The 115,343-nt window shown below is 44.6% G+C and carries 94 protein-coding genes (1 of these 94 cut by a window edge); 60 read left to right on the top strand and 34 right to left on the bottom strand.

Annotated elements, in window-relative coordinates:
• Positions 1-638: the 3' end of an acetaldehyde dehydrogenase ExaC gene (gene exaC, locus VER99_RS07855; protein WP_014231945.1), read on the top strand. It extends 883 nt beyond the left edge of the window; 638 of the gene's 1,521 nt are visible here — the last part of the coding sequence; its start codon lies beyond the left edge, outside the window; the stop codon is at positions 636-638.
• Between the two features lie 211 nt (positions 639-849).
• Positions 850-1,821 carry a TAXI family TRAP transporter solute-binding subunit gene (locus VER99_RS07850; protein ID WP_014231944.1) on the top strand — a complete coding sequence of 324 codons (972 nt, stop codon included), beginning with the start codon at positions 850-852 and terminating at the stop codon, positions 1,819-1,821.
• 61 nt (positions 1,822-1,882) lie between these two features.
• On the opposite strand, the gene VER99_RS07845 is transcribed toward VER99_RS07850, so the two are convergent.
• From VER99_RS07845 to VER99_RS07830, 4 genes are all read right to left on the bottom strand, one after another.
• Positions 1,883-2,653: a sulfite exporter TauE/SafE family protein gene (locus tag VER99_RS07845; protein ID WP_020336345.1), complete on the bottom strand. Its 771-nt coding sequence runs from the start codon at positions 2,651-2,653 to the stop codon at positions 1,883-1,885.
• Between the two features lie 143 nt (positions 2,654-2,796).
• Complete coding sequence (locus VER99_RS07840; protein ID WP_020336344.1) at positions 2,797-4,323, bottom strand: tripartite tricarboxylate transporter permease; 1,527 nt, start codon at positions 4,321-4,323, stop codon at positions 2,797-2,799.
• Positions 4,324-4,342: 19 nt separating this feature from the next.
• On the bottom strand, positions 4,343-4,837 hold the full coding sequence (locus tag VER99_RS07835; RefSeq protein ID WP_020336343.1) for a tripartite tricarboxylate transporter TctB family protein: 495 nt from the start codon (positions 4,835-4,837) through the stop codon (positions 4,343-4,345).
• A gap of 247 nt (positions 4,838-5,084) precedes the next feature.
• Positions 5,085-6,056, bottom strand: a complete 972-nt coding sequence (locus VER99_RS07830) for a tripartite tricarboxylate transporter substrate binding protein (protein ID WP_014231940.1) — start codon at positions 6,054-6,056, stop codon at positions 5,085-5,087.
• Between the two features lie 235 nt (positions 6,057-6,291).
• On the opposite strand from VER99_RS07830, the gene VER99_RS07825 reads away from it, so the two are divergent.
• The 9 genes from VER99_RS07825 (at position 6,292) to VER99_RS07785 (ending at position 18,296) form a co-directional block, all read left to right on the top strand.
• Positions 6,292-6,690, top strand: coding sequence for a GFA family protein (locus VER99_RS07825; protein ID WP_020336342.1), 399 nt, complete (start codon positions 6,292-6,294; stop codon positions 6,688-6,690).
• Between the two features lie 266 nt (positions 6,691-6,956).
• Entirely contained in the window at positions 6,957-7,676 is a 720-nt protein-coding gene (locus tag VER99_RS07820; protein ID WP_014231938.1) for a GntR family transcriptional regulator, read from the top strand.
• Positions 7,677-7,688: 12 nt separating this feature from the next.
• A complete protein-coding gene (gene prpB, locus VER99_RS07815) occupies positions 7,689-8,585 on the top strand; it encodes a methylisocitrate lyase (RefSeq protein ID WP_014231937.1) in 897 nt (298 codons plus the stop codon).
• 144 nt (positions 8,586-8,729) lie between these two features.
• A complete protein-coding gene (gene prpC / locus VER99_RS07810; protein ID WP_020336340.1) occupies positions 8,730-9,872 on the top strand; it encodes a bifunctional 2-methylcitrate synthase/citrate synthase in 1,143 nt (380 codons plus the stop codon).
• 191 nt (positions 9,873-10,063) lie between these two features.
• A complete protein-coding gene (gene acnD, locus VER99_RS07805; RefSeq protein WP_020336339.1) occupies positions 10,064-12,655 on the top strand; it encodes a Fe/S-dependent 2-methylisocitrate dehydratase AcnD in 2,592 nt (863 codons plus the stop codon).
• A 9-nt stretch (positions 12,656-12,664) separates the two neighbouring features.
• Positions 12,665-13,861, top strand: a complete 1,197-nt coding sequence (gene prpF, locus VER99_RS07800) for a 2-methylaconitate cis-trans isomerase PrpF (protein WP_020336338.1) — start codon at positions 12,665-12,667, stop codon at positions 13,859-13,861.
• 34 nt (positions 13,862-13,895) lie between these two features.
• Complete coding sequence (locus VER99_RS07795) at positions 13,896-15,773, top strand: propionyl-CoA synthetase (RefSeq protein ID WP_020336337.1); 1,878 nt, start codon at positions 13,896-13,898, stop codon at positions 15,771-15,773.
• 191 nt (positions 15,774-15,964) lie between these two features.
• On the top strand, positions 15,965-16,441 hold the full coding sequence (locus tag VER99_RS07790; RefSeq protein ID WP_020336336.1) for a GNAT family N-acetyltransferase: 477 nt from the start codon (positions 15,965-15,967) through the stop codon (positions 16,439-16,441).
• Between the two features lie 403 nt (positions 16,442-16,844).
• Positions 16,845-18,296: a bifunctional NUDIX hydrolase/phosphatase PAP2 family protein gene (locus tag VER99_RS07785; protein ID WP_024372960.1), complete on the top strand. Its 1,452-nt coding sequence runs from the start codon at positions 16,845-16,847 to the stop codon at positions 18,294-18,296.
• Positions 18,297-18,385: 89 nt separating this feature from the next.
• On the opposite strand, the gene VER99_RS07780 is transcribed toward VER99_RS07785, so the two are convergent.
• Both VER99_RS07780 and VER99_RS07775 read right to left on the bottom strand, forming a co-directional pair.
• The gene (locus tag VER99_RS07780) at positions 18,386-20,542 is read right to left on the bottom strand and encodes a TonB-dependent receptor (protein WP_020336334.1); all 2,157 of its coding nucleotides are present in this window, start codon (positions 20,540-20,542) and stop codon (positions 18,386-18,388) included.
• 462 nt (positions 20,543-21,004) lie between these two features.
• Positions 21,005-21,961, bottom strand: coding sequence for an FCD domain-containing protein (locus tag VER99_RS07775; RefSeq protein ID WP_024372961.1), 957 nt, complete (start codon positions 21,959-21,961; stop codon positions 21,005-21,007).
• 276 nt (positions 21,962-22,237) lie between these two features.
• Between VER99_RS07775 and VER99_RS07770 the strand changes: the two genes are divergently transcribed.
• From VER99_RS07770 to VER99_RS07750, 5 genes are all read left to right on the top strand, one after another.
• Positions 22,238-23,368 carry an amidohydrolase gene (locus tag VER99_RS07770; RefSeq protein WP_020336332.1) on the top strand — a complete coding sequence of 377 codons (1,131 nt, stop codon included), beginning with the start codon at positions 22,238-22,240 and terminating at the stop codon, positions 23,366-23,368.
• Positions 23,369-23,665: 297 nt separating this feature from the next.
• Positions 23,666-25,603, top strand: coding sequence for a putative bifunctional diguanylate cyclase/phosphodiesterase (locus tag VER99_RS07765; protein ID WP_020336331.1), 1,938 nt, complete (start codon positions 23,666-23,668; stop codon positions 25,601-25,603).
• Positions 25,604-25,821: 218 nt separating this feature from the next.
• On the top strand, positions 25,822-26,178 hold the full coding sequence (locus tag VER99_RS07760) for a DUF6404 family protein (protein WP_020336330.1): 357 nt from the start codon (positions 25,822-25,824) through the stop codon (positions 26,176-26,178).
• 541 nt (positions 26,179-26,719) lie between these two features.
• Entirely contained in the window at positions 26,720-27,205 is a 486-nt protein-coding gene (locus tag VER99_RS07755) for a GNAT family N-acetyltransferase (protein WP_020336328.1), read from the top strand.
• Positions 27,206-27,220: 15 nt separating this feature from the next.
• Positions 27,221-27,697, top strand: coding sequence for a GNAT family N-acetyltransferase (locus VER99_RS07750; protein WP_024372962.1), 477 nt, complete (start codon positions 27,221-27,223; stop codon positions 27,695-27,697).
• Between the two features lie 136 nt (positions 27,698-27,833).
• Here the strand turns inward: VER99_RS07750 and VER99_RS07745 are convergent, their stop codons facing one another.
• Entirely contained in the window at positions 27,834-28,394 is a 561-nt protein-coding gene (locus VER99_RS07745; RefSeq protein ID WP_020336325.1) for a sugar O-acetyltransferase, read from the bottom strand.
• Between the two features lie 238 nt (positions 28,395-28,632).
• On the opposite strand from VER99_RS07745, the gene VER99_RS07740 reads away from it, so the two are divergent.
• On the top strand, positions 28,633-29,115 hold the full coding sequence (locus tag VER99_RS07740; protein WP_020336323.1) for a c-type cytochrome: 483 nt from the start codon (positions 28,633-28,635) through the stop codon (positions 29,113-29,115).
• A gap of 119 nt (positions 29,116-29,234) precedes the next feature.
• Here VER99_RS07740 and VER99_RS07735 read toward each other — a convergent pair whose 3' ends face one another.
• Positions 29,235-30,044: a Cof-type HAD-IIB family hydrolase gene (locus VER99_RS07735; RefSeq protein ID WP_014231921.1), complete on the bottom strand. Its 810-nt coding sequence runs from the start codon at positions 30,042-30,044 to the stop codon at positions 29,235-29,237.
• A 212-nt stretch (positions 30,045-30,256) separates the two neighbouring features.
• On the opposite strand from VER99_RS07735, the gene queE reads away from it, so the two are divergent.
• The gene (gene queE / locus VER99_RS07730; protein ID WP_020336322.1) at positions 30,257-30,907 is read left to right on the top strand and encodes a 7-carboxy-7-deazaguanine synthase QueE; all 651 of its coding nucleotides are present in this window, start codon (positions 30,257-30,259) and stop codon (positions 30,905-30,907) included.
• A 14-nt stretch (positions 30,908-30,921) separates the two neighbouring features.
• Positions 30,922-31,617 (top strand): 7-cyano-7-deazaguanine synthase QueC, encoded by a 696-nt coding sequence (gene queC, locus VER99_RS07725; protein ID WP_014231919.1) that lies wholly within the window; start codon positions 30,922-30,924, stop codon positions 31,615-31,617.
• A 31-nt stretch (positions 31,618-31,648) separates the two neighbouring features.
• Here the strand turns inward: queC and VER99_RS07720 are convergent, their stop codons facing one another.
• From VER99_RS07720 to VER99_RS07705, 4 genes are all read right to left on the bottom strand, one after another.
• Positions 31,649-33,610, bottom strand: coding sequence for a tetratricopeptide repeat-containing diguanylate cyclase (locus tag VER99_RS07720; protein ID WP_014231918.1), 1,962 nt, complete (start codon positions 33,608-33,610; stop codon positions 31,649-31,651).
• Between the two features lie 187 nt (positions 33,611-33,797).
• Entirely contained in the window at positions 33,798-34,151 is a 354-nt protein-coding gene (locus VER99_RS07715) for a DUF2750 domain-containing protein (protein WP_014231917.1), read from the bottom strand.
• Positions 34,152-34,288: 137 nt separating this feature from the next.
• Positions 34,289-34,909: an OmpA family protein gene (locus VER99_RS07710; RefSeq protein WP_014231916.1), complete on the bottom strand. Its 621-nt coding sequence runs from the start codon at positions 34,907-34,909 to the stop codon at positions 34,289-34,291.
• A 2-nt stretch (positions 34,910-34,911) separates the two neighbouring features.
• On the bottom strand, positions 34,912-36,228 hold the full coding sequence (locus tag VER99_RS07705) for a TolC family outer membrane protein (RefSeq protein ID WP_024372964.1): 1,317 nt from the start codon (positions 36,226-36,228) through the stop codon (positions 34,912-34,914).
• 401 nt (positions 36,229-36,629) lie between these two features.
• On the opposite strand from VER99_RS07705, the gene VER99_RS07700 reads away from it, so the two are divergent.
• On the top strand, positions 36,630-46,484 hold the full coding sequence (locus VER99_RS07700; RefSeq protein ID WP_155521824.1) for a Calx-beta domain-containing protein: 9,855 nt from the start codon (positions 36,630-36,632) through the stop codon (positions 46,482-46,484).
• A gap of 63 nt (positions 46,485-46,547) precedes the next feature.
• On the opposite strand, the gene VER99_RS07695 is transcribed toward VER99_RS07700, so the two are convergent.
• Positions 46,548-47,741, bottom strand: coding sequence for a class I SAM-dependent methyltransferase (locus VER99_RS07695; RefSeq protein WP_014231914.1), 1,194 nt, complete (start codon positions 47,739-47,741; stop codon positions 46,548-46,550).
• Positions 47,742-48,018: 277 nt separating this feature from the next.
• Between VER99_RS07695 and yccX the strand changes: the two genes are divergently transcribed.
• Positions 48,019-48,291: an acylphosphatase gene (gene yccX / locus VER99_RS07690; RefSeq protein WP_014231913.1), complete on the top strand. Its 273-nt coding sequence runs from the start codon at positions 48,019-48,021 to the stop codon at positions 48,289-48,291.
• On the opposite strand, the gene VER99_RS07685 is transcribed toward yccX, so the two are convergent.
• Entirely contained in the window at positions 48,292-48,621 is a 330-nt protein-coding gene (locus VER99_RS07685) for a TusE/DsrC/DsvC family sulfur relay protein (RefSeq protein WP_014231912.1), read from the bottom strand.
• 369 nt (positions 48,622-48,990) lie between these two features.
• Here VER99_RS07685 and VER99_RS07680 point away from each other — a divergent pair, with 369 nt between their 5' ends.
• Entirely contained in the window at positions 48,991-49,365 is a 375-nt protein-coding gene (locus VER99_RS07680; RefSeq protein ID WP_020333317.1) for a hypothetical protein, read from the top strand.
• A 74-nt stretch (positions 49,366-49,439) separates the two neighbouring features.
• Here VER99_RS07680 and VER99_RS07675 read toward each other — a convergent pair whose 3' ends face one another.
• The 4 genes from VER99_RS07675 to VER99_RS07660 all read right to left on the bottom strand — a co-directional run bounded on the left by VER99_RS07675 (position 49,440) and on the right by VER99_RS07660 (position 53,432).
• On the bottom strand, positions 49,440-50,102 hold the full coding sequence (locus tag VER99_RS07675) for a Bax inhibitor-1/YccA family protein (protein ID WP_014231910.1): 663 nt from the start codon (positions 50,100-50,102) through the stop codon (positions 49,440-49,442).
• 252 nt (positions 50,103-50,354) lie between these two features.
• Positions 50,355-51,104 (bottom strand): amino acid ABC transporter ATP-binding protein, encoded by a 750-nt coding sequence (locus VER99_RS07670; protein ID WP_020333316.1) that lies wholly within the window; start codon positions 51,102-51,104, stop codon positions 50,355-50,357.
• Positions 51,105-51,127: 23 nt separating this feature from the next.
• Complete coding sequence (locus tag VER99_RS07665; RefSeq protein WP_020333315.1) at positions 51,128-52,225, bottom strand: amino acid ABC transporter permease; 1,098 nt, start codon at positions 52,223-52,225, stop codon at positions 51,128-51,130.
• 1 nt (position 52,226) lies between these two features.
• Positions 52,227-53,432 (bottom strand): amino acid ABC transporter permease, encoded by a 1,206-nt coding sequence (locus VER99_RS07660; protein WP_014231907.1) that lies wholly within the window; start codon positions 53,430-53,432, stop codon positions 52,227-52,229.
• Between the two features lie 53 nt (positions 53,433-53,485).
• On the opposite strand from VER99_RS07660, the gene VER99_RS07655 reads away from it, so the two are divergent.
• Positions 53,486-53,614 (top strand): hypothetical protein, encoded by a 129-nt coding sequence (locus tag VER99_RS07655; RefSeq protein ID WP_255212190.1) that lies wholly within the window; start codon positions 53,486-53,488, stop codon positions 53,612-53,614.
• Between the two features lie 44 nt (positions 53,615-53,658).
• Here VER99_RS07655 and VER99_RS07650 read toward each other — a convergent pair whose 3' ends face one another.
• Positions 53,659-54,687 (bottom strand): amino acid ABC transporter substrate-binding protein, encoded by a 1,029-nt coding sequence (locus VER99_RS07650; protein WP_020333314.1) that lies wholly within the window; start codon positions 54,685-54,687, stop codon positions 53,659-53,661.
• A gap of 461 nt (positions 54,688-55,148) precedes the next feature.
• Between VER99_RS07650 and VER99_RS07645 the strand changes: the two genes are divergently transcribed.
• Positions 55,149-56,069: a precorrin-2 dehydrogenase/sirohydrochlorin ferrochelatase family protein gene (locus VER99_RS07645; protein WP_020333312.1), complete on the top strand. Its 921-nt coding sequence runs from the start codon at positions 55,149-55,151 to the stop codon at positions 56,067-56,069.
• Positions 56,070-56,138: 69 nt separating this feature from the next.
• Here VER99_RS07645 and VER99_RS07640 read toward each other — a convergent pair whose 3' ends face one another.
• Together VER99_RS07640 and VER99_RS07635 are read right to left on the bottom strand one after the other, a co-directional pair.
• On the bottom strand, positions 56,139-56,621 hold the full coding sequence (locus VER99_RS07640; RefSeq protein WP_014231903.1) for a YajQ family cyclic di-GMP-binding protein: 483 nt from the start codon (positions 56,619-56,621) through the stop codon (positions 56,139-56,141).
• A 28-nt stretch (positions 56,622-56,649) separates the two neighbouring features.
• The gene (locus VER99_RS07635; protein WP_020333311.1) at positions 56,650-57,702 is read right to left on the bottom strand and encodes a 3-deoxy-7-phosphoheptulonate synthase; all 1,053 of its coding nucleotides are present in this window, start codon (positions 57,700-57,702) and stop codon (positions 56,650-56,652) included.
• A 422-nt stretch (positions 57,703-58,124) separates the two neighbouring features.
• Here VER99_RS07635 and VER99_RS07630 point away from each other — a divergent pair, with 422 nt between their 5' ends.
• Positions 58,125-58,622 carry a PaaI family thioesterase gene (locus tag VER99_RS07630; RefSeq protein WP_014231901.1) on the top strand — a complete coding sequence of 166 codons (498 nt, stop codon included), beginning with the start codon at positions 58,125-58,127 and terminating at the stop codon, positions 58,620-58,622.
• Positions 58,623-58,638: 16 nt separating this feature from the next.
• On the opposite strand, the gene VER99_RS07625 is transcribed toward VER99_RS07630, so the two are convergent.
• Positions 58,639-59,991: a hypothetical protein gene (locus tag VER99_RS07625; protein WP_020333309.1), complete on the bottom strand. Its 1,353-nt coding sequence runs from the start codon at positions 59,989-59,991 to the stop codon at positions 58,639-58,641.
• 184 nt (positions 59,992-60,175) lie between these two features.
• Between VER99_RS07625 and VER99_RS07620 the strand changes: the two genes are divergently transcribed.
• Positions 60,176-61,009, top strand: coding sequence for a CvfB family protein (locus VER99_RS07620; RefSeq protein ID WP_014231899.1), 834 nt, complete (start codon positions 60,176-60,178; stop codon positions 61,007-61,009).
• A gap of 319 nt (positions 61,010-61,328) precedes the next feature.
• On the opposite strand, the gene rsmF is transcribed toward VER99_RS07620, so the two are convergent.
• The 4 genes from rsmF to VER99_RS07600 all read right to left on the bottom strand — a co-directional run bounded on the left by rsmF (position 61,329) and on the right by VER99_RS07600 (position 68,620).
• On the bottom strand, positions 61,329-62,765 hold the full coding sequence (gene rsmF, locus VER99_RS07615; protein WP_020333308.1) for a 16S rRNA (cytosine(1407)-C(5))-methyltransferase RsmF: 1,437 nt from the start codon (positions 62,763-62,765) through the stop codon (positions 61,329-61,331).
• A 142-nt stretch (positions 62,766-62,907) separates the two neighbouring features.
• On the bottom strand, positions 62,908-65,556 hold the full coding sequence (locus VER99_RS07610) for an MlaD family protein (RefSeq protein ID WP_020333307.1): 2,649 nt from the start codon (positions 65,554-65,556) through the stop codon (positions 62,908-62,910).
• Complete coding sequence (locus VER99_RS07605; protein ID WP_020333306.1) at positions 65,549-66,796, bottom strand: paraquat-inducible protein A; 1,248 nt, start codon at positions 66,794-66,796, stop codon at positions 65,549-65,551. The genes VER99_RS07610 and VER99_RS07605 overlap by 8 nt, the downstream gene beginning before the upstream one ends.
• 27 nt (positions 66,797-66,823) lie before the next feature.
• Positions 66,824-68,620: an ABC transporter ATP-binding protein gene (locus tag VER99_RS07600; protein WP_020333305.1), complete on the bottom strand. Its 1,797-nt coding sequence runs from the start codon at positions 68,618-68,620 to the stop codon at positions 66,824-66,826.
• Between the two features lie 92 nt (positions 68,621-68,712).
• Between VER99_RS07600 and VER99_RS07595 the strand changes: the two genes are divergently transcribed.
• The 14 genes from VER99_RS07595 (at position 68,713) to rmf (ending at position 89,829) form a co-directional block, all read left to right on the top strand.
• On the top strand, positions 68,713-69,186 hold the full coding sequence (locus VER99_RS07595) for a GAF domain-containing protein (RefSeq protein WP_014231894.1): 474 nt from the start codon (positions 68,713-68,715) through the stop codon (positions 69,184-69,186).
• Positions 69,187-69,284: 98 nt separating this feature from the next.
• Complete coding sequence (proQ, locus tag VER99_RS07590) at positions 69,285-69,911, top strand: RNA chaperone ProQ (protein ID WP_014231893.1); 627 nt, start codon at positions 69,285-69,287, stop codon at positions 69,909-69,911.
• 17 nt (positions 69,912-69,928) lie between these two features.
• On the top strand, positions 69,929-71,935 hold the full coding sequence (prc, locus tag VER99_RS07585) for a carboxy terminal-processing peptidase (RefSeq protein WP_014231892.1): 2,007 nt from the start codon (positions 69,929-69,931) through the stop codon (positions 71,933-71,935).
• A gap of 195 nt (positions 71,936-72,130) precedes the next feature.
• On the top strand, positions 72,131-72,796 hold the full coding sequence (locus VER99_RS07580; RefSeq protein WP_014231891.1) for a hypothetical protein: 666 nt from the start codon (positions 72,131-72,133) through the stop codon (positions 72,794-72,796).
• A gap of 229 nt (positions 72,797-73,025) precedes the next feature.
• Complete coding sequence (gene pepN, locus VER99_RS07575) at positions 73,026-75,632, top strand: aminopeptidase N (RefSeq protein WP_020333304.1); 2,607 nt, start codon at positions 73,026-73,028, stop codon at positions 75,630-75,632.
• 58 nt (positions 75,633-75,690) lie between these two features.
• Positions 75,691-75,909 (top strand): DUF2835 domain-containing protein, encoded by a 219-nt coding sequence (locus tag VER99_RS07570; protein ID WP_014231889.1) that lies wholly within the window; start codon positions 75,691-75,693, stop codon positions 75,907-75,909.
• A 201-nt stretch (positions 75,910-76,110) separates the two neighbouring features.
• Entirely contained in the window at positions 76,111-80,952 is a 4,842-nt protein-coding gene (locus VER99_RS07565) for an NAD-glutamate dehydrogenase (protein WP_014231888.1), read from the top strand.
• A 309-nt stretch (positions 80,953-81,261) separates the two neighbouring features.
• Positions 81,262-82,272, top strand: a complete 1,011-nt coding sequence (gene pyrD / locus VER99_RS07560; RefSeq protein WP_014231887.1) for a quinone-dependent dihydroorotate dehydrogenase — start codon at positions 81,262-81,264, stop codon at positions 82,270-82,272.
• Positions 82,273-82,438: 166 nt separating this feature from the next.
• Entirely contained in the window at positions 82,439-82,981 is a 543-nt protein-coding gene (locus VER99_RS07555) for a cell division protein ZapC (protein ID WP_014231886.1), read from the top strand.
• Positions 82,982-83,477: 496 nt separating this feature from the next.
• Positions 83,478-85,601, top strand: coding sequence for a bifunctional 23S rRNA (guanine(2069)-N(7))-methyltransferase RlmK/23S rRNA (guanine(2445)-N(2))-methyltransferase RlmL (gene rlmKL / locus VER99_RS07550; RefSeq protein ID WP_014231885.1), 2,124 nt, complete (start codon positions 83,478-83,480; stop codon positions 85,599-85,601).
• 14 nt (positions 85,602-85,615) lie between these two features.
• Positions 85,616-85,858 carry a glutaredoxin family protein gene (locus VER99_RS07545; protein ID WP_014231884.1) on the top strand — a complete coding sequence of 81 codons (243 nt, stop codon included), beginning with the start codon at positions 85,616-85,618 and terminating at the stop codon, positions 85,856-85,858.
• Positions 85,836-87,755 (top strand): ABC transporter ATP-binding protein, encoded by a 1,920-nt coding sequence (locus VER99_RS07540; protein WP_014231883.1) that lies wholly within the window; start codon positions 85,836-85,838, stop codon positions 87,753-87,755. The genes VER99_RS07545 and VER99_RS07540 overlap by 23 nt, the downstream gene beginning before the upstream one ends.
• 7 nt (positions 87,756-87,762) lie before the next feature.
• Positions 87,763-89,484: a DUF3466 family protein gene (locus tag VER99_RS07535; RefSeq protein ID WP_020333303.1), complete on the top strand. Its 1,722-nt coding sequence runs from the start codon at positions 87,763-87,765 to the stop codon at positions 89,482-89,484.
• Positions 89,485-89,655: 171 nt separating this feature from the next.
• Positions 89,656-89,829, top strand: coding sequence for a ribosome modulation factor (gene rmf, locus VER99_RS07530; protein WP_014231881.1), 174 nt, complete (start codon positions 89,656-89,658; stop codon positions 89,827-89,829).
• Positions 89,830-89,998: 169 nt separating this feature from the next.
• Here the strand turns inward: rmf and fabA are convergent, their stop codons facing one another.
• Positions 89,999-90,517 (bottom strand): bifunctional 3-hydroxydecanoyl-ACP dehydratase/trans-2-decenoyl-ACP isomerase, encoded by a 519-nt coding sequence (gene fabA, locus VER99_RS07525; protein WP_014231880.1) that lies wholly within the window; start codon positions 90,515-90,517, stop codon positions 89,999-90,001.
• 70 nt (positions 90,518-90,587) lie between these two features.
• A complete protein-coding gene (locus VER99_RS07520; protein WP_020333302.1) occupies positions 90,588-92,228 on the bottom strand; it encodes an AAA family ATPase in 1,641 nt (546 codons plus the stop codon).
• 211 nt (positions 92,229-92,439) lie between these two features.
• Here VER99_RS07520 and matP point away from each other — a divergent pair, with 211 nt between their 5' ends.
• The 10 genes from matP (at position 92,440) to VER99_RS07470 (ending at position 98,155) form a co-directional block, all read left to right on the top strand.
• Positions 92,440-92,889, top strand: coding sequence for a macrodomain Ter protein MatP (gene matP, locus VER99_RS07515; protein WP_024372681.1), 450 nt, complete (start codon positions 92,440-92,442; stop codon positions 92,887-92,889).
• Between the two features lie 10 nt (positions 92,890-92,899).
• Positions 92,900-93,211, top strand: a complete 312-nt coding sequence (locus tag VER99_RS07510) for a DUF3634 family protein (protein ID WP_014231877.1) — start codon at positions 92,900-92,902, stop codon at positions 93,209-93,211.
• Between the two features lie 120 nt (positions 93,212-93,331).
• Positions 93,332-93,652, top strand: coding sequence for a hypothetical protein (locus VER99_RS07505; protein WP_020333300.1), 321 nt, complete (start codon positions 93,332-93,334; stop codon positions 93,650-93,652).
• A 120-nt stretch (positions 93,653-93,772) separates the two neighbouring features.
• Complete coding sequence (locus tag VER99_RS07500) at positions 93,773-94,342, top strand: DUF2726 domain-containing protein (RefSeq protein ID WP_020333298.1); 570 nt, start codon at positions 93,773-93,775, stop codon at positions 94,340-94,342.
• 411 nt (positions 94,343-94,753) lie between these two features.
• On the top strand, positions 94,754-95,230 hold the full coding sequence (locus VER99_RS07495; protein ID WP_020333296.1) for a GNAT family N-acetyltransferase: 477 nt from the start codon (positions 94,754-94,756) through the stop codon (positions 95,228-95,230).
• Between the two features lie 111 nt (positions 95,231-95,341).
• Positions 95,342-95,812: a GNAT family N-acetyltransferase gene (locus VER99_RS07490; protein ID WP_020333295.1), complete on the top strand. Its 471-nt coding sequence runs from the start codon at positions 95,342-95,344 to the stop codon at positions 95,810-95,812.
• 9 nt (positions 95,813-95,821) lie between these two features.
• The gene (locus tag VER99_RS07485) at positions 95,822-96,199 is read left to right on the top strand and encodes a PH domain-containing protein (protein ID WP_020333294.1); all 378 of its coding nucleotides are present in this window, start codon (positions 95,822-95,824) and stop codon (positions 96,197-96,199) included.
• Between the two features lie 290 nt (positions 96,200-96,489).
• Entirely contained in the window at positions 96,490-96,897 is a 408-nt protein-coding gene (locus VER99_RS07480; RefSeq protein WP_020333293.1) for a hypothetical protein, read from the top strand.
• Entirely contained in the window at positions 96,897-97,721 is an 825-nt protein-coding gene (locus VER99_RS07475; RefSeq protein WP_020333292.1) for a toll/interleukin-1 receptor domain-containing protein, read from the top strand. The genes VER99_RS07480 and VER99_RS07475 overlap by 1 nt, the downstream gene beginning before the upstream one ends.
• Positions 97,718-98,155, top strand: coding sequence for a hypothetical protein (locus VER99_RS07470; RefSeq protein WP_020333291.1), 438 nt, complete (start codon positions 97,718-97,720; stop codon positions 98,153-98,155). The genes VER99_RS07475 and VER99_RS07470 overlap by 4 nt, the downstream gene beginning before the upstream one ends.
• A gap of 1,569 nt (positions 98,156-99,724) precedes the next feature.
• Here the strand turns inward: VER99_RS07470 and VER99_RS07460 are convergent.
• From VER99_RS07460 to VER99_RS07450, 3 genes are all read right to left on the bottom strand, one after another.
• Positions 99,725-101,455, bottom strand: coding sequence for an ATP-binding protein (locus VER99_RS07460; protein ID WP_020333290.1), 1,731 nt, complete (start codon positions 101,453-101,455; stop codon positions 99,725-99,727).
• A complete protein-coding gene (locus tag VER99_RS07455) occupies positions 101,445-102,626 on the bottom strand; it encodes an FIST signal transduction protein (protein ID WP_020333289.1) in 1,182 nt (393 codons plus the stop codon). The genes VER99_RS07460 and VER99_RS07455 overlap by 11 nt, the downstream gene beginning before the upstream one ends.
• A gap of 113 nt (positions 102,627-102,739) precedes the next feature.
• On the bottom strand, positions 102,740-103,096 hold the full coding sequence (locus VER99_RS07450; protein WP_020333288.1) for a hypothetical protein: 357 nt from the start codon (positions 103,094-103,096) through the stop codon (positions 102,740-102,742).
• A 258-nt stretch (positions 103,097-103,354) separates the two neighbouring features.
• On the opposite strand from VER99_RS07450, the gene ccoN reads away from it, so the two are divergent.
• The 10 genes from ccoN to uspE all read left to right on the top strand — a co-directional run bounded on the left by ccoN (position 103,355) and on the right by uspE (position 112,354).
• Positions 103,355-104,782: a cytochrome-c oxidase, cbb3-type subunit I gene (gene ccoN / locus VER99_RS07445; RefSeq protein ID WP_020333287.1), complete on the top strand. Its 1,428-nt coding sequence runs from the start codon at positions 103,355-103,357 to the stop codon at positions 104,780-104,782.
• Between the two features lie 13 nt (positions 104,783-104,795).
• Positions 104,796-105,416 (top strand): cytochrome-c oxidase, cbb3-type subunit II, encoded by a 621-nt coding sequence (ccoO, locus tag VER99_RS07440; protein ID WP_020333286.1) that lies wholly within the window; start codon positions 104,796-104,798, stop codon positions 105,414-105,416.
• A 9-nt stretch (positions 105,417-105,425) separates the two neighbouring features.
• The gene (locus VER99_RS07435) at positions 105,426-105,599 is read left to right on the top strand and encodes a cbb3-type cytochrome oxidase subunit 3 (RefSeq protein WP_014231840.1); all 174 of its coding nucleotides are present in this window, start codon (positions 105,426-105,428) and stop codon (positions 105,597-105,599) included.
• Positions 105,599-106,573, top strand: a complete 975-nt coding sequence (gene ccoP / locus VER99_RS07430) for a cytochrome-c oxidase, cbb3-type subunit III (RefSeq protein ID WP_020333285.1) — start codon at positions 105,599-105,601, stop codon at positions 106,571-106,573. Before VER99_RS07435 ends, ccoP begins: the two co-directional genes overlap by 1 nt.
• A gap of 105 nt (positions 106,574-106,678) precedes the next feature.
• On the top strand, positions 106,679-107,155 hold the full coding sequence (locus tag VER99_RS07425) for a FixH family protein (protein WP_014231838.1): 477 nt from the start codon (positions 106,679-106,681) through the stop codon (positions 107,153-107,155).
• Between the two features lie 4 nt (positions 107,156-107,159).
• Entirely contained in the window at positions 107,160-109,523 is a 2,364-nt protein-coding gene (locus tag VER99_RS07420) for a heavy metal translocating P-type ATPase (RefSeq protein WP_020333284.1), read from the top strand.
• Between the two features lie 15 nt (positions 109,524-109,538).
• The gene (ccoS, locus tag VER99_RS07415) at positions 109,539-109,703 is read left to right on the top strand and encodes a cbb3-type cytochrome oxidase assembly protein CcoS (protein WP_014231836.1); all 165 of its coding nucleotides are present in this window, start codon (positions 109,539-109,541) and stop codon (positions 109,701-109,703) included.
• Between the two features lie 8 nt (positions 109,704-109,711).
• Positions 109,712-110,389, top strand: a complete 678-nt coding sequence (locus tag VER99_RS07410) for a sulfite exporter TauE/SafE family protein (RefSeq protein ID WP_024372679.1) — start codon at positions 109,712-109,714, stop codon at positions 110,387-110,389.
• 90 nt (positions 110,390-110,479) lie between these two features.
• Positions 110,480-111,226, top strand: coding sequence for an FNR family transcription factor (locus tag VER99_RS07405; protein ID WP_014231834.1), 747 nt, complete (start codon positions 110,480-110,482; stop codon positions 111,224-111,226).
• Positions 111,227-111,406: 180 nt separating this feature from the next.
• Positions 111,407-112,354 (top strand): universal stress protein UspE, encoded by a 948-nt coding sequence (gene uspE, locus VER99_RS07400; RefSeq protein WP_014231833.1) that lies wholly within the window; start codon positions 111,407-111,409, stop codon positions 112,352-112,354.
• Positions 112,355-112,466: 112 nt separating this feature from the next.
• On the opposite strand, the gene ttcA is transcribed toward uspE, so the two are convergent.
• The 3 genes from ttcA to VER99_RS07385 form a co-directional block, all read right to left on the bottom strand.
• Positions 112,467-113,360, bottom strand: coding sequence for a tRNA 2-thiocytidine(32) synthetase TtcA (gene ttcA / locus VER99_RS07395; protein ID WP_020333282.1), 894 nt, complete (start codon positions 113,358-113,360; stop codon positions 112,467-112,469).
• Between the two features lie 192 nt (positions 113,361-113,552).
• Positions 113,553-114,212 (bottom strand): DUF2987 domain-containing protein, encoded by a 660-nt coding sequence (locus VER99_RS07390; RefSeq protein ID WP_020333280.1) that lies wholly within the window; start codon positions 114,210-114,212, stop codon positions 113,553-113,555.
• A 257-nt stretch (positions 114,213-114,469) separates the two neighbouring features.
• Entirely contained in the window at positions 114,470-115,270 is an 801-nt protein-coding gene (locus VER99_RS07385; RefSeq protein WP_020333278.1) for a DUF2189 domain-containing protein, read from the bottom strand.
• Positions 115,271-115,343: the final 73 nt, after the last annotated feature.

The following is a 115,343-nucleotide window of genomic DNA, read 5'->3' as shown; positions in this document are numbered from 1 at the left end:
TTAACCAAGGTGAAGTATGTACCTGTCCATCACGTGTGTTGGTTCATGAGTCTATCTATGACAAGTTTGTCGCTAAAGTGGCCGAAAGAGCGAAGTTAATCAAGCAAGGCAACCCGTTAGATACAGAGACTCAGGTTGGTGCACAAGCATCACAAGAACAGTTCGATAAGATTCTGAGCTATCTGGAAATTGGCCGCCAAGAGGGCGCGCGAGTTGTCTTTGGCGGTGATGCTGCGAAACAAGAAGGTGATCTGGAGCAAGGCTACTACATTCAACCAACGCTATTGGAAGGTCACAACAAGATGCGCGTTTTCCAGGAAGAGATTTTTGGGCCTGTTATCGCGATTACGACTTTCAAAGACGAAGCTGAAGCACTTGCGATTGCTAACGATACTGAGTACGGCTTAGGTGCAGGTGTTTGGACGCGTGATCAAAACCTGGCTTACCGTATGGGTCGTAACATTGAAGCGGGCCGCGTTTGGATCAACTGTTACCATGCGTACCCAGCTCACGCAGCGTTCGGTGGTTATAAGAAGTCTGGTATTGGACGTGAAACGCACAAGATGATGTTGGGTCATTACCAAAACACCAAGAACTTACTGATCAGCTACAGCGTCGATCCACTAGGGTTCTTCTAATTAGCTTCTTCTAATCAGAAAATGCTCCAGTAACTAAGAAAAAGCAGTATTAACTCAAGCCCCGTACATTCGGGGCTTTTTGTTATCAATTAATAAATTTGTTGTATACAAACATGTAAACGAATTTTATATGCTGTGAACTCATGCATAATCAATCGATTAACGCTTGCTATACTTGAACCGTCACAAACAAAAGGAAAAAGGATGTTCAATGTTAAAGTTTAAGCAAGTTGCAATAACGGCATCTCTTGCGGCACTGAGTGCGAGCTTCTCTGTCGCTGCTGAAGACACCTTCGTAACGATTGGTACGGGTGGTGTAACCGGGGTTTACTATCCAACGGGTGGTGCAATCTGTCGTCTTGTGAACAAGTCACGTGCTGACCATGGAATTCGTTGTTCTGTTGAAAGTACTGGTGGTTCTATTTACAACATTAATACGATCCGTTCCGGTGAATTAGATTTGGGTATCGCTCAGTCAGACTGGCAATATCATGCTTACAATGGTACCAGCCAATTTGCGGATGCAGGCCCTTTCAAAGAACTACGCGCGGTATTCTCTGTTCACCCAGAACCATTCACTGTCGTTGCACGTAAAGATGCCAATATTAATTCGTTTGATGATTTGAAAGGCAAACGTGTGAATATTGGTAACCCTGGTTCAGGACAGCGCGGTACGATGGAAGTTCTGATGAAAGAGTACGGCTGGACAAATGATGACTTCAAACTGGTTTCTGAGCTGAAAGCCTCTGAGCAGTCTAAAGCACTCTGTGATAACAAGATTGATGCGATGGTTTATACCGTTGGTCACCCAAGTGGTGCGATAAAAGAGGCGACCACTTCATGTGATAGCAATATTGTAGAGATTGAAGGCGAACACGTTGCTAAGCTGATTGCCGATAATAGTTTCTATCGTGTCGCAACGGTTCCAGGTGGTATGTACCGTGGAACTGAAAAAGATGCTCACACATTTGGTGTGGGTGCTACGTTTGTCTCTTCAACAGCAGTACCAGAAGATGTGGTCTACAACGTTGTGAAAGCGGTGTTTGAAAACTTTGATGATTTCCGCCGTCTTCATCCTGCATTCGCTAATCTGAAGAAAGAAGAAATGGTGAAGGATGGTCTTTCAGCACCACTTCATCCAGGTGCATTGAAGTACTACAAAGAAGTGGGATTGATTAAATAAAGTCCAAACTTACAATACACAGAGCGCCATCGATTTGATGGCGCTTTTTTGTTTGAGGGGGTTATGCGTAGATATCAATGAAAAAGTAGACGGTGATGGCCGTTGAAAAAAGTGCCACAAAATTGCGAACGTGATTCGGATTCAGTTGACGTGACACGCGGGCTGCGAGATAGCCGCCCACTAACGTACCTGCCATGACGATGCTGCCTTTGCTCCAGTCGATAGAGCCATTCGCGACAAAAACAACGATAGCGACCAGTGAAACAGAGGTTGATACCAGCAGCTTCAATCCGTTCATTAAATTGATGTTCTGATGACCTGCGATCACCAGGTAACTCAGTACAATCACACCTAATCCCGCATTAAAAAATCCACCGTACGCAGCGACCCCAACTAAAAGAATGCCTAATGCGATTGCACCTAAAATACCGGCGTGTTTATGGTCTTTGGTTAAGGCTTTTATTGCCCTAGTTAAACGTGAGCCAAAGATAAACAGTAAGGTGGCAAACAATAATAGCCAGGGAATAGCTTCCAAAAACACGGACTCAGGAATATTCAGTAACAGGTAGGCACCAATGCCACCACCGATAAGGCTTAAGCTGATGGTAAACAGCAACTCTTGCTTATTCTTGAGGATCTCTTCTCTAAAGCCTATTGCACCACTAATGTAGCCAGCACAAGAGGCATAGGTGTTGGTGGCATTTGCGATGACGGGAGGAACACCCACTGCCATTAGCGCAGGAAAAGTGACAAAACTGCCACCTCCGGCAATAGAATTCATGATCCCTCCAATCACTCCGGCAGCGAATAACAACGTCAGTTCCAGCAGCATAAGTCTTCCTTGATTTTTGTTTTTATGTTTTATTTTTAAGGCGTTAACCCTACTGAACTTGATGCAAGAAAGATAGTAGCGAAAGGTCAAAGAAAAAAGCCACCGAGCTGGTGGCTTTTAGGAGTCAATCATGGGTATAAACTTTATTGTTCAACTTTTACTGGTTGAGCTCGTAGTTTTTGGAACAGTTTTACAAACAGTGGGCTGCCTAGTACAAGTACTGCCAATACCGTAAAGGTTAGAGTAATAGGACGTTCCCACAAGAAACTCAACTCACCATCCGATATCATCAATGCTCGACGTAAGTTCTCTTCCATTAAACCACCAAGGATGAAGCCAAGCAGTAACGGAGCAAGAGGGAAGTTTGCTAATCGGAGTGCGATAGCAGCCATCGCCACAAGTAGCATAACAAACACATCCATGGTATTGAATGAGACCAAATACACGCCCGTGATTGAGAAGAACAAAATCATCGGAAGCAGTACGGTTCTCGGTACCGCCAGTAGTTTCGAGATGTACGGAATCAGTGGCAAGTTCAGAATAACTAGTACGATGTTGCCAAAGTACATAGAGATAATCACTGACCAGAATACATCCGGGTGTTCAACAAACAGGCGAGGACCTGGCTGAATGCCATAGGCGATCAAAGCGCCTAGCATGATTGCGGTGGTACCTGAGCCTGGAATACCCAATGTCAACAGTGGTACAAATGAGCCGCTTGATGCTGCGTTGTTCGCCGATTCTGGTGCTACCAGACCACGGATGCTGCCTTTACCAAACTCTTCCTTCTTGTCTTTTGGTGCCAGATTACGTTCCAAACCGTAGCTTAGGAATGCGGCAATCGTTGCGCCTGCGCCCGGAAGTACGCCAGTAAAGAAACCTAGAATCGAAGAGCGAATAGAAACAGGTGCCACTTCTTTAATTTCTTCTTTGGTAACTTTCATCGAGCCGATGTTACTTAGTTTGTCTTGCTCTTCGTCACTCGTATCTGCAGAAGGTTTTAGAATACCCATCAACGTTTCGCCCAGCGCAAAGGTCGCCATGGCAAGTAACAAGAAGCTAAAGCCATCCATCAAGTCAGTAAGTCCGAACGTAAAGCGCTCTACGCCCACGCCTTTATCGATACCGACTGTAGACAGCATCAAGCCAAGAATAGTCATCATCCAGGCTTTAATTACCTGACCTTTACCAGCGAATGCCGCTACCGCAGACAAGCCAAGAAGCATCAAGGCGAAGTAGTCTGAGGATTGGAAACTTAGCGACACACTTGCTAATGCAGGAGCCGCAACCAACAACATGATCGCCGATAGTGTACCGCCAGTGAAAGAAGAGTAAGCAGCTAGTGCTAATGCTTTACCCGCCTGACCTTTTTGCGCCATTGGGTAACCGTCAAATGCCGTTACCACCGTTGAAGAACAGCCCGGTGCGTTAATCAGAATTGAAGACGTAGAGCCACCAAATACCGCGCCATAGTAAACGCCAGCCATCAAAATCAAACCAGATGAAGGTTCGAGACCGTAAGTGATTGGGATCATCAACGCGATAGCTGAAATAGGCCCAAGACCCGGTAGCATCCCGATAAACGTACCAACGAAACAGCCAACAATCACCATCATGATGTTCATTGGCATTACCGCAGTGGATAAACCTTGTAAAATTCCATCTAACATAACTCTTTCCTTTCTTTGGTTACCAGATGGTAAAAATCAAACCAGGCTCAAGGTAGATATCTAAACCTTGAGTCAGCAATAAATAAAAGGCGATAACAAACGGGAAAGAAGCGCCAAACAAAATCGGCTTACGTCTTTCACCAAGTAAGTAAAAGCCTGCTAGAAGGAAGAAACCGGTCGCCAACACAAATCCCAGATAAGTTAGGCCAACGCCATATAGTGCCATTAACACTAAAAATGAGATCAGCAGCTTCCAGTTGAACGTCAACACAGCACCACTTTTCTTATCCGGCTGGCCGGTGACCAACAGTAAAAGTGCTAAACCGATACCGATGTACGTCAGAATTGTCGGCAATGTGCGAGCGGTGAACGGTTCATATTCATCTCCAGGAAACAATGCGATTTGAGAAGTTTGGAAACCGTAGCCCAGACAGAAAAGTAAAAAGATCATCGCACCGACGCGATCGCGGCAGAGCAAGTTTTCTTTGGTAAAAAAATTGGTTGAACGAGACATCTTCAACTCCTAACGAAGGTAGAAAAGACCGTATATGGGCGTTAATGAGCAAGGTAATTCATTAACAATTAAGCATTTCGCTGCTAGCCGATCCGCTTATCAATCAATAAACAAAGGAGTGTGTATGCCGAAATAATTGTCGACAATGCCCATACACGGTGAAACTTAGAGTGCAAATACAGGTGGGGCTATTACCAAATCAGGTTTCATTACTGGCTTGGTATTGGAGAAATAGCCCCGTTTACTGCTACTGAAGGAAACCTAATTCGCGCATTAGATCACCCATTTGCTTCTCTTGATCTTCAAGGAACGCGAAGAAATCTTTATCCGCTTTATAGTTGTCGATCCAGCCATTACGGTCACGAACGACTTGCCATTCATCCGTTTTGTACATCTTGGTGAATGCAGAATTCCATTCGTCGATTTTCTCTTGGCTGGTTCCTGGTGCAGCGAAGAAACCACGCCAGTTAGCAAAGACAGTTTCATTGCCGTATTCAGTCAGAGTTGGAATGTTTGGCGCTGCATCTAATCGCTTAGGAGCAGTAATAGCCAGCACTTTAACTTGTCCAGATTTAGACATTTCAAGTACTTCGCCTAAGCCCGTTGAAAGGAGTTGGGTTTCGCCAGAAAGTAGCGCAGCCATCGCTTTACCGCCCGCATCGTAGCCGATGTAACGGACTTTACGTGCGTCAAAACCTTCGCCTTTAAATGCGGCCGCAATAACTAGGTGGTCCATCGAACCGCGAGCTGAGCCGCCAGCGATCTTCACTTTACGTGGGTTTTCTTCAAACGCTTTTACTGCATCTTCCCAAGAGTTATATGGCGAGTCTGCAGACGCAACAATAGCACCGTAGTCTGCAACAGTTGCAGCAACAGGGGTTAGGTCACGGAAGGATTGTGGGAAAATACCGCTAAGAGATCGTACTACGATTGGTGTTGAGTTCACCATTAGCGTGTCTTCTTGGCGATCCGCCGTTTCAATCAAGTGAGCAATGGCTTTACCGCCGCCGCCACCAGATAGGTTTTGAAATGATACGGTTTCAACGATGTCTGATTTGATTAAAACATCACCCGTACCGCGTGCTGTCATATCCCAGCCGCCACCGGCACCACCAGGAATGAGGAAATGCACTTTTTCTATATCGGCAGCAAAAGCGTTAAATGAAAATGAAGCTGCGATGATAGATGCGGCGAGCGTTGGTTTGATTACCTTTAACATGTTCACGTTCCTTATGTGAGTGACTCTATTCTGTTGATGAGTCTTATTGTTGTTTCAGCATTGAATCTGAACTTTGTTGAAAGGTTAATTAAGTGTTAACGACATGTCTGCAAAAGGTAGATAAAGAGAATATTGGGCATAGTGGGGATTTTGTTCATAAAGTTCACGCCAGAACACGCGAAGTGAACAGAAACCAACCATAATAAACGCACCAAAATAGCAAAGGAGCGAAATGATGAGAGGGACATGTTTATGTGGTGCAATTGAAGTTATTGCAGAACCAAATAATGAAGTCAGCTTATGTCATTGTTCCATGTGCCGAAAATGGACGAGCGGTGCATTTCATGCGGTGCACTGTGGCTCAGACGTCACATTTAAAGGCTCGGAACCTAAGCGTTATCAGTCTTCTGAGTGGGCAGTAAGAGGTTTCTGTGGCGAGTGTGGCTCGAACCTGTTCTACCATTTGCTGTCCAGCAATGAGTACATCTTATCTGCGGGATTGTTCGACAACCCCAATTTTAAGCTGACCTTGGAAATCTTTACCGACGAAAAACCGGGGTATTACGAACTCCATCCGGATTCCAAAACGATGACCGGGCAACAAGTCTTTGAGCAATTTGAGCCCAAAGAATGAAGTTGTAACTCAATATCTGTTTATCTACCCAAACGTAATTATTAATAATCAAATAGATAACAGTAGATTAATTGTCGACAATCAAGGTTTTCGTATGACAATTTTACCTATCATCCCGCTTATATTTCGTTTATATCCGATTTTTTAATAAGACCTTAGTCTAAAGTGTCGACAATTTACTTGATTGTCGACACTTTGATCGTTTATTTTATATTTAGGTTAAGGAATTGTAGACATTTCGGTGTCATTGATGTGAGTGCCTGAATATGAACTCTGAGTTAAAAGCTCGTTATAAAGTGATAGCTTCTGAGAAAGAACACACCAAGTCTGAAACACTGACGGAGTCTTTGATAGAAGTTATCGTAAACGGTGATGTTGCGCCGGGGAGTAAAATCTCAGAGCCAGAGCTTGCCAGGAAATATCAAGTCAGCCGAGGGCCTTTACGTGAAGCGCTGATGCGTTTGGAAGGTTTGGGTCTGATTGAACGTATCCCGCATGTTGGAGCGAGAGTCACGACCTTTTCACCAGAAAAGCTGATTGAGCTTTACTCGGTACGAGAAGCGCTAGAAGGGATGGCTGCAAGGCTTGCGGCTCGCCATATTACCCAAGAAGAGCTATTGAGCTTAGAAATGCTATTGTCGACACATTCGAAGCATATTGACCAGGTAGAAGGCTCTTCCTACTTCCACCAGCATGGTGACTTTGATTTCCACTATCGCATTATTCAGGCAAGCCGAAATAGCAAGTTGATTACTTTGTTGTGTGATGAGTTGTATCACTTACTGCGCATGTATCGTTATCAGTCACCACGTTCGCAATCTCGTCCAAACGAAGCACTCAACGAACACAAATATATTTTGGAAGCCATTCGTAATCGCGATGAAGAACTTGCAGAAATGTTAATGAGACGACACATCTCTGGGAGTCGAAAACTCATCCAATCGCAGATTATTCATACAGAAACTGAAAGTTTAGATAAAGACTAGAAGGAATTCGTCATGAGCTTAACACCGGGGGCGAAGTTCAGACTCGCCATTGAACAAAACAATCCGCTACAAATTGTCGGTACCGTTAACCCATACTGCGCCATGATGGCGAAAAACCTGGGGCATCAAGCGATTTACTTGTCTGGTGGCGGTATTGCAAATGCTTCATACGGTTTGCCAGACTTAGGCATCACCACACTCAATGACGTGTTGGTGGACGTTAACCGCATTACAAACGCCTGTGATTTGCCATTGTTGGTGGATATCGACACGGGTTTTGGTGGTGCATTCAATATCGCTCGCACGATCAAACAAATGGAAAAAGCAGGCGCGGCTGCAGTACACATGGAAGATCAGGTAGCGCAGAAACGTTGTGGTCACCGTCCAAACAAAGCGATTGTTAGCCAGCAGGAAATGGTAGACCGTGTTAAAGCGGCGGTTGATGCGCGTAACGACGAAAGTTTCGTGATTATGGCTCGTACCGATGCACTTGCGGTTGAAGGCATGGACAGCGCGATTGAACGAGCGATTGCTTGCGTGGAAGCGGGCGCGGACATGATTTTCCCAGAAGCGATGAACAAACTGGATCAATACCTACAGTTCTCAAATGCGCTTGAACAAGCTACCGGCAAACATGTTCCGATTCTGGCGAACATTACCGAGTTTGGTGCAACGCCACTTTACGGATGTGATGAGTTGGCAAAAGCGAAAGTGGACATGGTGCTTTACCCACTCAGTGCTTTCCGTGCCATGAACAAAGCCGCAGAAACGGTTTACAAGCACCTGCTAGAAGTAGGCAATCAGGAAGCGCTGGTTGATTCTATGCAGACACGTAAAGAGCTATACCAGCACCTGAATTACCACGAATACGAAGACAAACTTGACCAGCTATTCTCAGAAGGGAAATAGCGGGGAAGTAAAGAATAAACGGAAGCCCAAGAAAAATATTTGATAGAGATAATCGGAATTTATCCAATCCAATAACGTGAAAATTATCTGGTGAATAAAAACGCTCCAAAGAGAGCAAAGCCAGATAGAAAAGGAGTTCAAACAATGCCTCAAACTGAAGCAAAGAAAGCAGAGTTAGGTGGCGCAGGCCTACGTGGTCAAAGCGCTGGAAGCACAGCTTTATGTACTGTCGGTAAAACGGGAACAGGTCTTACTTATCGCGGCTACGATATTACTGACCTTGCCAATAATGCTCAATTTGAAGAAGTGGCGCACCTGCTGTTACGTGGTCACTTACCAAATCAACAAGAACTCGATGCTTACAAGACGCACCTGTTAAGTCTTCGTGGTTTGCCAACTGAGCTAAAACAAGCTCTTGAACTAATTCCTGCGACTGCGCACCCAATGGATGTAATGCGTACAGGTTGTTCAATGTTGGGTAACTTAGAGCAGGAAATGAGCTTTGAAGAGCAGCTGCAATCAACGGAGCGTATGCTTGCGCTATTCCCTGCAATGATCTGTTACTGGTACCGCTTTAGTCATGACGGTGTACGTATCGACACTGAAGATCAGACTCAAGACAGCATCGGTGGTTACTTCCTGAAACTGTTGACTGGTAAAGAGCCAACGGAACTGCACAAACAGGTTATGCACTGTTCATTGATCCTTTACGCAGAGCATGAGTTTAATGCGTCAACATTTGCTGCACGCGTTTGTGCATCAACATTGTCAGACATCCACTCTTGTATTACTGCGGCAATCGGTACGCTTCGTGGTCCACTTCACGGTGGCGCAAACGAAGCGGCGATGGAAATGATTGAAGATTGGCAGACGCCAGATGAAGCAGAAGCGAACATCATGCAAATGCTTGCTAACAAAGACAAGATCATGGGCTTTGGTCATGCGATTTATCGCGAAAGCGACCCTCGCAACGCGTTGATCAAGCGCTGGTCAGAAGAGCTGTCGAAGCAAGTGGGTGACACACACCTATATGCGGTATCTGAGCGTGTTGAATCGGTGATGAAGCGTGAGAAAGGTCTGTTCTGTAATGCGGACTTCTTCCATGCATCGGCTTACCACTTTATGGACATTCCGACCAAACTGTTCACTCCGATATTCGTGATGAGCCGTTTAACGGGTTGGGCTGCACACGTGTATGAGCAACGCGCGAACAACCGTATTATTCGCCCAAGCGCAGATTACACAGGTCCAGACCATCAAGAATGGGTGCCTATCGAAAAACGCTAGCGCGTTACTCCTTCCTCTATGCGATTCTCTCCACATGGGGGAAGGAGTATTTCTCATCACAAAGGTGACTAGAACGACTACTACATCTCAAAAACAGTTCTCCAATCAAGTCTCCAAACAACTTTTCTAGAGTAACGTTTCTAGAGTGATGGGGAGAAGGCCAAGATGTACAGATTGAATGGAAGCAAACCATGAGCACAAATATTAATACCCAATATCGTAAGTCGCTTCCGGGGACTCAACTTGATTACTTTGATGCCCGCGAAGCCGTAAATACTATTTCTCCTGGAGCCTATGAAACGCTCCCTTATACCTCACGCGTTCTTGCCGAGCAGCTTGTACGACGCTGCGATCCAAACGTTTTAACCGACAGCCTTAAACAGCTTATTGAGCGTAAGCGTGATCTCGATTTCCCTTGGTACCCAGCACGTGTCGTATGTCACGACATCTTAGGCCAGACGGCTCTGGTTGACTTGGCTGGTCTTCGCGATGCGATCGCCGATCAGGGCGGTGACCCTGCAAAAGTAAACCCAGTGGTTGAAACACAGCTTATTGTTGACCACTCACTTGCGGTAGAACACGCAGGGTTTGAGCCGGACGCATTTGAGAAAAACCGTGCGATTGAAGAGCGCCGAAATGAAGACCGATTCCACTTTATCGAGTGGTGTAAAACCGCATTTGAAAACGTCAGCGTAATCCCAGCTGGTAACGGTATCATGCACCAAATCAACCTGGAAAAAATGTCTCCAGTGGTGCAGGCGAAGCAGGGCATTGCTTACCCGGATACCTGTGTAGGTACTGACAGTCACACGCCTCACGTTGATGCGCTTGGTGTTATCGCGATTGGTGTGGGTGGTCTGGAAGCAGAAACTGTAATGCTTGGCCGACCATCGATGATGCGTCTGCCGGATATTGTCGGTGTAAAACTGACGGGTAAACGTCAACCGGGCATTACCGCAACGGATATCGTTTTGGCGATCACTGAGTTCCTGCGTAATGAGCGAGTTGTTTCTTCTTACCTTGAATTCTTTGGCGAAGGTGCACGAGACCTGACTATCGGTGACCGCGCAACCATTTCCAACATGACGCCAGAATACGGTGCAACAGCAGGTATGTTCTACATTGACGAACAGACCATCAACTACCTGAAACTGACTGGTCGTGATGAACAGCAAGTCGACTTAGTTGAGAAATACGCGAAACAAACCGGCCTTTGGGCAGATGATCTTGATACTGCGGTTTACGAGCGTGTACTTGAGTTTGATTTGTCATCAGTAAGCCGTAACATGGCTGGCCCTTCAAACCCTCACCGCCGTTTGCCTACTTCTGAGCTGGCACAACGTGGCATTTCTGGTGCTTGGGAAGAGAAAGAAGGCGAGTTGCCAGATGGCGCGGTGATCATCGCTGCGATCACATCGTGTACTAACACCAGTAATCCACGAAACGTTGTGGCTGCTGGCCTTGTCGCGAAGAAAGCCAATGAGCTTGGCCTTGTACGTAAACCTTGGGTGAAGTCATCATTTGCTCCGGGTTCTAAAGTTGCGCGTCTTTACCTGGAAGAAGCAGGCTTATTACCAGAGCTAGAAAAGCTTGGCTTTGGTATCGTCGGTTACGCATGTACCACCTGTAACGGTATGAGCGGTGCGTTGGATCCAAAAATTCAGCAAGAGATCATCGATCGCGATTTGTACGCGACAGCGGTACTGTCTGGTAACCGTAACTTTGATGGCCGAATCCACCCTTACGCGAAGCAAGCTTTCTTGGCTTCACCACCGTTGGTTGTCGCTTATGCGCTAGCGGGTACGATTCGTTTTGATATCGAGCGTGATGCGCTTGGTACTGACCAAAACGGCAAACCAATTTACCTAAATGATTTGTGGCCAAGCGACGAAGAGATCGATGCGGTAGTTGGTAAACACGTTAAACCAGAGCAGTTTAACCAAGTTTACATCCAGATGTTCAAACTGGATGACGCGGCGCAAAACTCGAATCCGCTATACGATTGGCGTCCGATGAGCACTTACATTCGTCGTCCTCCTTACTGGGAGGGTGCACTAGCGGGTGAAAGAACGCTGTCTGGCATGCGTCCTTTAGCAGTTCTGGGTGACAACATCACGACTGACCACCTATCGCCATCGAACGCGATCATGGCGAGCAGTGCGGCAGGTGAATACCTAGCGAAAATGGGCGTTCCTGAAGAGGACTTTAACTCTTACGCAACCCACCGTGGCGACCACTTAACCGCGCAACGTGCGACCTTTGCTAACCCGAAACTGTTCAACGAAATGGTGAAAGAAAACGGCGAAGTGGTACAGGGTTCTCTAGCTCGAATTGAGCCAGAAGGTCAGGTTGTTCGCATGTGGGAAGCCATTGAAACTTACATGAACCGTAAGCAACCACTGATTGTTGTAGCTGGCGCGGATTACGGTCAGGGTTCATCCCGTGACTGGGCTGCAAAAGGCGTTCGATTGGCAGGTGTAGAAGCAATCGTTGCTGAAGGCTTTGAGCGTATCCATCGCACTAACTTGGTTGGCATGGGCGTACTGCCACTGCAATTCAAACCAGGTGTTAACCGCAATACGCTAGAACTGGATGGTACTGAGCTTTACGACGTAGTTGGCGAGATTAAGCCGGGCGCTGATTTAGCCTTGGTTATCACACGCAGCAACGGCGAAAAAGTCGACGTTCCTGTTACCTGTCGCCTAGACACCGCTGATGAAGTTCACGTGTATAACGCGGGTGGCGTACTGCAGCGTTTCGCGCAAGATTTCTTGGCGCAATAAGGAGTGGTTATGGAAAACAATACTCCGAATCAAATGAGCCAAATCAAAGTGCCGGCGACGTATATGCGTGGCGGCACGAGTAAAGGGGTCTTTTTCAACCTCGAAGATTTGCCTCAAGAAGCGCAAGTGGCTGGAGCCGCGCGTGACAATCTGTTGTTACGTGTTATCGGCAGCCCTGATCCTTATGCAAAGCAAATCGACGGTATGGGTGGCGCAACCTCAAGCACCAGTAAAACGGTAATTGTTTCGCGCAGTAGCCAAGACGATCATGACGTTGATTATTTGTTTGGCCAAGTGTCGATCGATAAGCCATTCGTAGACTGGAGTGGTAACTGCGGCAATTTGTCTGCGGCAGTTGGTCCCTTCGCCATTCATGCTGGCCTGATTCCACAAGATCGCATTCCTGAAAATGGAATCGTAACTGTGCGCGTTTGGCAGGTGAACATCAGCAAAACCATCTTGATCCACGTGCCAATCGTCAATGGTTTCGTGCAAGAAACCGGCGAGTTTGAACTCGATGGCGTGACATTCCCAGCGGCAGAGATTCAAGTGGACTTTGTTGACCCGGCGGACGGTGAAGGCAGTATGTTCCCAACGGGTAACTTAGTCGATGATTTGGTGGTGCCTGATGTAGGCACCTTCAATGCCACGTTTATCAACGCGGGTATTCCGACCATTTTCATTGATGCTGAATCGATTGGCTATCAGGGTACTGAGCTACAAGATGATATCAATAACGATGACGCTGCATTGGCAATGTTTGAATCGATCCGAGCTCATGGCGCGTTAAAAATGGGTCTGATTTCTGAACTAGAAGAAGCTCAGACACGCCAGCACACACCAAAAATCGCTTTTGTATCCAAACCGAAAAGCTACCTGTCTTCAAGCGGCAAAGCGGTGAATGATTCGGATATCGATGTGCTTGTCCGCGCGTTGTCGATGGGCAAGCTTCACCATGCAATGATGGGAACAGCAGCCGTTGCTATCGCGTCTGCAGCGTGTGTGCCGGGAACGCTAGTTAACCTAGCAGCTGGTGGCGGTGAAAAAGAGTCGGTGACTTTTGGCCACCCATCAGGAACGTTAAAAGTTGGGGCACAAGCGAAGCAAACTGAACAGGGCTGGGTGGTACAAAAAGCCATCATGAGCCGAAGTGCGAGAATACTAATGGAGGGATTTGTGCGTGTACCCTCCAATGTCTTTGAATAGAGAAGCAATGTCAGGACATACTGGAGGAAGCAATATGTCTTCATACGAAAAAGAATATTTATGGGCGAAAAACGAACCGGAGAGTTTTTGGCGCGCTCAAGCGGAGAATATCGACTGGTTCGAATCTCCAAAGACCATCTTGAATACTGATGAAAACGGTATTGAGCGTTGGTTCCCAGATGGCGTGATGAACACGTCTTGGCTAGCACTGGATTACCATTGTGAACAAGGTCGAGGTGATACCGCCGCTCTTATTTATGATTCACCAGTGACAGGGAATAAAAAGACCTATACCTACACTGAGCTGCGCGATCAAGTCGCGAAAGTTGCCGGTATGTTGTCTGCTCAAGGTGTAGAAAAAGGCGACCGAGTCGTTATTTACATGCCGATGATCCCAGAAGCGGCAATGGCGATGCTTGCGTGTGCACGTTTAGGCGCGATTCACTCAGTCGTGTTTGGTGGCTTTGCACCAAATGAGCTGGCAGTGCGTATTGAAGATGCCGAGCCTAAAGTCATCATGACGGCATCGTGTGGTATCGAAATCAGCAAAATCATTCCATACAAGCCAATGGTGGACAAAGCCATCATGGATAGCCGTTGGAAGCCAGAGAAAGTGTTTGTTTTCCAGCGTCCGGAATGTGAAGCCGAGCTAAACCAAGAAAGAGATCTGGATTGGCAGCAAGAGTACAGCCAAGCACTTCCACACGCTTGTGTACCAGTACTGGCGACCGATCCGCTCTACATCCTTTACACATCAGGTACGACGGGTAAACCGAAAGGCGTGGTTCGTGACAACGGTGGCCATGCGGTAGCGCTGAAGTACTCAATGAGTGCCATTTACAATATTCCACAGGGTGGCGTGTTCTGGGCTGCATCTGATGTTGGCTGGGTAGTAGGGCACTCTTACATTGTTTACGCACCATTGATTCATGGCTGTACAACGATACTGTTTGAAGGCAAACCGGTTAGAACGCCTAATCCGGGAGCTTTCTGGCGGGTATGTGATGAGTACAAAGTAGATGCCTTGTTCTCTGCACCTACCGCATTCCGCGCGATTAAGAAAGAAGACCCGGAAGGTGAGTTTTTAAAACATTACGATCTGTCTAATCTCAAAACCATCTTTATGGCTGGTGAGCGTTTGGACCCTCCAACTCTTGAATGGGTGCAAAGCAAAGCCGACAAACCGGTTATCGATCACTGGTGGCAAACCGAAACGGGTTGGGCTATCGCGGGTAACCCAACAGGTATTGAAATGATGCCAGTTAAAGCCGGATCTTCGACAAAGCCAATTCCGGGTTATCAAGTTGAAATTCTTGATGAACTTGGTGAGCCAGTGAAAGCCAATCAGCAAGGTTTCGTTGCGCTAAAACGTCCGTTGCCGCCAAGCTGTTTACCAACCGTATGGCGTAACCATGATCGTTTTGAGACAGGTTATCTGAGCCAGTTCCCAGGCTACTATGTGTCGGGTGACGGTGGTTATCTCGACGAAGACGGCTACCTATTCATCATGGGACGTATTGATGATGTGATTAACGTCGCTGGTCACCGCCTCTCTACTGGTGAGATGGAGGAGATCGTTGGTGGTCACCCAGCCATCGCAGAATGTGCTGTAGTTGGCATTCACGATGATCTGAAAGGGCAGCTTCCACTTGGCTTTGTGGTACTGAAAGACGGCGTTAAAGTTGACGAGTTGGATCTGGAAGGTGAGTTGGTTGGAAAAGTACGTAGTGAGATCGGTGCGGTTGCCTGCTTTAAGCATGCGCTGGTCGTTGATCGCTTACCGAAAACGCGTTCAGGGAAAATCTTACGTCGAACCATTCGCCAAATTGCTGATGGTGAGAAGTACACGGTTCCATCAACCATTGACGATCCAACCAGTCTGAGTGAAATCGAGCGTGTTCTTCGTCGATAGCGTTTAATCTATTCCACGTTTAATGTTTTGCCCCTGCAATCCCTGCAGGGGCTTTTTTCTTTCCGGCGGGTGGTAATTTCAATATGGTCGCAGTAAGAATAACCAAATAACGACTTTATTGATCCTAGTGACTTGCTATCCCTCTACTTTGGTCACAAACTACAAAGGTTCAAATTTTAGTAAGCTTTTTTATGAGTGCATTTGTAATTAAATCGGCGTGTTTTGACGACATCTCTATTCTCAATGACCTTATGTTTGACTTGCATGATGAGCATCATGTTCAATCACCGGAACTGTTTAAAACGGCAGAAGAAATTGAAGAAGAGAAAAGCATCGGACGCTATATAGATAACCCAGAATGTCTGGTTTATGTCGCTGCAAAGGACGATGAAATTATAGGGTTTGTTTCTGGGCACTTCTGTGAGCTAATTTCTGTCGTCAGTAAGCCTGTGATGATGGGCAGTGTTGATGAACTGTACGTGTTGCCTGAGTTCAGAAAGCAAGGGGTCGCAAAAGCACTGCTTGATAGAATTGAATCCACTTTTATTAATTATGGCGCGAAGCAGATGTTTGTCGAAGTATGGAACTTTAATCAACAAGCGTTAGCGCTCTATGAAAAGCAGGGGTTTGGTCACCACATTCATTGCTTAAGAAAACCCATTGCTTAAGAATACGGCTGATCTTGCCTGATAAGGGCCGGTGACTCTGATTAAATCCGAACGGCCTTATTTCGGAGAACAATATGTATGTGCATTTAGTTGCATTTCATGAAGGATGGCGTATTTCCAAAACATTGCTAGAAATTATTCATTTTAAACAAATGCGCCTAATCTCAGTTGCAGAACTGAGAATTTAAACATGGAGCAGAAATTTTCCTGACATGAACCCATATAACTGTCAGAATTGCCATCGCAATTACGCATTATGTCCGGGTAATGTCAGCGTTAGATTAATTTTTTATCTCTAACTTCCCCGGTCTTATGTATCATACGCATAAGGCATCACTAAGTTTTTCAAATTCTATCAGTATCGCTGCCTTCACACGTCGGTTATTATTAAAGGTTACATTTTGTGTTGAGACAGTTATTTTTCCTCACTCTTTACTGCGTATTACTGGGTAGTTCCCCCGCTATTGCAGCGTCGTCGTCTTCAGAGTCAGTAAAAGGCGCACTATGTGTTGTGCGAGCAGATGATAAATTGGTATTGATTCACGAGATCCTAACCAATCGAATTTCTTTGCCCGGAGGCACAATAATTGAAGGCGAACAACCAAGAGCCGCTGCTCAAAGGGAAACTTGGGAAGAAACCGGATTAGTCGTAACGGTGGGCAAAGAGTTAGGCCGCACTGAGACGGCCGTTTTCTTTGACTGTGTGTCAGATTCGGAGATCATTTCTTACTCAATGATCAATTCGATGGGGGGAAATGAGCTACCAATTTGGTTTGCGCCACATTATGGTGTCGAAATTGCGTCAGCAATGTTGCTAACACCAGAACAGCTTCCCGTTTCTACTTATCGTTATCCCGCACAGTGGCAAACGGTCGTTGGTTATTTCAACGATGCGACGCATCAACCAGTGCATTACATTAATCATTTGATTGAGTCTGCTCCATCGTTTCGTCAGATCGAACTGGATTGGATGATGGAGTTACAAAACTGGGTCGGCTCATTGTCAGCAACCAGTTTTCAGACGGCTTCTCAGGCTGCCGAAATGATTTTAGAGCTCACGGCACCAACCATTTTACTGTTTTTGTTCCCGTTCGTGATGATGCGATTTGGTAGCCGGTTTGTTTTTCGACTATTTTTCGCAATTTCAGTAACGTCAGTAATGATACTTGTCGCGCAGCAGGGGTTTTCATTACCAAGACCGCATGTTTATATGCCAGTGGTCGAGCTTACACACAGCTTCGGTTTCAGTTTTCCAAGCTTGCCTATCGCAGTGTGGTGCTGTGTGCTCACTTTTCTATTCCACAAAAATGGTAACTTTGGCGTTAATGGTTCAACGGGGCTGATTATTGGTATGACGCTGCTTGTTGTGCTGGCTAAGTTCTTCCTTGGTACGGCTTTTATCTTGGATATGTTGCTGGGGGCGTTGTTGGGTATTTTGGTCGCTTGGCATATTCTGCGTTTGGAAGTAAACCCGGAGATACATGTTGATCAGTTGCTCACCTCGAAAGGAGTGTGGTTGGCTATGACGGTATTTACGGCGGTGATTTGTGTTGTTTGGCCGTTACCTGTATTTGGCAACTGGCTCGCTATTCTGATGGCGGCCTCTGTGATCGTTTTGACGTTTGATAAATCCCAAGTGCAGTTAAGTACCAGACAGGCCGTTTTTGTTATTTTGGCTTTGATATTGGCACAGCAGTTGTACCTGTATTCAGCAACGAGCGTATCGTACAGCGGCTTTTGGTCTCTGGTATTTATCACGCTGCAATATCCAATGTTGATGCTGTTATTCACGCTTCTGGTAAGAAAATTGACTCAAGCCAAGCGTTTGAAAAGCAGAGTACTGGACGTCGAATAGGACTCACTTGCAACCAGATACAATTAAGCCTCACATCTTTGTGAGGCTTTTTCGTTATTCTATTTGAATGGTTTTTCAAGTTGTACGGATTAGTACTTCACTTGATAGTTCAGAACAAACGTTCTTCCACGGCCTTTGTAATCGTAGGCTGCTGATTCGTAATGAGACGAATACACAATTTGAGCTCGCTGACCCCAGATGGTGGTGTAATCTTTATCGAACAGGTTTTGAATACCAAAGCCTAGGCTACCAACGGGAAGTTGATAGTTACCGACGAGATCAAACACGGTGTAGCCATTGAGTTCATTTTTATCGTCATCTTTGTAGTCAAACATGGTTTGGCTTTGGACTTTTACTGATAGCTCCGAGTCAACCCAACCCGCCCACGCGTTCGCTTTTGAGGTACTCGCTTCACCCGCGGTAAAGTCTTGCCAGCCGTCGTCGCCTTTGACTTCTGAGATGACATAATGACCCGATGCTCCGAGCTGAATATTGTCATTCATCCAGTAAGACGCCATCGCTTCCAGACCGTAGACACGCTTCTTGTCGTCAATTTCATCGATGAGCATGGTTGTCTTGTTATATGTCACTGACTTATCAGACTGTGAGTAATAAGCGGCGGTTTGTACATTCAGATCACCAGTATCCAGACGGTAACCAAGTTCAAAGCTGTTGGTTTTAATGCCCGACATCTTAGATTTATTTACGTTGATGCTATCGTTAAGCTGCCAGTGATCGCCAACAAGTGTGTAGTCTCCTTGTCCATAGTACTTAGCCGGGTCTGCTAGGTCGAAGCCTTGAGAGAAGTTCGCCCAAATTTGCGAATCGCTATCTAAATGATAAACCGTACCCAAGTTAAATAGGCTAACACTGTAGTCGGTTTCACCGCCCGGGACGGCATCAGCGGAAGTACCATTGCCTGCTGCTATTTTCTTCTGTTGGCTGTAGCCAATAAAATCGTCAATCTCGTTTGATATGTATTGGTAACGAATACCGCCTTCAACGGTCCAGTCATCAGTGATTGCATAATCAGTTTGCACAAATCCAGCAATGGAACTGACTTCGATACCAGGATATCGGCCAACTTTCGCGTAAGTTTTGTTGATCAGATTGCCCGAATTGTTAGCGATGGTTGGATCGTAGAGCGCTTGATTGCTGTCGAGTTTATCCTGATAAGCGTCGATGCCATAAACGATGTTTAGTCGGTCAAAGCTTTTCGCCAGCGCCGCTTTTAACGAAACAACATCGGTAATTTGTTGACCAGAAGATTGATAATAAGGTGTGTAAGTTTGGTCTTCTTTACGGTAGGAAGCTTCTGCAATCAGCTGATGTCCGAGGAACTGCTCGTCGACGTAAGAAGCGCTAATCATCATACGTTCGGTTCCATGTTCGCGGTCTGAATCAAAGCCTTTTCGCACATCAACAAAATCGCCACCGACAATGTACAGACCATAAGGCGAATCTTGTTGACTGTCATAGTACTGTGCCAAAAGATTCAGTTTCTTTGTCTCAGAAATATTAACGCCAGCGGTTGTTAGAAAATCAACGGTTTTATTAAACTGTAACGAGCCCTGTGAAATGTCCGGAGTCACAATGTCGCCATTAGCATCAAAGTAGCCTTGTGTTTCACTGTACATAACAGAAGCGCGGGCTTGAACCTTTTCACTGCCACCAGAGATGGCTTGACCTACTTTATAATCAAAATCTTCGCTGGAGTTAAAGCCTGAAGACCCACCAATAAAGGATTCAAACTCAATATCTTCGCTCTGGGATTTTTTCGTTATGATGTTAATCACGCCACCTGAAGCGCCAGCACCATACAAAGAGGTTGCCCCCGAAAGAACTTCAATGCGATCAATATTAAATGGATCAATGGAATCTAAATATCGACTGATTTGTCGGGATGATTGCAAAGAGACACCGTCAATCATGACAAGCATCTTACGTCCACGCAGGTTTTGGCCGTAATTGGTTCTTGCACCGCTGCTTACATCTAACGATGGAATGGTTGACGCCAGAATCTCACCAAGCGATTTCCCTCCACGATATTCTTGTTCGATCTGTTCGGAGTCGATATACCAAACTGTGCCCGGAATATCACTGATCGCTTTAGGAGTGCGGCTTGAAACAATGACCACTTTTTCATCAGTGACGTATTCTTCTGCTTGAGCTGCCAACACTGTACTTGCAGCGGCTACGGCAAGTGCAACAGTGGAAATCTTTAAACTTCCTTTTTTATTGTTCATTTTCTTCTCTATGTTTATCAACAAAAGGACTCTTAAATCCTCTGATAGGCTCGCTGACCTTTGATTTTGTTTTAATTAAATAAGCCTTCGTCTGTCACTGGTGAATGAAAGACAAAGCAACTTAGATTGCTACAAGTCGGGCAGATTCGATGTGGTGTTAGCGGTTAATTGAACGTCGTCAAACCGCGTAATTTCACTGCGACAACTCTTTATTCTAAATAAGAATCATTATTATTGTATTTTTGATGCAGAAATACAATATGCAAGTGCAACTTTTGTTTACGCTAGCGTTGGTTGAGTGTTTTCAGTGCGAAGCGTTGATCAAAATAAGAATGAACAAGCAAAGCTATGGGATGAGTAAAAGAGCCTGTACACAGTTAGTCAGGCTCTACGGAATGTTTAGCTAGCAGAAAAACGAAAGGTTGGAGCGAGTGGGGGCCAAGTGCTGAACTCGGAGTCCAGCTAATTGAGTTTGTGGGCAATGTTGTTTAATAGGCTCTCTCGCTGCGCACGAGGTACATTCATCACATCTTGATAGGTTCGTTTCATAACGCGAATGTCATTTTCCAGCAATTGAGCGAGCTTTGTTGCGGCTTGAGCGTTATTTCCCTCTAACAACAGCTCAATGATCTCGACGCGTCGTTGGCAAGAGGTAGTCACAGAGGATTGAATATGCATGGATACCAGATCGGTGGCTTTGCGCAGACGGTTGTGTTGCTGCATGATACTCAACAAAAAACGATTACCCGAGCAAGCGGCGAGTAGTTCGTGAAATTCAGCGCTTAAATTAAATAGCTGGCTTGCCGTTACGGTTTGTGGTTCGGCAATGGCTTGTAGGTGACGGTCCAGTAGAGCTTCAAGTTTATCGCGACCCAGCTTCCAGCTTGGTTCGAGCAGACCTGCGGGTTCGAATATAAGGCGGCATCGATAGCTTTCTGTATGCCTGTCGAGTGTATTCAGCACACCTTCAAGTTGCCACTTGTAGCCTGGACTTCGGTGGAGGATCGCGTCACTTTCCAGCAGTCGCAGAACATTTTGTATCTCACCTCGGTTGGCGTCATAACGCACTTGAAGCTCTTTCTCTGATATAGGGCACTCCAGCTCACCAAAAAACAGATCCATAAGTACTCGAAGATAAAGTTTCTCTTCACGGGATTGCTGATTGGTGTTTTTTCCCATCTCCGCAATATTTTCAGCGTCGATGAGTAGCACAAAACCTTTGTTAGGAACCGCTTTAGTGATGCCTTGATCGGCCATATATTTAAGCACGGCGCGGATTGGTGTTCTTGATACGTCGAACTGCAACGCTAAAGACGATTCATTCAAACTACAACCAGCCAGCGCATTGTCTGCCTTTAGTTTTGCAATAACTTTGAATAATAAGTCTTGTTGGAGTCGTGTGATTGCTGTCGTGCCCATAGAGTGAAAACGCGGTTGGTACATTTGTCTTCATGGTAAACACAAACGCATTTGATTGCTATAAATTGTGTTTTCGCAGCATAAATACAAAGCTTCAAAGCAGTGAGACGTCGAGAATAGTGAACTGAACATTATCGTTATTCCGACCTGTGGCATAGGAATACTCAACGTTACACGTAACGACAGGTGAAATGTGCGGAATGATATAGTAGGTTGAGTTACGCTACTTTCTGGTTTTACTCAATCTTATGCCATGGTCACGGAGGACATTGTTTTATGGCTGATATTTGTTGGACCCAGTTTCGCCACACGCTTCATAAATTTCCGGAGTTATCCAATCAGGAAACAGAAACCGCGCATCGCATTATGGAACAATTCCGCCATTTTGCACCGGATAAAGTCGTCACCGGCCTTGGTGGAAGTGGTTTGGCTTTTATTTACCAAGGCAATAAACCGGGACCGACGACACTGATTCGTTGCGAACTGGATGCGCTACCGATTGATGAGACGAATACCTTCGATCATCGCTCTGTTCACCACGGTGTTTCTCATAAATGTGGACACGATGGGCATATGGCGATTGTATCCTCGTTGGGGGAGATACTTAATCAAAACCGTCCTGCCAGTGGGAGAGTGATTCTTGCTTTTCAACCTGCGGAAGAAACGGGAGAAGGGGCGATCAACATGGTGAATGACCCGAAGTTTACCGATATGATGCCCGACTATGCGTTTGCTCTGCACAACTACCCCGGTCTGCCTCTCGGACACGTCGCCGTAAAATCCGGCCCGTTTAACTGCGCCTCGCGGGGAATGATCATTCGTTTGCAGGGCAAAACTTCACACGCGGCACACCCGGAAAATGGTGTAAGTCCGGCTATGGCGATGTGTAATATTATCTCGCAACTGAATACTCTGCCCGAATCTCTTAGCGAGCGCTGCTGGGTAACAGTGATTCATGCAAAATTAGGGGAAGTCGCGTTTGGCACTGCTCCTGGGGAAGCGGTCGTGATGGCCACACTGCGTAGTGAAAGTAATCAGACGATGCAAGCCTTAGTCGAAGCAGCAAGCGCATTGGCCGAGCAAAATGCAGACAGCTATGGATTAAATTGGTCACTGGAATGGCAGGATGTATTTCAGGCCAGCGTGAACTCGCAGCAGGGTTGTGAGCTCGTCGTGCAGGCTTGCCGCGATACTGGGACGGCTTATACGTTGCTTGATGAGCCAATGCGTTGGTCAGAAGATTTCGGTCAGTTTACCCAAGTCGCGAAACAGGGCGCCATGTTTGTATTAGGTTCAGGTCGAGAGAGTCCGCAGCTGCATAACCCTGATTATGATTTTCCTGATGAGCTGACCCCTGTCGGGCGAGCGATTTTCTTCAGCCTGATAGAAAGGATTAATGGGTTCTAGGTACTGCACTCGAACGTGTTGATGATCAAACGAACTGACTTTGTCCATGCATCTCGTGTGAATATCGGTAATTAAGCGTGTTAGGAAACTCAGACACGCTTCTGTCCGTCGTTTGAGTCGGCGAGCTTTTACCTGATAGTGTTAAGATTACTGTAAACTTAGAAAGGTATCATTCTCAAAATGGTAATTTTCTTAACAAATATTATTTGTGCAATTAAATCGAGTAAATATATAGACTTATTTGGTTAGACAAGCTAGTTTAAATAGAATAGTGCAACCAATTGCTTAGTGTTTTATATGAACAAACGCAGCCATTTATTAGTCTTTTCCTCTAATATTGTCACCTTACTGGCGATCAATGTTTGCATTGCGTCAATTTTAGTAATGACTAATGTATATGGGCCTCATGCTACTAATGAGAAAATTTATTGGTTGCTATTGATCTATGTAATTACCGGTGTACGTTATTGGGTTCATTATGGTATTTCTAACGACAACCAATATAAATTAGACTTTCATTTTATTGGTGTCACTGTCTCAGCAATTGCATGGGCTGCATACCCTTATATATTTCATCAAACAATGACGTTAGAAGAAGTCATGTTCACATTAGTCATTTTTTGTGGGATGTCGGGCGGTAGCGTCACATTACTCTCTGTTGATCGACGTTCCGCTCTGGTGTACGTAGCTATTACCATCTTTCCATACAGCTTTATATTACTTACTGGAAACGATGTTACGCTAAGAAACTTTGGGGTAATGGGGATAGTTTATGGAATTGCACTATGTTTGACAGCCATAAGAAGCGCCAATTTTGTTTACGCATCAATCGATAATCAAACTAAAATTGAAAGCTTAGTATCGAGCCTTGAAAATGAGGTTGATTCTAGGACCAGTAGAATACTTACATTAGAACGTCGTGATATGCTTTCCGGGTTATATAACCGAAATAATTTCGCCCCAGCGATTGCTATAAAACGCATTAATAAAAACAATCCTGCACTACTCAATAGCTTTATACATGTTGATATAGAGAATCTGCATCTTATTAACGATAACTATGGTCATGAGTATGGTGACTTTATTATTTCGGAAGTTGGTGAGATATTATTAAATAATGATAAACTTCACGGTTCAATTTCTGCTCGGTATGGGAGTGATGAATTTATTATCCATACTTACGTTTTTTCAAAAGTAGAGTTAGAACAATTTATTAATAATTTAAAGAAACAGATAACCGTGTATTTTCAGTCAGGAAGTATTCGTGTTAAACCGGACTATCATATTGGCTATTACATTTGTGATGATAGCGTCCCAATCAATACTGCGATCAGAAATGCGTATTTGGCTGTTAGTCATGGCAAAAGAAATAACTTACGTGTTAGTTGTTTTGGCAAGAATATACAAGAAAATTATGAACGAAAAGAGTATCTATGTGAAGCTATAAAAAAAGCGATTAACGACAATAGTTTTTATATGCAATATCAGCCAATAGCAAGCGTCAGAGATGATAAAATACACTCTTTTGAAGCATTAGTTAGGTGGGATTTAAAAGGGCAACGCGTCTCGCCTGACGAATTTATAAAGGTGGCTGAAGAGTATGGATTGATAATCGATCTTGGGCGGTTAGTGTTAAAAATGGCTATTGAAGCGTTAGCTGCTGTCAACAAGATGCATCCGTACATTTCCATATCAATCAATGTTTCGGTTATTCAGTTCGAAGATGAAACCTTCTTGGATAGTTTAAAACTGTTCATTTCTCAGTATTCGGTAAATCCAAACAATGTTCATTTGGAAATCACAGAAACCGCAATGATCACGAATATTGAGAAGCTAACTCAAAGTATTTTGAGTGCAAAAGAGATCGGTGTGATGATTTCAGTCGATGACTTTGGAACGGGTTTCTCTTCTATTTCCGTGCTTAGAAATTTAAAAATAGATTATATAAAAATCGACAAATCATACATTGATAACATTTGTCTGCATGAAAAAGAACAAAGCATAGTCTCTGCGGTGACTAAGATGGCTCATACGATCGGTACTAAGGTGATCGCAGAGGGTATTGAATCACAAGAGCAGCTAAATTCTATAGCACAAAACGACATTGATTTTTACCAAGGCTATCTTTACAGCAAGCCCGTATCGTATCAAGAAATGCTCTCGTATTGCCAAGACCCCCGAAAGCAAGCTAGCGAATCTTTCCTTTCTTGGACGAGTTCACCTTACACGAGTTGATAGGTCTGGGTGAAGGCTAGATGAGCACCATAAAGAGAATTGCGGTTATTGGGTCCCGTGGTTCAGGAAAGCCCACATTTTTATCCTTGCGTTGCTCGCGCTCGGTCCAGCGACTAAATAATTAAGTTTTGAAATCAGTCGCAACATCTAGCTTATCCTTTCAGGCGAATGACTTGATGGCCTTAAAATTCCAATAGCATATATTTAGTGGGGTTTTTATGGAAAAGGCAGAATTCATCCGGTTGCACTTGATTGAAAAAGGTGTTCCCGTGGACTTAACTAAACCAACAATATTTGTTTGGCCAAAATACAAAGACCTCTCGAAAAAGCCACTAGTATTCCAGTCGCTAGTAAAAGTGTTTTTAATGGATAGCTTACTTTTGGGGCCACTATGGGGAGCGTTCATGTGGGTATTTTCTTGGCATAAACAGCCTGAACATTGGAGGTTCTATCTTATTGGCTTCGCCTTGTTTGGTATTTTAATGGGATTTATCACCATATTTAGAATTATCAAGGCTAGAAAGAGTTTGGGTGAAAACAACTGGGAAAACTGGTGTAAGCGAAACTACGAGTAACGCACTATGCCAAGCGTTTAAGATGATTTCTAACGCTTGGTATCTTCAATTCTAAGTGGTGTTAGCTTGCTCGCAAACAGTAGTACCAAAAGTATGCTTCTAGAAATAATGGTCTGTTATTGTTGCAGAATTTATCTGCATGGTATCCGAGATGTCGGTTCTCAACATTATTCTCGTTAGTATTTTTTTATTGAATTTGTCTATAGATTGGTTTGAGCTGGAAAGTGCGAGAACCTCGTGCTTGTGTGTTTCATTTCTCGTTTCATGGACGTTTATTCTTGACGAAATGACCTGGCTGCAATCAGGCACTTACAAATGTGCTGAATGGATAAAAACCTTTTTTATTGCCTATATATCCTGTGAGGTGACTGTAATTGTCAACCTGATTTATATGTTGGCGAATAAATATAGTGTAACCTCAATGTCTTGGTATACTCCGTGTTTATTGCTAGCTGGATACTCACTCTACCAAAAGGTATATAAAGGTTAGAGTTTGCGTTGCGCACGTCTTCGCTAAGTATTATGTTCGAGAGGAATTTGAATGTTCAGGGAAACAACGAAGGCTGATTTTGAGTTATTTTGGCCAACCTTTTCAGCCGTTATTCGCGCTCAGGAAACCTACGCGTTTGACCCAGAAATGACGTTGGAAGAGGCTTACCGCATCTGGTGTGAAGTTCCGTTGAAGTCGTACGTTTATGTAGAAAATGACGTGATTTTAGGTTCCTACTACCTGAAGCCTAATGCTATGGGCCCAAGCAATCATATTTGTAATTGCGGCTATATGGTTGCAAGCGAAGCGAGAGGGAAAGGTATCGCTCGCAAGATGTGTGAGCATTCGCAACAGCTAGCCGAAGAACTTGGTTTTGAAGCGATGCAATTCAATTGCGTTGTCTCGACGAATGAAGTCGCGGTTAAGCTCTGGCAAAAACTTGGCTTCAGTATAATTGGTACGATACCTAAAGCCTACAGACATGGTCGTTTGGGGTATGTGGACAGTTTAGTCATGTACAAATGGCTCAGACCATAACAATCAGGGCTAAGCATGAATCCTGAGTTATTGGGAAGTAGGGTGACGTTAAGGGCGATCACAGCGCACGATGCAGACGATCTGTTTGAAATATATGGTGATTCTCAAACAATGGAGTTTGCTTCCGATGCTGTTTTTACATCGCAAGACATGATTCAGCAAATGTTGGAGAGCGTCGCCCGTTTAGAGAAGTCAGGTGAATCATTAGAATGGGCAATTGCCGATAAAAGCACCAATAAAGTGATTGGTACTTGCGGCTTACACACTTTTAGTGATAGTGGTCAAGCATGTGAGGTAGGTTGTTTACTTAATTCGGATTACTGGCGGCAAGGCTATATGTCTGAAGCACTCAGTGTATTGTTTTTACATGCCAAATCGCTGGGAATTACAAAGTTATATGCAGATATAGATGATGGTAACTTTCGTTCTCGGGCGTTGTTTAAGAAGCTGGGTTTCAATAATCAAAATGGCCAGTTTCAACTCACCATTTAAGTCAGCCTTTGAGCAGACCTGAAAGCGACTGAAGGAATTTAAATGAGTCGCAAGGCTGATGAGCATATAGATGAAGTAAAGCCTCGTATGGCAATCCGAGGCTTACGAAATCATTGTTTAAACCAGTTAGCCTTGATTATACAAATTCGAGCGAGCGAACCACTTTACACGGATTACCTACGGCCACACTGTTTGCTGGGATAGACTTATTTACAACGCTTCCAGCACCAATTGTGCTGCCTTTTCCTATCGTTACTCCAGGCAGAATAATGCAGCCTCCACCAATCCAGACGTCATCTTCTATGGTAATGGGTTTTGCTTGTCCAATATGTTCTTTACGTTCGCGAGGGTCTAGTGGGTGAATGGCCGTATAAATTTGCACATTGGGCGCAATAAAAACGTTGTCACCAATCGTCGTTGGACAACAATCTAACAGCACAAAGTTATAGTTAATAAAAACGTTGTTCCCAAGCGTTGTGTTGATGCCATAGTCAACTCTTAAGCCTTTCTCTATATGCACGTTTTCTCCCACGTGCTTAAAAATACTTTTGATAACCTGTGTTTTTTCTTCCGTCTGGCGAGAACTTAGCTGGTTGAAGTGATCCGTTTTATCTCTGGTTTGATAGCGTATTTCTACTAGTTCAGGGTCGTTAATTAAGTACGGCTCCCCAGCCACCATTTTTTCGTAGTCCGTCATTCACATAGCCTCGTGATAAATTATTTAAGACAGTATAGAGAAGGCTTCAGAACTCAGACATGAACTAAATGGCTGTAAATATGTAGCATTTCGCTCATTTAAAAGGGGTAATAATCAAGAAGAGGCGAGTAAGTTTATTTCAGAAAGAGAATAATTAGCGTGTTCAACAGTTAATAATCGCGCTTCTTATCGATAGAACTATAATTAGCCAATATAAAACAGTATAGGTATGGTTATTATGGCTATTCGAAGAATACATTCCGTAATTCTATTGATGACTATCTTTATCTCTCCTGTGGCTACGTCAAGTGATATGGGGGATGACAACAAGGCGAAAGGAAAGTACTTGGTAACAATAGGTGGTTGTAACGATTGTCATACCGCTGGTTATGCACCGAGTGGTGGAGCCATACCCGAGTCTCAATGGCTACTTGGCGAACAGCTCGGTTTTCGAGGGCCATGGGGAACCACTTACCCTATAAACTTGCGAGAGTACATTGGTAATCTGAGTGAATCAGAATGGGTAGCCACAGCAAAAGAGCTCAAAACCAGGCCTCCGATGCCTTGGTGGATTTTAAATACCATGACAGAAGATGACCTACGCGCTGTCTACCAATACGTTAAGAGTTTAGGAAGTGTAAAAAATACGGTTCCATCGTTTGTGCCTCCTGAAGAGGAACCGAATCCACCATATATTCAATGGCCACAGCCACCAGAGTAAAGCCGCTCGATAAATTATCGCGTACAGTTATCCGATGCTCGGTATAACAAGATTAAAAAACGGCACCCTTAGATTGAGTGCCGTTTGTTATTTGGACTGAAATGTTAAAGCTGAGTTTATTAAGCGTTCAGAACAAACTTTTCGATAGCTCTTGCCACACCATGGTCATCGTTACTTGCCGTAATGTAGTCGGCGATCTTTTTGGTTTCTTCCATGGCGTTTTCCATCGCGATGCCTAAGCCCGCAAATTCCAACATATGATGATCGTTTTCTGCGTCACCCATACAAATCACTTCTTCCGGTTTAATAGATAAGTGCTCAGCAATCGCAGCAATACCAATGCCTTTATTACTTAATGGGTTAAGAAATTCCAGGAAGTATGCCGCGCTCTGAACGACGGTAAATTTGTCACGCATTTCCGAAGGCAATGCAGCAATGACTTCGGTTAGCTTGCTTGGCTCTGCAACCATCATCGCTTTGATAATTGGGTGGTCATCTTCCAGAGATTCAAAGCACATTTCGGTGACATTAAGGCCGTTAATTTTTGCTTCAATATCGGTGTAAGGGTTGTTTTCGTTCGTGATCAACCCGTGAACCTGACTAAACGCATGCACATAAGCGCCGAGTTCTTTTGCTTTTTGAGCGACCAACTTCGCTGCTTTACCGTCAATGATTTGCTGGTGGATGATTTCATTTGTGCCAATGTTTTTCACCATTGAGCCGTTGTAGTAGAGAACGAAATCTTTGTCTGAACGAATGTCCAGTTCATCTAACTTATCTTGCATGCCATCGATTGGACGACCAGAGGCCAAAACAACGGTTACGCCTGCCTCTCGAGCTTTGGCGATCGCTTGTTTGTTCTCATCTGAAATTACTTTTTCGCTGTTTAACAACGTGCCGTCCATGTCTAGGGCGATCAGTTTATACATGTTACTTACCTTAAAATTCAAAATTGCGGCGTGATTTTATTAACAACCTTTTATTAACAACCACTAAAACGCGTCCTGCCTATGAAACTACAAAATGGTCTATTTTAACAATTAATTTTTGGTTTGAATTGACCTAGACACAGCTCTCCATTAAGGTCTTCGCCTCGAAGTATTATGAGTGAGTGAGTTCTACGTTGTATAAGCTAAATGAGATGTTTGAAACCATCCAAGGAGAAGGGGTCTTTACTGGCGTTCCTGCTGTTTTTGTTCGTCTTCAAGAATGCCCGGTTGGGTGTTCATGGTGTGACACGAAACAGACCTGGGAGGCGGCAGAAGAGGACCAACGTTCGATTGGTGATATTCTGATAAAGACGGAAGATTCTCCGACGTGGTGTGTTGCAACGGCAGAAGACATCGTAGAGCAATATAAGAAGCAAGGTTTCAACGCAAAGCATATCGTTATTACTGGTGGTGAGCCGTGTATTTACGATTTACGCCCGTTAGCACAAGCGTTTGAAGACATGGGTTGCCAGTGCCAGATTGAGACCAGCGGGACGTCAGAAGTCGTTACGACAGAGAAAACCTGGGTGACAGTGTCACCAAAAGTGGCAATGAAAGGCAAATTGCCCGTGCTGAAAAGTGCATTGGAAAGAGCGAATGAAATCAAGCATCCGGTAGGAACTCAGAAAGATATCGACCATCTTGATGAGCTATTAGCGTCCGCTGAGATTAAACCGGAGACCATCATTGCTCTGCAGCCGATAAGCCAGAAGCCTCGCGCGACTCAATTGTGTATTGATACCTGTGTTGCTCGTAATTGGCGTTTGTCGATTCAAACTCATAAATACCTAAGTATTGCTTAAGCTCGGAGAGTAACATGAAAAAAGCCGTCGTTGTTTTTAGTGGAGGGCAGGATTCAACTACCTGTCTTGTTCAGGCACTGAAAGAATTTGATGAAGTACACGCGATCACTTTTGACTATGGTCAGCGTCACAAACTCGAGATCGAGGTAGCTCAACAGGTAGCGAAAGATTTGGGTGTTGCAGCGCATAAAGTGATGGATGTGGGCTTGTTAAACGAACTGGCTATTAGCTCTCTGACTCGTGATGACATTCCTGTCTCGCATGAACTGCAAGAAAATGGCCTGCCGAACTCGTTCGTTCCTGGGCGCAACATTCTGTTTTTAACACTAGCGGGCATTTATGCCTATCAGATTGGTGCAGAGACAGTTATCACTGGCGTTTGTGAAACCGACTTTAGTGGCTATCCTGACTGTCGTGACGACTTCGTGAAAGCAATGAATGCCGCTTTGGTAAAAGGTATGGATCGTGAGTTGACGATTAAAACTCCATTGATGTGGCTGAACAAAGCGGAAACCTGGGCGCTAGCTGACCAGTATGATGCGCTGCAACTGGTTCGCGAAAATACGCTTACTTGTTACAACGGCATCATCGGCGATGGTTGTGGTGATTGTCCATCCTGTGATCTGCGTAAAGCAGGTTTAGAGGACTACCTGAATAACAAAGACGCGGTTATGCAGTCATTGGTTGAAAAACAAAATTCCGAAGCTTGATACATGAGGGATAACTCCAGTGAGACTGGTATTATCCCTTACTCAGGTTGATAGGCTGGTCGTAAGCATCGACAAGCACATTGCTGCCGCCGCTTTTTGCCTGAGATAGCGCTTGGTCTAAAATCGAATAAAGTTCATCAAAATGAGTTAATGGATTTGATGTCGCGAGATAGGCCAAGCTTGCTGTCACAACGACTTCTTCATTTTTTTCTGTTTTGATGCTTAGTTCTGATATCGTTTTGTGTAGACTCTGAATTCGGAATGGGACATCTATTTCATCAACATTCTTAAGTAGCAGAACAAACTCTTCACCACTTAAGCGCCCAATAAAGTCATCTTTGTTCAACTTCGTGCTGATTTTCTGACAAACCTGCTTGAGTACCAAGTCTCCTGCCGGATGTCCGTAAGCATCGTTAATTGACTTAAAGTTATCTAAATCGACCAACGCGAGGACATAGCGTAATTCTCCGTCTGTTTTTGTTGCCTGTCTCTTTATCGTTTCAATACTGGTGGAACGATTCAAAGCGCTGGTCAAACTATCTAAACGCGCCTTTTTCCTAGCCTGTCGCTGCACGACAAGTGTCAGTATGAGTAAAACCACCAAACAGAAAACAATAAAGTTATAGATGGTTTTTTGTTCTGTAAGTTTCTCAAATTCAGTTTGTTTTAGATTGCGCTCAATGTTTAAGCGAGCAAGATTAAGATCGTACTCATACTCATTTTTGGTGAGGTCCAGAGCTTCCATCGCTTTCATGTTTTTTGAATCACGATTTGCCAACTCTAATGTTGAATACGCTTCGTAATGTAACAAAGCGGCTTGAAAGTTATTCAGGGCCTGATAAGCCTTAGAAAGCAGCAGTTGCGCCTTGGCTTGCAGTAATGGCCGTGAATTGTCCGTCGATAATCTTAGCGCGGAATTAGCGTGCTCAATCGCAGTCTTTGCATCCAAACTTTTCAGGTATGCAAAACCTGCGGCTAAGTGCGCTTCGGTTTGAAGATGGTTGTTTTCGTACCGTTCACCAAGCCCCAAAGCTTGATTAACATACTTGAGCGCCTCTTCCACATTGCCAGATTCGGCTTCAGCTGATGAAAGGCCAAGATAAACTAAACCTTGACCGTATGGATACTCAAAATGCTCTAAGATAGTGAGTGAGTTTTTATAGTGTGTAATGGCTTTATCAAAGTCTTTAGCTTTAGCATACATGGCAGCAAGGCTGTGCTCGACCTGTGCTACTTCGACTGGTGTGCCATCTTGTTGACGAGCAAGCAGGGCCTGTATTAGATATTGTTCAGATTGCTCAAACTGCCCGAGCTCTGCCAATAAATTACCAACATCGTTATAGACTCCAGACGGGTCGCTCTGATAGGGCATATTTGCAAGAAGTCGGCGGTATACGCTTATCGATTTTTCATAATCGCCACGAAAATTGTAGTTATTGGCGATGACGCGAAGCGAGAGATCTTTCGGGAAGTTCTCCTGATGCTTATTATCAAAATGGCTTTCTAACGATGAGCAGAAAAAATGCGCTTTGTGGTAACGCCCTTGTTGATTCAAGGTGTAACAAAGTTGGTAATTCATCAGGGCTTCACCCTCGATGCTAGCACTTTGTTTCATCTTATTTCTTAGCGAGATAAAGCTCTTTACCGACGCATCATAGCTGCCTTGTCTTCGCTCATTTAAAGCGAGAATGTATTCGGCTTCGAGCGTGGCAAACGCATTGTTTCGCCCTTGGCTATTCCCATAATAGGGCTGTTTCATGTTAGACATGTATTCATAAATCAAACCACTTACATACAGCTTCTCACTGTCATATTTTGCGGTGTGATAGCGGCTTTGAAGCAGGCTGAGCGCTGACTTGGCATTGGTTTTTAATGTGGCCTGATAAACTGAATGCCATTGAGTAACATTCTGATTTTGTTGGCTGTAGTGAGGGTGGCTATAGGCCGGACTACAAAAAAGCAAGAGGCAGAGCAGGAGATACAGCGTGCGCATATTATGATGTTATCGATATTACTTTTGTATGGATAGATTACTCATTATCTACTGAGTTGTATGAATCAGTGAAGTATGTAAAGGCGAAAAGAGTGACAAAAACTATGCGCTTTGTCGATATTTGGAGTGAAAGCTATAAAAATACTAAATTAAAAGACCCCAGCTTTGTGGGCTGAGGTCTCATCAATTAGTCTACATAAAGTTTTGCTAGATCTTGTGGTTCCATTTCTTTGCCTTCTAACTGCGCGTTCCAGTTAGTGCCAACAAGAACACCATCTTCAGCAAGAGTAAGAAGCCAATCTTCTACAAAAATATCCAAAGGAATTTCCAGGACATCGAAATCAGCCCACTCTTCAACGTTATGTGCTTCTGCATCTTCTTTCGATGACCAGAAAGGCATAACTTCACTATTTTCGAATTCAGTCGAATCGCAGGATAGCCAACCTTCTTCGTTACGCAGACCCCAAACTAACTGGTTTTCTTTAGTTTCGGACACGAAAAGGTCAAGGTTTTCTTGGATATCTGATGTAAGTTTGCTCATTTCAAAACTCTCATTGTTATGACGTAGCTAGGTTAACATTAAAGGGCGGATTCCTAAAGCATAATACGGTTTGCATCGTTGCTAAAAGGAAAGGAGCCGAAGCTCCTTTGTTTAATTTAATGGTGGCAATATTCAGGTTAGTTCTTTGGTAGCGTCGTAAAGACTGTCCACTCTTTTTTTACTTCGCCTTTATACCCGATCACGGTTGCCGTCACTCGTCGGTTTTGAGCATGACTTACTTCATCGGTTCCTGATGTTGCCAGAACAGTATCTCCGTAGCCGACGATAGTCACTCTTTCAGGGCTTATTCCGTTACTCAGCAGCTTGCTTCTAACGTTATTTGCGCGTCGTTTAGAAAGGTCCAAGTTGTGTTCTGGCGTACCTGTACGGCTCGCGTAACCCTGAATTTCAATAGAGGTCTCAGGATACTCTTTCAAAAAATTAGACAACTCGTATATCTGCTGCGAAAACACAGGGTTGATGACATCTGAATCATTGGCAAACAGAACTCGGAGCTGCATTTTCTCTGATGAGTTTTCATATTCACCACAACCATCGTTGTCTATGTCAGAACCTTCTGGTGTACCCGGACACAAATCCCTTTCGTTGATCACACCGTCACTATCATCATCAAGGTGATCGGCACTCTGCTCAGCAATAGGTGTATCCATGTATTCATATTCGTCACCGTTTTCATCTGGTGAAGAACTACACGCAGCCACTGCGAATGATAGTGCAATAATAGTTATGTATTTCATAATTAGTACTCCACCTTATCTAGCCATTCTTGTGGAACTTCGACTCTCAATGCACTGAGAAGCTGACCTGTTGCGTTCATTACTCGATATTTTGCAAACTGCTCTGCATATTTTGCGTCAAGGTAGTCTTTACGCGCTTCAAACAGTTCATTCTGTGTATTCAAAACATCAAGAAGGGTTCGTTGACCTATCTTGTATTGCTTTTCGTAGGCAATCACCGTTTCAGAAGCAGAATCTACGTGATCCGACAAAAATTCTTTTTGTTGGAGTGTTAAATCTAGCGCTGTCCAAGAAAGTTTTAACCCTTCCTCCACATTTCGGTATGCACTTTCTCGTAAATCTTTCGCTTTGTTAAGTTGGTAAGCGAAACTGTCTGCGTTAGCGACATCACTGCCGCCGTTAAACAAGTTATAACGAAGTCGAAGCATAGCTAAGGTTTCATCACTTCGGCCTTTAAGACCATCCGCATCATCTCGCCATGTTTGCGATGCCTCTATCGAAATTGTTGGGTAGTACACACCTTTTGATTGTTTGTACTGGAACTTCGCTGAGTCGACATCTGCAAGAGCTACTTGAATCACAGGATGGAGTTCGTATGCCGTACTTACCGCCTCATCGACCGTGTAAGGGAGGAAGTTTTCATCAGCTCTAGGAAAGATTAACCCTTGAGGTGATTGTCCGACTAAGCGTGTAAACATCGTATGGGTGTCGTACAGGTTATTTTGTGCTGCGGCAAGGTTACCGTGTGCTTTAGCGATACGAGCTTCCACTTGGGTTAAATCAGCGGTTGACCCAATGCCAGACGTGACGCGCTTTGAAATGTCTGAATAGATATCTTTGTGAACCGCAAGGTTGTCTTCTGATAGTTTCAATACTTCATAGGCTTTTACGGCATCTAAGTAAACTTTTGCGACCTCAAGTGCCTTGTCTGACGCATCAGCTAAGAGTTGGAACCTTACCGATTCTGCATCGGCAGCTGTTCGGTCAATGTCATTCAGCGTCGCACTGCCGTCCCAAATCAATTGGGTCAACGTGACCGACGCTTCTTTTCTGGTGTAGTCTGTGTCGCCGCGAGCTACCTCGTCAGACGGGTCCAGACCTTCGTAACCAATCCCCGCATCCAAATCAATAGATGGTAGGTAAGCACCTGTAGAAGCATCATTTACGTACCGCTTACTCGTAAATTCGTTGAATGCACTTTTAATATCTGGGTTGTTTTGTAACGTCAATGTCACTGCTTGCTCTAACGTTTGACCGAAAACGGGTATAGACACCATTAAGCTGCAACAACAGGCGTATTTGAGTCGGTTCCATTTCACGGTAATTCTCCTAAAAATCGTGATTCTTTTTGTTGTTTTATCTCATTGGTGAGACAGAACACCACAATTAACAGTGTTTGAGTTAGGAATAGATCAACCTACTGTTAAACCAAGGCTTTTGATTAGAAAACCCACGGATTTACCTGTATAAACCGTGGCGCATAGGTCAATAGTTGCTTAACCAACCAATAGGCCAAAACAGGAAAAAAGCTTGAATTTTGAACATCATAACGGTCCGAAGACTGTGCATTTACCCGCTTTTAGAAAACCCCGCCCCTTGAGTTGAAAAGCTTCGTAAGCACCAAACATACAACGAAAAATATGATGATTTTGTCTAAACTATAGTCGTAAATTAAAAGGTGACAAACTTTTGGATTAGTTTGAATTGGGGCGAGGTAGGTATGGATCGAGTAACTTTGAGCTCTTTAATGGGCAACATAGTCGTGATCGGGCTTGATGGGAATATAAGAACCCTTGCAAAAGGAGAGTCTCCAAAGCCTGGTGAATTAATAATCGAAGAGGTTTCAGATACTTCGGAGCTAGTTGTTGAGCAAGTTACACCGCAAGGCAGCTCGATCAATGTGACGGATGACATTACCGCCCTGATTGAAGCTATCGGTCAGGGACAGGACCCTACACAGCTTGGTGAAGACTTTGAGACAGCTGCTGGTGGAGTAAACGGTTCGAGCCCTCAAACTACAGGGGCGATTAACCGAACTGGTACTGAAGTACTAGCTAGTACTAATTTTGAGACAGTTGGCATAAATGGAACAGGATTTTCTAGTACTCAAGTTCAGACACTGTTGGATATTTTCCAACCGCAAGCACCTGCTCCTCAAGTAACACCACTGCCTGCAGAGGTCGTCGTTCAAGGAATATCCAGCCCAACAGTCAATGAAGGTGACCAAGTCGTTTTTGACGTCACTTTAGATCAGGCAACCGAAGCCATTACGGATATTGAAATGACTTTGGGTGATGGCTCAGCAGTCGGCGGCTCTGCTGGTGAAGAGGGAACTGACTACGTAAATACCACCGTAATCGTCACATTATCAGATGGTACGACTCAAGAAATCCAAGTGAATGAAGACGGGACGTTCACAGTTTCTATCCCAATCGGAGAGCAGTCTTTCACGGTCAGTTTAGATACGGTTGATGACGACATTTATGAAGGTCCAGAAACCTTTACCTTAACTGGCACAACCGCAGACCAAACGACGCCTGTTTCTGGTACTGCAACTGTTTTAGATGACGGAACCGGTCCGGGAACGGATCCGGATGATGACCGCCCAAGCGTGTCGATTTCAGATGCGGGTATTGTCGATGAAGGCGATATCGCTTCCTTCACAGTGTCCTTGAGTAATGCCTCGGAAGACGCGGTACAGGTTCAACTCACTCTAAATCCAGGGGAAACCGAAGCGGGCGACTTGGGTACTTTCGAATACAATACCGGCTCTGGCTGGGTGACTGTGCCCGTCGATGGCGTGGTGTCCGTACCAGCAGGCATGACCGAGTTTGATGTACGTGTTGCTTCAACTCAAGATGAGGTTTATGAAGGCGCGGAAGACTTCAGTGTGACTGTGACTGGCGTTGATGTTGTTCAGGGCAGCGATACCGGGCTTGCCACCATCGTCGATGATGGCAGTGGTCCAGAGCCGGATCCGGACGATGACCGTCCAAGCGTGTCGATTTCAGATGCGGGTATTGTCGATGAGGGTGACATTGCAACCTTTACGGTGTCCTTGAGTAATGCGTCGGAAGCCGCAGTACAGGTTCAACTCACTCTAAATCCAGGGGAAACCGAAGCGGGCGATTTGGGTACCTTAGAATACAATACCGGCTCTGGCTGGGTGAGCGTACCCGTCGATGGCATGGTGACTGTACCTGCTGGCATGACCGAGTTTGATGTGCGTGTTGCCTCCGTTCAGGATGAGGTTTACGAGGGCGCGGAAGACTTCAGTGTGACCGTGACTGGCGTTGATGTTGTTCAGGGCAGCGATACCGGGCTTGCTACCATCGTCGATGATGGCAGTGGCCCTGAGCCGGATCCAGACGATGACCGTCCAAGCGTGTCGATTTCAGATGCGGGTATTGTCGATGAAGGCGATATCGCTTCCTTTACGGTGTCCTTGAGTAATGCTTCGGAAGCCGCAGTACAGGTTCAGCTCACTCTAAATCCAGGGGAAACCGAAGCGGGCGATTTGGGTACTTTAGAATACAATACCGGCTCTGGCTGGGTGAGCGTGCCCGTCGATGGCATGGTGACCGTACCAGCCGGCATGACCGAGTTTGATGTGCGTGTTGCCTCCGTTCAGGATGAGGTTTACGAGGGCGCGGAAGACTTCAGCGTTACCGTAACCGGCATTGGTGCCGTTCAGGGCAGCGACACTGGCCTGGCAACCATCGTCGATGATGGCAGTGGTCCTGAGCCGGATCCAGACGATGACCGTCCAAGCGTATCGATCTCCGATGCTGGTACGATTGACGAAGGTAGCACTGCGACCTTTACCGTGACGTTAAGCAATGCGTCTGAAGATGCGGTCCAGGTTCAGTTGGCATTAAACCCAGATGAGACCGAAGTCGGCGATTTGGGTATCCTGGAATACAACACTGGCTCAGGATGGGTAGAAGTGCCAGTAGGTGGCCTAGTCACCGTACCTGCGGGCATGACGGAATTTGATGTGCGCATAGGCACTACGTCAGATGATGTGTATGAGGGACCTGAAGACTTCAGTGTGACCGTGACTGGCATAGGAGTCGTTCAGGGGCAAGACACAGGAACCGCGACCATTGTAGACGATGGCACCTTAATCGATGATGACCGTCCAAGTGTGTCTATCGTTGAAGACAGCGTGGGTGTGAACGAAGGCACTGACGCGGTGTATACCGTTAAGTTATCCGCAGCGGCTGATATCGATGTGACCGTCAGGTTGAACACGTCAACCGATGGCAGCAACACGGCGGAAGCGGACGACATTGGTAGCTTTGTGGTGACTCTGGCCGATGGCGTGACCGTGGTGAATGCCAACAGTGACGGTACCTACACCATTCCAGCGGGTCAAACCGAGCTGAAAGTGACCGTACCAACCACAGACGATGATGTTTACGAAGGGGATGAAACCTTCACCGTGGCGGTGCAAGGTGACACAGGCGTTGTCGGCAGTGACAGTGCGTTGGGCATTATTTACGACGGTGGTAACGGACCGGATCCCGATCCGGATGATGACCGTCCAAGTGTCTCTATCGTTGAAGACAGCGTGGGTGTGAATGAAGGTACCGAGGCGGTGTATACCGTGAAGTTGTCGGCAGCGGCTGATATCGATGTGACCGTCAGGTTGAACACCTCAACCGACGGCAGCAACACGGCGGAAGCGGACGACATTGGTAGCTTTGTAGTGACCTTAGCCGATGGCGTGACCGTGGTGAGTGCCAACAGTGACGGTACGTACACCATTCCAGCGGGTCAAACCGAGCTGAAAGTGACCGTACCAACCACAGACGATGATGTTTACGAAGGGGATGAAACCTTCACCGTGGCGGTGCAAGGTGACACAGGCGTTGTCGGCAGTGACAGTGCGTTGGGCATTATTTACGACGGTGGTAACGGACCGGATCCCGATCCGGATGATGACCGTCCAAGTGTCTCTATCGTTGAAGACAGCGTGGGTGTGAATGAAGGTACCGAGGCGGTGTATACCGTGAAGTTGTCGGCAGCGGCTGATATCGATGTGACCGTCAGGTTGAACACCTCAACCGACGGCAGCAACACGGCGGAAGCGGACGACATTGGTAGCTTTGTAGTGACCTTAGCCGATGGCGTGACCGTGGTGAGTGCCAACAGTGACGGTACGTACACCATTCCAGCGGGTCAAACCGAGCTGAAAGTGACCGTACCAACCACAGACGATGATGTTTACGAAGGGGATGAAACCTTCACCGTGTCGGTACAAGGCGACACGGGCGTGCTCGGTAGTGACAGCGCGTTGGGCATTATTTACGACGGTGGTAACGGCCCGGATCCCGATCCGGATGATGACCGTCCAAGTGTCTCTATCGTTGAAGACAGCGTGGGTGTGAACGAAGGCACTGACGCGGTGTATACCGTTAAGTTGTCGGCAGCGGCCGATATCGATGTGACCGTCAGGTTGAACACCTCAACCGACGACAGCAACACGGCGGAAGCGGACGACATTGGTAGCTTTGTGGTGACTCTGGCGGATGGTGTGACCGTGGTGAATGCCAACAGTGACGGTACCTACACCATTCCAGCGGGTCAAACCGAGCTGAAAGTGACCGTACCAACCACAGACGATGATGTTTACGAAGGGGACGAAACCTTCACCGTGGCGGTGCAAGGTGACACGGGCGTGCTCGGTAGTGACAGTGCGTTGGGCATTATTTACGATGGAGGTAACGGACCGGATCCCGATCCGGATGATGACCGTCCAAGTGTCTCTATCGTTGAAGACAGCGTGGGTGTGAATGAAGGTACCGAGGCGGTGTATACCGTGAAGTTGTCGGCAGCGGCTGATATCGATGTGACCGTCAGGCTGAACACCTCAACCGACGGCAGCAACACAGCGGAAGCGGACGACATTGGTAGCTTTGTAGTGACCTTAGCCGATGGCGTGACCGTAGTGAATGCCAACAGTGACGGTACCTACACCATTCCAGCGGGTCAAACCGAGCTGAAAGTGACCGTACCAACCACAGACGATGATGTTTACGAAGGGGATGAAACTTTCACCGTGGCGGTGCAAGGTGACACAGGCGTGCTCGGCAGTGACAGTGCACTGGGCATTATTTACGACGGTGGTAACGGCCCGGATCCCGATCCGGATGATGACCGTCCAAGTGTCTCTATCGTTGAAGACAGCGTGGGTGTGAACGAAGGCACTGACGCGGTGTATACCGTTAAGTTGTCGGCAGCGGCTGATATCGATGTGACCGTCAGGCTGAACACCTCAACCGACGGCAGCAATACGGCGGAAGCGGACGACATCGGTAGCTTTGTGGTGACTCTGGCTGATGGCGTGACGGTCGTCGCCGCGAATCCTGACGGCACATACACCATTCCAGCCGGTGAAACCGAGCTGAAAGTGACGGTACCAACCACAGACGATGACGTCTACGAAGGGGATGAAACCTTCACTGTGGCGGTACAAGGCGACACAGGCGTTGTCGGCAGTGACAGTGCGTTGGGCATTATTTACGACGGTGGTAACGGTCCTGGTCCTAACCCGGATGACGACCGTCCAAGTGTTTATATCGTAGAAAATAGCGTGGGTGTAAATGAAGGCACCGATGCGGTGTATACCGTGAAGTTATCCGCGGCGGCCGATATCGATGTGACCGTCAGGCTGAACACCTCAACCGACGGCAGCAACACAGCGGAAGCGGACGACATCGGTAGCTTTGTGGTGACGCTGGTCGATGGCGTGACCGTGGTGAGTGCCAACAGTGACGGTACGTACACCATTCCAGCGGGTCAAACCGATCTCAAATTGTTTGTACCAACCACGGACGACGATGTGTATGAAGGTGATGAAACCTTCACTGTTGCAGTCCAAGGTGCTACAGGAGTACTTGGTACCGACACTGCACTGGGCATTATTTACGACGGTGGTAACGGCCCGGATCCCGATCCGGATGATGACCGTCCAAGTGTCTCTATCGTTGAAGACAGCGTGGGTGTGAACGAAGGCACTGACGCGGTGTATACCGTTAAGTTATCCGCAGCGGCTGATATCGATGTGACCGTCAGGTTGAACACCTCAACCGACGGCAGCAACACGGCGGAAGCGGACGACATTGGTAGCTTTGTGGTGACGCTGGTCGATGGCGTGACCGTGGTGAATGCCAACAGTGACGGTACGTACACCATTCCAGCGGGTCAAACCGAGCTGAAAGTGACGGTGCCAACCACAGACGATGATGTTTACGAAGGGGATGAAACCTTCACCGTGGCGGTACAAGGCGACACGGGCGTTCTTGGCAGTGACAGTGCGCTGGGCATTATTTACGACGGTGGTAACGGCCCGGATCCCGATCCGGATGACGACCGTCCAAGTGTGTCTATCGTTGAAGATAGTGTAGGTGTGAACGAAGGCACTGATGCGGTGTATACCGTGAAGTTATCCGCGGCGGCTGATATCGATGTGACCGTCAGGTTGAACACCTCAACCGACGGCAGCAACACGGCGGAAGCGGACGACATTGGTAGCTTTGTGGTGACTCTGGCCGATGGCGTGACCGTGGTGAATGCCAATAGTGACGGCACGTACACCATCCCAGCGGGTCAAACCGAGCTGAAAGTGACGGTACCAACCACAGATGATGACGTTTATGAAGGGGATGAAACCTTCACCGTGGCGGTACAAGGCGACACGGGCGTGCTCGGCAGTGACAGTGCGTTGGGCATTATTTACGACGGTGGTAACGGCCCGGATCCCGATCCGGATGATGACCGTCCAAGTGTGTCTATCGTTGAAGACAGCGTGGGTGTGAATGAAGGCACCGATGCGGTGTATACCGTGAAGTTATCCGCGGCGGCCGATATCGATGTGACCGTCAGGTTGAACACCTCAACCGACGACAGCAACACGGCGGAAGCGGACGACATTGGTAGCTTTGTGGTGACCCTGGCCGATGGCGTGACCGTGGTGAATGCCAACAGTGACGGCACTTACACCATTCCAGCGGGTCAAACCGAGCTGAAAGTGACGGTGCCAACCACAGACGATGATGTTTACGAAGGGGATGAAACCTTCACCGTGGCGGTACAAGGTGACACGGGCGTGCTCGGCAGTGACAGCGCGTTGGGCATTATTTACGACGGTGGTAACGGCCCGGATCCCGATCCGGATGATGACCGTCCAAGTGTCTCTATCGTTGAAGACAGCGTGGGTGTGAACGAAGGTACCGACGCGGTGTATACCGTTAAGTTATCCGCAGCGGCTGATATCGATGTGACCGTCAGGTTGAACACGTCAACCGACGGCAGCAACACGGCGGAAGCGGACGACATTGGTAGCTTTGTGGTGACTCTGGCCGATGGTGTGACCGTGGTGAATGCCAACAGTGACGGCACGTACACCATCCCAGCGGGTCAAACCGAGCTGAAAGTAACGGTGCCAACCACAGACGATGATGTTTACGAAGGGGATGAAACCTTTACCGTGGCGGTACAAGGCGACACGGGCGTTGTCGGCAGTGACAGTGCGTTGGGCATTATTTACGACGGTGGTAACGGCCCGGATCCCGATCCGGATGATGACCGTCCAAGTGTCTCTATCGTTGAAGACAGCGTGGGTGTGAATGAAGGTACCGACGCGGTGTATACCGTTAAGTTATCCGCGGCGGCCGATATCGATGTGACCGTCAGGTTGAACACCTCAACCGACGGTAGCAACACAGCGGAAGCGGACGACATTGGTAGCTTTGTAGTGACCTTAGCCGATGGCGTGACCGTAGTGAATGCCAACAGTGACGGTACCTACACCATTCCTGCAGGTCAAACCGAGCTGAAAGTAACGGTGCCAACCACAGACGATGACGTTTATGAAGGGGATGAAACCTTCACCGTGGCGGTACAAGGTGACACGGGTGTGCTCGGCAGTGACAGTGCGTTGGGCATTATTTACGACGGTGGTAACGGTCCTGGTCCTAACCCGGATGACGACCGTCCAAGTGTTTATATCGTAGAAAATAGCGTGGGTGTAAATGAAGGCACTGACGCTGTTTATACGGTCAGGTTATCGGCAGCGGCAGACATCGACGTGACGGTAAGATTGAACACGTCAACAGGAGGAGCTAATACTGCTGAACCTGGCGACATCGGCGCTATTAAGGTTACATTGTTGGATGGAACAGTAGTGACCGCCAACAGTGATGGTACGTACACCATTCCAGCGGGTCAAACCGATCTCAAATTGTTTGTACCAACCACGGACGACGATGTGTATGAAGGTGATGAAACCTTCACGGTTGCAGTCCAAGGTGCTACAGGAGCACTTGGTACTGACACTGCACTGGGCATTATTTACGACGGTGGTAACGGCCCTGGTCCTAACCCTGACGATGATCGTCCAAGCGTCTCTATCTCAGATGCTGGTACCGTAGATGAGGGGGCCACCGCGACCTTTACTGTGTCATTGAGCAATCCTTCGGAAGGTGCAGTTCAAGTGCAGTTGGTATTAAACCTAGACGAAACAGAAGTGGGTGACCTTGGCACGCTTGAATACTACACCGGTTCGAGCTGGGAGGAAGTACCTGGGGATGGCATCGTGACCGTACCGGCGGGGATGACGGAATTTGATGTGCGTATTGCGACCATCGATGATGAAGTATACGAAGGACCAGAAGACTTCAGTGTTACCGTGAATGGTTTGGGCGCAGTGCAGGGCACCGATACTGGTCTGGCGACCATCGTGGATGATGGCACTAAAACGGACGACGATCGTCCAACTGTGTCTATCTCGGATGCAGGTACCATTGATGAAGGTAATTTCGCTACATTTACCGTGTCATTGAGTAATGCTTCAGAAGCGGCGGTGCAGGTTCAGTTGACACTAAACCCGGATGAAACAGTAGCAGGTGACCTTGGCACGCTAGAATACAATACCGGTTCAGGTTGGGTTGCCGTGCCTGTCGGTGGTGTCGTGACGGTGCCAGCGGGCATGACTGAATTTGACCTACGTATCGAGTCTATCGATGACGGTGTATACGAAGGTCCGGAAGATTTCAGCGTAACCGTAACTGGCTTAGGCCCAGTACAAGGCAGTGACACAGGTCTAGCGACTATCGTGGACAACTCACCGCCAACAGCTCGTGATTTCATCATCTCTCTCAATGTTGAAGAAGGTATGTTCCCTGTTCAGGATGTGGAGTTTGATGGACTAACAAGCGCCAATGAACAGCGAGTTGAAGACCTCGAAGATGATGCCAATGGTGCAAATGATGCCGATCTTGAAATTGTTATAACTTCATTACCTGAACACGGAGAGCTTTATTACCTGGACAATGGTGTAGAAGTCATCATTGATCAGGACTTTTTAAATGATCCGAATAACAAGTTGTATGAAAATACAGATATTAAGTACCGTCTGACTGATGACTTCTTTGATGAGCAGAGCTTTGATTCGGCTGATCTTCTTGAAGATCAAGGGAAAGATATCTTGGTTGGTTCTTATACACCACCTAACTCGAACTTAACGTTCACTGGAGGTCAGATAATCACCATTGGTAACAGCATCATCTTTGATTCCGACGCTCAGATCTCAGTCGATTTTGCAAATCAACAGGTCGGGTTAGTTGTTATTTCTCCTAGTGAAACGGGTCAGGGTGATGAAATCAGTACTGGTGAGTATATTACGCTAGAGCTGGATGAGGATTTATCAGCAAACGAAGCGAAACTGAATTTAGCCAGTCTGAATGACCGTTTCAATAGTGGTGCTGCATGGTTAACGGCGTACATCTTCCTAAATGGTGCTCTTGTTGATGTGCAGCAGTTTTACTCAACTGATATTACTTATACAAGTAACCATGAAGGTTTTATCACAGTTGATATGGCGAATGGTAGCTTTGATGAAATTCGACTTACTCCAGAAACCAACAGTTCAAGTGATAAAGCGGGCTTCACCTTAGTTGGGACTGAAATTACCAGCTTTACTGATGTGAACGATGACTTTACTTATCAGGCAATCGATACTGATGGTGCGCTAAGTAACGAAGCAACCGTATCTGTTGACTTCAATAACGTCACTGCTGAGTCTGTCGCAACGGCTGACTACAATACTCAATCGCTCACATTGACCGCGGCGGCAGATGCCGAGTCCAACGTCATTATGGGTGATGAGCAAGACAATGAGTTAGTCGGCACCAGCGGTAATGATATTTTAATCGGTGGTTTAGGCGATGATATCTTGACGGGCGGTGAAGGTGACGACGTCTTCAAATGGACAGAAATGAAGTCTGCTACAGACACCGTTACTGACTTCGAAACCGGCGATCAGCTTGATTTTGCTGATTTGTTTGAAGATGTGAGTCAGAGTGACATCTCCCTATTGCTTGATGACTTAGGTTCTGGCGATTACAGCGGACAAGTTGACGATATTAGTATCACCGTGACGGAAAGAGGCCCTAATTCAACCTTGATGATTCATAAAGGTGGTATGGATTTAGAGGTTAATTTTGACGGTGCTTCTGCGGCAGATATCGCGAATAGCTTAATTAGTAATCTGGAACATTTACGAGAATAGATGTCTTTAAGTAAGAAAAAACGGAGCGAAAGCTCCGTTTTTTATTTGATACTTGAATGAGGTCTAAAGCACCTTACAAGCAAAGCCTTTCAGATAGAAACCTTCAGGGTAGGCCGTGTCAGTAGGGTGGTCTGCCGCTTGTTCAAAACGCTCAACAAACTTAACTTGGCGATTCGCATCTACTGCTGCATCCGCGATGATTTTTTGGAACAGGACTTGGTCCATTAAGCCAGAGCAAGAGTAAGTAAGCAGAGTGCCACCAGGCTTTAGGATTTGCATCGCTAGCATGTTGATGTCTTTATAACCGCGACATGCACCATTCAGTTGCGCTTTGCTCTCGGCAAATTTTGGTGGGTCCATAATCACCACATCAAATTGAGTACCTTGATCGCGGTACTCGCGCAGCAACTTAAACACGTCTGCGTTTAGGAAAACGGCGCGCTTCTTAGAAATGTCGAACTCGTTCAGTTCGGCGTTAAATTTTGCCGTGTCCAGAGCTGGTTGAGAAACGTCCGCGTTGATAACACGTTTTGCTCCGCCTTTAAGTGCATAAAGACCAAAGCCGCCGGTATAAGAGAAGCAGTTTAGGACTTCTTTATCCTTCATGTATTTCATCGCTTGTTGACGACTGTCGCGTTGGTCCAGGTAGAAACCGGTTTTATGGCCACCAACGATATCGACACTGATTTTGACGCCGTTCTCTTCGATTACCACAGATTTTGGTGGCTCTTCACCATGTAAAACGCCTGTGGTTTCTTTCAAACCTTCTTTTTTACGTACCGCCACATCAGAACGTTCGTAAACGTTACAGTCTGGGAAGCACTCAACAAGCGCATCTACGATTGCCTGTTTGTTGTACTCTGCGCCAGCACTTAATAACTGACAGACGAAGAAGTTCTGGTAACGGTCGATAGTCACGCCTGGTAAGCCGTCAGACTCTGCCGCAACTAAGCGGTAACCGGTTAGCCCATCACGCTCGATAACGTCTTCACGTAGAAGCTGCGCATCTTTAAAACGTTTGACGAAAAACGCTTTGTTGATGTCCTCTTTTTCAAAGCTCCAAATACGAGCACGGATTTGAGATTCCGGTGAATATGCCGCTTTTGCTAACCATTTACCGTCGTGAGTGAATACATCAACCGTTTCGCCAAGGGCGGGTTCGCCCTCAACTTTATTGATGCCTCGAGAGAAGATCCATGGGTGCTTACGCTTAACCGATTTCTCACGACCTTTAACCAAATAGATAGCAGCTGTCATTTCTTTAGCTCTTGTTGAATTTTGAAAGGGGCGTATTGTCCGGGATGTTGCTGGTAAAAGCAATAACCATTGGGAATCAGTTGGTTTTATTGCGAGTTACGGTGTCACTCTTGGGGTTGTTGCTTAAAATCAAGCCCACTTTATTTGAAATTTAGGTGAATGAGAGACTTATCAATCCCGCCAGTCGGATTTTCTTCCATAATTGATTTAAAAACCCGCTACGCTTATTGAAAGGCTTGATGGGTCTGCAATAACCATTATAAGAAGCGAAATAACGATGAATCTAAAGTGTGAAAAGTATGTAGTAAAAGGTCTTGTTCAAGGAGTGGGGTTTCGGTATCAAACCTCACATCAGGGATTGAAGCTGGGTCTGACTGGCTACGCTAAAAACCTAAATAATGGCGATGTGGAAGTGGTTGCCTGCGGCACTGAAACACAAATTGATGAGTTTACTGAGTGGTTGAAAGAGGGGCCACGGACGGCAACTGTCGAAAGCGTATCGCATGAAAACGCTTCATATAAACCATACCGCGGCTTCAAAATTTTATGATTAAAGGCATTTCGCTGGTTTCGGGAGTCCAGCCAGTTTGGTTGCCTGCTTTGCAGGGCCTTTTTTGAAAAGCTTAAACAGGTATTTGCTGTTGCCTTTTTCTGGTCCGTGCGCTTTTTCCATCGCCTTAACCAACATTCTTACTGCTGGGGAGGTGTTGAACTCTTCATAAAAGTCGCGAACAAAGTGGACGACTTCTAAGTGAGCTTCGGTTAGTTCAATGCCTTCTTCTTCTGCCAATAACTCAATCATACCTTCTTCCCATTGAGTATGGTCCAACAAGTAACCCTGAGCATCGGTTTCAATTTCTTTGCCGTTGTAAACGAACATAACGTTCTATCCGATAAGTAATCTTTGATGTTTATAGATTAGCGTACAGGCGTGGAACTTCTCAACTAAATAATCTCACCATACGTTCAAGCGCAGTAAAAGCAACCAAATTATGGCGTAGGTTGCTTTTTATTTGTTTATTCAAAAATTTAGCTATTCATTCACTGTGTTAGAAAATCCTCGGGGTAAATACAGCTGACTTTGCATAAACATGCGTTAATTGATCGTTTTTACATCTACTCTTACATTTGTGAAGACGAGGATACTAGCGGTTTCTTTTTTAATTGAGTGAGTTATAGCGTTGTACTGACTCTGATTGAGTATTATCTTTGATGAGCTTAATTGAATAATGATGACAGGGAGTCAGTCATGTCGAAACAAAGGTACGTTGAAATTAATGACAGCGTGAAATCAACTTGGTTTATAGAAAGAATTTGGCAGCTAGCAGAATCATTGCCAATAGAAGAGATTCCAATCGACCAAATCAATGGTCCAGATGAAGTGACATGGTTCAATGTTAACGGGCCACTACCAACGTGTCGTGAAATTGCCTTGCATTGTAAGCGCATAAACGAAGCTGATTTGTCGTATCCAGTCATATTGACCAGCGATTATAGAGTGTTTGATGGTATGCACCGAATCGCTAAAAAGATCATGATGGGTGAGCAGACTATTCAAGTAAGGCGCTTTAGGCAGAACCCTGAAGCGGATGAAGTCGTCGATCTCGAACTAGAGCAAGTGTAAAAGCAATATATGAACAAACAAAAAGCCCGAGGTGTGTACCCTCGGGCTTTTTTAATTCTATTCAATCTGACTGATTAGTCGTCGTTCATGATGCCTAGAATGCTTAGTAGGCTGATGAAGATGTTGTAGATTGATACGTATAGCGTCACTGTCGCAGAGATGTAGTTCGTCTCACCGCCACGGATGATGCCTTGAGTCGTCATCAGAATCGCCATGGTTGAGAACACGATGAACAAGCTGCTCATTGCCAAGTGTAGAATCGTTGACTGAATGAAGATGCTTGCAATCATACCAACCACAAGTACCACAAACAGAGACAACATCAGGCCGCCCATCATAGATAGGTCACGCTTAGTTGTTAGCGCGTATGCTGAGGCTGCCATAAACGATATAGCCGTACCACCTAGAGCGGTCAGTACAACGTCACCCATACCTGCACCGATGTACATGTTTAGGATTGGACCAATCGTGTAACCCAAGAAACCTGTGAACAGGAAGGTGAAAACCAATCCAAGGCTGTTGTTACGGTTCTTTTCTGTTAGGAAAAGCAGACCATAGAAACCAACCAACATAAGGATGATGCCCGGACGTGGTAGGTTAAACGCCATTGATACGCCAGCAACCACAGCTGACCATAGAAGCGTCATCGACAGTAGGGCGTAAGTATTACGCAATACTTTGTTCGTTTGTAGAGCACTTTCTTGTGTTGAAGTGCGGGTAAACATTGGACTGTTCATATTCTTCCTCGATAAGAGACTTTCTTATAAGTACATTTATGGGGTTGAAAGTTCAAAAAATCAAGCCCTAACCATGTATCGCTATGACAAAATAATAATAGAAATAAGACGTTATGTATGTGATAACTTGTAACACAATATTACTGCCAGATATAGCGAACGTAGATAACGTTACCATAACTGACGACGTATTGAAAAAGGCACTGTTCCTATTGAAATCAGTGCCTTTTAGAGTGTCTCTAGCGCAAAATATTAATGGTGTAAAATTTGCGATAGGAAGTTTTGAGTACGATCCGATTGCGGGTTCTCGAAGAAATCTTTCGGATTATTTTCTTCGATGATTTCACCGGCATCCATAAAGATCACCCGGTCAGCCACTTCTTTCGCAAAACCCATCTCGTGCGTTACACACAACATGGTCATGCCTTCTTCTGCCAGCTCAACCATAACATCCAGCACCTCACGCACCATTTCTGGGTCGAGTGCAGATGTGGGTTCGTCAAACAACATCACTTTTGGATTCATGCACAAAGAACGAGCGATTGCCACACGTTGTTGCTGGCCACCAGAGAGCTGACCCGGGTATTTATCCGCTTGGTCAGGGATCTTAACGCGCTGAAGATACTTCATCGCAATGGCTTCAGCTTCGTCTTTCGGCATTTTCTTAACCCAAATAGGCGCAAGTGTACAGTTTTCCAACACGGTCAGGTGAGGGAAGAGGTTGAAGTGCTGAAAACACATGCCAACTTCACGACGAACCGCTTCGATGTTTTTCAAGTCTTCCGTCAGTTCGGTTCCCGAAACAAAGATTTCACCTGCCTGATGCTCTTCCAATCGGTTAATACAGCGAATCATGGTCGATTTTCCTGAACCCGAAGGCCCACAGATAACGATCTTTTCACCTTTTTTCACGTTTAAGTTGATGTTTTTCAGTACGTGAAACTCACCGTACCACTTGTTCATGTCCTTCAACTGGATCATATAGTTTTGTTGTTGCGTCATAATACGTCCTTGATCTTAATGAGTTATCGTTTGTGACCGGTATGAAGTTTGTTTTCGAGCCATATCGAATAGCGAGACATGCCGAAACAAAATACCCAAAACACTAACGCGACAAATACATAACTTTCCGTCGCAAATCCGAGCCACTCAGGGTCGGTGTTTGCTGCTTGCCCAATGCCCAGTACATCAAACATACCGATGATCAGTACCAGACTGGTATCTTTAAACAGGCCGATGAAGGTATTCACGATAGAAGGAATCGTGATCTTCAGCGCCTGAGGTAAAATAATTAACCCTGTTTTCTTCCAGTAGCTTAAACCAAGTGCATCTGCTGCTTCGTATTGCCCTTTTGGAATCGCTTGTAAACCACCGCGGATCACCTCTGCCATATAGGCTGCGGCAAACATCACCACACCGATAAGTGCACGGATGAGTTTATCTGTCTCTGAACCTTCCGACATAAACAGTGGCAACATTACCGACGCCATGAATAAGACGGTGATTAGCGGCACACCACGCCATACTTCGATGTAGACAGTACACATGCTGCGAATAATTGGCATATCAGAGCGACGGCCCAGAGCTAAGACAATACCAATCGGTAACGAGACAACGATACCCACAAGCGCGATGATTAAGGTAACAAGTAATCCACCCCATTTATGAGTGTCGACCACCTCCAGTCCAAACACACCGCCGTACAGTAGACCGGCAACTAGGAATGGATAAACATTGACTAAAAATAGCCAAATCCACATGCGTTTTGGAGTTTTCTCATAAGCAACAAGCGCAGTCAGGATCGCTAGCGAGATATAAAACAGGCGAGGGCGCCACAGTTCAGCCTCTGGATAGAAGCCGTACATGAACTGATCCCAGCGTACGCTGATGAATACCCAGCACGCGCCTTCTCGGCTACATGCATCACGTGTTGTTCCTACCCAATCCGCGTTGATGAACGCCCAATCGACGATGTTCCACAAAGCAGTAAATGCTAAGTAGGCCAGAATAATGGTAACAATAGAGTTTACTGGTCCATTAAACAGGTTTTTACGCATCCAACCTACCGCACCGACCGTGTTTGATGGCGGTGGGAGATCAGGCTGAAATTGATGTGTACTCATATTATCTCTCCACCAGTGCTACTTTACGGTTGTACAGGTTCATTAACGCGGAAGTAATCAAACTTAACGCTAAGTAAACGCCCATTGTCATCGCGATGATCTCAATGGCTTGGCCTGTCTGGTTTAGGGTCGTGCCCGCAAACACAGACACAAGATCCGGATAGCCGATAGCCATTGCCAATGACGAGTTTTTGGTTAAGTTCAAATATTGACTGGTTAATGGAGGAATAATGATTCGCAGAGCTTGAGGAATGACCACAAGTTTTAGCGTTTTGGTACGCGGTAGACCAAGAGACATCGCCGCTTCAGTTTGACCATGGCTCACAGCGTTAATACCAGAACGCACGATTTCTGCGATAAATGTTGCGGTATAAACACTCAGCGCGACCAACAGAGCCGCAAGCTCAGGAATAATGCTGATGCCGCCTTGGAAGTTAAAGCCTTTTAGGGCTGGGTATTCCAGAGAGATAGGCATACCAACAAGGAAATAAACGACCAAAGGTAAGCCAACGACTAATCCTAAAGCAATTCGTCCCATCGGAGTTTGCTGGCCAGTCAGGCGCTGTTTGTTCTTCGCCCAAATAGAGATGGAGATAGTCGCAACCAGCCCGATAATAAACGCGGCGATAACAACACTACTGCCGTTTTCCAATATTGGAGCAGGGAGGTAGAGCCCTCGAACGTTTAAGAAGATAGCTTCGCCAAGGCTGATACTTTGTCGTGCTGAAGGCAATGCCTGCAAAACGGCGAAATACCAAAAGAAGATTTGTAGAAGAAGAGGGATATTTCGAAATGTCTCAATATATACCGCTGCTAAGCGGCTAACTAACCAGTTAGAAGAAAGACGAGCAATACCCATGGTGAAACCAATCACAGTTGCCAGGATAATACCCAACACTGAAACCAGCGCGGTGTTTAGTAAACCAATGACAAAAGTTCTGCCATAAGAATAGGTTTCGTTATATTCAATCAGCGTAAGGCCAATACCGAAGCCTGCTTCCTGATTAAGAAAATCAAAACCCGTAGCTATGCCTCGAGCATCTAAGTTATTTAGCGCGTTGTTGATGATGGTATAAAAGAAAAATACCAATGCAGCTACAGCAATGATCTGAAAAAGAGCGGAACGAAAAGCGGGATTATAAAATAGGCTTTTATTTCCACTTGGTTTGGACATCGTACTTAGCGATGCATCTTTAGTCGGTTCCATACAGCGTTAACCTCAAACCTTAGTTATAGATATCACTCTGCAGGAGTAAGGGGTTGTTACTGGCCGTTAAATCTGGTGCACCGGCAATGACAGACCATAAGCGTTGGTTTAACGCTATCAATCCTATTTATTACTGGGCTCAGCTATCACCAGTGGTGAGTTTCCTTACTCATCCAGATTAATAGACAACGAAAAAGGGCGGATTAACCGCCCTAAATAATTGTTTCTATCGGATAGGTGATGCGTACATGAAGCCACCTTCGTTCCATAGTGCGTTCACACCACGAGAAATATCAAGAGGTGAACCTTTACCAACAGTGCGCTCGAAGCTCTCACCATAGTTACCTACTTGCTTAACGATTTGGTAGCCCCAGTCGTCACGGATACCCAGACCTTTACCCTGAGGACCGTCTACACCAAGGATACGCTTGACGTTTGGATCTTCAGATTTCAACATCTCATCCGCATTCTTAGAAGTGATGCCGTACTCTTCCGCGTTAATCATCGCAGATAGGGTCCACTTGGCAATATTAAACCACTGGTCATCACCCTGACGAACAACAGGACCTAGAGGCTCTTTTGAAATGATTTCAGGAAGAACTGCTGCTGATGAAGGGTCTTGAAGGTTTAAACGCAGCGCGTACAGACCAGATTGGTCCGTTGTTAACACGTCACATCGACCAGAATCGAAACCTTTCGACGTTTGAGCGGCTGTATCAAATACTACAGGCTTGTAGCTCATGCCGTTATTACGGAAGTAATCCGCAAGGTTTAGCTCGGTCGTCGTACCTGATTGAACACAAACAGATGCGCCATCAAGCTCCTTAGCACTTGACAGACCAAGATCTTTCTTCACCATGAAACCTTGACCATCGTAGTAGTTTACGCCAACGAAGTTCAGGCCAAGAGCTGTATCACGGTGTAGTGTCCAGGTGGTGTTACGCGAAAGAACATCGATTTCACCAGATTGGAGTGCAGTGAAACGCTCTTTTGCAGTTAGAGGAACGTACTTCACTTTCGTTTTGTCCCCAAGAACGGCAGCAGCCAGTGCTTGGCAATATTCTACGTCGATACCTTCCCATTCACCTTTTGAGTTAGGGTTTGAGAAGCCCGGAAGACCAGTACTTACACCACAAGTAAGAAAACCTTGTTTTGTTACTTTGTCCAAAGTAGAGTCTGCAGCTTGTGCTGATGTTGCCATCATTGCAGTAGAAGCCGCTACGACGGAAGCAAGAATTGTTAGTTTATTTGCCATTTGTGTCCTTCCTGTATGATCCATGTTAAATCAATGTGACTTAAAATTAGCGTGTCCAATTTTGTGTTGTGTTATGTCCTACGTGATTGATTTTCGAAGAAACGGTATTCGAGCAACCAATCAAATATAAGCGTAGAAAAGGATCTGTGAATTCTCAAATATATAATTTAAATGGAATTTTAAGAGAACCTACAAAATTCCTCAGGTTTTAGAATGACGAAATGTTAATTGTTTGTAAATAGTGCAACTGGTATTCAAGATGGTGCATCAGAACATTCAACGAACAAGCGGGCGCAAATAGAGAATAAAACGTCGTTATTAAAACTGTCATTAGCTGACCTCAGCTATGTTCAGTTAAAATTCGAACAAAAATTATTTGTGTCAACGAAACAAGGTGATGACCATGCCCCATTTTTGGTAGCATGGTTTTTAATAGTTAATTAGTGTAATCAAAGGTTGAGATGCGATATTTTCCTCTGTTCTTAGACTTAATCAATAAACCAGTTCTCGTTGTTGGCGGCGGTGAAGTCGCGAGCCGAAAAGTTGAGGCCTTAATAAAGGCAGGGGCGGATGTCACAGTGGTTTCGCCTACCTTAGTTGACTATCTCGCTAAACTGGCGAAGGAGAATCAACTACATTGGATTCAGCGTTTCTATTCAAGTGACCTTGTCACAAAAGGCTTTATTCAGGTTTGGGCGACAACGGACAATCCAGATTTGAATCATCAGGTTTACAAAGATGCTAAAGCATTGGGCATTTTAGTGAATGTGGTCGATGACAAACCATACTGCGACTTCATTACCCCTTCGATGATCAATCGTGGGCGTATTCAGATAGCCATTTCGAGTGGTGGGGCGTCACCCGTTTTGATTCGTAATATTCGTGAAAAGTTAGAAATGATTCTTCCACAGAACATGGGTCTGATGGCTGACTTTGCAAACTCAAAGCGCAACTCGATTAAAGAGGCGTTACCAAGTGTCGATTTGCGTCGTAAATTTTGGGAGCAATTCTTTTCGAATCCTGATGTTGAAAATGCGCGTGACAATAGAGATTTAGAAACCATCTACAAAGCGACTATGGCATCGCCTCTTGATGAAAAGGGCAATTGCACTTGGATTCATGTGGGTAAAGACGTTGAAATGTTGCCAATTAAAGCGGTTCGTTACATGCAGCAAGCTGAACTGGCGTTATACTCGACGAAGTGTAAATCAGACGCGATGGAGCTGGTGAGAAGAGACGCCGAGAGAGAATCGTTTTCAAACGCCGCACAGTTATCTGACATGCTTGCGAAGGCAAAACAAGACAACTTACGCGTCTGTGTATTTATTCCTGAAGGAACCAGTGAATTCATGTTGCTGCAGGGACAAGATCTCGTGATCTAGAACTCGACCTAGAATATACAAAAACGCCGACGATGATTCGTCGGCGTTTTTCGTTTATTGCGCTAATGATTAATCGCGGAAGTTATTGAACTGGAAAGGTAGTCCTAGTTCTGCTTCACGAATAGCTGCCATGGTCGCTTGTAGGTCATCACGCTTTTTACCCGTGACGCGCACTTTATCACCTTGGATTGAAGCTTGTACTTTCAGCTTCGCATCTTTAATTAGCTTAACCACCTTTTTAGCCGTCGGCGTATCAATACCCTGGCGGAATACGATGTTCTGATGCCAGTTTTTGCCAGTCACTTCTGGTGTTTGAGAGTCCATAGCATTTGCATCGACATTACGTTTTGCTAGGTGACCACGTAAAATGTCGCGCATTTGTTTCAGCTGAAATTCGCCTTCAGCAGACATTTTTACATTTTCTTCTACTAGCTCAAAGCTCGCATTAACATTGCGGAAATCGAAACGAGTAGATAGTTCACGGTTAGCGTTATCAACGGCGTTACGTAGTTCAACCGTATCGATTTCTGAAATAATATCAAACGATGGCATGAAGATTCCTTGATTATCTTGTTATTAATTACTTAGTGGATTTTACAGCGTCAGCCAGCATATCTAGCATTGTCACTGTATCTTCCCAACTCAGGCAAGGGTCGGTAATTGATTGACCGTATGTCAGGTTGTTAATGTCAGTCATTGGCTGATTGCCTTCAATGATGAAGCTCTCTGCCATAATACCTGCAACGCGTGTGCTGCCAGACTTAATCTGTTGGCAGATATCTTTCGCGACATCAAGCTGCTTTCTGTGTTGCTTTTGGCAGTTAGCATGGCTGAAATCGACGATTAGGCGTTGCGGTAAGTCAAACTCGGCCAGTGCGTCACAAGCTTGTTTAACTGAAGCTTCGTCAAAGTTTGGACCTTTTTCGCCGCCACGTAAAATAATATGACCGAATGGGTTACCACTTGTGCGATAAACCGTCATACGACCGTGTTTATCTGGAGAGTAGAAGTAGTGTGACGCTTTAGAAGCACGAATCGCATCAATCGCGATTTTTACATTACCGTTGGTACCATTTTTAAAGCCTACCGGGCATGAGAGTGCAGATGCCATTTCTCGGTGAATTTGAGACTCAGTGGTACGTGCGCCGATAGCGCCCCAAGTGATCAGATCCGCAATGTATTGACCGGTAATCATATCAAGAAACTCAGTAGCGGTGGCAAGACCAAGCTTGTTGATATCCAGTAGCAGTTTACGCGCTTTATGAAGGCCAGCTTCTAACGCATAAGAACCGTCAAGGTTTGGATCGGTAATTAAGCCTTTCCAACCCACAACTGTACGCGGTTTTTCAAAGTAAGTACGCATGACAATAAATAGCTCGTCTTTGTACTTATCCTGGATTGCGCTCAGACGCGTAGCGTAGTCGATCGCGGCTTCTGTGTCGTGGACAGAGCAAGGGCCAACGATCGCAAGAAGACGCTTATCTTCACCCGTTAAGATTTTTTCAATCTGACGTCGAGATTGAGCAATACGGTCTGCAACGTCATCCGTAATAGGATATTCACTACCTAGCTCCGCTGGGGTAGGCATTGGACCCAAAGGTTGGGTTCTCAATTCATCTGTTTTTATAGGCATCTTATAGCTTTATTCTCTGTTGCGAAGGGGTAAAGATAACGGAATTACTGGCAGGAATAAACTGTTTCACGGGATTCTTCGCCTCTAAATCCCAAATAGCGTGAAACGCTTATAAGGTTGTTACTCTTTTATAACAACCTGAAAGCATACTATCACGAGATAGTTACGTAACGATTCACCACCAGCTACGGCGGTGTTGAACACAGTGGCAAAAACAGCAAGCGCTCTCAATACTTTAATTATCGATAAAGTCAGGTGAAATTAGCCTGTGTAGAAACGATAGTCTGTCTGGGTGACGCTGTCACTTTTTAATGTGTTTATGACGAATAATTTAGTAGGTAGATCAAGTTTTGTTAACAACTTTTTGACATTAAAACGAGCGTTTGATTAACTGACTGTGTTAGGTTGGTAAGGAGACCAAAATGTTATCTGCAGTACGTCGCGCAAACCTTTACTTGAAAGTATTCGGTTTCACTAAAGTTCCATTAATCTGGCTTTGTCGTCCAAAAATCATAGATATCGACGATAAGCATGTTGAAGTAAAAATTCCTCTGCGCAAAAGAACCAAAAACCACCTTAACAGCATGTATTTCGGTGCGTTAGCGGTTGGCGCTGATGTGGCGGGGGCTTTTTTGGCGATGAGTAAAGCTCAGGAGAAAGGTGAGCCGATTTCTTTGGCTTTTAAAGGCGTGAAGGCGGAGTTTTTAAAACGACCAGAAGCTGATGTTCATTTTATCTGTGATGATGGTCCTTTAATCGACGAAATGCTGGACTACACGCTGGAGACGGGTGAGCGTATCAATCGTGATGTAAAAATTACGGCACTTTGTCCGTCTCTTCATGGCGATGAGCCAATGGCAGAGTTTTACCTGACGCTTTCCATTAAAAAAGCAGCACAACAAAAAAAGAAGGCTGCTTAATCGTTAACTATTTTCGTTAGCTCAATTCGATTTTCTCAATCGATACTATCTTTGACCGGTTCAATACCACTTTCCAACGGTAGTACACGGGTTCATCAGTGTGGTTGTCTTCTTTGACGATCACATTGATGAGGTGACGTTTCTCAACCGATTCTTTGGTGACTTGACCTTCATTTAGGTGGTACACGCGGTTTGACCCTTTGTCCATTAATCGAATAATGGGTCTTAAGCTAATGTTTAGGGTTTGTCGCGTTTGCTCATAGCCACTTAAAAACATCGATGTCGCCATTTCCGTCTTTTCCTGATAGTGAAGAATCTGCTCTTCTCGCTGAACGACGCGTTTTTTACGGATCTGTTGAATCTTGTCCGGCAAGCTAGAAAGCGTTCTATAGTCGAGCCACTCTAACTTTTTCCCAACGACTTTCTTAGTGGTCGGGTCAATGTACTTCTTACGCCATTTGGGCTTTCCTTTACGTATCCAGCGCCACATGGCATCGCGAAGATCATCTTTAAAAATTTCGCGTAGGGCATAGATGAAGGACATGGCGATAATGAAGGATGCCGAAATTTCGCCCAAATAATCACGCGCGAGGATCACAGTTGATGTTACGACAACCATCACCAAACCGGTTGCGATACCTTTTATCGCACGTTTAACGTTTTTCCCCATTGAAACCGTTTGTTCACGCAGGACAACTGGGTGCTCGATAAGACGTCTCAACAGGCGCATTTTATTGGAGAGTCGCGTCACTTCATCGGTGACTTTGGGTGAGTTATATTTATTTAACTTACGATGTGCTTGCTCTTTTTCACACAGGGTAATCAAACGCTTCTTGATCGTGCTGTAATCGCCTTCTCGCGGCAAATGAGCGACGAGTGACAAGAATTTTTGCTCTGTGTACCACGACAAATAGTTGTCGATGTTAACGTAATAACGTTTGAGGTTCTCCTCAAAAGGAATACCACGACGAAGGCGTTTTAAAATCGCGATAGCCAATTCGATAACTTCATCAACTTCATCTTCCGTGACGGAGTTACTTTCTAGCTTATTCAAACTGGCAACGGCTTTGTCTAAGGCGATGACGTATTGATAAGCGAACAAACTCAAACTGACACGGTACTGTTGATTCGAGAGGCGTCCTCGCTTAGCCAGTCGGCTGTGAACCAAAGGAAGTAGAATCTCCGTACTGTAGTAGGAGCGCTGTTGTGTGATAGAGGTGTAATAGAATTCTGATTCACTGATGATGTCGGCACTTAAGCCAAGCTCACCAGGGACAAAGAAGTAAATATCAAGGTCGACACTTTTACTTTTTGCTAGCTCATGGCTGATTTTTAATGTGATTGAATCTTGTTTATCAACGGTGACCAAAAAAAGCTCCTGACTTTGCTAAAGCATTCTTACCCCGAAAATTGTGCGGTTCATATAAGTACCAGATTGCTAAGAGAATGATTGGGGTAGACAATAACAGCATAACAGAGCGATATGCTTTTCTCTCTGATTTTCTTGTTAGTTTAGGTATAATTCCACGTAAATTTAAAAAGAGACAAAATCAATGATTAAAATTGGTCAAATTAACAGCCTAGAAGTCATTAAAAAGGCGGATTTTGGCGTATTTCTGGATGGTGATGATTACGGTTCTGTTTTGCTGCCAAACAAACATGTCCCAGAGGGCACAGAAATTGGTGATAAAATCGACGTATTTTTATACTTTGATTCAGAAAGCCAACTGGCTGCGACCATTGAAACACCAGTCGCTCAAGTGGGCGAATGGGGCCTGATGAAGATCGAAGGTGTCAACAAGACAGGTGCTTTTGTTAATTGGGGTATCAAAGATAAAGATTTGCTCATTCCATTTAGCGAGCAGCGCACGCGTTTTTCTGCTGGTCAAACGATCTTAGTTTACGTGTACACCGATAAAGCGTCGGGTCGAATTGTTGGTACGACGAAGTTCAATAAGTGGTTGGATAAAACACCCGCTAACTACGAAATAAACGAGCAAGTCGATTTGATCATTGCTGAACGCAGTCAGCTTGGTTACAAAGCGATCGTAAACGGTAAACACTGGGGTATGATTTTCCCTTCAGATGTTTTCGGCAAACTGTATATTGGCAAAAAGCTGAAAGGTTTTATTAAGCAAATCCGAGAAGACGGCAAAATTGATCTGGCGTTACAAAAAGTCGGTGTCGCTAAGATGGATGACCTTTCTTGCAAGATCATTGAGCAGTTAGAGAAGAAGGGCGGTTTTCTCCCTCTTAATGATAAATCTTCTCCAGAAGCGATTTTTGAAGCATTTCGCACCAGTAAAGGCACGTACAAAAAAACCATTGGTGGTCTGTACAAGCAAGGTAAAATCGTTATCGAAAAAGACGGTATTCGCTTGGCATAGCGAGACGGCAAGGTACTTAAAATATAACTTTTCGAAATGAGAGAAAAAAAGCGGCCCAAACGCTTCCATTTTTTGGGCCTAGGGGAAATGGCTCCGAGGAGCCTACGCTAAAACCTTTTTAATCGCTTATTTTTGAGTGTTTGTTTGTGCAGCTATATAAGATGCAGTAATAATGCTCTGAGTTAATATATTTAGTTTAGTACAGGCCACTCGGAACGCTAGAGCGTGGCAGTGCATTAATACTCTTAATAAAAAAAGCCATCGTGTTTACGATGGCTTTTCTTTTATTTTTCGTTTAGTTGTGACGAGATAAAAAATATTAAAATAAGTTTTTATCTCGTACTAATTCTCTGGGTAGGCCGTTTTTAATACGATTGCTGACCCATTTTCCTAAGCCAATGATGGCTCCTTGATATTTGACAAACACTTCGCCTTTGCCAGTCTTTGCACCCTCAGGAACAGTTTGTGGGCGAACGTCACGTCCCATATACCACTCGCGAGCTTCATCTATTGTCAGCTCGATAGCATTGGTTTCTTTACCTGTGGCCAGAGCGGTCGCAACCTGATGCTGCCAACGGTAACCATTTTTGTGTGCTTCAGCGATTTTTATCCCCATCCGCGAGAAACGCAGCTCACCAATCATTGGCTCAAGTGCATTAGGGAATAACCAAACGTCCTTTTCGCGTAGCCAAACCGCACCGTCATCTGGAAGCTCAACGTCCAATGCTTTGTGAAGCTGATTAGCAATCTCAGCAGACTCTTTTTTCGATGCTTTGCTAAATGGGAATTTACCCATGCGCTTTTTCACCTTTGGCGCTTCCACCGAAGCGTGCTTACGAATGCGGGCGACAAAAAAACCTTCACAGTCGTAAACCTGAGGGAAGATATGTAAAAAGCCATCTTCGGTAAGAGCGGCTTTGGCATCTTCAAACAAATTTTCCAGACTTTCAAACTCTACAGCGTCACCAAAAGTGTTTTTTAAATGATGACAGACTTGCTGGTTTTCTTCTGTGCTTAAAGTGCAGGTGGAATAAACCAGGACACCGCCGGGTTTCAATGAGTGAAAGGCACTTTCAATGAGATCTTTCTGTGTATCCGCAATGTCTAAAACCGATTCTTGTGACCAGTTTTTCATTGCGTCTTCGTCTTTTCGAAGAGTACCTTCGCCAGAGCACGGTGCATCCAGTAAAACCGCATCGAATTGTTCTGGTAGCCAGCCTCCGAATACTCGGCCATCAAAGTTACTGAGCGCGGCGTTACGGACACCGCAACGTTCAATGTTTGCATGCAGAACTTTTACACGGCTTGCAGCGTACTCATTCGCAACGAGGACGCCTTCATTGTTCATTAGCGCTGCGATCTGTGTCGTTTTTGATCCCGGAGCCGCTGCGGTATCAAGAACAGCATGATAAGCCTCGTCGTTCATGAATAGGGCAGACACGGGCATCATTGAGCTAGCTTCCTGAATGTAGAATAATCCAGACATGTGCTCTGCAGTATTTCCTAATGGTACTTGTGACTCATCTGCGTCAATCCAAAAACCACTCTCGCACCAAGGTACAGGTGAAAGTTTCCAGCCTTTTTCTTCTGCTCGTTGGATAAACGCTTCGACACTTATCTTTAGTGTGTTGACGCGAATACTTTTACGTAATGGCTTTTGACAGGAAGAAACAAAGTCTTCCATGTTAAGGCCAGTAGGTAGGATGGTTTGGATTTTTTCCAGAAACGCGTCTGGGATGTATACATTAGGATGCAATGTGGAATCTCGTTTGCAGAATTTGCCGCAAATAATATACGAAAGTCGCGCAGAAACGAATAGCCACCGAACGTGGGGGATTAAAAAAGAGCAGCCAGTGCTGCTCTTTTATTGCCTTAAAACTGTAGCATAGGAATGTTAGCTATGGCTTAGGAATTGCTGTTCGCCATTGCAGCCAACTCTCTTCTGCCTGAGGGTAGAGGAAGAAGGTTTGGCCATTTTTAGCAGCAGGCAGAATTTGCGATTGTTCCGGTGTCGAAAAGGCGATTCCGCCACGCACAATACTATCAATGGTTCCCGCTTTGATATTGGCACCAGTAAGACCTATCGAGACATCGACGCCTGATACGTTCCAGAACACACTGTTCTGGCGCACAAGGTAGGCATACTCCGGTTTTAGTTTGATTGTTGTGACAATGCGATCGGCGAATTCGCCCAAGCGAACATCGGTCACCTGACCAACTTCCATTTGACGATACAAAATTGGCGTTCCAGCTTGTACTGAACCGCGTTGTTCACTTTGAAGTGTGAACATCACACCATGGACTTGATCAAATTGTTTCTCTAATTTGAAACTAAAAGCACCGTTACCTTTACCTGGTTTCACACTGATCGATTTCGAAACCAACGCGCCAAGGTTTTTCACCCCACCAAGGCCAATTTCTGGCTCAGTAAGCCAAAAGCGAGAACCTTCGACGGCAATGTCAGATACGTACTCAGGTAAAATACGCGCCGTTACTTCGACCAAATTGCGTCTGAAGTCTGGCACTACAAGGGTCACTTCACCCACAGTCACACCTTGGTAAGTGATAGGCATGCCTTTCACCACTTCTTGAGTGCCGTCCGTTGTCAGAGATATAACACGACCGAATTTGCGTGCGGTTTTTTGATCCTCATAGAGCTTCCAGCGGTCACCGATTTTGTTTTCAACGCCGGGAACAGAATCAAAGGCGATGCCACCTTGGATGAGCGATTTTAAAGGATGAGCTTTAACACTCACGCCTGCTAGGGATGCATCAATCTCAATACCTGAACGGTTCCAGAAAACCGTTTGAGAGGTCAAAAGGTGAGCAAAGCGATTTTCAATGCTCACCTGTATAACCACGCCGCCATCAACCAAATGAAAATCCGAGACGCTACCCACCGGTAGATTGCGGTAGAGTAGAGGACTGCCTTTTGAAACCGAAGGTAATTCAGGCGCAAATAGGGTAAGAACTTGAGAACCGCGGCGGTTGTTTTGCGCCAGTTCTGCTAACGATTCACTTTGGAACAGTTGATATTCGTTCTGAATACTCGCTGCGCCTGCGCTGACAAAACTGATAGAGCCTGTCAGTAGCTGTTTGGCAGGTGGTACGGTAACGCTTAGCCCAGACTCGGTCAGCTCAGCCGAAGCACTGCCTGTGACGTAGAATCGGTTGTTCGATTTGAGCAAGTGCTTGTACTCATGGTCAATGAGTACATCCATATAGACTTCATGTTGCGCTTGCTGGCCTTCCTCGACTAACCCAACTTTAATAATTGAGCCAACTACAATGCCTTTGTAGAGCACATTTGCGCCACTGTCCAAGCCAAATGAATTATCAGAAGTTAGCCTAATCGCTATCGATTTTTCTTGTTGCTGATTGAATACATTTTTACGGATAGCGGTGAACTGACGAGAGCGTTCGCCTTCACCGGGAACAATCGTTAGGTAGTTACCGCGCACCAGGTTGGCGATATTTTCGACGCCGGAAAGGGAAACCTTCGCCTCTTCCAAAACAAATCGAGTTCCGGTTGTCAGCATGTCACTGAATGCAGGCTGTACAGCCGCCGAGGCGATGATGACTTCACGGCCTTCAGAAAGGTTTAAGTCCGTCACCTGACCAATTTCGAGTCCGCGATACATGATAGGAGCACCTTCAGCACTCACTTTATTGTCATCGGGTAGTACAATTTTAACGGCAATGCCTCGTCCCGCGGTTTTCAAATCTTTATATAAACGGAACTGAGTATTTTCACCGACAGGTTCACCGTCATCAGGCGAATCCACGGCGATAGCGCCGCCAATAAGGGCACTCATACTCTCTAAGCGAACGTCGACACCACCAAAGCCAATGTTTGCTCCAATGCCACTTACGTTCCAGAAACGACTGCGATCGTTAATGATATGACGATATTGTTCCTGAATGTTTGCCTGAATGGTGATGGATTTAGCATCATCATCCAACTGATAGCTGTATACCGCGCCAATAGGGATCTTCTTATAAACGATTTGAGACCCAATCGAGACGCCACCCAAATCCCGGCTAGTCAGTTTGATGTTCAAACCTTGAGTCACACGTAGGTCCGTGGGAACAGTGTCGAGGGCATGAAAAACGGTTTCTAACTCGTCACTGTCGCCTGGTTGAATAGAAATGTAGTTACCAGAAACGAGCGCGTCCAAGCCGGAGATGCCACTGAGGCTGGCGGTTGGTTTTACAAGCCAAAAACGGGTGTTCTCATTCAGCAGTTTGATGGCTTCAGGGTAGATGTCGGCATCAACGTAGATGCTGCCCAAATCTTCGGTCAGGTTAATGTCACGAACCATACCGATTTCCATACCTTGATAACGGATGGTGGTTCTTCCAGCCACTAAGCCTGCTGCATCGGAAAAGTAGATTTGAATGCGCTGACCAGCATCGTGTATCGATTTCACCACCAGCCAGCCGGCTAAAACCATTGTCAAAATCGGCAGCAGCCATAGGGGAGATATGCCTTTACTCCTCTTAATGTCTGGCACGTATGACGTTTGAGAACTGTTCTGATCACTCATTCATTGACTCTTTTTCTGATTGTTTTTGGGGCTGGTCCCAGATTAACCTTGGGTCGATACTGTCTGCTGCTAGCATAGTAAACACCACGACTAAACCGAAGGCTACTGCGCCAAGCCCCGGTGTGAAGTCGAGTATCTGACCACGATCAATCAAGGTCATCATGATAGAAATAACAAACAAATCCATGACAGACCACTTACCGATCCATTTTACTGCGAAGTAAATCATCATTCTTTGTCGCCTGAACACCGTACGTCTGAATTTGATGCACAGCATGATGTAGGCAAGGCTGAGAATTTTGACCACGGGCACAACAATACTGGCGACAAAAATAATTGCCGCAATGCCGTACATACCGCTGTTTATCAATGACGCAACGCCGGAAAAAATAGTGTCTTCAAGGCGCTGGCCATTGGTTATCAAAATTGAAATAGGGATCAGGTTAGCCGGGAAAATCGCTACGGTTGCGGCAATCAGGTAAGCCCATGTTTTTTGAATTGAATGCGGCTTACGATGGTAAAGCTCGTGCTGGCAACGGTGACATGAGTCATTCTCAGGTTGCGACAAGTGACATTCATGGCAGTGCACATCTTTGTGTTCAAACTGGTAAGTGGCCTCTGGTTGCCACACTTCCCAGTAGCGACGCACGCTGATTCGGGAAACCAGAAGTACAGTAAATATCTGCAATAAGCCAAGGCCAATTAAACCCGGACCAACAAAAATGTCGGAATAGTCCTGCAGTTTGAAGCAGGCTACGGCGATACTGACCAAAAATACATCCAGCATTACCCAATGTTTAAGGTGCTGGATCAGCCAAAGAGAAACACGCAGCCCATTAAACCAACGCTTATGGATTGAAATATGGGCCGTGACGACAGAAACACAAACGGTAAGTGGCGCGATAGAGCTACAGAAAAGGATCAGTAGCGAAAGAAGCACGAAGCCTTCTTCCATCAAGGTAATCATTCCCGACGGTAAGGTTGCCGGAATCATAACGCCAAACAGCCTGATACTGATGAAATTAAAAAAGTGGGACGGAATAAATAACAGGATACACGTTACAGCGATGGCTAAATTGCCAGATAAACTGTGCTGTCCACCACGATACAATTGTGTACCGCAACGAGGGCAGTAGGCATGTCTACCTTGTGGTAACTCGACAATATCGACAGGAAGTTCGCAACCCTGACACAAGCGGACTCGGTTAGGTTTCATGGCGTGCTTAGACAGAGAGGCCATCACAACGACCTCTCTGAACAGAATGTTTTAAGCGTGGGACTGAATGCCACCATATAAGGTTTGATATAAGCCTTCCTGCTCAACTAACTCTCCATGGGTCCCGGTTTGTGTTACTTTTCCATCTTCAAGCACATAGATCAAATCGGCTTGTTTCACAGCAGACAGACGATGCGCGACAATTAAGGTTGTCCTGCCCCGCAAGAATTCTGTTAACGCCTTGTGCAGAGCAGCTTCTGTCGCTGTATCTAACGCAGACGTTGCTTCATCCAAAATAACAAATTGAGGGTTACTCAATACCATTCTGGCTATCGCGAGGCGCTGACGTTGTCCGCCTGATAATCGAATACCATTGCGGCCAATTTGTGTATCTAATCCGTGGTTTAACTGAGAAATGACATCTTGTAGCTGAGCGACATCTAACGCACGCCATAATGACATCTCATCGAAGTTACCACCGAGAGTCAGATTATGCCTTAAGGTATCGTTAAATAATATAGGTTGCTGTAATACCACGGCAATTTTATCACGAATCACGTCAAAGCCTATATCCTGCGTGAGCTCATCATTGTAACGAACGTGTCCGGAATTTTGCTGATATACGCCAATCAGTAGCTGAATTAATGTCGACTTACCACCGCCACTTGCGCCGACCAAAGCCACTTTCTTACCTGCAGGAATATGCAAAGAGAGGTTGTCCAGCACATTGTGCTCGCTGTTGTAAGAGAAATTGACGTTCTCTACTTTCACATCCACTTCGCGATCATCGGTGAAAGGGTTCACTTTTGACGGCGGTCGATGTTCTTCTTCCAGCAGAAGCAGATCGTTAATGCGTTTTAATGCTGCTTTGGCACTGTACCAGGAGAACTGGATACCAAGCAGCTCCTGAACAGGGGACAACATAAACCACAAATAGCCAAACACCGCAAAAATTTGGCCAATAGTCAGGTCACTAAACAGCACCATCAACATGGCCACTGCACGGAATAACTCAAAACCAATTAGGAACAGTAAGAAAGATACACGACCTGCCGCTTCAGATTGCCAGGCGTATTTATCTGCATCGACACGAACTTGATCGGCACTGTTTTTCAGTTGCTGAAGAAATTCTCTCTCTTTATTGGCGGCACGAAGCTGATAAATACCATCTAACGTTTCGACCAGGCGCGTTTGAAACAGCTCAAACGAGTGGTTTTCTTTACGCTTCAGGTGCTTGACCATGCTACCGAGTTTACGAGAGAAATAGATAACGACAGGGTTAACCAGCAAGATAAATAAACCTAATCGCCAGTCTAGCCAAAGAAGAACGATTGCAGTTCCTATAACGGTCAGTAAACTAACGACAAACTTCGCCAGAGTAGAGCCGATGAACTGGTCAATGGTTTCAATATCAGTGATCAAGTGAGCGTTGATACCGCCACTGCCTTTCGTCTCGTACTGGCGAATACTGATTCGGCCTAGTTTGTCGATCATCTTGCTGCGCATTTCGAAGGTAATCGTCTTCGATACCAGCGTGAATTGACGGCTTTGAACGATGTTGAGCGCTTGACTGGCTGCGCGCATAAGCACGACCAAAAACAGCGTAAAGAAAATATAGCCAGTAGGAGTGTGCCACGCTGCTGGAAGAACAGCATTCATAGCAGCTATGCCATTGGCGGGTTGATCCAATAAGACTTCATCCACCATCAGTGGCATAAGAAGAGGGATTGGAACACTAATCAAAGTTGCCAAAACAGCAATCAAGTTCGCTAGAATTAGCTTGGACTTGTGCTTTTTTACTTGTGTTATCAACCAAGAACGGCTAATAGTGTCATCTTTCTTAATCATTGTAATTGAGAATAAGTCCTATTATAAAGTAGGTCAGCATTTTAGCGTTAACCCATAAGAATGGAAGCGTTATAAATTAGTAGGAAGTTAATATGAACATAGAACAGTATCAAAGACTAACCAAGCAAGCCGCAGCACTCATTGAGTCAGAGCCAGATTTTATTGCCAACTTGGCAAACCTGAGCTCACTTCTATTTATGGAACTAGAAGATCTCAACTGGGCAGGCTTTTACCTTACTAAAGGGGACGAACTGGTTCTAGGTCCGTTCCAAGGTAAGCCAGCTTGTGTTCGCATCCCGATGGGGCGTGGAGTCTGTGGTACCGCAGCAAAAACTAACACCATACAAAGAGTATACGACGTACATGCGTTTGAAGGCCATATTGCTTGTGATGCGGCAAGTAATTCTGAAATTGTGATTCCGTTTACGATTAACGGAAAAGTAGCCGGAGTGTTAGATATCGATAGCCCAAGTATTGGCCGATTCAATGAAACGGATGAAGCAGGGCTTACTCATTTTATGTCTGAAGTAGAAAAGCTGCTTAATTCACACGCGAACAACGCATAAATTCGTCCACGAGTGTGGTTTTTCGTTGGCATCTCACTATAATACGAGAATATTTTTTCTTAATGCTCTGCGGAAAGCCGCTCAAACCAGGAACCCTCATGACTGAAAAGTTAAAAAACAGCAAAGAAGTTATCGCATATATTGCTGAATGTTTCCCTAAGTGCTTTACTTTAGAAGGTGAAGCAAAACCTCTGAAAATTGGTATTTTTCAAGATCTTGCGGAACGTCTAAATGAAGACGAAAAAGTAAGCAAAACTCAGCTTCGTGCAGCGTTAAGACAGTACACTTCATCATGGCGTTACCTACATGGTGTAAAACCAGGTGCGGTACGTGTAGATTTAGACGGCAACCCATGTGGTGAGCTAGAAGAAGAACACGTAGAACACGCTAAAGCAACACTTGCAGAAAGCAAAGCGAAAGTTCAAGCTCGTCGTAAAGAACAAGCACAGAAAGCTCGTGAAGAGGGTAAGGCGAAAGCAAAACCTGCGGCTAAAAAGCCTCAACAGCCTCGTCGTACTAATAAACCTAAAGCACAGAAACCAACTCAGCCTGTAGAAACACGCGCGCTAAACGCTGACGAAATCACCGTAGGCAACGCAGTAAATGTGAACATGGGCAAAGGTAACATGGCAGCGACCATTGTTGAAATCAATAAGGATGATGTACGTGTTCAACTTGCTAACGGCCTACAAATGGTTGTAAAAGCGGAGCACTTGCGCGCATAAGGGAGATACTCCTACGCATGAATTGCCGTTCAAAAGTGACCCTGATCGCTGCTAGCTTATTGCTAGCAGCATCAGCTCAGGCTCTAGAAGCCAAACTACACAAAGATGACTTGCCGGTGCTCACTCCTGAAGTTCAGCACGAAACGGCCAGCAAGAGAGTCACCTCTCGATTCACCCGCTCTCATTACAAGCATTTCAGTCTCGATGACGATTTCTCTAAAGCGATTTTTGAACGCTATGTAGAAATGCTTGATTATAATCGAAATATTTTCACTCAAGCTGATATAGACGCCTTCAAAGATTGGTCTGTAGAGCTGGATGATCAGCTTAAAGCTGGCAATAACCAGATCGCATTCGATGTCTATAATCTGTCTATGCAAAAACGTTTCGAGCGTTTTGCTTATGCGTTGACCTTGCTCGACAACGAAATCAAATTTGATAACGATGATCAGATCGAACTTGATCGTTCAGAAGCAGCATGGCCAAAAAATGAGTCGGAAATTAATGAGTTATGGCGAAAACGTGTTAAGTATGACGCGCTCAATCTGAAACTGACTGGCAAAGAGTGGCCAGAGATAAAAGAAGTTTTAGAGAAGCGTTATAACAACGCAATGAAGCGAATCACTCAAACCAATAACGAAGACGCATTCCAGCTCTACATGAATGCCTTCGCAAGACAAGTCGATCCTCATACTAGCTACCTTTCTCCACGCAACGCAGAACAGTTCCAGTCAGAAATGAACCTTTCACTGGAAGGTATTGGTGCCGTTTTGCAAATGACGGATGATTACACTGTTATTCGTTCACTCGTGGTTGGCGGCCCAGCTTCAAAGAGCAAACAGCTTGGTGAAGGTGACCGCATTATTGGGGTTGGTCAAGATGGCGAAGAGATTGTCGACATTATTGGCTGGCGTTTAGACGATGTGGTTCAGTTAATCAAAGGGCCAAAAGGTACCAAGGTTAACCTTCAGATATTGCCAGAAGGCGCTGGAGCCAAGAGTTACATTGTCACAATTGTTCGAGACAAAGTACGCTTGGAAGACCGAGCTGTTAAGTCAGAAGTGATCGAGAAGAACGGCAAGAAAATTGGCGTTTTGGAAGTACCGAGTTTTTACGTCGGTTTGTCTAACGATACGGACAAATTGCTGGCGGAATTTAAAACCAAGAATGTGGACGGCGTGATTGTCGACTTGCGTAACAACGGTGGCGGTGCTTTAACAGAAGCAACGGCGCTGACGGGACTGTTCATCAAAGAAGGCCCGGTCGTACAAGTTCGCGATAGCTATGGTCGAATCAAGGTCAATGCGGATACTGATGGACAAATCAGTTACGATGGTCCTTTAACGGTGCTGATTAACCGTTATAGTGCGTCTGCTTCGGAAATCTTTGCCGCAGCGATGCAAGATTATAATCGCGCTATCATTCTTGGTGAGAACTCGTTTGGTAAGGGAACTGTCCAGCAGCACCGCTCGTTGAACCATATCTATGACCTTTTTGATAAAGAGCTAGGGTATGTTCAATACACAATTCAGAAGTTCTACCGTATTGATGGTGGTAGTACTCAGAATCGTGGGGTAGCGCCGGATATTGCTTATCCAACGCCAATCGAAGCTTCTGAAACCGGTGAAAGTGTCGAAGAGAACGCGCTACCTTGGGATAGCATCGATAAAGCGAGTTACACAATGTATCCGGACAACGATACGTTGGTAGCGAGTTTGACAAAGCTGCATAACAAGCGCATCGCGGATGAAATGGAATTCCGATTCATCAACGAAGACATTGAGAAATATCGTCAAGATAAAGACAACAACTTTTTGTCGCTCAATGAAAAAGTGCGCAAAGCGGAGCAAGACTCTGAAGACAAGCTTCGTCTGGAGCGCATTAATGAACGTCAGGCATTACTAGGCAAAAAGGCATTTAAGTCGTTAGATGATGTGCCTAAAGACTACGAAGCCCCAGACGTTTATCTCGATGAATCTGTCTCAATTATGATTGATATGTTGAAACCAACTGATCAGTCATAACGACTAAACATTCAATACTACAAGAGCGAGTCCTTATGACTCGCTCTTTTTTTCTATCTTTTTATCTTCATTTCCCAGCCATATTGAGATAAATATGCGCTTTTTTTGTACAAACAATTTACGTGATGAATCTCAAATATTTCGCGAAACAGATGACTAAAGCCTAAGCTAAAAGAAAACGATAAGGATGCCGATATGAAATGGTTCTTTATTTTACTTAGTTTTTTTTGCTTTAGCGCGTACAGCGCCGACAACGCTCGTGAAGAAGAATTAAGTCACTTTGACACCCCGTTTTTAATCGGGGATTGGTATTTGCTGAATCAGAATTCAGGAGAGTCTGCGGAAAACTTTCGCGCCATCAAACTGTCTTTGGGTTCTGACTATATGTTCTCCATTGATATCCAGAAAAAGGACTATTCTGTTGATCATTGGGAAGGGATGTACAATGTCAACGAAGATACGATTGTTCTTGGCCTGAATACGGATGAGCCCCAAATCTATGCGTACCGGAATAACCACAACACGCTTGATCTCAATGGTGTCACCTTCACCAAGGGTCTATCGAATGCGCTTGCAGGCATTTGGTCTAGCTCTCACGTCTCTGGAGATGGCCTTGCCGCAAGTAAGATCAGCCACATGGACTTGATTCTCCAACCCGACTTCGTTTTTCTATTCCGCGTTTCTAATGAGGCCGGGAAAGAATCAGTGAAACAGGGTGTCTTTTATACCGAGGATGAGTACCTAGTTCTTTTGTATGAAAACGGCGAGCATGGAACCACTTATAAACTCAACAAAAACGAATTGACGATAGAAGACTCAAATGGTGATATGTACGCGGTTTTAAATAGAGTTACACAATAACAACTATCTATAATTCTTCACCGTGATGTAAGCCTAGTGAATGCAAGTAATGTTGTATAAATGTTAACCATAAAGTAGAGCTAGTACACTATTAGCTCTATTTTTTGGTGTAAAGGCTTGTATTTTGATACCACAAGCACTACTAATAGCTTATATAGTGATACCACTTCGATGTTTTAGTCATTAAAGAAGTGGTTTTTTATTCTTCGACAGACAAGGATTTATGGACATGTCCCAAGCTCCTCAAGCTAAATATCGTAAAGATTATCAAGCGCCATCTCATATTATTACCGACATTGATCTCACGTTTGATCTATTCGATAACGACACTATCGTTACTGCGGTATCGAAAGTCATTCAAAAAGGTGAACTCACAACATTGGAGTTAGATGGCGAAGGGCTGGAGCTTCGTTCTGTCAAAGTGAATGGAGAAGACTGGGCTCATCATGAAGTGAAAGAAGCCTCTCTGGTTCTTTCTGATCTACCAGCTGAATTTGAACTTGAGATCATTACTAAGATTGATCCTGAAGCGAATACGGCACTTGAAGGTTTATACAAATCTGGTGGTGCTTTCTGTACTCAGTGTGAAGCCGAAGGTTTCCGTCGCATCACGTATTACCTGGATCGCCCAGACGTATTGGCAAAATACACGACGAAAGTGATTGCCGATAAAGGGACATACCCTTACTTGCTGAGCAACGGTAACCGTATTGCAGAAGGTGACGCAGAAAATGGCCGCCACTGGGTACAATGGCAGGACCCACACCCGAAACCAGCATACTTATTTGCACTGGTTGCTGGTGATTTTGATGTACTGCGTGACAACTACACCACTATGTCTGGTCGCAATGTCGAGTTAGAGATCTTTGTTGATAAAGGTAACTTGGATCGTGCGCCGCATGCCATGACGTCACTGATCAATTCAATGAAGTGGGACGAAGAACGCTTTGGCCTGGAGTATGACCTAGACATTTACATGATCGTGGCTGTGGATTTCTTCAATATGGGCGCGATGGAAAACAAAGGTCTGAACATCTTTAACTCGAAGTTCGTTCTAGCCAACGACCAAACGGCAACTGACCGCGATTATCTGGGAATTGAAGCCGTAATTGGTCATGAGTACTTCCATAACTGGACGGGTAACCGCGTGACTTGTCGCGATTGGTTCCAGTTAAGTCTAAAAGAAGGCTTAACAGTTTTCCGTGATCAGGAATTTTCGTCAGATCTTGGCTCTCGCGCTGTTAACCGTATCGATAATGTTCGTATTATCCGTGGTCCTCAGTTTGCTGAAGATTCGAGCCCGATGTCGCACCCAATTCGTCCAGATAAAGTTATCGAGATGAATAACTTTTACACGCTCACTGTTTATGAGAAAGGCAGTGAAGTCATTCGCATGTATCACACATTGCTAGGCGAGGAAGGTTTCCAAAAAGGCATGAAGCTTTACTTTGAGCGTCATGATGGCACAGCTGCAACATGTGAAGACTTTGTATCGGCGATGGAAGATGCAACAGGCGTTGACCTACAACAATTCCGCTTATGGTACAGCCAATCGGGTACACCAACATTGCGCGTGAACAGCGAGTACAATGCTGACGCGAAAACTTACGCGCTAACCGTTGAGCAGTTTACCGAGGCAACGCATGATCAAGCGGAAAAACAAGCGCTGCATATTCCATTTGATATTGAATTGTACGACGACAAAGGTCAGGTGATTCCATTGATTATCAATGGTGAGTCTGTTCACAATGTTCTAGACATCAAACAAGACAAACAGACTTTCGTGTTTGAAAATGTCGATGTTAAACCAGTACCATCATTGCTACGCGAGTTCTCCGCACCAGTAAAACTGGAATACGGTTACAGCGATGAAGAACTGATCTTCCTGATGAAACATGCCACGAACGATTTCGCACGTTGGGATGCAAGCCAAATGTTGCTGGCGAAATACATCCGTCAAAACGTCGTGAACGTTCAAGCGGGCAAGGAAGTTAAACTTTCTGAAGAGTTGATCGACGCGTTCCGTGGCGTATTGCTTGATGCCAACCTGGAACCAGCGTTCATCGCACAGGTGTTATCATTGCCTTCTATCAATGAAATTACCGGTTGGTACCAACAGATTGATATCGATGCGGTTGATACCGTACTCAATAGCATTACACTGTCACTTTCTAAAGAATTAGAAGATGAACTAAGTGCAACCTACCATACATTGAAGCAAGCGGATTACTCTATCGAGCATGATGCTATTGGTAAGCGTGCGTTGCGCAATCAGTGCCTTCAGTTCCTTGCGCATACTGAAAATGGCAACCAACTTGTACAGGAGCAATATGCATCTGCAAACAACATGACAGATACCATTGCTGCGATGACGGCTGCCAATAATGCACAGCTTGAATGTCGTGAAACGTTGATGGCGGATTACAGCGATAAGTGGAAACACGATGGTTTGGTTATGGACAAGTGGTTTGTACTGCAAGGTAGCAACCCAGCTGAAGATGCACTTGAGAAAGTAAAAGCAACCATGTCACACGAAGCATTCAGTTTGAAAAACCCGAACCGCATTCGTAGCTTGATCGGTTCGTTCTTGAGTGCAAACCCAGTGCATTTCCATGATAAGGCAGGTTCAGGCTATCTGTTTGCGGGTGAGATTCTGCGTCAGTTGAATGACACCAACCCGCAAGTGGCATCGCGTCTGATTGATCCGCTACTTAAGTTCCGTAAATACGATGAAAGTCGCCAAGCGCTGATTCGTGCAGAACTTGAAAAACTGAAAGCGATGGATAATCTTGCCAAAGACTTGTTTGAAAAAGTCACCAAGGCACTAGACGAATAGTCATCAAACGAATAGGGTGGTCTGAGTGACCACCCTTTTTTTATTAACGTTTTACCTAATGAAGTACTACTATTTCTCACTCAACATTCCATATCAGACATTTCGTTCACATTATTCTGGTGTTTCAAACACGATCCAAGTTGTGACTCACAACGGTTTAAGACTTCAGTTATCAGCGGCTAAATTCAGACCATTTCTTACTCAATTGGGCATTAGAGGGCAGTTTAGGCTAACAACTGACCAAAATAACAAGTTTATTAAGTTGGAAACTCTGTGAGGTAAGATATTTCTAGATGTTTAAATAGGTATCTTAGTCACAGAATCAGACATTTCACCTCATACCACTACTAATAGTTGTTAAACATTTGTAATTATCCTTTTACAATGGGTCGTATGCATTACCAATGCTTAGTTTCAGGGAAGTTATCCCTTTGCTAAGTCCCCCTACAAAACAACAATTATTCTGTGGAGTGTGAATATGACCGCGCGTGAAAATGTAGTGCCGGTTCTGCTTGAAAAAGTTTACCAACTGATTCAAGACAAACTCGAGCTTTCTCACCAGACGCTTGTAACAAAACTTGCTCAACACTTATTTAGTAATATTTCCGATGACGACTTGGTCCAGCGAAATGAATCCGATCTCTATGGTGCCGTAATTAGCCTTTGGCATCATATCAACGAAAAAAAACCTGAAGATGTTTCTGTACAAGTCTTCAACCCGACCGTCAGCCGTCAAGGTTGGCAATCGACTCACACAATCGTAGAAGTTGTTGTTCCAGATAGCCCGTTCTTAGTGGACTCAATCAAGATGGCCTTAGCTCGTCTAGATTTGGTGTCTCATCTTATGTTGAACAATCCAACTCAACTTCAACGAGATGAGAAGGGCCACGTTATCGATGTAAACGGTGAAGGTGGTGTCCTTCAGTCTTTGTTCCATATCGAAGTTGACCGTCTTACCAGTAAAGAAGAGATGCAGGCACTTAAAGCTGAGCTATTAGACATCCTTTCTGATACGCGCCTTGTGGTAAGCGACTGGAAAAAGATGGTCGACAAGCTGAAAGTCGTTACTGATCAACTTGAGCAGAATAAAGAACGCGTAACGATCCAAAAGGATCGTATGGATGAGACCATTGCATTTTTGCGTTGGCTAGGTGAGCACAACTTCACCTTCATGGGTTACAAAGAATATGACCTTGTTGAAAACAATGGTGATACAGAACTAAACCCTGTGAAAGAGAAAGGTTTGGGTCTGTTTGCGGACGACAAGCGAGTTCGCAGCGTGAAACTGTCCGAACTGTCTGATTCAGCAAGACTAGAAGCGAAAAAGCCATACGCGCTGATCATGACAAAAGGCAACCGACCATGTCGTATTCACCGTCCTGCTTACACTGACTATATTGGCATCAAGAAGTTTGATGAAAATGGCAAAGTGATTGGTGAGCACCGCTTCACTGGCCTTTACACGTCGGCGGTATACAACCAAGCGGTTCAAAGCATTCCTCTGATTCGTGAAAAAGTGGATCGTATCCTAACTGCAAGTGGTTACCGTCACGGATCATACTCATACAAAGCACTGCACAATATTTTAGAAAACTACCCGCGTGATGAGCTGCTTCAAGCAAACGAAGAAGAGTTGCTGGAAGTCGGCATGGGCGTGGTGCAAATGCAAGATCGCGACTTGATTCGTCTGTTTGTACGTAAAGACCCGTTTGGCCGCTTCTTTAGCTGCATGGTCTACGTAACAAAAGACCGTTACAACACAGAATTGCGTCGCCAGACTCAACGTATTTTCAAACAATACTTTGGCTGCGAGCAAGAAGTTGAATTCACAACTTACTTCTCAGAAAGTCCTTTGGCCAGAACGCATTACATTGTTCGTGTAGACAATAACAACATTGACGTAGACGTGAAAAAGATCGAGCAAAACCTAATGGAAGTTTCCACCTCTTGGGACGACAGACTTAAAGAATCCATCATCGCTAACTTTGGTGAAAGCAAAGGTCTTCCACTTTCAAAAGAGTACATGAGTTCATTCCCGCGTTCATACAAAGAAGATATGATGCCTAGCTCTGCAGTTGCAGATATTGAACGCTTGGAAGCATTAAGCGACGACAACAAACTGGGCATGTTGTTCTACCGTCCTCAAGAAGAAGCGGCAGATTCAAAAGCGGTACGTTTGAAACTTTACCACCGAGACGAACCGATTCACCTTTCTGACGTAATGCCAATGTTAGAAAACTTGGGTCTACGCGTGATCGGTGAATCTCCGTATGAGATCGAGAAAACCAACGGTCAGACATTTTGGATCCTTGATTTCTCAATGCTGCATAAGAGCGAGAAAACGGTAGATCTTCGCGAAGCGCGTGATCGATTCCAACAAGCATTTGCAGCGATTTGGTCTGGTAATCTAGAAAGTGACGGCTTTAACCGATTGGTACTAGGTGCTTCACTGACTGGCCGTGAAATCTCAATTCTTCGTGCTTACGCGCGCTACATGCGTCAAGTTGGCTTCCCATTCAGTCAGCAATACATTGAAGATACGCTAAGCCACTACCCAGATTTAGCAACAGGTCTAGTTAACCTGTTTACCAAGCGTTTCGATCCTAAGCACAAAGGTAGCGAGAAAGGTCAGAATGATCTTATCAAGAAACTGACTGAGCAATTGGATCGTGTAGAAAGCTTGGATGACGATCGTATCATCCGTCGTTACATGGAAATGATCATGGCGACGCTACGCACCAACTACTACCAAACAGACGAGAACAAACTGCCTAAGCCTTGGTTGTCATTGAAGATGAAGCCAAGTGAAATCCCAGAGATTCCACAACCGGTACCGGCATTTGAGATCTTCGTTTACGCTCCGGACATCGAAGGTGTTCACTTGCGTGGTGGTAAAGTAGCACGTGGTGGCTTGCGCTGGTCAGATCGCCAAGAAGATTTCCGTACAGAGATTCTTGGTCTGGTTAAAGCTCAACAAGTTAAGAATACTGTTATCGTTCCTGTTGGCGCGAAAGGTGGTTTCGTTTGTAAACGTCAACCATCTCTGACTACACGTGATGAGATCTTCGCGGAAGGTCAACGTTGTTACAAACGCTTTATTCGCGCATTGCTTGATGTATCAGACAACATCATTGAAGGCGAAGTAGCGCATCCGCAAAATGTTGTACGTCACGATGAAGACGACCCATATTTGGTTGTTGCTGCAGATAAAGGCACTGCAACATTCTCAGACTTAGCGAACTCAGTCTCTGACGAATACAACTTCTGGCTGGGTGATGCATTTGCTTCTGGTGGTTCTAACGGTTACGACCACAAAGCAATGGGTATCACAGCAAAAGGTGGTTGGGAGTCAGTAAAACGTCACTTCCGTGAAATGGGCATTGATTGTCAAACGACTGACTTTACTGCTATCGGTGTTGGTGACATGGCAGGGGACGTGTTTGGTAACGGTATGCTGCTATCTAAGCACATTCGTCTACAAGCTGCGTTTAACCACATGCACATCTTCATTGATCCAAATCCAGATTCAGCGTCAAGCTGGGAAGAGCGTAACCGCTTGTTTAATCTGCCAAGATCAAGCTGGGAAGATTACAACAAAGAGTTGATCTCCGACGGTGGTGGCATCTTCTCTCGCCGTGCGAAATCGATCCAGTTAACACCTGAAATTCAGAAAATGTTGGGTACTAAGAAAGCTTCTATGGCACCAAACGATCTGATTAAGATGATCCTGAAAATGAAAGTGGATCTTCTATGGAATGGTGGTATCGGTACGTACGTTAAAGCTTCTAACGAGACGCATACTGACGTTGGTGACCGTGCAAACGACATGCTACGTATCGACGGTCGTGATCTGAGAGCGAAGGTTGTAGGAGAAGGCGGTAACTTGGGTATGACTCAACAAGGTCGTATCGAATACGCACTTAACGGCGGCCGCGTGAACACCGACTTCGTTGATAACGTAGGTGGTGTTGACTGTTCGGATAACGAAGTCAACATCAAGATCTTCCTGAATGGTTTGGTTTCAAACGGTGATCTGACTGTTAAACAACGTAACCAAATCCTAGAGTCGATGGAAGATGAAGTTGGTGAAATCGTTCTTGATGATGCTTACTGCCAATCAGAGTCAATCTCTGTTACTGAGCAGCAGGGTGTTGGTATCGTTAAAGAACAGATTCGCTTCATCCATACTATGGAGAAAGCAGGGTTCCTGGATCGTGCGCTGGAATACATCCCTGATGACGAAACGCTTCTAGAGCGTGAAAAGCAGGGCTTGGGTCTGACACGTCCAGAGCTTTCTGTTCTGGTTGCTTACGGTAAAATGGTATTGAAGCAGCAGCTTGTTACGGACGAAATCGCAAATGACGAGTTCCATGCGAAGCAGCTAGTTGCTTACTTCCCAAGTGAGTTACGCCGTAACTATAAAGATCAGATGGTCAACCACCCGCTACGTGCAGAAATTATCGCGACAGCGCTGGCGAACCAAATGGTTAACGAGATGGGTTGTAACTTCGTCACTCGCTTGCAAGAAGAGACGGGTGCAAGTGTTGTTGATATCGCCAATGCATACAGTGCAGCACGTGAAATCTTCGAACTAGAATCGATTCTAAAACAGACTCGTGAGCTGGATAACGTAGCGACAGCGCAAGCACAATACGAAATCATGTTCTATGTTCGTCGTGCTCTACGCCGAATTGCTCGTTGGCTACTGCGTAATCGTAGCGGCAAATACACCGTGGGCGAATTGATCAATCTTTACAAACAAGATGTGAACGTTATCAGCGAAACGCTTGATAGCATGCTTGTTGAGTCAGAAGTTGAAGAACACAACGAACTCGCACAAGTTTGGATGGACAGAGGGGTTGAAGAGAAACTGGCTCATCAAGTTGCTCGCCTATCAAGTCTGCAATCTGCACTGGATATTTCTGCAGTGGCAAGTGAAACAGGCAAAACGGTTGAGCAAGCATCTAAGTTGTACTTCAACTTAGGGGATCGTCTGTCTCTGCACTGGTTCTTGAAGCAAATCAACAACCAAGCTGTAGACAACAACTGGCAAGCGTTGGCTCGCGCAGCGTTCCGTGAAGACTTAGATTGGCAGCAACGTCAGCTAACCGCTCAGGTACTAAATTGCAACTGCGCATCAGAAGAGTTTGATGTGATAGAAGCACTTGATAACTGGATGGAATCTAATGAACCTTCACTGCAACGTTGGGAAAGTATCCTAAACGAGTTTAAAGTTGGCTCTGTCCATGAGTTTGCAAAATTCTCGGTTGCGCTACGTGAATTGGTATTGCTTAACTTAAACTGCTCACCAAGCGAGTAGGAGAGTTAGCGTTTTAGACAAAGCCTCGTAGAGATACGGGGCTTTTTTGTATCTGATTACCAGCTCTTAGCGAAATTTAAGTGACGCTGTCACTATTGTTTTAACTTTATATGTACTGAAATCGATTGCTTTTTCATAAATAATTATGATTTTTGTACTCAAATAATTATTTTAAATGACTGTTTTTAAATGATAATTAATTTTGAGAAATATGATTTTACTTAATTCGTTCATTTTAATTGAATTACGATTAAAAACAGTAAATAATATTGACCCGTTTACACGGGGCTTTTTTCTTTCGGAGGCACAATGCTTTACCGTCTAGCCAGAACTGGCTTTTTCCAACTTGATGCCGAAAAGGCACATGATCTTGCAATTAAGAATTTCCAACGCTTTAACGGCACACCTCTCGATCTTTTCTATCGTCAACAATTACCAAATCGTCCAGTAGAGTGCATGGGGCTAACGTTCCGTAACCCTGTCGGTCTCGCTGCTGGTTTAGACAAAAACGGCGAATGTATCGAAGCGTTTGATGCGATGGGTTTTGGTTTCGTTGAAGTCGGTACCGTAACACCACGTCCACAACCTGGTAATGATAAACCACGTCTGTTCCGTCTAGTGGAAGCAGAGGGCATCATCAACCGTATGGGCTTTAACAACCTAGGTGTTGATCACTTGGTTGAGAATGTGAAGAAAGCGAAGTTCGACTGTGTACTTGGTATCAATATCGGCAAAAACAAAGATACGCCGATTGAGAAAGGGGCAGAAGACTACCTGATTTGTATGGAAAAAGTATACGAATACGCAGGTTACATTGCGGTGAATATCTCTTCTCCAAACACGCCAGGATTACGTTCGCTTCAATACGGCGAGGCATTGGATGAGTTGCTTGCTGAGTTGAAAGCAAAGCAATCTGAGCTAGCAGAAAAGCACGATAAATACGTACCGTTGGCACTGAAGATCGCACCTGATTTGAGTGATGACGAAATCGTTCAGATTTGTGAATCACTAATTAAAAACAACATCGATGGTGTGATTGCGACGAACACAACATTGGATAGAACCGTTGTTGAAGGTATGAAACACGCGAATGAAGCGGGTGGCTTAAGTGGCCGTCCGGTACAGTCTCGTTCTACTGAGGTAGTTCGTAAACTTCACGAAGCGCTTGGCGACAAACTTCCGATAATTGGTGTGGGTGGTATCGATTCTTATGTTGCGGCAAAAGAGAAGATGATGGCCGGAGCACAGTTGGTCCAAGTCTATACAGGTTTTATTTACCACGGTCCAGGTTTAGTACGCGATATTGTTAAAAATCTTTAAAATAATTTAACAACTCGCTGAGTTTACATTAGTTATTACAAAAAAAGAGGATCTTGTTTCCTCTTTTTTTTTGTCCGTTCATTTGTAGAATTTAAAAATCATGAGTAGGTAATTAAGCGTCTTACCTCTTTACCACTGATTTAACTAGTCAAGAGAGAACGGAACAATGCTTAAACCCAGCGACAAATGGAATTGGTATTATGACGAGCATAAAGCTTGTTTAATGCTGGATTTAGGGGAGGAAATGATTTTCCAAACCAATCTATCCCGAAAGCTGCTAGTCAACTGCGCCTTCTCAAACAACGAATTTACTGTCGATGATGCTAGTGCGTTTCAGACCTTTAATGAACGTATTCGCTGTCTCGATATCAGTGAATACCGTCAAGCAGAGCTAACCCTATACTGCGTAGCTGCTAAACGCTTCCATAAGCCAGTACAACCTAAAAGTTGGTTTTTCGATGCTCAGTCTTCTGGATATGAGCCAGAAGAGGGGGATATGGTCTTCCTGACGAACCAATACTCTGAAGGTGTCTTCATTGTACTTGAGCCTGGAGAAACCTCTAGCTTGTGCCTTTACGTGGGACAAGAAGAGTTTGTGCTTGATGGAAGCAAGTCTCTGCCATTTGGCCAACCGATTAAAGTGATGCACGACCGTATGGCGTGTGCAAGCCACCTGTTTGTGATGGCACCCATGGCCATGGTTGGATAACCTGATTTAATTTCTTTATTTCGTTCCTTTGTTTGCCTTAATCGACCGCTTCAGGTCGATTTTTTTTATCCGAACACTTCACTCTTTTCACATAAATACCTCTGCAACTGTACATTTTTCGCGCACTTAATCATGAGGTAGGTCACTTTTATTCCACTTTCTTTAACTTAGTTTCTCTTAATGTTAGGCAACTCGGCGCTTAACATTTACCTATTTATTCCCCTATATCAGAAAAATGTAATTAAATAACAACGATATTTTAGTGTTGGTATAGACCAAAATTGATGTAAATAAGTATTCACTATCTCTGTGTGAATAGCATCTTGGTTAAAAGGAGGACGACGTGAAAGTTGATTAAAATGCAAAATGTAGGAACTTTCAGATCACTTAACTGGTGAGTGTTTGTGCTAACGGAAGGGAAAATACCTTTAAAAACGAGGCATTGATCGTAAAGTCAGGTATAATTGAAGCCATTTTTTATCAGCGAAAGAACACTATGAATCAATATCTCGCGGTAACTTCAAATGGCATGGAAAATTTGCTTGTTGAAGAACTGACTAAACTAGGCATCGAAAATGCGAAACCAGTACAGGCAGGCGTAAAATTTAAAGCGACAAACGAACAAGTTTATCGCTGTTGTTTGTGGAGCCGTTTGGCGTCTCGATTTGTACGTGTTTTATCTGAATTCACCTGTAACGATGATATGGACTTGTACCTTTCTACAATGGCCATTAACTGGGTGAACCAATTCCATAGTTCAAAGCGTTTCGTTGTCGACTTTAACGGTACAAACCGTGAAATCCGCAATAGCCAATACGGTGCGATGAAAGTAAAAGATGGCATCGTCGATTGCTTTGAAAAGAAAGGATTACCTCGTCCAAACATCAGCAAAGAGCGTCCGGATATCCGTGTTCACGTTCGCTTGCACAAAGACAAAGCACTGCTTGGTGTGGATATGGTGGGTAGTGGACTTCATCAGCGTGGCTATCGTCCGGAATCAGGCCGTGCACCTCTTCGTGAAACATTAGCTTCTGCGATCATCATGCGTTGTGGTTGGGATGGCCATCAGCCTTTACTCGACCCAATGTGTGGTTCGGGCACGCTACTTATCGAAGCAGCGATGATGGCAGCCAATATGGCGCCTGGTGTTAAGCGTAAGCAATGGGGTTTTGAATCGCTAGAAGACTTCGAACCTGAGCTGTGGGCAGAGATTAAATCTGAGGCCAATGTTCAGGCTCGTCGTGGTGTCAAAAAAGTTGACGCAAAGTTTTTCGGCTTTGATAACGACCCTAAAGTATTGAAAGTCGCTCAAGATAACGCTCGCAGAGCAGGTGTTGAAGAGCTGATCGAATTTGCACAAGGTGATGCGGCAACCATCACTCGTCCAGCAGGGTTTGAGCATGGCGTTATTGTTTCTAACCCTCCATATGGTGAGCGTTTAGGTACAGAGCCTGGCTTGATTGCGCTATACACCGCATTTGGTGGGCAGCTTAAATCTGAGTTCGGTGGCTGCAAAGCGTCGATTTTCTCTAGCTCTGATGAATTGCTTAGCTGCCTTCGCATGCGTGCGGATAAACAGTTCAAATTAAACAATGGTGCGTTACAGTGTCACCAGAAAAATTACAGCATTGCAGAACGTAGTGTTGATGAAGTGAAAGGCGCGGATACCAATGTACAAATCGCACCTGACTTCTCTAACCGTCTGAAAAAGAACATGGGTAAGATTGGTAAGTGGGCTCGTAAAGAAGAGCTAGACTGCTACCGAATCTACGATGCCGATCTTCCTGAATACAATGTCGCGATTGATGTATATGGCGATCAAATCGTTATTCAAGAGTACGCTGCACCTAAGAACATCCCAGAAGAAAAAGCCAAACGTCGTTTAACCGACATCATCCGCGCAACTATTCAGGTAACGGGTGTGGAAGCGAACAAAGTCGTACTTAAAGTTCGTGAGAAGCAAAAAGGCCGTAATCAGTACCAGAAACTGGGACAAGTCTCTGAAACGCTGGAAGTTCATGAGTATGGTGTGAAGCTGATCGTAAATCTTCACGACTACCTTGATACGGGTCTTTTCCTTGATCATAAAATCACTCGTCGTCGCATCGGTGAAATGGCAAAAGGGAAAGATTTCTTAAACCTGTTTGCTTATACAGGTAGCGCTACGGTTCACGCAGCCGTTGGTGGTGCTCGTTCAACCACGACGGTTGATATGTCTAACACCTACCTGAACTGGGCGAAAGACAATATGCAGCTCAACGGTTGTGTAGGGCGCCAGCATCGCTATGAGCAAGCGGATTGTCTGCAGTGGTTAGAAAATGCAAAAGGCGAGTACGATCTTATCTTTATTGATCCACCGACGTTCTCGAACTCTAAGCGTATGGAAACGTCGTTCGATGTTCAGCGTGACCACATTAAATTGATGAAAAACTTGAAGCGTCTGCTGAGAAGTGAAGGCACTATCGTGTTCTCAAACAACAAGCGTCATTTCAAGATGGATGAAGAAGCGTTGGCTGAATTAGGTCTGAAGGCTCAAAACATCTCTTCTCAAACGCTGCCGCTGGATTTTGCTCGTAACAAACACATTCATAACTGCTGGTTGGTTACACACGCAGAGTAAAAAAGGATTTTGAAGTGCTGACATTGTATAGCACAGAGGGCTGCCATCTTTGTGAGATGGCATTCTCTCTAATAACTGAGGTCGGTCTGGCGGAACAGACTGATATCGTCGACATAGCGTTCGATGATGAACTATTTTCTCGTTACGGCGTCACGATACCCGTACTCAAATATCAAGATTCTGAGCTGAACTGGCCGTTTGACTCAGAGCAACTTACAAATTGGTTGGAAAATAATGGCATTACTTACCATTCATAATGCGCAGTTGGCATTTGGCGATCATCCGTTACTCGACCATGCAGAATTTGCCTTACAAGAAAACGAACGAGTGTGTTTAGTAGGGCGAAATGGTGCCGGTAAATCCACGTTGATGAAAGTGCTTGCTGGCGACATTGTACTGGATGACGGAAAAATCCAGATCACTCAGGACGTCGTCGTCTCTCGTTTAGAGCAAGATCCACCACGCAACCAGGAAGGCACCGTTTACGAATACGTATCGGGTGGCTTAGCCGAAGTCGGTGAACAGCTAAAGATCTATCACGATCTTCTAGATCTTGTCGCTCAAGACCCAAGTGAAAAGCACATCAATCGCTTATCTAAGGTTCAGGAGCAACTTGATCATTCCAATGCATGGCGTTTTGATGATCGCGTTAACAATGTTTTAAGTGCGCTGAAACTGAGCCCGGAAACAAAGCTGACGGATTTATCTGGTGGTTGGCAACGTAAAGCCGCATTGGCGCGTGCACTTGTGTGTGATCCTGATGTACTGCTTCTGGACGAACCAACTAACCACCTTGATGTAACAACTATCGAATGGTTAGAGAACTTCCTGAAAGACTTTAAAGGTTCGATCATCTTTATTTCTCACGACCGTGCTTTCATTAAGTCGATGGCAACACGTATCGTGGATCTTGACCGAGGTCAGCTTGCTTCATTTCCGGGTGATTACGAAGGCTACCTGACAGAGAAAGAAGAGATGCTTCGTGTTGAAGATATGCAGAATGCAGAATTCGACAAGAAACTTGCTCAAGAAGAGGTATGGATTCGTCAGGGCATTAAAGCACGTCGTACTCGTAATGAAGGCCGTGTGCGTGCACTGAAGAAACTTCGTGAAGAGCGCCGTGACCGCCGCGATGTGCAGGGTAAAGTTAATCTGAATATCGATGATGCCTCTCGCTCCGGTAAAATTGTCTTTGAAGCTGAAAACGTATCCTTTGCTTATGAAGGCAAAAAAATTGTTGATAACTTCAGCTTCAATATTATGCGTGGCGATCGAATCGCACTAATTGGTCCAAACGGCTGCGGTAAGAGTACGGTACTTAAGTTACTTTTAGGCCAGTTAGAAGCACAGTCTGGACGTCTGCATTGTGGTACTAAGCTTGAAGTTGCATACTTTGACCAGTACCGTGAGGTATTAGACCCAGAGAAATCTGTGATTGATAACTTGGCTGATGGTAAGCAAGAAGTCATGGTTGGCGGTCGTCAGCGCCATGCTCTGAGTTACCTGCAAGATTTCTTATTTGCACCAAAACGAGCAAGAACACCAGTTAAAGCGCTTTCCGGCGGTGAAAAAAACCGTCTATTATTAGCGCGTATCTTGCTGAAACCAAACAACTTACTTATTCTTGACGAACCAACCAACGATTTGGATATCGAAACGTTGGAACTTTTAGAAGAAATGCTTGCCAACTATCAGGGTACGTTACTGTTAGTAAGCCACGACCGTGAGTTTGTTGATAATACGGTGACAACAAGTTGGATCTTCGAAGGAAATGGAGTCATCGAAGAATTTGTTGGTGGTTATCACGATGCAAGACAGCAACGTGAGCAGGTACTGGCCGCTCGTCAGTCGGCTGAAAAAGCAGCGAGTAAAGAAAAAGTGGTTGAGGAAACTCCCAAAACACCTCAGCCTAAGAACAACTCGAAGAAATTATCATATAAGCTGCAAAGAGAACTAGAAGCTCTTCCAGCTAAACTAGAACAATTAGAGTCGGATATTGAGACGTTGCAAGAACAAGTGAATGATCCGGAATTTTTCGCTAAATCTGTAGAACAAACTCAACCGGTATTGGAACAGCTTGCTGCTCTTGAGCAGGAGTTGGAAATCGCATTCGAGAGATGGGAAGAACTCGAAGCAATGCAACAGGATAGTTAAGAATTCAATGAATTGTAGTCACAAATTCAAACTAACCGCCATCGCGATGATGGTAGGTTCATCAATGAGTGCAAACGCTGCATTGTATCAAGTTATCGAAGTTTCACCTGAGGTAAACGGTGACGTTGTCGATTTTGAATCGGCTTATGGTGTCGCGATTCAGCAGGGTGATGTTGAGGATGCCTCTACAGGCTCTCCATTTGCTCTAGGGTGTTTTGATTCAACAGCAAACTGTACAGAAGATCAATTTAAGCTGGCCGTAGAGAGCCGTACAACGCCATTATCGGCAGGTCAGGCAGTCGACGGTATTAGCTATCGTGAAGAAGTACCATTTGGAATGGACTCTCGATTTTCTTACGTAGACGATCGTGATGATTTTGAAAGTTACTGTTATTACAACCTTGGCTACAACACCTGCGAGACATGGTCTGCGGTAAACATTGTGCCTTGGGAGAACGAACGCTACAAAGACTTTACCTCAAATGCTTTGGCATTTGTCGAAGGTGATAGCGCGGCGTACACAAATGAGTACAACAACGTTATCAATAGCTTAACATCAACCGGTGAAGCAGTTGGTAACCAAAGCGTAATCAGTGCAGAAGATTCATCTACGCTAGAAACGCGTAACAAAGTGGTTGCTCCGTTTACTCCAAATATCGTTACCGAAGAAGATCAAGCGGCTGTTGTTGAAAGCCATGCGTGGAAAACTGATGGTACTTTCACATCGGGTAGTGTTTCACGTACAGCAAGCAACAATAATGGTACTCACCATACCTCTAAAGCTGCTATCTGGGATCAGAACGGTAATGTTTCAGAGCTATCGTGGCCAAGTAATACGTCAAGCGACAACAATCGTCTGGCTCAAGGTAGCATGCGTGATTTCATCGTTGATGGAACGACTGTGTACGGCGTTGGTTACAACACGTATTCTGACAACAACTACATGAACGCGACCGTGTTTGTGGGCGCGCTAGAGTCTGAAACATCTATCGAAAACGTTACTTGGTCGAACAAAGTGGTAACTGGCGCACGTCAGAGAGAAGACGGTGATACCATTCACTCGAATTCACGTCTGACAGCCGTTAACTCAAACTTTGTTGGTATCGGTGAGGCAAAACGCAGTATCCCGACAGCGGGTGCGTATCCTAATCGTTTGTTTATCGTGCCTGATGTTCGTTCTGACGCTCTAAGTGCAGTGTACCCAACTTCTGGCATCTTCTTTAATGGTGCTGGCGGTAAAATGGGTGGCATCAACGCTTACAACGAAATTGTTGGCCAGATAGACGCTGACTCTACGCGTGAAGATGACGGTAAACCACGTCGTAAGCGCGGATTTATTTACCCATATAGCGCAGACGGTGCAGCAAGCGAACGTGCTGAATCACTATTCGGTGGTAAGGCATGGCTTCTAGATTCACTGACTAACGGTGGTGACTACTCTGACGCGAACAACCAGTTCCGTATCATCGATGCAACAGACATCAACGATGCAGGTGTGATATCAGCCACTGCATTGAAGTGTTCTGGCGGCTATAACTCTGCAGCGCACAATGCCTCTTGTGATGTTACCGAAGAGGTCGTTGCGGTTAAACTAATGCCTATTCCTGATCAAACACAGGACGACATCGTTTCTCGAAACGTGGAAGAAGAAAGTGCGACACGCGAAGGTGCCGGACTTGGTTGGTTAGCTTTGACCATGCTTGGCTTGTTTGGGTTCCGTAGAAAATAGTTAAAAAATTTTAATACAAGCACAGACTCACAGATTTGAGTCTGTGCTTTTTTTATGCCTTGAGAAAATTCCAAAGTTGATCGATTCTTGTAGTTGGAGTCATAAAAACTCCATTAAAGTTTCACAAAAACAGAAGCAATTTTTCAAATGGATCTGTATGAGGAATTACCTATGAAGAGACAAAAGCGTGATCGCCTAGAACGAGCTCAATCTCAAGGCTATAAAGCTGGGTTGAATGGAAGGTCCCAAGAGGCTTGCCCATATCAACAAGTTGATGCTCGGTCGTATTGGTTAGGTGGTTGGCGTGATGCCAGAGATGAAAAAAACTCTGGTCTCTATAAATAATAACTCCCACATACAATAGAAGGATTTGAAAGGGCTCTTAAAAGAGCCTTTTCTGCATTCTGAGCAAAAGAAAATCGACAGGGATGGGTATCGCGAAGTGGAACAAAAAGCATGAGATACAAAAAAGGCTCCATCCGGAGCCCTTTAAGAAATAGCAGAAAATCTTAGCTTAGAAGCTAGAAGTGTCCTGGAACAAACCAACTTTAAGATCTTTCGCTACGTAGATTTCTTTACCGTCTACTAATACACGGCCATCCGCTAGACCCATAACAAGCTTACGGTTTACGACGCGCTTCATGTGGATTTCGTAGGTTACTTTTTTCGCTGTTGGCAGGATCTGACCTGTGAATTTCACTTCACCTACACCCAGAGCACGGCCTTTACCTTCACCGCCAATCCAGCCTAGGTAGAAGCCAACAAGCTGCCACATAGCATCTAGGCCAAGACAACCTGGCATTACTGGGTCACCAGGGAAGTGGCAATCAAAGAACCAAAGATCTGGAGTAATATCCAATTCCGCTAGAATTAAGCCTTTACCAAAGTCACCTTCCGTTTCTGACATTTTGGTAATACGATCCATCATAAGCATGTTTGGCGCAGGTAGTTGTGGGCGACCTGGGCCGAAAAGCTCACCTTGGCTCGAAGCTAGAAGATCATCACGATTATAAGAATCACGTTTGTTTTGCATTATCAATCACTCCAATTTTTGACAGATGCATCTTAGTGAACACGTGTACGCTAAACAACTCCGATCAGTACTAAACAAACCAGTTTTTGATACGCTGCACAAATCCTTCCGTGTGTTCATGTCTTTCAAAGTTTTCAATACGTTCAGCAATTTTTCCAATAATGCTGTCGTCTTCACCACGGAATGGTTTACCCATCAAGATAGGAATGGCTTCATCGACAGTAGATACTGACCAAATGTTGAACTCTCCATTCTGAATGCTTTCTATGACGCTTTTATGTAAGGCTAAGTGCTTAAGATTCGTCTCAGGTAGAATCACACCCTGACGCCCGGTAAAGCCTTGATGCTTACAAACCTGATAGAAGCCTTCGATTTTTTCATTCAGACCACCAACGGCTTGCACGCGACCAAATTGGTCCACAGCACCCGTGACGGCGATCTGTTGGTCCACCGCACATTCAGACAATGCACTTACTAAACAGCATAGTTCAGCAAGCGAGGCGCTATCGCCATCAACTTCACTATAAGACTGTTCAAACACAATAGAAGCGGCGTAGGGTAATGGTTCATCAAAGTTTAGCGCAGAACTCAAAAACGCCTGCATGATCATCATACCTTTGGCGTGCAAGTTGCCGCCGAGTTCAGCTTTGCGCTCAACGTCCGAGACATCACCGTCACCAAAGTGAATCACACAGGAAATACGCGCAGGCTCGCCATAAGACACCGGGTGACCCGCCATATCAATAACCGTTAAGCCATTAATCTGACCAACTTGTTCACCGGTTGTTTCAATGATCACCTGACCATCAAGTATGTCGTACACGGCACGTTGCGGTAGGTAAGATTCACGGTAGTATTTATCGTCAATCGCATTGTCTATCGCCTTAAAGTCGATTACATCAGAATCACAGTGCTGGCTGGCAAGGGTTAAAAGCTGACAATGCCACATTACGCCAAGGGGAAGATAATGCTGGTCTTCCATTTCACGCATACCAGCGAGCATAAGTCTTCGATAAGCGTCTTTATCCAAACTTGGCAGGTTGTACTCCGCACACACCCAATTCACATAACCCAGATAGGAAGATAAATTGTCCTGAGATAAGTGGATGTCTTCTTCAACCTCGGTATACATACAAAGGCCTGATGAGAAATCCTCATCGACATATTCAAGTTCTGCTAACTGGCTTCTGTCACCCGTAACAATGAGTTTTACGTCATACGTGTTTGATGTAACGGCAGGCACAGCAACGCGCGTAGGGCTCATGTTCATTGCAGCAAATGGTTGCTTTTGAATGGCCGCTTTAATACTTGGCCAGTAGCCAGGGTTTGCCAGAATCAAATTGGCAGGAACCATGAGGTAACCGCCATGCGCTTGAGCAATGAGTCCCTGTTCTAAAGTCACTTCGCCATTCTCAGCGATACTGTAACGATCAAACAAATGTTTCGCGTCGAGCGATTCGGTTGTCACCACTGGCGAAGAAGCACTTTGTTCGACCGCCTTACTGATAAATCCACGGTATATTGAATTATCAACGCAATTAATCAGTAGGATACGGGTAAGGCCACCAAGTTTTGTGAAGCGAGAGATTGTGGCGGACATTCGAGGTTGTAGATCAACAAATGTCTTCTTTGGTAATGTCGAAGCGGACTTCAATAATGCTTCGTATTCATCGAACGAAGGCGTAACGTCTTGCCAGTTAAGTTGGTTCATTAAAATTCATCATCATTTAATTTGGCGCCATTATAGCGAAACCGCCAATAACTCCCTAGTCCCAATTTCTACAATAACAATACAGTACCTATTAGCTTGCTTAAGACTTAGACAAATGAGTGATCAGCATCGATACTTCTTAGAGATTTGTTTGCTGATCTTAAATAACTGGGTTACGCTGTCACTAGGTGAGAAATATGGGTCGGAAAGGATGAAATATCAGCAACTTGAAAATTTGGAATGTGGGTGGAAGTGGAACTATCTGATCAAGAAGTGGAAGGATGGAGAGGCGATAACGCGTCACATTGACTCCAGTGAAGCAGATGCCGCAGTCGCTGAGCTACGACGTCTTGAGCACGAACCTACACAAGTACTGACATGGATAGATAACCACATGTCAGAAGAGCTTGAGAATAAGCTAAAGCAAGCAATTCGTGCAAAACGCAAACGCCATTTCAATGCTGAACAAGTTCATACTAAGAAGAAGTCCATCGATTTGGATTACCGGGTTTGGGAAAAGCTGTCCAGCCGAGCGAACGAACTAGGCTGTACACTCTCTGATGCGATTGAGTATCTGCTTTCCGAAGCATCAAGAAGTGAAAAAGCAAGCCAGAAGGTAACGTCAATTAAAGAAGACTTAAGTAAGCTGCTATCCAGTTAAGGAGTATTAAATGTTATACGTAATATTGATTGCTGCTGTTGTTATCTTTTGGCTGATTGCTGTTGACCGACCAGTGCTTAAGGTGTCGTTTGACGATGGCCATATCACGAAAGTAAAAGGCCACATGCCGCCGTCTTTTAAACACAACTTAGAAGACATTAGCGAACATAACCCGTTTACTGGAGAGATGAAAGTTTATAATCAGCGTACCGGTATGCGATTGGTCTTTTCTAAAGCGGTACCGAAGAAAACCCAACAACGAATTCGAAATGTTTTCCCTCATCAAGGCTTTAAAACAGCCAAAGGCAAAAAGCGCGCTTAGTCTACATATCAATTACTTCTTCACGTTAAATGGGGCGCAAAATAGCGTCCCATTTTTGTATTTAAAACGTAGAAAACTAACATAACCCCAAATCTATCAATTATTTATATGGGGTTCTGTATGCGCTACGTTGTCACGTTATTAGCCTTTGTACTTTTTAGCTCTCCGACGTTTGCGGATGATTCACAAACCAATCCGGTAGCGAAAAAGATTAAAAATAAACTTCAGCGAAAAGTCACTAAACAGTTCGATGATTATCAGGGCTATTGCGATGTCATGATAGAAATGGAACACAAGGGAAGTAAAGCATCCATTAAGCGAGTATCAGGGACAGGTGACCGGGTTGTGTGTCGATACGTGAAATCCAATTTAAAAATCGGTCAGCGCTTTAGATACAAGGTTCCTGAGAAGTATATCCGACTCCACATTACGACGAACTAGCCAGTGATTTGAATGAAATGTTAGTGACACTGTCACTCTTTCTGAGCCGCCCTTAATGGCATTCAAGTTCTTATCGAGCAATGATTTTTTTAATTTCGTTTTAGTAAAAGGATTTATAGAGTGTTTGAAATCGTTATAGTAATTATTTTATTCCTAGTGTTGATTGTTTTCTCGTCCAAGAAAGCAAGCAAGAAACAACGCAAAGAGCAGGTTAAGCCTTTTATTGGTTCAGCTAGCAGTAGTGCTATGGATGCACCTCAAACCAAATGCATGAGTGTTCCACACAAAAAGCATGTCTACCTAAGCTCTAAGACCGAGCGAAACTTCTATAATGTTCTACAAGAAATATTACCTTCGGACTACGTCATACATTGTCAGGTTTCATTGATGGCGCTAGTACAGCCGATTAACTTTAAGGATAATTCTCGAACCTGGGCTAAGCGTATGGATTACGTCATTACAGACAGAAATACCAAGGTTCTCGCGGTTATAGAATTGGATGATTCATCCCACAGACAGAAAAGGCGTCAAGAACGCGACCACTATGTGAATTCAGCTTTAGAAGGGCATCACAAGTTGATCAGGTTTGATGCTATTGGCAAATATAACCCAATAGATGTTGCTAAAGTCATCGAAAGAGAGACGGACATAAAGTGTAATTCCTTAATGGGTCTAGCTCAGCCTAGCTAATTTGTCGTGTTCAGTAAAAAACAAAACGGAATCATTATGTGTTGGCTCTAAAGCTTAACAGCAATAATGAAAGCGTATAAGAAACCTTGCGACATACTTCGTAACCCTAAAAATGACGGTTTACACAAGGTGCCAGCTGCTCATAACATAGACAAGTCGATTGGCCTCGACTGGCTTACACATTTGAGTCGTATTGACTACTCAAATATGAAGCCAACACTAAAGCCGAACCTTAGCGATGGGGTTCGGCTTTTAGTTTTGGAGCTGATTATCAAAAAGCACCAAATGAAATGCGTGACTGTCTTGATGAGTCTCAAACGGTTTATAAACGCGAAGTTTGTGACGAATGCTAGCAAGCTGTATTATTCTACCTGTTGATTAACGATAACGCTTTGGATCTTCAGGAGAAGTATGCAGTTAACCGAGTTTAAACAATCCCATTTTAAACAGCTGGTGGAATGGATTAAGACCGATGAGTTGAATTACTTATGGGGCGGGCCAGCATACACTTTTCCATTGACTCAAACACAAATCAAACGACACTGTGCTCAAGCTGAAGTGCACCCTTATCTTGTCACTATGAACAACGACCATGTAGGATTTATCGAACTGTACAAAGTAACAGAAGATCATTATCGGATCTGTCGCGTTTTTATAAGCGAAGAGTTTCGTGGCCAAGGGCTCGCAAAGAAGATGATGACGCTAGTGATTGATAAGGCAAGAAATGATTTGTCTGCCGAAATACTGAGTTTAGCGGTCTTTGAACATAATACGGCGGCTAGGAAGTGTTATGAATCTCTTGGTTTTAAGACGTTAACGGTTGAATCCGGTACCCGATACTTTAATGGCAAGTCGTGGAAGCTGTTACGCATGGAAAAACAATTTTAGTGTCTTTCGGCTGCCATGCGCTCATCTCAAGCTTGGGCTTCCATTGACGATTACCATTAGCCATTCACTATCTACCTTAACGTCAGAGCCTGACCAATCACGGAGCGATAAATGGAATTTGTTCCCGTAAACATCGAACAGCAATTAGATTTATGTATAGCCTTTCGTAGAGATGCTTATGCAGTCAGTTATGGCAGTCTTGATGGCTTTAATACTGAAGATACGGCAGCATGGTTTGAGAGATTAGCGTCTTTGCCGGACGCTGGTTTTTATCATGCAATCAAGAACGATGAAACCATTGGTCAAATCGAGTTTAGGAAAGACTTGATCGATGATGAAGGCGTAAAATATGGCTACATAAACCTTTTTTACTTAAAACCGGAGTTTCGTGGTCAAGGTTTGGGTGGCGAGTTGCAAGACTTCATATTTTCACAATTAAAATCTGCCAAATGCCAGTATGTCCAGTTAAGGTATTTACCAGCCAATAGCCAAGGTGTTGCGTTCTATCGTAAACATGGCTGGAAAGACGTTGGTGAGATGGATACACGAGGGCAACTGGCTCAAAAACGCATACCTGAATAGGAGATAGTCATGATCGATTTTGAAAACTCATCGGTGTTTAAGCTAAAACCGATTGAACAATCGAAGGTGAGAGAAGATTTCTACAAGTTTCTGATTGATGGCGAAGAAATCATTGCCGCTTTCAAAAGTATTCGCGATCAAGTGGTTTTCACCAACAAACGAGTTATTGCTGCGAACGTTCAGGGGATTACAGGTTCAAAAGTGGACTATACATCATTGCCGTACAGCAAGGTAAACGCGTTCTCTGTTGAGACGTCCGGCACATTGGATCTGGATTGTGAGATCGAGCTTTACCTGAGCGAGGTTGGTAAAGTGCTGTTTGAGATTAAAGGATCTTTTGATCTGGTCACTTTTAATAAACACATCAGCCAATGTGTGATGGGCTAACAAGCCAGCTTTATAGATTCACTACGCACGGTATTTTGAAGGGTTACACTCAATTTTTATAGTAGCTGGTGGCGCTCAGGGTGCCTTGCGATATAGCTAGAAAGCTGAGAAAAGTAGGGTACTTGGAACTTTTCCCCTCCATTCATTTATCCAAAAACAAAGCCGAACCTTATCTATGGCTCTCGGCTTTTCTTTTGCCTGACTTCAAGTTTATTAAACCGTGGCTTGATCTTGTTGATATTCGCCCATATTAATATCACTGTGTTTTATAGTTTATTAAGGTCACTATAGTGAGCGAAAACAGCGTTAAAATCGCACATTTAACATTCATTCAGTCTACTATAACCCGTATGGGGCAAAATTCTTTTCTGCTAAAGGGGTGGTGTATTACACTAATTGCCGCTCTATTTGCGTTATCTCCGAGTTCATCTAACAAGTCGTTTGCTCTTATCTCTTACATGCCATTATTTTTATTCTGGTTGATGGATGCTTATTATCTTTCGCTCGAACGTTCATACATCCAGCTTTATAACCTAGTGGCAAAGAATGAGGTTAAAAGTGATGCACTTACCTTAGATTTAGAACAAGTAGGCGGTGGAGAGAGTTTGTTCAATACGGCTTTTTCCAAAACTCTGTTGGTGTTTTATGGAAGTGTGATTTCTATAGTTTTATTTTTGATGTTTGGAGTTTTGGGCTAATGAGTAGTGAAAGCTGTGATTATTTAATATCCCTATCTTTTGCTGGTGAAGATAGAGAGTATGTCGATGCTGTTGCCTCTGGGTTAAAGAATAATGGTATATCAGTTTTTTACGACAAGTATGAGCAAGCCTCTCTCTGGGGTAAGGATCTTTACCAGCACCTAACAGACGTTTATCAAAATAGATCCCGCTACGTTGTAATGTTTATTTCCGAGCATTATGCTAAAAAACTTTGGACCTCACACGAAAAACGAATGGCTCAGGCGAGAGCATTTAAAGAAAGTAGGGAGTACATATTACCCGTAAAGTTTGATGACACTATTATTCCTGATATTCCAGACACAACTGGTTATTTGGATGCCCGAGAATTTGTGCCAGATGAGATAGTTAAGTTCATTAAACAAAAACTGCAAGATGACGGGATAACAATAACAAAACAAAAGTCACTGACCAATGAGTTATTAAAATCGACAGCAGAAGAGCTAGTAAATTTAATTAGAGAAGAACTAATCCAGCACGAACAGAAAACCGAGAGCCTTAATAGTCCAATTCGGTCCCTTCATTCTGAAGCTGAGTTTTCCAAACTTTGGGAGGCGCGGACTAAGAGACAACATCAATTAAAAAAGTGGTTATTAAATAGTTTTTCTAACAAATATCAATCGAAATCCATATTAATAAAAAATGAATTAATACAAAGGCTTAATTTAAATGAAAGAGATGTTTATTTCGATGCAGTGTACGAAAACCCTGTAAACCCGCTAGGTATATCAGAAGTTGCGGCAGACCTAGAAAAATTAAGTATGATGCTGGATACAAACGAATGAGCCATTTGAAGTCAATAAATAAAATTCCTTTCAAAGAGTTACTTATATGTGGAAGTAGAGTTTATGAAACGCAAAAAATTATTGAATACAAAGATATAGAGCCAATTGTAATTGCGAATGGGATAAAGCCAAGAATATGGCTAACGGTATTAGTTGAAAATGGCGATTCGTTCGCTTTGGTAGATGACTCCAGAGCGAAGCATGAATCCGTTATTTGCAATGTTACAACTAGTAACGTGGAAATTTATGTAGATGACCATTTTATCCTTAAAGGCACCAGATCGAGAACGGAGCGATTTCATATACATCACCTAGACTTAAGAAGCTTAGGTTTTAGTGTATACGGTTCGGATGAATCTGGCTTGTATGCGAATGGAGTATCTTTAAATTCTATCTCAGCTAGAGGCGGTCGTTGCCTTATCAAGTTAGGTTAATTTACGCTTGCTGGGTATCCATTCGGCGGCTTTCGTTCGATGGCCGCCACGAAACGGTAAGACGTTTTCTTTTGCAGGATAGACCTTAGGTTGGCTGATGTGACCATACATTTCGCCAAACTAAAAATGTTCGTCACGCAAAGCTTTCTAATTCCTTCGGGCTGAACTCACGACGGTGTGGTGACAATGGCGCGTTTCTCGATGATTTTAAACCTAGACTAACGACGGCCATTGGGTAATCAAACCAACGCTACTTGGCTCTTCAGAAAAAAGAGCAGGGAAGTCATGAAGTTAGCTCCACAAGTCGTCAGTAAACATTCTAGTGAATCTAAGTTTTAGTGACCGCGTAACTTAATGTCAATGATAAATCAACAAGATTCAGGTAGATGTGGGATCTGAATATGGCGTGTATTCTCAGTCTGGTTTTTTCAGCTATATTTATCTTGAATATCACATTTAACAAGATGGGCTAGACAATGAAACTAGCATATTACGTAAGCGATATAGCTCAAGATAATAGCGACCACGAGGTCCATAATAGTGGTGACCATGAAGTCCATAACTCGGGTTGTCCTCATTTTGATAGAATCCAATCCAAGACTTATTTAGGCTTATTTGATAATTGTGCTGAAGCAGTCATTGAAGCAAAGAAAAAATACGACCAGTCAAATGGTTGTTATTGGTGTTGTAACGAATGCCACATGTCACACTAGTTAGGAACGGGAACTTTCTACAAACAAATCGCGCACGCACATTCTGGTAGTAAGCTCCCAATAGAAATGAAGGCGACACTTGAGAAACACCAAGAGCCATACGCAGCAGGAACTTGGTGCAAGTGACGCCGCCAATAACTCCGGATTAAAGTTAAAGCGCTTTGAGTTTATAAGAAGCAGCAAACAACATTTCACTGAACGCCAGTAAGTCGGACAGTCAGAAATGTTGAGAGCGTATCTACACAATGAGAACTCTAGAAAATCAGAGCGTAAGAAAGTACGGCTCAATTAGAATGCTCAGGCGAATTAGTAGCAGAACTTCAAGAACGCCAACTTGAACTGATAAACCGAGCGAATTTTAGTTCAAGGATATAGTTGCTGTAGGCAAGCAATAGAAAATCAATCCAGCTATTCGGTTACTTGAATGAACAAGATGAATAAGCAAGATGCCGAGCCTACGTGCATGGTGTCGAACGTAACAAAAGAATCAGTGTAAGAACTTAATCGGCGTTTAAAGCTGATGACTGGTTTTTAAAAAATTGGACGTCGTGGTGAAGTTGAATTCATGGTCCAGGCAAGAAAGCGGATAAAACCTTTAAAGAAGCAAAAGCCAAATACGGTGTAATTAAGCTGACATCAGCACTGTTAATCTTTTAACCCTTTAGTGCGCATTATGTATATTATGTTAAATAAAGCATAACGCTACGCCAAATCTTTACTCGTTTAGCCTCCTATCCCTCTCTTATTTCAATTTCATCTAGGGGTTTGAGGCTTTCATTAAACATAATGGCTATTTACCATAAAATACTTAATATAGATCTTAATAATCTATCGATTGTTAAGATCTATATTAAGGCTAATCATTTTCTACAAACACTTGAATGGCTTCATAGATGTCTTGTCTACGGACTGGTTTGGAAATGAAGCTGTCCATACCGGCTTCTAAGCATTTGTCACGGTCACTTTCTAAAGCGTGTGCTGTTAATGCGATGATTGGAATCGTGATGCCTTTTTCTCGGATCAAGCGCGTTGCGGTAATGCCGTCCATGACTGGCATCGATACATCCATAAGTATAATGTCGATTGAGTCGCTGTTATCTTCCAGAAATGCCAGTGCTTCTTCGCCATGGCTTGAGATGTGAACGTTATGTCCTAACTTGTTGAGAATTAATTTAATCACGAGCTGGTTTGAATGTGTATCTTCAACCACAAGTAAATTTAACGCTTTGACTGGGCTGTTTGCTTCGATTTTTACAGGACGATTCTGATGAAGCCTAGTCAATACCGGAATCTTTATTGTGAATGACGAGCCCACGTGTTCTTTACTATCAACTATGATGGTTCCGCGCATCATCTCTACTAAATGTTTGGTGATAGCCAGGCCTAATCCTGTTCCTCCGAAACGTCTGGTTATCGATCTGTCGCCTTGATGAAAAGCCGTGAATAAACGAGCTTGTTTGGCTTTTGATATACCAATGCCCGTGTCAGAGACGGAAATTATTAGCTCGTCTTTCTGTTCCAAAACCGAAACGCTCACTGTACCGCTGTCGGTGAATTTAATCGCGTTACCGATAAGATTAAATAAAACCTGAGATAACCTGGTCGAATCAATCCAATACTGTTTGTCTTGCGGTATGCGGCAATCAAGATTGAAGTTGAGGTTTTTGCTAATAGCTATTTGTTTTTGCTGGGAAATGACAAAAGTCACAGCGTCACTTAAATTGGTCCACTGTTCATGTAACTGAAAGCTACCCGACTCGATTTTAGAGAGATCCAGGATGTCACTTATGATGGCGAGAAGCAGTTCCGCAGAGCTCTCCATTTGACACAGCGCTTCGAACTGCTCGTTGGATAATGTTGATTGCCTTAATATATCGAGCATACCCAGAACGGAATTAAGCGGCGTTCGGATTTCATGGCTCATCATGGCCAGAAACTCGGACTTAGATTGGTTTGCGAGTTCAGCTTCTTCGCGTGCTTTAGCTAGCTCTGTTGTACGTACATCAACGATACGTTGTAACTTCTCTTTGGTCTCGATGTCTATTACCGCTCGCTCTATTAGAGGGCGAAAGCGTCGAAGTGTTTCTTTGTTTTCAATACTGAAGTGCCCTTTTTGTGCTCCAATTAATAGGATTATATTTTGAGTTACTTCAGAGCGAATGCCAGTCAGAATGACAGAGTTCACGTGGTTCTTGACGAATATATTTAAGTTAGAGAACTCGCCCAACCTTAATGGTTCGAACAGTAATACACATTCACCATTTAGCGCTCGCTCCATGGTGTTACCGTGTAACCAATTAACCGTGTCGAATACGCTGTTCGTTGATATTAACGTTTTGAAAGATTGCCTGTTATCGTCACGAGTAATAACGATAAAGTCTTCAAAGTTAATGTATTTTTTTAAGACCGTATTTAAGCCAGAGAAGATTTCATTGCGGTTTTTGGCTTCGCTCATGGCTGATATTGCCGAAAGAATGGCTTTGTTCTCGTCAGCGAGCAATTTTTCTCTATGCTTGGCTTGTTGTAACTCAACCAATGCTTCCTGCAAAGCTTCTTGTTGGTAGGTCTCTAAATATTTATCTTTCATAAGGCTTATGGAATATCGCTGATGAGATCATTAGGTTCCCATGTCCATTTTCGCCACCAATAAATCTTCCTTGTTCGCCAAAGGTAAATGGGCATATAAATGGCAGGTGTTCCAGTTCTTGGTTGATTTGTTCACAAACGCTGTTCATGTCTTGCTTCAAGTGCAACATGGGCCCTGCGCAAAAGATGTTGATGACGCCAATTTTACGAGACTCTTCTAGTTTTTGGTTGAAGGCGATATTCACAACTTTTGCCGCTCTGGCAAGCAGGTGTTCCCGACTCCCTTTCATTAAAGTGATCTCTTCTCCTTCGTCAATATCGGTAAAGAGTTCGATGCCTCCATCGGCGGTTTCTCTTATTGGGTGAGATAGTTTGTAGTAAGGTCGGTCGTACAAATGACCTGCGACTCTTCCGATTGGGTATGCGCTGGAGTTGGTGAATAGCAGGTTGTCCTTACCTGTTTGATTTTGCTGGTGATTGGTCCATTGTCTATAGCGCTCTAGTGCAGGCTCACCGTCAATTTCCAACAGACAACGTCCTTCTGTTTTAGTGGCAATACCTTTGATGTTGGTCGAGGTGTGTCCAGCACTAAAAGCGATATCTACATGTTGTGAGGAATAAAATAAAGTGAGGCTCACGCCTGATTGTTGTTGGCCTTGCGCGGTAATAATGGACCAGTTTCCTTTAATATTATTGTCGGCTGCCGAACCACCAATAATCGGTACTAATGTGCCAAACCTTTGATCGATAGATTCGATGATTGATTCTTCTCTGCCAGGCGTCGCGTGGAGAAGGATTAAGTCAGGTATTTCCCCTACTCGATCGGCATCGTCAAGTGCCATATCCAACGCGTGCATGACGCCTTCGTTTTGAGTGCAGTGAGAAATGCCAGTACCGTATGCATGTGGGCCGTGATCGTAAATAGCCAATGCCGCAATAACTGGCCCGGAATGAAAACCTTGGTCTGTCATTACGGCTTGGCAAGAACTGGCTCCATGGAAAGGCGTATCAGGAAAATTCTTGAGTAGAGCTGTACGTATTAGCTCAGAGTCATACTCTTCTGTGTAATAACAGATGACGTATGCTGGGTTCTTTTGAGTCAACTCAGAACGCAGCTTTTTAACGGCTGAATGTTCATCTGTGATATGAGTAAAAACTGATTGGCACTGCATACGCTTTTAATATTGTTCATGACTCTGTTGTTATACCACTCCTACCGATTTTCACTAAGTAAGAAGGTTTAATTTTCTTAAACAAATTCCAATTATCGCGGCTGATCTCCAATTTATAAATGCACTAAGACAATATTTTGATTTACGCTGAGCTTAATAACTTTGCTTGGTAAAATAGACTTCCATTCAATATTTTGATTAATGTCCTTTACATTAATAAATTCACCTGATTGATCTAGATCAATTTTCAGAGTGCTACTTTCTAGCGTTTCGATTGAAATTCCCTTTGAGTCACGATTAATTGTGATTCTTTCCCCCGATATTGTTAATTCACATCGCTCTTTTTGTGAGCAGTCGATGCTTTTGGGTGTCTCGTGGGTAAAGGTTCGCCATAAAAATGCGCCAACTAAAACACTGAGCATGATTAAGATTTGTGCGAGTCTTGCCTTTGTTAACTTTTGTGCCGGCATAAATACCAATATCCTTGTTACAAACTTCAAACTTTTTAAATAAAAAATGTGTTCCCGAGCTTCATTAAGGTTACTACCCTGTCATTGAATTGTTAATTCAAGTATAGTGTCGAGCTGAAAATGCCACTTTTTATTAAAGTCAGCAATGGAAATAAAGTGATGATAACACTTGAATTCTAGAGTTTACTTGGGTGGTGTTACGACGCAAGTCGTGTTGGAAGTAAAAGTGTAGTTAATTAGAAATTGGAAGCATGCATAATGAGCCAAGTAAAGCAGCTTGAACAAAACTACAACTATACAGTCGTTCGCCAATTTACCCTTGTGACCATTTTATGGGGCATAGTTGGTATGGCTGTTGGTGTTTTGATTGCCGCTCAATTAGTTTGGCCACAGCTAAACTTTGATACGCCGTGGTTGACGTACAGTCGTTTACGTCCGCTGCATACTAATGCGGTAATTTTTGCGTTTGGTACCAGTGCTCTGTTCGCAACATCTTATTATGTTGTTCAGCGTACTTGTCAAACACGTCTTTTTGGTGGCCCACTCGTTGCCTTCACCTTTTGGGGTTGGCAATTAATCATCTTAGCCGCAGCAATTACTCTACCACAGGGGATGACCACCTCTAAAGAGTACGCTGAGCTAGAATGGCCTATTGATATCGCAATCGCGATTGTATGGGTTTCGTACGCAGTGGTGTTCTTCGGAACATTGGTAAAACGTAAGACCTCCCACATTTATGTGGCGAACTGGTTCTTCGGCGCGTTTATCATCACCGTGGCAGTACTTCACATCGTGAACAGCATGGCAGTTCCTGTTTCCTTGACTAAATCGTACTCGATTTATTCTGGAGCAGTGGATGCGATGGTTCAATGGTGGTATGGACACAATGCGGTAGGTTTCCTACTGACCGCTGGTTTCCTAGGTATGATGTACTACTTCGTCCCTAAACAAGCTGAACGTCCTGTTTATTCTTACCGTTTATCTATCGTTCACTTCTGGGCATTGATCTCTCTATACATTTGGGCTGGTCCTCACCACCTTCACTATACTGCTCTACCTGACTGGACTCAGTCTTTGGGTATGGTGATGTCATTGGTTCTATTTGCTCCATCTTGGGGTGGTATGATCAACGGTATCATGACGCTGTCTGGTGCTTGGCATAAACTTCGTTATGACCCTATCCTACGTTTCCTAATTGTGTCGTTGTCTTTCTACGGTATGTCTACCTTCGAAGGCCCAATGATGGCAATCAAGACAGTAAACGCACTTTCTCACTACACCGACTGGACCATTGGTCACGTTCACTCTGGTGCTTTGGGTTGGGTTGCTATGGTGTCTATCGGTTCGGTTTACCACTTGGTACCTCGCCTGTTCGGCCAAGAGCGTATGTACTCAGTTGGTTTGGTTAACGTGCATTTCTGGTTAGCAACAATCGGTACGGTTCTATACATCGTAGCGATGTGGATCTCTGGTGTTATGCAAGGCCTAATGTGGCGCGCAGTTAACTCTGACGGTACTCTGACTTACAGCTTTGTTGAGTCGGTACAAGCGTCATACCCATTCTATTTTGTACGTTTCCTAGGTGGTTTAATCTTCCTATCAGGTATGATTCTAATGGCATACAACACGTACAAAACAGTGACTGCACCTAAAGAGAGCCTTAAGGCTATCCCACATCCGGCATAAGGAGATTTAAAGAATGAGTAATAATTCTAATAATCGCCATGAATTCCTAGAACGTAATGTCGGTTTGTTGGCTATTTTTATCGTTTTTGCTATCAGTTGGGGCGCGCTTGTTGAAATCACGCCTCTGATTTTCCAAAAACAAACTACTGAGCCTGTAGAAAACCTACGCGCTTATACGCCTCTTGAAATGGAAGGCCGTGATCTATACATCCGTGAAGGTTGTAGCGTTTGTCACAGCCAGATGGTACGTCCTTTCCGTTCAGAAACTGAGCGTTACGGTCACTACTCTGTCGCTGGTGAAAGCGTTTGGGAACACCCTTTCCTTTGGGGTTCTAAGCGTACTGGTCCAGATCTGGCTCGTGTAGGTGGTCGTTATTCTGACGAGTGGCACCGTGTTCACCTAATTGATCCACGTGAACTTGTTCCAGAATCAAACATGCCTGGTTTCCCATGGTTAGCTGAAAACGTCTTAGACGGCAGTTTGACACAGAAGAAACTTGAGTTGTTCCGTGATCAGTTCGGTGTTCCATATACAGATGAACAGATCGCGAATGCGGCTAAAGAAGTAGAAGGTAAAACAGAGATGGATGCAATCATCGCTTACCTTCAGTCTCTTGGTCATGCAATGAAGTAAGGGGGACGTATGGATTTCGGTACGATTCATAGTGTTTATACCGTTGTGCTCTTCGCCAGTTTTATCGGCATTGTATGGTGGGCATTTAGCAAGAAACGTAAATCGCGTTTCGAAGAAGATGCTTACCTGGTCTTTGCTGACGAAGAACAAGCGACCCCACATAACCAAGGAGTGAAGAAGTAATGACTACATTCTGGAGTCTCTGGATTATCGTGATTACTATCGGTACGCTAGTAGGCTGTGCAATCCTCCTGACTTGGTGCGCCAAAGATAAAATGGGCGTCGAGGAAGGGGCTGACATGGGCCACGAGTACGATGGTATTCGCGAGCTAAACAACCCGCTGCCTAAGTGGTGGACTTACCTTTTTGTGAGTACTTTCGTGTTTTCTGCGGTGTATCTTGCTCTGTTCCCAGGTTTAGGAAGCTTTAAAGGCTTTTTGAATTGGGAGAGCTCGGCTCAAGAAGTACGTTCACTTGAGGAATCAAAACAAGCCATCGCTGCGGCACAAGAGAACAAACAACTTAACCAATACGCTAAAGAGCTTGATGATGCGGATGCTTACTTTGGTGAAGCTTTCCGTAAGCTAGCACACAACGAAAACGGCTTACGCCCTATTCCGGAAATTGCTAACGATCCTGAAGCGCTTAAAGTTGGTCAACGTTTGTTCTTGCAAAACTGTTCACAATGTCACGGCTCAGATGCACGTGGTCAGCAAGGTTTCCCTAACCTGACTGATAACGCATGGCTGTATGGCGGTGAACCGCAAGCAATCGTAACAACCATCATGCATGGTCGTGTTGGTCAAATGCCAGCATGGAAAGATGCGCTTGGTGAAGAAGGCGTTCAAGAAGTGGTTAGCTACGCGCTTAGCCTTTCTGGTCGTAAAGTGAATGCTCGTGAAGCAGCAGCAGGTAAAGCACGCTTTGTTGTATGTGCGGCGTGTCACGGTACAGATGGTAAAGGTAACCCAGCAGTGGGTGCGCCTGACCTGACTGACCAAGACTGGTTGTTTGGTGATTCACGTGCAGCAGTTACTGAAACTGTTATGAATGGCCGTTCTGGTGTCATGCCTGCCTGGAAAGATATTCTAGGTGAAGACAAGATCCAGTTGGTTGCATCATATGTCTGGAGCTTAAGCAACTCCGAGAGTAAATAACCAAGATATTCAGTAACATTGCAATAACAGCCCCTTTCATAGGGGCTGTCTTTCCTTTAAATTTAAAGCCTCCTATTTTTTCATTTAGCTGTTGAGAACTTTTTTATGGTAAAGCCTTGGTATAAACAATTTTGGCCGTGGTTCCTGATTATCCTTCCTCTTATTGTTATTGGCTGGACAATCGTGACAGTGGTTATCTTCTCAAATAACTCTGTTTCTTTAGTTGCCGAGGATTACTATAAAAAAGGTAAAGGGATTAACATCGACATCAGTAAAATGAATGTCGCTCGTGACCTGAATCTTAATGCTCATATTTCGTCTAATAGCAACACGGTTGTTATTCACTTTGATAAAGGCGAGTTGGCGCACTACCCAGCTTTAACCGCCACGTTTACTCATCGCACACTTCCTGATCGCGACTTTTCGAAGTTAATTACTGCGGACGCTTCTGGTAATTACCGATTAACACCAGACGAAGATATCCTTGGTCCTTGGTTCATTGAGCTACAACCACACGACAAGCAATGGATGATTCAAGGTAAAGTTGAGTTTCCTGCCGCTGACACTGTTTTGATGAAGTAATCCTATGTGTAAATCCTGTTATCACTGCGGTGAAGATGTACCAGCCAACACGGATTTTAAGGTAGAAATACTTGGTGAAGTCCGTGATATGTGCTGCCCTGGTTGTCAGACAGTGGCACAAACGATCATTGATAGTGGTCTCGTTTCCTATTACCAGTACCGTACAGCGCCAGCTGAAAAAGCAGATCTCGTACCAGAGCAACTTCAAGCGCTGATTCACTACGATAATGAAGATGTCCAGTCAGAGTTTGTACGTAATCACGACAATGTTTCTGAAGTGACACTCTCTCTAGATGGTGTCTCTTGCGCAGCTTGTGCATGGTTGATCGAAAAACAAGTCTCCAACACCAAAGGTTTGGTTTCTATTCGCGTTAATACAACGACAAACCGAGCGTTACTTGCTTGGGATAAAACCCAGGTTCGTTTGAGTGAGTTGCTTGCCGCGATTCATAAGTTGGGCTACAAGGCCGCACCATTTGAAGCTGACGTTCAAGAAGCCTCTTATCATCAAATGATGAAGCAATACCTTTACCGTTTAGGTATTGCAGGCCTTGCAACCATGCAGGTCATGATGCTTGCAGTGGCATTGTATCTGGAAGTTTTTGGTGACCTGGAACCAGAGTTTAAAAACTACTTTCGCTGGGTCAGCTTGATATTCGCCACACCTGTGCTTCTCTACTCGGCACTTCCTTTCTATCTAAATGCCTGGCGAAGCATCAAAGGGCGCACATTGGGTATGGATGTGCCCGTCTCAATCGCGCTCATTTTTGCCTATGTCGCCAGCCTGGTCGCCACGTTTACCGAGCAAGGAGAAGTCTTTTTCGAATCGATTTCGATGTTTACTTTCTTCCTTCTTGTAGGACGTTTCCTCGAGATGCGTGCTCGTCGTAAAGCAGCAGCGGCAAGTGGTAACCTACTTAAGTTGATTCCAGCTATTGCGACGACCTTAGATGGCGAGCAAATCCCAGTAAAGACACTGAAAATTGGTGATCGTATTCGCGTTCTGCCAGGTGAGCACATTCCTGCGGACGGTAAAGTTATTTCTGGTCGTATTCATATCGATGAATCCATGCTAACCGGTGAGTCAGTTCATGTGGTTAAGAAAGAAGGCGATGCTGTTTTTGCGGGGACGCTTAACGGCGATGAATCGTTTGAACTGGAAGTGACGAGCTCTAAAGCGGACTCCGTCATTTCAAATATTGTACGTCTGCAAGATGAAGCTCAGCATTCAAAACCCAAAATTGCAGAAATCGCAGATGTGGTGGCGCGTTACTTTGTTGGTGCGATACTGATTATTTCGGCAGGCACTTGGTTGTATTGGCACCAAACTAAACCTGATGATGCGTTCTGGATCATGCTGTCAGTGTTGGTTGCGACCTGCCCTTGTGCACTGTCTTTGGCAACACCAACAGCGTTGACTTGTGCGACGTCAAGAATGGGTAACTTCGGTATTTTACTGCGTAAGGGCCACGTTTTTGAAACATTGTGCAAAGTGAATCACCTTGTCGTCGATAAAACTGGAACCCTGACAAAAGGTGATATCGAAATCAGCCGTACGAGTGTTTTTGGTGAGATTTCCGAGTCTGAAAGTCTCGCACTAGCCGCTGCACTGGAAGCTCATGCTAACCACCCTATTGCTCGTTCATTTGCGCAGTACGCGAACGAAGATGTGGTTGTGTCAGAGGTGAAAAACGTTATTGGCTCTGGTATCGAAGGCTTATGGAACGGTAAAAACGTGAAAATCGGCAGCGCCGCGTTTGTCGTCAATGAAGGCTGTGATGAAAGTAACGCAGTGTATTTGTCGGTCAATGGAGAACATGCCGCGACGTTTTATTATCGCGACCCAATTCGTAAAGAAAGTCAGGCCTTTATCCAGCGTTTTGCCGAAGCAGGTATCAAGACCACATTACTTACTGGCGATTCAATACAAAATGCTCAGCCTGTTGCGGATGAAATCGGTATCGACCATGTGATCGCATCTGCAAAACCAGAAGACAAACTCGCGTATCTTAAGAGCCTGGATAGTGATGACATTACTATGATGGTTGGTGATGGTATCAACGATGCGCCGACACTGGCTGGCGCTCACCTGTCGGTAGCGATGGGCGGTGGCACAGACGTAGCAAAAGCATCCGCTGATATGACGCTACTGGGTGATAATCTGGAGAAATTATTAGAAGCTCGTTTGCTTGCGCTTCGTACAAGAAAAATCATCCGAGAAAACTTGGCTTGGTCTTTGGGCTACAACCTATTAATTTTGCCGCTGGCGGTTGCGGGATTAGTTGCACCGTATGTTGCCGTTGTCGGAATGTCTGCAAGCTCAATTATCGTGGTATCCAACTCGTTGCGACTTCTAAAAGAGAAATAAATAGAGAAAGCTAACATGGAAAGCATATATATCTTAATTCCCATTGCCATTGTTCTGGTATGCGTTGCTGTCGCTATTTTCCTTTGGGCTGTCCGCAGTGATCAGTTTGAAGATCTCGAGCGTCAAGGTCACAACATTCTTCTTGATGAAGAAGACAAATCAGACAATAAGAAATCGTAACTTTCTCTATGAATCCTGATTTTATTGGAGCATTAATGATCGGACTCGTTGGGTCCGGTCACTGTATGGGCATGTGTGGTGGCATTGCCTCTCTCCTCTCACTAGGCTCGTCACAAGACAAAAGTTCCCCTCTCATTCCACTGTTCTACAACATGGGCCGACTATCCAGCTACGCCTTGTTTGGCGCACTTATTGGTGGCGCTATTTCTGGATTGAGTGAATTAAGCGGATTGGCGCACTCTCTCGCGTGGCTTCGCTTAGTCGCAGCAATATTTATGATTTTAGTCGCTCTTTATGTGGCTAAATGGTGGCAAGGTCTACTAGTTGTAGAAAAACTCGGTCAGAGCCTTTGGAAGTTTATATCGCCTGCTGGAAAGAGCCTGTTACCGTTAAAAAGCGCAATTCATGCACTGCCGTTCGGTTTTGTTTGGGGATGGCTACCATGTGGCTTGGTTTATTCGGCATTGACGTGGTCTGCTGTTTCCGGAAGTGCAGTAAACGGTGGTTTGATCATGCTCGCCTTTGGCGTGGGGACCCTTCCTTCGATGCTTGCTGTGAGTTACGGGGCAAGCTACTTTCAGAAACTACAAAAATCATTAATATTTAGAAACATCTCTGCATTAATTCTTATTAGTTATGGAACGTATACTGCGGTGGGTGCCATGCAAATGCTTGGTTTCATATAACTTGAAAGTCTATACCCACAATATTTTTGCTATCCTTTAGGATTAAGCAGTGCTAAAATATTGATGTATATCAAATAGTGAAAGGTTGTTATGATTTCTGAAAAACCTGCAACAAAGCGTGTCCAATCAGGTGGTTGTGCAATTCACTGCCAAGATTGTAGCATCAGTCAGTTGTGTATCCCATTCACTCTGAATGAATCTGAACTTGATCAGCTTGACCAAATCATTGAGCGTAAAAAGCCGATTCAAAAAGGCCAAGAGCTATTCAAAGCGGGCGATGAGCTTAAGTCTTTGTACGCTATCCGTTCTGGCACAATCAAGAGCTATACAATCACTGAACAAGGCGACGAGCAAATCACGGCGTTTCACTTAGCTGGTGACCTCGTGGGCTTTGACGCGATTACTGGTGACTGCCACCCTAGTTTTGCCCAAGCGTTAGAAACGTCTATGGTTTGTGAAATTCCATACGAAATTCTAGATGACTTGTCAGGTAAGATGCCTAAACTACGTCAGCAAATTATGCGTTTGATGAGTAACGAAATCAAAGGCGATCAGGAGATGATCCTGCTGCTTTCTAAGAAGAACGCTGAAGAGCGTCTGGCTGCATTCCTGTACAACCTATCAACACGCTTTTCTCAACGTGGCTTTAGTCCTAGAGAGTTCCGCCTAACGATGACTCGTGGTGATATTGGTAACTACCTTGGTCTGACCGTTGAAACGATCAGCCGTCTGTTGGGACGTTTCCAAAAATCTGAGATCTTAAGTGTAAAAGGTAAATATATCACTATCTTAGATCACGATGCGCTAATGGAACTTGCAGGCGTCACAACAGAGTAACCTCTCCTATTACTTGATGTGGCTTTTAGCTGAGCCACATCATGTTTCTCGCAAAATCCCTTCAAAAGTCCTCAAAATCTTCTTCAAACTGAGCTACATTAAAAATATACAGTGAGTACTCCAATATACTGATTTACTTTATATTCAGTAATTGGTCTTGCAATAAAAGTGGGCTTAGATATGAGTATATACAGTAAGATTCTAGTTGTTGCTAACATCAATAGTGATGATCAGCCGGCACTCGCAAGAGCAGTTCAATTAGCTCAAAAAAGCGTATCAAGAAGCCGAATTACTTTCTTTTTATCCATCTATGATTTTTCCTATGACATGACTTCAATGTTATCGGTGGATGAACGAGATGCGATGCGCCGTGGCGTTATCCATCAGCGTGAGCAGTGGATGCGTAAAATTGCTCAGCCATATTTAGACGACAGCTTTGACTTTGACGTGTGTGTGGTTTGGCACAATCGCCCTTACGAAGCCATCATAGGTGAAGTGTTTGCAGGCAGTCACGATCTGTTGATCAAGGGCACTCGAAAACATGATGTCTTAGAGTCTGTGATTTTCACACCTACAGACTGGCATTTGCTGCGTAAGTGCCCTATCCCGGTACTGCTTATCAAAAATGCGGACTGGCCGGAGCACGCTAACATTCTGGCTTCTGTTCACATTGGCTCTGAAAACGAAACGCACATTGACTTAAATGACTCGATGGTTGAACGTTTGAAAGAGATGTCCGGCCGTTTGAATGCCGAACCGTTCCTTGTTAACGCGTATCCGGTTACGCCAGCGAATATCACCATCGAGCTACCTGAATTTGACCCAACAACGTACACAGATGCTGTTCGTGGCCATCACCTAACCGCGATGAAAGCCCTTCGACAAAAACATGGGCTGAATGAAGAGCAAACCATCGTTGAGCAAGGATTGCCTGAAGATGTTATCCCTGCGGCTGCGGAACGTTTAAATGCGGCGATGGTTATTTTGGGTACGACTGGCCGTACAGGGCTTTCAGCCGTCTTTATTGGTAATACGGCTGAGCATGTGATTGATAAGATCAACTGTGATGTTCTCGCATTGAAACCAAAAGGTTACATCAGCCCACTGGATCCAAATGAGGCGACTTAATCTAGCCATTCAATAGCTATCAAAAATCCCCCATTTAGGGGGATTTTTATTCATCGGGTACAAAACTAAAAAAGGAAGGCACTGCGGCCTTCCTTTTCTTAATTTATTTCAATCAGATGTTTGTCACATCAATGAACATAGATTCATCAATGTTCGTTGAAGAGACGACCGCTTCATTGAACTCGTACTCTTCACGGTTACCTTCGCGATCGAGTGGAAGGTTAACAAAGTCAAACAACTCTTTGTCAGCCAATTGGCTTGGGCTTACGTTCTGAATTGATTTGAAAATCGCTTCGACGCGTCCAGGAGTCTTCTTATCCCATTCAATCAACATTGCTTTGATCGATTGGCGCTGCAAGTTCTCTTGAGAACCACACAAGTTACAAGGAATGATTGGGAAATCTTTGTGCTCTGCGTATTTGATTAAATCTTTTTCACGGCAGTACGTCAGTGGACGGATAACCACATTTCGACCATCATCCGAACGCAGCTTTGGAGGCATCGCCTTTAGACGCGAACCATGAAACATGTTTAGGAACATGGTTTCAACGATGTCATCCATGTGGTGACCTAAAGCAAGCTTAGTCGCACCAATCTTCTCAGCAAACGAATAAAGTGTACCGCGACGCAGACGTGAACATAGGCCACACGTCGTCTTACCTTCTGGCACTTTTTCTTTTACAACCGAGTAAGTATCCTTGTCTACGATGTAGTAAGGGATATCAAGCGTTTCGAAATACTCTGGAAGAATATGTTCTGGGAAGCCTGGCTGTTTCTGATCGAGGTTTACTGCAACCACTTCAAACTTAATTGGGGCAGCTTTTTGAAGATTCAGCAGGATATCCAGCATCGCAAATGAATCTTTACCACCACTTATACATGCCATGACAACATCACCTTCTTCAATCATGTTGTATTCGGTAATGGCATTTCCAACATTTCTTCTCAGGCGTTTCTGAAGCTTGTTGAATTCAAGGGTTTCTTTTCTTGTATCTTTCTGGTTCATTGCGAGCTCTCACATCGCCGATAAAATCGACGGTAGGACTTCCTAAGGTGGTTTTCTATGGGGCGTGGATTATACGGTCTTTTTACTTAGGATTAAATATTTGTCTTAATTGAGAACGGATAAATCCAATGTTTTGTTTACCCTAAAATGAAAAAAGCCGCTGTTGCGGCTCTTCAATAAGATGGATGCGGCTTATTTTGCCTTCGGTAGATAAGGCAGAACTCGCATGGTTGGCTCTGGCAGCGTCATCGTCCCACCCTCACCGATCTCGCTCAAAGCAACTTGTACTTTGCCATTTACAATTGGCTTTTCTGTTCCATTAGAGAATGAAATCGTGCTATCCAGGCCATTGCTGAATTCCATCGTCACGCCTTGCACATCAGGAGTAAACCAGCCAGCAAACATGCCGCCTAAGTCTTCTAACATGCTTTGCATCTGAGGCATTAACGGCGCTAACTGTTCATAGGATACGTTACCCTGTAATGGCTCTTTCGTCATAACAACCAATGAGTAATCGCAGCGAGTGTCTATAGGAGTCTGAACGAAGACTAAAGGATTCGCCGATTTAAGGTTTTTATCGATTGGAAGCGGAAGTTCTTTGGAGGCTGGAATAACGAATTCTTCGTAGTGCTCTTCTTTTTCCATCCAGGCTTTTTCAATGTTACACAGCTGTTTAGTATCTGCGTTAACGAAAAATACGCCGACTTTTACATCGTCGTGGCCTTCCTTGTTGTTATTCTTTAACTGAGTATAAAGCTTCGAATAGGTAAACATGTATTCTTGAGCTTGTGTTGCAGGGGCCGCTAACATTAGCGCCGCTGTACCCAGTAAACTTAGGCTTAACTTTTTCATTTGAACCGTTGATTTATTTTAGTTTGTGTAATTGTGTTCGTGCTCAATATTGGTTTGAGCAATGCTGAGCATCCTTATAACACCTTTACTGCGTTAAGTTACGTGATTAGTAACAAAACGAGAGGTTCCCCACGCAGATTCTTATTCAAGTTGAATCGTAGCTTGTGCTTCTGATAGGCCATTTCACATGGGTTTGGTGTTGATATAAAAATGGCGACTATTTGTAAGCCGCCATTGATTGTCATTGAAATGATACTTTACGCGTCGAAGACCTGAGATTTGCCGTCGTGATCATTATCATTGTTTTTCTCTTTCGCGACTATCTTAAGCTTGATACCAAACATCTCACGGTAAAGTATGCCCTTCATGTGGAAGAAGAATGGCAGCACCAAAATAAGCCCGATGCCATAGAACATGGCTGCGATAATAAACATGAACATCATGCCAAGATACAGGATGGCAACGACGAAAATCTTTTTGTTTACTGCTCGCAGTGAGAGTAATAGCGATTGCATTGGCGGCACGCGTTTCTCACAAATAAGTAAGATAGAGTGACTGAACGCCAGAGAAAGATATAGCGATAACGGAGCCAGAAGCATTCCCACGAGCCCTTGAAGAGTCAGACTCATTAACGTTGCCAGAATAACCGGAACTGTGAATTGTAACCCTTTACCCACGTGACGAAGTTTTGTCTTTAGCCCTGCTACGTGACTCATTGCCATTAAACTGATGCCTGCGTATATCGGAGCGCTGATAACTTCATAGCTAAAGTTTGCGATATAAACAGCAGACACAATGTCGGTTGAAAAAGAATCTGGGTTTTGTATTGCATCCAAAATGACACTTGGGTCACCCAGTTGTAGCTGCAATGCGATATAGAAAATGCCTACCTGAACCAAAAGCAAGACGATAATCGCAGGAGAAAATGACAAAAAGTGTTGAATGGTGGCGCGCCATGCTTCGCTAAAAACCGCTCCGGCTTTCAGCTCGTAGTTGCCAGACAAAGCTCGCTCTACACTTCCTCCAAGGTTGAAATCGTTCTCAAAGTCGTTGTTCATATATTATCCAAGATTCACTTGTGAAATTTTTACTGGGATACCAGTCAATTAGTGTGTCCGACATTATAAAGAA

This window comes from Vibrio natriegens NBRC 15636 = ATCC 14048 = DSM 759, assembly GCF_035621455.1.
Lineage (GTDB): Bacteria > Pseudomonadota > Gammaproteobacteria > Enterobacterales > Vibrionaceae > Vibrio > Vibrio natriegens.
The sequence above is the reverse complement of the archived record's forward strand: the minus strand, read 5'-3'. Positions and strand labels throughout refer to the sequence as shown.

Excerpts from the sequence above, each read along its gene's own strand:
- VER99_RS07850 (WP_014231944.1), top strand. The coding sequence starts at position 850 with ATGTTAAAGTTTAAGCAAGTTGCAATAACGGCATCTCTTGCGGCACTG.
- VER99_RS07845 (WP_020336345.1), bottom strand. The coding sequence starts at position 2,653 with ATGCTGCTGGAACTGACGTTGTTATTCGCTGCCGGAGTGATTGGAGGG.
- VER99_RS07840 (WP_020336344.1), bottom strand. The coding sequence starts at position 4,323 with ATGTTAGATGGAATTTTACAAGGTTTATCCACTGCGGTAATGCCAATG.
- VER99_RS07835 (WP_020336343.1), bottom strand. The coding sequence starts at position 4,837 with ATGTCTCGTTCAACCAATTTTTTTACCAAAGAAAACTTGCTCTGCCGC.
- VER99_RS07830 (WP_014231940.1), bottom strand. The coding sequence starts at position 6,056 with ATGTTAAAGGTAATCAAACCAACGCTCGCCGCATCTATCATCGCAGCT.
- VER99_RS07825 (WP_020336342.1), top strand. The coding sequence starts at position 6,292 with ATGAGAGGGACATGTTTATGTGGTGCAATTGAAGTTATTGCAGAACCA.
- VER99_RS07820 (WP_014231938.1), top strand. The coding sequence starts at position 6,957 with ATGAACTCTGAGTTAAAAGCTCGTTATAAAGTGATAGCTTCTGAGAAA.
- prpB (WP_014231937.1), top strand. The coding sequence starts at position 7,689 with ATGAGCTTAACACCGGGGGCGAAGTTCAGACTCGCCATTGAACAAAAC.
- prpC (WP_020336340.1), top strand. The coding sequence starts at position 8,730 with ATGCCTCAAACTGAAGCAAAGAAAGCAGAGTTAGGTGGCGCAGGCCTA.
- acnD (WP_020336339.1), top strand. The coding sequence starts at position 10,064 with ATGAGCACAAATATTAATACCCAATATCGTAAGTCGCTTCCGGGGACT.
- prpF (WP_020336338.1), top strand. The coding sequence starts at position 12,665 with ATGGAAAACAATACTCCGAATCAAATGAGCCAAATCAAAGTGCCGGCG.
- VER99_RS07795 (WP_020336337.1), top strand. The coding sequence starts at position 13,896 with ATGTCTTCATACGAAAAAGAATATTTATGGGCGAAAAACGAACCGGAG.
- VER99_RS07790 (WP_020336336.1), top strand. The coding sequence starts at position 15,965 with ATGAGTGCATTTGTAATTAAATCGGCGTGTTTTGACGACATCTCTATT.
- VER99_RS07780 (WP_020336334.1), bottom strand. The coding sequence starts at position 20,542 with ATGAACAATAAAAAAGGAAGTTTAAAGATTTCCACTGTTGCACTTGCC.
- VER99_RS07775 (WP_024372961.1), bottom strand. The coding sequence starts at position 21,961 with ATGGGCACGACAGCAATCACACGACTCCAACAAGACTTATTATTCAAA.
- VER99_RS07770 (WP_020336332.1), top strand. The coding sequence starts at position 22,238 with ATGGCTGATATTTGTTGGACCCAGTTTCGCCACACGCTTCATAAATTT.
- VER99_RS07765 (WP_020336331.1), top strand. The coding sequence starts at position 23,666 with ATGAACAAACGCAGCCATTTATTAGTCTTTTCCTCTAATATTGTCACC.
- VER99_RS07760 (WP_020336330.1), top strand. The coding sequence starts at position 25,822 with ATGGAAAAGGCAGAATTCATCCGGTTGCACTTGATTGAAAAAGGTGTT.
- VER99_RS07755 (WP_020336328.1), top strand. The coding sequence starts at position 26,720 with ATGTTCAGGGAAACAACGAAGGCTGATTTTGAGTTATTTTGGCCAACC.
- VER99_RS07750 (WP_024372962.1), top strand. The coding sequence starts at position 27,221 with ATGAATCCTGAGTTATTGGGAAGTAGGGTGACGTTAAGGGCGATCACA.
- VER99_RS07745 (WP_020336325.1), bottom strand. The coding sequence starts at position 28,394 with ATGACGGACTACGAAAAAATGGTGGCTGGGGAGCCGTACTTAATTAAC.
- VER99_RS07740 (WP_020336323.1), top strand. The coding sequence starts at position 28,633 with ATGGCTATTCGAAGAATACATTCCGTAATTCTATTGATGACTATCTTT.
- VER99_RS07735 (WP_014231921.1), bottom strand. The coding sequence starts at position 30,044 with ATGTATAAACTGATCGCCCTAGACATGGACGGCACGTTGTTAAACAGC.
- queE (WP_020336322.1), top strand. The coding sequence starts at position 30,257 with ATGTTTGAAACCATCCAAGGAGAAGGGGTCTTTACTGGCGTTCCTGCT.
- queC (WP_014231919.1), top strand. The coding sequence starts at position 30,922 with ATGAAAAAAGCCGTCGTTGTTTTTAGTGGAGGGCAGGATTCAACTACC.
- VER99_RS07720 (WP_014231918.1), bottom strand. The coding sequence starts at position 33,610 with ATGCGCACGCTGTATCTCCTGCTCTGCCTCTTGCTTTTTTGTAGTCCG.
- VER99_RS07715 (WP_014231917.1), bottom strand. The coding sequence starts at position 34,151 with ATGAGCAAACTTACATCAGATATCCAAGAAAACCTTGACCTTTTCGTG.
- VER99_RS07710 (WP_014231916.1), bottom strand. The coding sequence starts at position 34,909 with ATGAAATACATAACTATTATTGCACTATCATTCGCAGTGGCTGCGTGT.
- VER99_RS07700 (WP_155521824.1), top strand. The coding sequence starts at position 36,630 with ATGGATCGAGTAACTTTGAGCTCTTTAATGGGCAACATAGTCGTGATC.
- VER99_RS07695 (WP_014231914.1), bottom strand. The coding sequence starts at position 47,741 with ATGACAGCTGCTATCTATTTGGTTAAAGGTCGTGAGAAATCGGTTAAG.
- yccX (WP_014231913.1), top strand. The coding sequence starts at position 48,019 with ATGAATCTAAAGTGTGAAAAGTATGTAGTAAAAGGTCTTGTTCAAGGA.
- VER99_RS07685 (WP_014231912.1), bottom strand. The coding sequence starts at position 48,621 with ATGTTCGTTTACAACGGCAAAGAAATTGAAACCGATGCTCAGGGTTAC.
- VER99_RS07680 (WP_020333317.1), top strand. The coding sequence starts at position 48,991 with ATGTCGAAACAAAGGTACGTTGAAATTAATGACAGCGTGAAATCAACT.
- VER99_RS07675 (WP_014231910.1), bottom strand. The coding sequence starts at position 50,102 with ATGAACAGTCCAATGTTTACCCGCACTTCAACACAAGAAAGTGCTCTA.
- VER99_RS07670 (WP_020333316.1), bottom strand. The coding sequence starts at position 51,104 with ATGACGCAACAACAAAACTATATGATCCAGTTGAAGGACATGAACAAG.
- VER99_RS07665 (WP_020333315.1), bottom strand. The coding sequence starts at position 52,225 with ATGAGTACACATCAATTTCAGCCTGATCTCCCACCGCCATCAAACACG.
- VER99_RS07660 (WP_014231907.1), bottom strand. The coding sequence starts at position 53,432 with ATGGAACCGACTAAAGATGCATCGCTAAGTACGATGTCCAAACCAAGT.
- VER99_RS07650 (WP_020333314.1), bottom strand. The coding sequence starts at position 54,687 with ATGGCAAATAAACTAACAATTCTTGCTTCCGTCGTAGCGGCTTCTACT.
- VER99_RS07645 (WP_020333312.1), top strand. The coding sequence starts at position 55,149 with ATGCGATATTTTCCTCTGTTCTTAGACTTAATCAATAAACCAGTTCTC.
- VER99_RS07640 (WP_014231903.1), bottom strand. The coding sequence starts at position 56,621 with ATGCCATCGTTTGATATTATTTCAGAAATCGATACGGTTGAACTACGT.
- VER99_RS07635 (WP_020333311.1), bottom strand. The coding sequence starts at position 57,702 with ATGCCTATAAAAACAGATGAATTGAGAACCCAACCTTTGGGTCCAATG.
- VER99_RS07630 (WP_014231901.1), top strand. The coding sequence starts at position 58,125 with ATGTTATCTGCAGTACGTCGCGCAAACCTTTACTTGAAAGTATTCGGT.
- VER99_RS07620 (WP_014231899.1), top strand. The coding sequence starts at position 60,176 with ATGATTAAAATTGGTCAAATTAACAGCCTAGAAGTCATTAAAAAGGCG.
- VER99_RS07610 (WP_020333307.1), bottom strand. The coding sequence starts at position 65,556 with ATGAGTGATCAGAACAGTTCTCAAACGTCATACGTGCCAGACATTAAG.
- VER99_RS07605 (WP_020333306.1), bottom strand. The coding sequence starts at position 66,796 with ATGGCCTCTCTGTCTAAGCACGCCATGAAACCTAACCGAGTCCGCTTG.
- VER99_RS07600 (WP_020333305.1), bottom strand. The coding sequence starts at position 68,620 with ATGATTAAGAAAGATGACACTATTAGCCGTTCTTGGTTGATAACACAA.
- VER99_RS07595 (WP_014231894.1), top strand. The coding sequence starts at position 68,713 with ATGAACATAGAACAGTATCAAAGACTAACCAAGCAAGCCGCAGCACTC.
- proQ (WP_014231893.1), top strand. The coding sequence starts at position 69,285 with ATGACTGAAAAGTTAAAAAACAGCAAAGAAGTTATCGCATATATTGCT.
- prc (WP_014231892.1), top strand. The coding sequence starts at position 69,929 with ATGAATTGCCGTTCAAAAGTGACCCTGATCGCTGCTAGCTTATTGCTA.
- VER99_RS07580 (WP_014231891.1), top strand. The coding sequence starts at position 72,131 with ATGAAATGGTTCTTTATTTTACTTAGTTTTTTTTGCTTTAGCGCGTAC.
- pepN (WP_020333304.1), top strand. The coding sequence starts at position 73,026 with ATGTCCCAAGCTCCTCAAGCTAAATATCGTAAAGATTATCAAGCGCCA.
- VER99_RS07570 (WP_014231889.1), top strand. The coding sequence starts at position 75,691 with ATGAAGTACTACTATTTCTCACTCAACATTCCATATCAGACATTTCGT.
- VER99_RS07565 (WP_014231888.1), top strand. The coding sequence starts at position 76,111 with ATGACCGCGCGTGAAAATGTAGTGCCGGTTCTGCTTGAAAAAGTTTAC.
- pyrD (WP_014231887.1), top strand. The coding sequence starts at position 81,262 with ATGCTTTACCGTCTAGCCAGAACTGGCTTTTTCCAACTTGATGCCGAA.
- VER99_RS07555 (WP_014231886.1), top strand. The coding sequence starts at position 82,439 with ATGCTTAAACCCAGCGACAAATGGAATTGGTATTATGACGAGCATAAA.
- rlmKL (WP_014231885.1), top strand. The coding sequence starts at position 83,478 with ATGAATCAATATCTCGCGGTAACTTCAAATGGCATGGAAAATTTGCTT.
- VER99_RS07540 (WP_014231883.1), top strand. The coding sequence starts at position 85,836 with ATGGCATTACTTACCATTCATAATGCGCAGTTGGCATTTGGCGATCAT.
- VER99_RS07535 (WP_020333303.1), top strand. The coding sequence starts at position 87,763 with ATGAATTGTAGTCACAAATTCAAACTAACCGCCATCGCGATGATGGTA.
- rmf (WP_014231881.1), top strand. The coding sequence starts at position 89,656 with ATGAAGAGACAAAAGCGTGATCGCCTAGAACGAGCTCAATCTCAAGGC.
- fabA (WP_014231880.1), bottom strand. The coding sequence starts at position 90,517 with ATGCAAAACAAACGTGATTCTTATAATCGTGATGATCTTCTAGCTTCG.
- VER99_RS07520 (WP_020333302.1), bottom strand. The coding sequence starts at position 92,228 with ATGAACCAACTTAACTGGCAAGACGTTACGCCTTCGTTCGATGAATAC.
- matP (WP_024372681.1), top strand. The coding sequence starts at position 92,440 with ATGAAATATCAGCAACTTGAAAATTTGGAATGTGGGTGGAAGTGGAAC.
- VER99_RS07510 (WP_014231877.1), top strand. The coding sequence starts at position 92,900 with ATGTTATACGTAATATTGATTGCTGCTGTTGTTATCTTTTGGCTGATT.
- VER99_RS07505 (WP_020333300.1), top strand. The coding sequence starts at position 93,332 with ATGCGCTACGTTGTCACGTTATTAGCCTTTGTACTTTTTAGCTCTCCG.
- VER99_RS07495 (WP_020333296.1), top strand. The coding sequence starts at position 94,754 with ATGCAGTTAACCGAGTTTAAACAATCCCATTTTAAACAGCTGGTGGAA.
- VER99_RS07490 (WP_020333295.1), top strand. The coding sequence starts at position 95,342 with ATGGAATTTGTTCCCGTAAACATCGAACAGCAATTAGATTTATGTATA.
- VER99_RS07485 (WP_020333294.1), top strand. The coding sequence starts at position 95,822 with ATGATCGATTTTGAAAACTCATCGGTGTTTAAGCTAAAACCGATTGAA.
- VER99_RS07475 (WP_020333292.1), top strand. The coding sequence starts at position 96,897 with ATGAGTAGTGAAAGCTGTGATTATTTAATATCCCTATCTTTTGCTGGT.
- VER99_RS07470 (WP_020333291.1), top strand. The coding sequence starts at position 97,718 with ATGAGCCATTTGAAGTCAATAAATAAAATTCCTTTCAAAGAGTTACTT.
- VER99_RS07460 (WP_020333290.1), bottom strand. The coding sequence starts at position 101,455 with ATGAAAGATAAATATTTAGAGACCTACCAACAAGAAGCTTTGCAGGAA.
- VER99_RS07455 (WP_020333289.1), bottom strand. The coding sequence starts at position 102,626 with ATGCAGTGCCAATCAGTTTTTACTCATATCACAGATGAACATTCAGCC.
- VER99_RS07450 (WP_020333288.1), bottom strand. The coding sequence starts at position 103,096 with ATGCCGGCACAAAAGTTAACAAAGGCAAGACTCGCACAAATCTTAATC.
- ccoN (WP_020333287.1), top strand. The coding sequence starts at position 103,355 with ATGAGCCAAGTAAAGCAGCTTGAACAAAACTACAACTATACAGTCGTT.
- ccoO (WP_020333286.1), top strand. The coding sequence starts at position 104,796 with ATGAGTAATAATTCTAATAATCGCCATGAATTCCTAGAACGTAATGTC.
- VER99_RS07435 (WP_014231840.1), top strand. The coding sequence starts at position 105,426 with ATGGATTTCGGTACGATTCATAGTGTTTATACCGTTGTGCTCTTCGCC.
- ccoP (WP_020333285.1), top strand. The coding sequence starts at position 105,599 with ATGACTACATTCTGGAGTCTCTGGATTATCGTGATTACTATCGGTACG.
- VER99_RS07425 (WP_014231838.1), top strand. The coding sequence starts at position 106,679 with ATGGTAAAGCCTTGGTATAAACAATTTTGGCCGTGGTTCCTGATTATC.
- VER99_RS07420 (WP_020333284.1), top strand. The coding sequence starts at position 107,160 with ATGTGTAAATCCTGTTATCACTGCGGTGAAGATGTACCAGCCAACACG.
- ccoS (WP_014231836.1), top strand. The coding sequence starts at position 109,539 with ATGGAAAGCATATATATCTTAATTCCCATTGCCATTGTTCTGGTATGC.
- VER99_RS07410 (WP_024372679.1), top strand. The coding sequence starts at position 109,712 with ATGAATCCTGATTTTATTGGAGCATTAATGATCGGACTCGTTGGGTCC.
- VER99_RS07405 (WP_014231834.1), top strand. The coding sequence starts at position 110,480 with ATGATTTCTGAAAAACCTGCAACAAAGCGTGTCCAATCAGGTGGTTGT.
- uspE (WP_014231833.1), top strand. The coding sequence starts at position 111,407 with ATGAGTATATACAGTAAGATTCTAGTTGTTGCTAACATCAATAGTGAT.
- ttcA (WP_020333282.1), bottom strand. The coding sequence starts at position 113,360 with ATGAACCAGAAAGATACAAGAAAAGAAACCCTTGAATTCAACAAGCTT.
- VER99_RS07390 (WP_020333280.1), bottom strand. The coding sequence starts at position 114,212 with ATGAAAAAGTTAAGCCTAAGTTTACTGGGTACAGCGGCGCTAATGTTA.
- VER99_RS07385 (WP_020333278.1), bottom strand. The coding sequence starts at position 115,270 with ATGAACAACGACTTTGAGAACGATTTCAACCTTGGAGGAAGTGTAGAG.